The following is a 115,343-nucleotide window of genomic DNA, read 5'->3' as shown; positions in this document are numbered from 1 at the left end:
AAAGTTTTAAAAGAAACAGACTTAGAGAATATTATTGTTACTGGTATTAAGGATTATTTACCATTCCCTAAAAATCTTGTCTATCCTTTTATCCAAAAGAAACAATACGGGTTTAGTGTTAAAGTAGAACATAGAGGGATAAATCACTTATTTCCGGAGATTATGAAAGTCGGAAAAGCTGAAGCGATTAATATGGATTTTGATTTTGAAGAGGATATTGCACTATTACAATATACGGGCGGTACAACAGGATTTCCAAAAGGAGTTATGCTTACCCATAAAAACTTAGTAACGAATACTACTATGTGTACAGTATGGAACTATAAATGCAAAGAAGGCGAAGAAACTATTTTAGGAGTTCTCCCATTCTTTCATGTTTATGGAATGACTACTGTTTTAATCTTTTCTGTTATGCTAGGTAATAGAATGGTATTGTTACCAAAGTTTGATGTGGAAACTGCATTAAAAACGATAGATAAGCAGAAACCAACTATTTTCCCAGGAGCTCCAACGATTTATATTGGGTTATTAAATCACCCCGATATCCAAAAATATGACTTATCTTCAATTGGTGCTTGTTTAAGTGGGTCTGCTCCATTACCATTAGAAGTACAAGAAAAGTTTGAAAAGATTACTGGTGGTAGATTAGTAGAAGGCTACGGCTTAACCGAAACTTCCCCGGTAACCCATGCGAATTTGATTTATACGGAGGATCGGATAAAAGGATCAGTCGGTATTCCTTGGCCGGATACAGAAGCAGCAATTTTTGCGGTTGATTCAACGACTCCATTACCATTTGGAGAAATCGGAGAAATTGCAGTTAAAGGACCTCAAGTAATGAAAGGGTATTGGAATCGACCAGAGGATACGGAAATGACTATGCGCGATGGTTGGTTTTTAACTGGAGATTTAGGATACATGGATGAAAGCGGTTACTTTTATGTAGTCGATCGTAAAAAAGATTTAATCATTGCAGGAGGCTATAATATTTATCCTAGGGATGTAGAAGAGGTATTATATGAACATCCTGCAATTCAAGAATGCGTTGTTGCTGGAGTTCCAGATCCTTACAGAGGAGAAACTGTAAAAGCATTTATAGTAGTTAAAGAGGGATCAACTGTAACAGAAGAGGAGTTAAACACTTTTTGTCGTGAGAACTTAGCTGCGTTTAAAGTGCCAAGAATTTATGAGTTCAGAGCAGAACTTCCGAAAACAGCTGTAGGTAAGATTTTAAGAAGAACGTTAATAGATGAAGAAAAAGAGAAGCAAAAACAAACAGTCCCAAGTTAATTGATTATTGACAATCGACAAAATTAAATATAATATAAAAATATGAATGAATCATCATTCATATTTTTATTTTTTTCAGCAAGAGTTATAACGGACGCTGAATTAAATGAAAGCCTCTGGCGGATGTCACAGATTATGAATTTAGCTTGCTCAATACATAGTCCTGACACAATTACGCCATAGCGTAATTGATTAATTGGTGGTGAATTCATAATGAAGAAGGACAAACCAAAATATAAACAAATCATTGACGCGGCAATTATTGTTATCGCTGAAAATGGATACCATCAGTCACAGGTTTCTAAAATTGCCAAACAGGCGGGAGTAGCTGACGGGACAATTTATTTATATTTTAAAAACAAAGAAGAAATTTTAGTCTCCGTGTTTGAAGAAAAAATGGAGATATTTGCAGACAATCTAAAAGAAATTATTCAACAAGAAATTAGTTCATCAGAAAAGTTGTATAAGATGATTGAGAATCATTTTATGGTGTTATCAAGTGATCATCATTTAGCAACGGTTACTCAATTGGAATTAAGACAAGCCAATTTAGCATTGCGATTACGCATCAATGCGGTTTTAAGAAATTATTTAGTATTACTAGATACAATTTTAAAAGAGGGAATTGAACAAGGAGAATTTGATCATTCGATAGATATTCGCTTAGCAAGACAAATGGTTTTTGGTACAATTGATGAGACGACTACTACTTGGGTAATGAACGAGCATAAATATGATTTAGTTGATCTAACAAGTAAAGTACATCGTCTATTGTTAAATGGTGTAAAAGTTTAACCAAGGGGGAGTGGGGAAATGGAATTTCTGTCATGGAATATTGAAGATGGTGTAGCTACAGTAACACTAAATCGTCCACCAGCAAACGCTTTGGCAAGAGGGGTTATATTAGAAGTCAATGAGTTATTAGATGCAGTGGAACATGATGATGCAGTTCGAGTAATCTTGCTAAAAGGAGAAGGAAGATTTTTCTCCGCAGGAGCAGATATAAAAGAATTTACCTCGATTACATCTGGAGCAGCATTCTCTGAGCTTGCTGCAAGTGGGCAAACAATTTTCGAAAGAGTGGAAACTTTCTCGAAACCCGTTATTGCTGCAATTCATGGTGCTGCACTTGGCGGAGGTCTTGAACTTGCGATGAGTTGTCATATCCGACTAGTTTCAGAAAATGCAAAGCTTGGGTTACCTGAATTACAACTAGGACTAATACCAGGGTTTGCTGGCACACAACGTTTACCCCGTTATGTAGGGTTTGCAAAAGCAGCAGAAATGTTGTTAACAAGTGATCCTATTAGTGGGAAAGAAGCGGCTCAGTTAGGACTTGCTAATCATGCTTATGCGGAAGAAGAATTATTTGATCATGCCAAAAAGCTTGCAGTCAAGATTGCTAAGAAAAGTCCAATTGCGGTTAAAAATGCATTAGAAATGCTTCAGTACGCTAAACCAGCTTCCTATCATGAAGGTGTTAAAGCAGAAGCAAATGCTTTTGGAACTGTATTTGTTTCAGAGGATGCAAAAGAAGGTATTTCTGCATTTATTGAAAAAAGAGAACCAATATTTAAAGGTAAATAATATTTTACATTGGGAGGATATCTAAATGAACATTTATGTATTAGTAAAACGTACATTTGATACAGAAGAGAAAATCGTAGTAAGCGGGGGTAAAATTCAAGAAGATGGTGCAGAATTCATCATTAATCCATACGATGAGTATGCAATAGAAGAGGCAATACAAGTTCGTGACGCACAAGGTGGAGAAGTAACAGTTCTCACGATGGGTGGAGAAGATGCTGAGAAGCAACTTCGAACTGCACTAGCAATGGGTGCAGATAAAGCGGTACTTATTAATATAGAAGATGATGTAGAAGAGTTAGATCAGTTTACAGCCGCACATATTATCTCTGAGTACTTAAAAGATAAAAATCCGGATTTAATATTAGCAGGTAACGTAGCGATTGATGGTGGATCCGGACAAGTTGGGCCACGAGTTGCTGAGAGCTTAGGCATTAACTATGTAACTACTATTACAAACTTAGAGATTGATGGAACTACAGTAACAATTAAACGTGATGTTGAAGGAGATACAGAAGTATTAGAAACTTCATTGCCATTATTGGTTACTGCTCAGCAAGGTCTAAATGAACCACGCTATCCATCTCTTCCAGGGATTATGAAGGCAAAGAAAAAGCCTTTAGAAGAAGTTGAATTAGATGATTTAGATATAGATGAAGATGATGTAGAAGCAAAAACAGAAACAATCGAAATTTATTTACCTCCTAAAAAGGAAGCTGGAAAAGTATTAGAAGGCGATTTAGCTGATCAAGTAAAAGAGTTAGTTCATTTACTTCACTCGGAAGCAAAAGTCGTTTAACTTCATACAGCAAATATTGTACTGCGAAGAGTTTGCACAGGAGAAAATGTGCCAATGCATATTTGATTCGTAATAATTTTAATATTAGGAGGAAAAAAGCATGTCTAAAAAAGTATTAGTATTAGGAGAAGCACGTGAAGGTGCTCTTCGTAACGTATCATATGAAGCGATCGCTGCTGCTAAACAAATTTCTAGCGGCGGAGAAGTTGTTAGTGTTCTATTAGGAGATTCAGTGGGAGAACTGGCTAATGAGCTTGGAAAATATGGTGCTGATCGTGTAATAACTGTGGAGCATCCACATTTAAAACAATATACATCAGACGGTTATGGTCAAGCATTGCTAGCTGTGATTGAACAGGAAAATCCAGAGGCAATCGTATTTGGTCATACAGCACTTGGGAAAGATTTATCTCCTAAAATTGCAAGTAAACTACAAATTGGTTTAGTATCAGACGTAACTTCTATTGAAGGTGAAGGAGATGCGGCCGTGTTTATCCGTCCAATATACTCTGGTAAAGCTTTTGAGAAAGTTAAAGTAAAAGATGGTATTGAATTTATCACTATCCGTCCAAACAATATTGCGCCTCATGCAAAAGATGATAGTAAGTCAGCTGAAGTATCTTCTATGTCAGTTGATATAACTAATCTTCGTACAATTATTAAAGAAGTAGTTCGTAAATCTACAGAAGGTGTAGATTTATCGGAAGCCAAAGTTGTTATCGCTGGTGGTCGCGGAGTTAAGAGTGAAGAAGGATTTGCACCTTTAAAAGAACTTGCAGACGTACTAGGTGGAGCAGTTGGAGCTTCTCGTGGAGCTTGTGACGCTGATTATTGTGATTATTCATTACAAATCGGTCAAACAGGTAAAGTGGTAACTCCGGATCTTTATATCGCAGCAGGTATTTCTGGAGCGATTCAGCATTTAGCAGGGATGTCTAACTCGAAAATTATTGTAGCTATCAACAAAGATCCAGAAGCAAATATTTTCAAAGTTGCAGACTACGGTATCGTTGGAGATTTGTTCGAAGTAATTCCAATGCTTATAGAAGAGTTCAAAAAACTTAAAGTAAACGCTTAATAATAATGGAGACTGTACAAAACTACAATTTTGGGCAGTCTTCTTTTTTGTAGAATAAAGTATATGAAAATGTATCGTGTACACTGTCTTCATAAGATTTTAAAGAATGAATAATCCTGTGATTTTCGTTACATGTGGACGCTTTCCGCGGGCATTGCCTCAGCCTCCTCGCTGCGCTGCGGGGTCTTCGCCTAACGCTTTTCCCGCTGGAGTCGCCACATTTCACTACAATCAATTATAGCTTAGTACTATAATATAAATTTTGACAAAACAATGTTAAGATTGATCCAATTTTAGAAAGCGTTAATACTGTTGTCGAATATGAATTAGAAGAAATGCTATTGTTTAAAGATAGTTGATGACAGTGAATTTTCTTTGTATAATGGTCCATTTCAACACATCGGATCTAAATATACTACGAATAATTAAGTGAGATTGCATTCAACTATCTTTTTACTAAAAGTGTACACGGTTGATTGGAGCGTAGGGGCGGCGACTCCAGTGGGAACAGTGAGACAGATGAAACAACCCATCGAACGCGTAGCGGAGGGGATGGTTCATCGCTCACCCCACGGAAAGCGTCCGCCCGGAGCGGAAATCGTCAACGGTATATCTATGTTTATGTTCTTACAGGATCGGGCGTTTTGCTCGGTTTTGTTATCGGTTGTTTTCTTTCAAGCTAATATGTAGATGTAGATATTTCTGTCTGTTATAATCATTACATAGTAGACAAAGGAGGAATTTTTAATATGGCAATAGTTCACGGAACAGATCAAACTTTTAATACAGAAATAGAAGAAGGTTTAGTATTAGTAGATTTTTGGGCAACGTGGTGCGGACCTTGTAAAATGATAGCTCCAGTATTAGAAGAAATGGATGCTGAAATGAGCGATAAAGTTAAAATCGTAAAAGTAGACGTTGATGAAAACCAAGCGACTGCAAGTCAATTCGGTATTATGTCTATCCCAACACTAGTATTATTTAAAGATGGCCAACCTGTAGACAAGGCTGTTGGGTTCCAACCAAAAGAAGCATTAGTACAATTAGTAGAAAAAAACGCATAATTCAAAACCGGGTGCTACATAGTACCCGGTTTTTTTAAACAGGTGATAATATGAATAATGATTTGATCGAACAAAAGTGTTCCATCCTACCAGATGAGCCAGGATGTTACTTAATGAAAGACCGACAAGGAACTATTATCTATGTAGGAAAAGCAAAAATATTAAAAAATCGCGTGCGCTCATATTTCAAAGGAGCTCACGACGGGAAAACGCTTCGATTAGTACAAGAAATTGTTGACTTTGAATATATCGTCACTTCATCTGAGGTGGAAGCTTTAATACTCGAGCTCCATCTTATTAAAAAACATGATCCTAAATACAATATTATGTTAAAAGATGATAAAACGTATCCATATATTAAAATTACTGCTGAAAAAGATCCGAGACTGATCATTACAAGACAAGTTAAAAAAGATAAAGGGAAATACTTTGGACCCTATCCGAATTCTCATGCGGCACATGAAACGAAAAAACTACTGGATCGTTTATATCCACTTCGCAAATGTCAAAAAATGCCGAATAGAGTTTGTCTTTACTATCATATGGGTCAGTGCCTAGCTCCATGTGTGAAAAAAATTGAAGCAAATGCTTATGATAAAATCATTCATGAAATTACTAGTTTCCTGAATGGCGGGCATACGCAAGTGAAAAAAGAATTGGTTACGAAGATGAATTCAGCTGCAGAAGCGCTTGAATTTGAGAGAGCAAAAGAGTACCGTGATCAGATTTCACATATTGAACAAGTTATGGAAAAACAAAAAATGACGATGAATGATTTCACAAGCAGAGATATTTTTGGTTTCCATGTGGATAAAGGATGGATGTGTGTTCAAGTATTCTTTATCAGACAAGGGAAGCTTATTGAAAGAGATGTTTCTTTATTTCCAATCTTCCGAGATCCAGAGGAGGAGTTTATAACATTTTTAGGTCAATTTTATGCGAAGTCAGAACATATTAAACCAAAAGAAATTTATGTTCCTATGAGTACGGATATTGACTTGTCTTCAAAACTGTTAGAAATGAAGATTTTCGTACCACAAAGAGGGACGAAGAAAAATCTGGTCGAATTGGCAGAAAAAAATGCTAAAATTGCACTGACGGAGAAATTTCATTTAATCGAAAGACAAGAAGAACGGACGATAGGCGCGATAGAGCAGCTTGGTGATTCGATGAATATTGCACCTCCAATGCGAATTGAAGCTTTTGATAACTCTCATATTCATGGGACTGATGCGGTATCTGCAATGGTTGTTTTTATTGATGGTAGAGCCAGCAAAAAAGATTATCGTAAGTATAAAACTAAAACCGCAGCTAAGCATGATGATTACGGAGCAATGCGCGAAGTTGTACGTAGAAGATATACTCGTGTACTTAAGGAAAACTTGCCACTGCCTGATTTAATTATTATTGATGGAGGAAAAGGGCAAATTGAAGCTGCACGAGAAATTATAGAGGATGAATTGGGGTTAGATATTCCAATTGCAGGTCTTGCAAAGGATGGCAAGCATCAAACTTCTCAGCTTATATATGGAGACCCTTTGGAACTAATACCGATGAAGCGGACGAGTGAAGGTTTTTATTTGCTACAACGTATTCAAGATGAAGTCCATCGTTTTGCTATAACATTCCATAGGCAACAAAGAGGGAAGCATACTATTGCATCATCGCTCGATGGTATAGAAGGAATCGGACCTCAACGGAAAAAGTTATTATTAAAGCATTTTGGTTCCTTAAAGAAAATACAAGCTGCTAGTAAAGAAGAGTTTATGGAAGCGGGTCTTCCTAGTAAGCAAGCAGAGATCATGGTTAATCATTTTCAGAAAAATATATTGTCTTCTGAATAATCATGTGTTATGGTTGAAACAATTTAACTTGACTCAACACAAAAACGACGCAAATACGTGGTTAAAAATTGCTGATTCAAGTTAAGCTTCTGGTGGATGTCATAGATTTTGAAGGAGTTAATGCGTAAACGCAATTCAAAGTCTGGACGCATTTACACCGAGGCGTAATTGAATATTTCACTGTATTTTAAGTGAAGATAGAGGTGCGATTAGACATCAGTACGCAGCAGGAGGAAGGGAAGTTCCTAGAATGGCTGTGGAAAGGGTTTTTCGCCGAAACATAGATTAGCTTTTCCTATTCTATTGTTGGTTCTGCATTTAATAGATGTAGAATTGTCAGAATTTATATTCTGGAGGGCTATCTCACATGGGCAGATTTTTTGGACCGTGTATGAGACAATGCTTTTCACAATATGTGGAAAGCATTTTTTAATCCTTACAGATTAATTAGGGAGCGGATGTTCATGACTAAAATTGTAATGAAATTTGGCGGTACTTCAGTTGAATCAACTGAAAAAATTGAAAATGTTGCTACTCGAGTGAAACGTGAGAAAGATAAAGGACATGATATTGTTGTTGTAGTATCTGCAATGGGTAAAACAACGGATGAATTATCAAACCTTGCTTTTGGATTAGCAGAATCACCATCAAAACGTGAAATGGACATGCTCTTATCCAATGGGGAGCAAGTTACGATGGCTTTACTTTCTATTAGGTTAAATGCAATTGGGATAGATGCCATTTCTCTGACTGGTGCTCAAGCTGGTCTCATAACAGATGATATACATAGAAATGCAAAAATACTGAAACTGGATCCCGCTAAAATTGATAGTTTACTTGATTCAAATAAAGTGGTTATTGTAGCAGGTTTTCAGGGGATATCAGAAGAAGGAGAGATTACAACCCTTGGCAGAGGCGGATCTGATACAACTGCTGTAGCTATTGCTGCTTCTATCAAAGCAGAAATTTGCGATATTTATACGGATGTTGATGGTATTTATACATCAGATCCGCGCTATATCGAGAAGGCTCGAAGGTTGGAACAACTTGAATATGACGAAATGCTAGAACTAGCTAATTTAGGTGCAGGGGTATTGCATCCACGTGCGGTTGAATTCGCTAAAAACTACAAGGTTCCATTACGAGTTCGCCCAAGTTATAAAGATGGAGAAGGAACGATTTTGAAGGAGGAAGTAGATGTGGAAAATAATTTAGTAGTTCGTGGGGTAGCGTTTGAATCCGATATCGTTCGATTAACTATAGAATACGAGGTGCCATTTAACGGATCTTTAGCTTCTATTTTTACTACTTTAGCTGCAAATCATATTAACGTGGATATAATTGTCCAGTCGATAGTTGATGGAGTGAAACCCGCAGTTTCTTTTTCAATTAAAAAGGAATCCTTGGCTGAAACAATTACAGTTTTAGAAACACATAAACAGGAGCTTGGTTTTACTTTCGCAGATTTTGAAGTAGGTCTTTCTAAGGTTTCTATTGTTGGTTCAGGGATGGTATCAAACCCAGGGGTAGCTGCTCAAATGTTTGACCGATTAAGAAAAGAGAATATTCCTGTGAAAATGGTAAGTACATCTGAGATAAAAGTATCAGTTGTCGTACCTCAGCAGCATATGATAGAAGCTGCTAATGCATTACATGACGAATTTGATCTTGCATTAACGCATCAATCAGTACAATAATTTATAGTTTAAAGTACTGTTGAAATTAAACTATCTCAAATAAAATCAAAAAAACAGGTAAAAAGATGCTTGGTTCTTAAAGTTCAAAACCTGTTTCTACCGTTTTCTGCAGACTTTGGACAGACTTATTGCTATATTATTACCGTTTGATTTTTATCACAACGACGCGTAAGCGAGGGAGATAGCTCATCACTCCCCAGTGGAAAGCATCCGCCTGTTTCTGTATCGTTACGCTAACTTTGAAACATGAAAGTGCGTTGAAACGGAAATCAGTAGTATTATTCAATCTTTCAAGCCACATAAACCCTGTGTTTACGGGACACTTTTATATACGCTTATTTATTGAAAAGGGTAACAGGAAAAGTCATTAGCTGACTATCCTGTTACCCTTTAGTTTTAGAATCCCATTTTATTTGTAAAGTAACTAAGCCGTTCTTTTTAACTTCTTCATCGTAGCACTCAGTTAAATAACCAGTAAGCTTCTGTTGTTGTTCAGCTAAAAAACCCGCTTCTAATCGATGACTTCTACTCTGTCCACTTCTAGGTAGATTATATGTACTTAACGTATAGAAAACTGAATCTTTTGTTGTTTTTTCTAAATGCAAAGTGCCCCATCCAGCTTCGTTGAAAAACGTGACGGCTTCTTCCATTGAATAAAGGGGGAATTTGCGAGCTAAATCCTTCCCAGCCCAATATAATATATCTTTTTCATGTTTTCCGAGAATAGAAGTAAGCACATGGTCTCTTATTAACTCATATCCAAAGGAAGTTACATGTGAATGTTCCTTTTCATTCAAGTAGCAACCCTTCTTTCCAAAATCATTATTGCCTATTTATTTTATCATAAAAAAATAGGAATGGGGACCGAATAGATTGTGATTATTTAAACAAATTATTATCCAAAAAAGGTAGAGGAATCCATACGGAAATTCGGAAAGATACCTTGACGCTCTAAAATGATGAGAGTACAATGGATATGTCATAAATACGTAACATGATGATGTGAAAGTTTTGATCACAATTGTTTTTTTGCGATAGTTTTCATTCCTTTCGGTCGGAAATTTGAGGGGGTAATTGTTTTGTCGAATGAGCGCGAATTTTATTGGCGTCGACTGCATTCCTTACTAGGTATTATTCCAGTAGGTCTGTTTTTAGCGCAGCATTTAGTAGTAAACCATTTTGCTACAAGAGGCGAAGAAGCATTTAATAGTGCATCTCACTTCATGGAGAGTCTACCATTTCGATTAATGTTAGAAATCTTCGTAATTTATCTTCCATTAATGTTCCATGCATTTTACGGAATTTATATTGCATTCACTGCAAAAAATAATCCGAAAAACTTTGGTACATTAAGAAACTATTTATTTATTTTACAACGTTTTACTGGAATTTTCCTTGTAGTATTTATCGCATGGCATGTTTTTGAAACACGTTTCCAAGCTGCTATTGGAGCAAAAGAAGTTAACTTTAACATGATGGAAGAGATCTTATCTAATCCGTGGATGTTAGGTTTCTATATCGTAGGTGTAATCTCTGCTACATTCCATTTAGCTAACGGTATTTGGTCATTCCTAGTTAGCTGGGGTATTACACAATCTGCAAGATCACAACAAATTGCAACATATGTAACATTAATTATCTTCTTAGCGTTATCTGTAGTTGGCGTACAAGCTCTTCTAGCATTCGTTTAAGAAACTGTAAAGACGTTCAACTACTATTAAATCGAGGAGTGAGAATAGCATGGCAAAAAGTAAACTGATTGTTGTCGGCGGTGGATTAGCTGGCCTAATGGCAACAATGAAAGCTGCCGAGGATGGCACGCATGTAGATCTATTTTCAATAGTACCTGTTAAACGTTCGCACTCTGTTTGTGCACAAGGCGGTATTAACGGAGCTGTAAATACAAAAGGTGAAGGAGATTCTCCAACAGTACATTTAGATGATACTATTTATGGAGGAGACTTCCTTGCAAACCAAAAACCAGTTAAGGCAATGACAGATGCTGCACCTGGAATTATTAGCTTGTTTGACCGAATGGGTGTTATGTTCAACCGTACACCTGAAGGATTATTAGATTTCCGTCGTTTTGGTGGTACAATGATGCACCGTACAGCATTTGCAGGTGCAACAACTGGCCAACAATTACTATATGCATTGGACGAGCAAGTTCGTCGTTTTGAAGTAGATGGATTAGTAACTAAATTCGAAGGATGGGAATTCCTTGGAATAATTAAAGATAACGAAGGCGTATGTCGTGGTATTAAAGCACAAAACCTTCTAACGATGGAAATTCGTGCATTCCGCGGAGATGCGGTTATTATGGCTACTGGTGGTCCTGGAATTATTTTCGGTAAAACTACTAACTCTATCATTAACACTGGTTCTGCTGCATCTATCGTGTATCAACAAGGTGCTTATTATGCAAATGGAGAATTTATTCAAATTCATCCGACAGCGATCCCTGGTGACGATAAATTACGATTAATGTCTGAATCAGCACGTGGTGAGGGTGGACGTATTTGGACATACAAAGACGGTAAACCTTGGTATTTCCTAGAAGAAAAATATCCGGCATACGGAAACTTAGTTCCACGTGATATTGCAACACGTGAAATATTCGATGTATGTGTTAACCAAAAACTTGGTATCAATGGAGAAAACATGGTTTATCTAGATCTTTCTCATAAAGATCCGCATGAACTAGACGTTAAACTTGGTGGTATTATTGAAATTTACGAGAAATTCACTGGTGATGACCCTCGTAAAGTTCCTATGAAAATTTTCCCAGCAGTTCATTATTCAATGGGTGGTCTATGGGTAGACGATGATCAAATGACGAATATTCCTGGGTTATTTGCTGCTGGGGAATGTGATTTTTCACAGCATGGAGCTAACCGTTTAGGAGCAAACTCATTACTTTCTGCTGTTTTCGGCGGAAGTGTTGCAGGACCAAATGCAGTTAAGTACATGAGTCATCTTAAAACTCATGCTGTTGATATGGACGATTCTATATTTGAAGCTGAACTAAAACTGGAACAAGAGAAATGGGACAAAGTGATGTCTATGAAAGGTACGGAAAATGCGTACTTAATTCATAAAGAACTTGGTGAATGGATGACTGATAACGTAACTGTTGTTCGTTATAATGACAAACTAGAAGCAACTGATAAGAAAATCCAAGAGCTTTTAGAGCGTTATGAAAATATTAACATGGATGACACACAACAATGGTCTAACCAAGGCGCATCATTTACACGTCAGTTGAAAAATATGTTATATTTAGCACGCGTTATAACTTTAGGTGCGCTTAATCGTAATGAAAGCCGTGGAGCGCATTATAAACCAGACTTCCCAGAACGTAATGATGAAGAGTTCTTGAAAACTACTATGGCGAAGTTTGATCCAGCTACAGGGGCTCCAGTTTTACATTATGAAGAAGTAGATATTTCTATTATTCCACCTCGTAAACGCGATTATTCTGCGAAAGGGGACAATTAATAATGGTAACAGCAACTGAAACAAAAAAAGTACAGTTTGAAATACTACGTCAAAATACACCTGAATCAGAACCATTTTGGGAAAAATTCGAAGTAAATTATCGACCAAATATGAACGTTATTTCTGCTTTGATGGAAATACGTCAAAACCCGGTAAATGTGGATGGCCAAGCTACAACTCCTGTAACTTGGGATATGAACTGTTTAGAGGAAGTATGTGGAGCTTGTTCAATGGTTATCAATGGTCGTCCGCGTCAATCTTGTTCGGCTTTGATCGATCAATTGACACAGCCAATCAGATTGGCACCAATGAAAACATTCCCGGTTGTACGTGATCTTCAAGTAGACCGTACACGCATGTTTGATTCTTTGAAAAAAGTAAAAGCATGGGTTCCTATCGATGGATCATATGATCTTGGTGAAGGTCCTCGTATGCCAGAACGTAAACGTCAATGGGCATATGAACTTTCTAAGTGTATGACTTGTGGTGTATGTCTTGAAGCATGTCCAAATGTAAACAGTGGTTCTAACTTTATGGGACCAGCACCACTTTCACAAGTACGTTTATTTAATGCACATCCAACAGGTTCTATGAATAAGGATGAGCGTTTAAATACAATTATGGGAGACGGTGGCCTTGCAAACTGTGGTAACGCACAAAACTGTGTTGTTGCTTGTCCAAAAGGAATTCCACTTACAACTTCTATCGCTGCATTGAATCGTGACACTACTGTTCAAATGTTCAAAGACTTCTTTGGAAGCGACCGTATGGTTGATTAATAGAAATGCGTAAGCATATTGGTATGTTGCAACAAGCTTTGAGCTGAAGCTTGATAATAAATGCTATAAGAAAATCTGTGTAGAATATTATTATTCTATGCAGATTTTTTCTTTCTCTGTTACAATAAATGAATATTCATTCATTTTAGGGGGAGTTTTAATTATGAAGGCTAAATACATAGAAGATATTGCGATATGGGAACAGGATTTCCAGTTTTATTCAGAGGTTAGTGTACGATTTTCAGAAACGGATATGTATGGACATTTGAATAATACGGTTACATTTGCTTATTTTGAGTATGCACGAATTGAATACTTCAAGCATATTCAACTCATGAATGACTGGCTAAATCCAAAGGGAGAAAAAATTCCGGTTGTTGCTGATTTGCAATGTGATTATGGAAAACAAGTATTCTTTGATGAGAAGCTTCGCATATATGTAAAAGCAAATTCTATTGGCTCATCCTCTGTGGATATACATTACATGGCAAAGAACGAAAAAAGTGAAATTGTCTTTACTGGCCGTGGATCCATTGTTCAAATTGATAAGAAAACTGGTCGTGCTGCAAAATGGTCTGACGAGGAAAAAGAAGTTTTTCAAAAGAGTATTAACTAGCCGTCACCTACCATCCCTGTGCTACATACGTTAGTAGGAGAGTGGATAGGGGGCTATGGCATTGTACGACAATAATCAGCATCGTTCGATTTTGACTAATAGAGAACGTCAAATCTTTCAGTTATTAGTAGAAGATAATTCTACAAAGGAAATTTCAGCATTGTTATCGATAAGTGAGAAAACAGTTAGGAACCATATTTCAAATACAATACAAAAATTAGGAGTTTCGGGTAGGTCACAAGCGATTGTAGAACTATTACGATTAGGTGAACTATCGCTGAATTGATATGAATCCTTGCCATTTTCCTCATAACACGTCACAATAATAGAAAGTAGGTTATTGTTTTGAGGAGTGAAGGAATAGATGGCAGAGGATATAAATAAGACAATATTAGATAAGGATCAAGTCGCTTTTTTAGAAAAAGAGCTTCGACATATATCTGGAATCATTAAACAAAAAGGTCGACAAATTTTAAGTACCTACACTATTACACCTCCACAGTTTGTAGCACTTCAATGGCTACTAGAACTGGGTGATATGACTATCGGAGATTTATCCAATAAAATGTATTTAGCTTTTAGTACAACGACGGATTTAATTGATCGTATGGAAAAAAGTGACCTTGTAAAGCGTATAAGGGATGAACAAGACCGTCGTGTTGTTCGTATACATTTGTTAGAAGAGGGCGCACGAATTATAGAAGAGGTTATCGACAAACGACAGCAATATTTAGAGGATGTACTTCAACATTTCGATCAAGTTGAAGTAGCTAATTTATCTATATTATTAGAAAAACTACATCAAGAGATGAAGAACTGAGGAATTAGACGTGAATGCCCCAATTGGTGTTATAGACTCTGGAGTAGGTGGGTTAACAGTTGCGAAAGAAATTATGCAATTACTACCGAATGAAAAAATAATTTACATTGGCGACACAGCCAGATGCCCGTACGGTCCTAGAACTAGCGAAGAGGTACGGAAATTTACCTGGCAATTGGCTAATGCTTTGGCAAAAATGAATATCAAAATGCTTGTAATTGCGTGTAATACAGCAACAGCAGTGGCACTTAATTCTTTAAGTAATAAGATGCCCTTTCCGGTTATAGGAGTAATTTTCCCGGGTGCCCGAGCGGCGATTAAAGCAACAAAAAGTAATGAAATAGTAGTGCTAGGTACAAGCGGTACTATTAAAAGTGGTGCGTATGAGAAAGCTATTGCTTCTTTAAATACGTCTAGTAAAGTAATTCCTTTGGCATGCCCCACGTTCGTACCACTTGTAGAAAGTAATGAATACGAAGGCGAATTTGCTCGAAATATGGTGATGGAAAAATTAGCGCCACTTAAGAGAGAGCAATTTGATACCGTTATTTTAGGCTGTACGCATTATCCACTTTTGCAAAAGCATATTGAAGAGGCAGTTGGGAATCATGTAAAAGTACTTTCTTCCGCTGAAGAAACTGCTCATGATGTAAAAGAATATTTAAACTACCATGAACTAAATAATCCGATTAAACATAAAGAAACACCAATATTTTTTACGACCGGCTCTGTACCTATATTTAAAACAATCGTAGAGAAATGGTTGGAAATACCAAGTGCAGATGTTCGAACAATTTCATTTAAATGACCCTGTTAGCTTGAGAATCCTCGAATAGCGGGGTCTTCTTTTGCTTGCGGGGGAACATTAAAAGGAGCTGCTAACCAGTTTGGTTAGCTGGCTTTTAAAAATAAAAGAAAAAGGACGAGATATAAAATGAAACAGATTATTATTGCTACTAAAAATAAAGGAAAAGCCAAAGACTTTGAAGCTTTGTTTAACCCTTTAGGATATGAAGTGAAAACACTCCATGATGTCGCAGAAGAAATGGATATAGAAGAAACGGGCTCAAGCTTTGAAGAAAATGCATTACTAAAAGCTACTTCCCTAGCAAACCATTTACAAACGATGGTTATTGCAGATGATAGTGGTTTAGAGGTTGATGCACTTGGTGGACGCCCAGGCATCTTTTCTGCCCGTTATGCAGGTGAAGAGAAAAATGATGAGGACAATATAGATAAGGTATTAAAAGAGCTTGAAGGCATCAAAGAATCGGAAAAAACGGCAAGGTTCGTATGTGCAATTGCCGTGGCATCCCCAAACAAAGAACCTTTCACGGTTAGAGGGACGTGTGAAGGGGTAATTGGGACTGAAAGAAAAGGGACGAATGGATTTGGATACGACCCAATTTTTTATGTTCCATCTGAACAAAAAATGATGGCAGAACTAACAGCTGAGCAAAAGGGAGCCATATCTCATCGTGGCAACGCTATAAAAAAACTTTCATTGGGCCTAAAAGAAATAATTTCTGAAGGATAGGTGAGGTAATGAAGTTACTAATAATGAGTGATACGCATAGTGCAACTAACTTAATGGAACAAGTTATTGAACAACATCAACAGGAAGTGGACGCGATTATACATTGTGGAGATAGTGAGTTAAATGCAAGTTACTTCTATAATACTCCTATCCGTGTTGTTCGTGGAAATTGCGATATGGATGATCGGTTTCCTCTAGAGGAACTTTTTACTGTCCAGGATTTAAAAGTACTTGTAGTTCATGGTCATAAATATAATGTAAAATCGACATTAATGCCCCTTTATTATCGAGCGCAGGAGGTACAAGCCTCAGTAATATGCTTTGGTCATTCGCATTTATTAGGAGCAGAAATGCAAGAAGGTATTTTATTTATCAATCCTGGTAGCCTACAGCAACCTCGAGGACGTAAAGAAAAAAGCTACGCAATAGCTGAAAATATCGGTAATTCCTGGACAGTTTCTTTTTATTCCGCTGAACATATAATGCTTGAAAAAGTAACTTTATAAATTTTTAGAAATAGTGTTGACTTAACTTCATTATCATTATATAATAAATCTTGTCTTTCCTATCAGTTTAGGTGGGGGAGTACTTGTCTCAGTAGCTCAGCTGGATAGAGCAACGCCCTTCTAAGGCGTCGGTCGGGGGTTCGAATCCCTCCTGGGACATACTAAATAAATACATACATTAACTCTTTGTGAGAAAAGGGATTCGGTTGGGGCTTCGGTCATCAATGCAGAATCCCTTTTTTATTACCCTTGAAGTTAAGTGAATATATTACCGATATTATCTTCCAAATCAATCGAATGGAGGATTTTTGTTTACTACAGTAAAATAAGGTATATTATATTTGTTGGATAGATTCTCTTTAAGGAAAGAAAAGTAGGTGAACAAAGTGGGAAAATATCAATTGGATACCAAAGGTAAGCAAACTGTGGCAAAGTATCATGAAAAACATAAGCCTGCCAAATTTGATAAAAAGCAGCAACTTGAAAAAATACGTGTCGAGTATTTGAATAAGAAGCAAGAACAAACAGATAAATAATATGAAAGAAAATATACAAGTCGTTCATCTGCTAAAAGTGAGCAAAACAATTGTGAACGGAAAATCTTTTTGAACGTACTTTATTCAGCAAATTCTAGGAGTCCTTTGTCTAAGGGCTCCTTTCTATTTTTATTAAGTATGATTTTTATATTACTAAAAGAATATTTAAAGTGAGCCTCAAAAGAGAAAAAGAGTTAAGCTTTTGAATTCCTATGATTTCTCCCTTTCGTGGAAGGGATTGTCCTTGACGGTAACCTTTATAGTTTTTGAAAGAGTAGACAAACAAATTCTCCATAAAAACTTTCTTAGTGTTTTTTGCGTTTATTATACGTTTCCAAAGTCTATAGTATCGACTTGTTCTACATTTTTTCTAGACTTCATATACTCTTTTGAAAAGACGGAATATTAAGATATATCTAAAAATTATATTTAATTTATGAATAGCTTATTTTATAATAAATATAACTAAGAGGGAGGGGAAGAATATGAAAACTATTTTTATAAATGGTCAGATATACACGATGAATCCGAAGGAACCTATTGTGCAATCCATCTATATGAATAATGAACGAATCGTTGATATGGGGTCGAATGAGGAGATTCAACTACAATGGGGGAGAGATGGAGCTAAAATTATCGATTTGGGAGGTAGGACTGTTGTGCCCGGCTTAATAGATAGTCATTTGCATATTTCGAGTGTTGGTATCAATTCTCAAGAACTGGATCTCACTAATTTAAAAACTACAGATGAATTATTGGATTCTATCGAGAAATGGGCAGTTAATATGAAACCGGGTGAATGGATTTTAGGTAGGGGTTGGGATGAAAATGTTTTTCCAAATAGAAGAATTCCATCTATTGAAGAGCTAGATAAAGTTTCGTTGAATACGCCACTTTTTTTACCTCGAATTTGTGGACATGCTTTTTTGGTCAATAGCATCGCTCTAAAAATATGTGGTTACCACTCAGATATGAACATTCCCTATGGTGGAACAATCGTTCTAGATCCTAGTACGAGAAAACCTAATGGCTTATTGTTAGAAACGGCATCAACAATCATTTCAAAGCATATTCCAGAAAAAAGCTATGACCAATTAAAAAGTGCATTGAAATCGGGCTTGGAACAAGCTACTAGTTTAGGTTTAACAAGTATTCACACTAATGATCCGAATTATCTTGGAGGTGCGTCACAGACATATAGGTTATTTGATGAACTTATCAATCGTGATCGAGTTGGACCTCGTAGTAATCTGTTAATAGATTATGATTATTTAGAGGAAATGAAGAACACCGAAATGAGCACAGGATATGGAAATGATAACGTTAGAATAGGAGCTATAAAATTATTTGCTGATGGTGCGCTAGGTGGGAGAACAGCTCATTTATCGGAGCCTTATCAGGATGATCCGAACAATGTTGGAAATGCGATGTACGATAAAGAGGTCTTATTCCAACTAATACGTAACATTAGACTGCAAGATATGCCAGTAGCAATACATACAATTGGAGACCAAGCACTTATTGATGTTCTTGATATTCTAGATCAATTTAAACCTACCAAATATCGTGATAGGCTCATTCATGTTTCAATATTAAATGAACATTTAATCCAAAGACTAAAAAGTCCTCATCGAATAGTTGATCTGCAGCCTAAATTTGTTTCTAGTGATTATCCTTGGATTGAGGATAGACTCGGAAAACAAAGAGCAGGTTTTGCGTATCCTTTTAAAAGTCTCCTAGATAAAGGTGTAATAAGTGCAGGAAGCTCTGATGCTCCTATTGAATCGCTAAATCCTTTATTAGGTATTCATGCAGCTGTAACAAGAAGGAAGGCTGGAGAAACCCATGCTGGATATAATGCGCAGGAAAAATTATCTATGTATGAAGCTTTTCACTTATTCACAGTGGGGGGTGCCTATGCAACCAATGAGGAGAACTTAAAGGGAACATTAGAACGAGGTAAGTTGGGAGATATGACCGTTTTATCTCATGACCCTTTTCGCATGGAAAATCCCGATGAATTATTGACAACCGAAACGGAAATGACCGTAATTGGAGGAGAAATAAGATACCAAAGATAGAGACTCAAGAATCAGAAAACGGAGAGGAGTTATTTTTTTGGATACAATACTGGAAACGATTGTTGGTTGGTTATGGGGATTACCACTAATTTTTACTGTTCTTTTTGTAGGAATATATTTTACAATTGGAAGTAAACTTTTTCAGTTTAGTTATTTACCGCATATTTTTAAAGAAACATTCGGGAAGATGTTTGGTAAAAAAGATAAAACGGAAGATGCAAAAGGTATATTAACACCATTTCAAGCTGTGGCTACTGCCATTGGTGGAAGTGTAGGGGTAGGAAATATTGGTGGTGTTGCAACGGCAATAGCAATTGGAGGACCTGGAGCGGTATTTTGGATGTGGATCACCGCTCTACTTGGTATGATCACGAAAACAGTAGAAGTAACCTTATCTGTGTATTACCGAAATACGGATGAAAAGGGTAACCCATATGGCGGACCTACTTATTATATGGAAAAAGGGCTTGGAGAGGAAAAGAAATTCAAGTATTGGAAGGTACCAGCAATATTATTCGGCTTAGGTATTTTTACTACATTTTTCATCACACTTCAAAACTATACAATTTCAGAAGCAGTTAGCTCTACGTTTGATATTGGAATGATTCCTGCCTCATTTATTTATTTGACTATTATTTATATTATTATCTATGGTGGTATCAAACGGATAGGTGAGATTGCTTCTTTGTTAGTTCCTTTTATGTGTTTGTTCTATGTGATTGCAGGCCTATTTATCATTTTTAAAAATTATTCCGAAATCATTCCTGTCTTTTCTTTAATATTTGATAGTGCTTTTTCAGGAATGGCAGCAGTTGGTGGATTCACAGGAGCGGCAATTGCTCAGGTGATTCGTATGGGAGTTGCTCGTGCAGTTTATAGTAATGAGGCTGGTTGGGGGACTTCTCCAATGATACATTCTACTGCAAAGACTGCCCACCCTGTGAAGCAAGGAATGTGGGGAGCGATGGAGGTATTCGCAGATACGATTATCGTATGTTCTATCACTGCATTTACTATTATCATAACAGGCGCATGGTCTTCAGGTTTGGATGGTGCGGCTCTAACATTGTCTGCATTTGAAATCGGAATTGGTGAGTTTGGTAGAAGTATTATTACGATCTCGATATTCTTATTCGGACTAACAACTTCTACAGGCTGGTACACGTATTATGAAATATTGTTAAGACATGTATTTAATAATGAAAAAAAACTTGCATTAAAGTTTAAAATATTAACGCTGTTCAAATGGCTATATCCAATTCCGGGTTCATTAATGGTAATCTACGCGGTAATGAATGATATGCCAGGAAAAGCAGTTTGGTATTTTGCAGATATAACGACAGCAATCCCCACATTTGTTAACCTATTAGTTATTTTGTTCTTAAGCAAAAAATTCTTCGAACTTCTTCGAGACTACAAAGCCAGATACTTAAATATAGGAATTGTTGATCCTAATTTTAGTGTGTTTTACGAGGATAAAGTGAAAAAAGAAAGTAGTAAATAGTTATATAAAAGACAAAGACAAATCGTTGAATATCGGTTTGTCTTTTTCTTGGCTCAGTTAATGTGAAAGGTTGAGTAATCGTTTAATATTGTGAAAATGGGTTGCCTCTATAATTTTGCACTAGGTATTTATGTTAGAATAAATATGACACTGTGTAATCATTAACTTAAACAAGAGGCTATGAAGAGCTTATAGGAGGGTATTATGGCTTTAAAATATAAATGTTTAATCTTAGATCACGATGATACTGCCGTAAAAAGTACACCTGGAATACATTATCCATCATTTGTTGAAGCCCTTACAAATGTACGACCAAATGAGAAGGCTATTACACTTGATGAGTTCGTTAGGTACTGTTTCAATCCAGGTTTTTCTTCTTTATGTAAAGACATTATTAAATTCACAGAGGAAGAGCAAGAACATCAGCAAGTGGTATGGAAAAAATATACCCAATCAACTGTGCCAGATTTTTATGAACTTTTTGCGGAGACAATTCAAGAATTTAAAAAACAAGGTGGTATTGTGACGGTTGTTTCTCATTCTGAGAGAAATAGAATTGAAAGAGATTATTCTATTCATTGTGGATTTGTGCCAGATGCAACCTTTGGGTGGGAACTTCCTGAACATCAAAGAAAACCACATCCTTATCCTATAAAGGAAATTTTGAAGCGCTTTAATCTTCAAGAAACTGAGGTATTAATGTTAGATGACCTTAAACCTGGGATGGAGATGGCAAAAAGTTGTAATGTAGATTTTGCGGCAGCTGGGTGGTCTCACATAATTCCTGAAATCAAGGACCAAATGAAAAAGGAGTCTAAATATTACTTCGATACAGTAGAACAATTCAATCAATTATTATTCTGTAAATAAATGTATGACACCCCTTCAAAAGGGGATATAGTAAAAAGGGTTTGGATAATTCTCCAAGCTCTTTTTTTTAGTAAAATTAATTTTATGTTTATTTCGTTTACAACCGGGAAACTAGATAGTGAGCCTATGAAGCTCAAAAAAATTAAAGGAGGAATTATTAGAATGCCAAACAACCAGGACAATCGCAGCAGAAACAACAATCCAAATCAGTCAGTCAATGAAGCGGGACGTAACGGCGGGGAAGCAACCTCCAATAATCATGAAAATGAGTTTTATGAAGAAATAGGTCGTAAGGGCGGAGAAGCTCGGAACAAACAAAATGACTTTGACAAAAAGAATCAGGAAGAAACTGATGGACAAGACAAAAAGAGAAACGAAGACGATTATAACTCGATCAATAGTTAAAACCTAAAATGCCAAAAAACTAAATAGCAATTAAAAAGATGCACAAAGTCAAGGTGGCTTTGTGCATCTTTTTATTTTCCTGAAACTTTTCAATTGAAATCATATTCCTATTATCCTATAGTGTATCTTGTTGAAGTAGTAAAACCTAAGATAGTAAGGAGCAGTAAAAAAACTAAATGTTGAGTAGATACACTAATGAATATATTGAAGAAATTATCAAATCTGTTATGAATACAGTTAAGATGAATTTGGAATTAAGACAAGACCATTCTGGCGTAAACATGAGTTACAACTTTATTGGCAACTATATAGGGGTGGATTTTGAACGCTTACTAAGTTCATGGGAGGAAACTCACACATCTATTTCGTTAGAATCATTTATAAAAGTGTTAACAATTCACGAACTAGGACACGCTGCGGATCGACTTGCATTACTTGAATCCTTGGAACGCACAATTGAAATTTTTCAGACGAAAAAAAGATATATATTAAGTGAAATCTATAATGATAGGTCCTTGCTAGCTATGCTTATAGAGGAACATGAAATGAATATTACATTTGAACAAACAGCTTGGATTAATGCAGAACAAGTTAACCAGAAATATAACCTGGTTCATCAATCTACTTTTAGCTTAGTAAAAAAACTAAGCTTAGAATCTTATCAAAAACTGTATCTAGAGGATTTAAAATTATACGAGAATCAGCTAGAAAACCTAAACGAAAAAACTGCGTAATTTAAACGAGGCTGGGAAAGAACCCCAAAACAGCATTTTTCTCTGTGAGAAAAATGCTGTTTTTTTGCTGTGCACAAAATTGATTTCCATTCCAGGGACGCTTTCCACGGGCGTGGACTGAGCCTGTAGTCTCAGGCGTCACGCTATCCCCGTAGGAGTTGCCCCTCCATTCCAATCAATTTCATTAAATATCCATTATTTAGTGAAGCTTTCTCCTTATCCAATAAAATTTCTACTTCTGTGCCAGCCTCGTTTTCTTATAAAAGATAGTTTAAATTGTTTATAACCGTAAAGATAGGGAACCTTATTACTATCACAAAATATAATTTCGAAAAGAGGAGAGATTAATATGTCTTACCAAAATGAAAAGCGATACTCTAAAGATCCTAACACTACACAGGAGCAGCCAAGTAAAATCGAAGAAATAGAGAAAAGAAAAGAAAACGATAAGGAACGACGAGGAGATGGGAATTACAAAGAAGATACGATTAGTACAGAAGAAGACGGTGGCTTGCGTCAATGATTATTTATATAAGATGTAAAGAGATGCCCCTGATCTATTGCTGATTAGGCGTATCTCTTTTGTTGTATTAAAATTTCCTAACACAGATTGTATCTGTGTACACAGAAAAAATGCTATAGTATATATAATAAAGTACATAGATAAGCTATTGAAGGTGGCGAGTTATATTGAAAAAAAAGGGTCATCCAATTTTAAAGGATGAGAACGTCATTTTGTTTCCAGGAATGGTCGAAAATTATATAGAAAATGGGCTTAAATTCGCTGAAGAGAATAATTTTGTACAAGCAGTCGCTTGTTTAGATGAGGCAAATAAATATAAAGAACTTAGTGATATGGTACAAAGTGTTTATATCCTTTCTTTATTAGAAACAGGTAGGGCTAATGATGCGAAGAAAATTTGTGAAACTCTTTATGAAAAAAAATCCCCTTTTTTTGAGCAAGTAATAGAATTGTATTTGACGATATTACTTGATTTAAAGGAGTACAAACAATTAAACGAAGTGTTAAATGGCTTAATGAAAGATTCGACATATACTTTTCAACAAAAGAAAAATTTTAAACAGTTAAAAGAACTGAGCATCAAGCTGTTAACAGATACTACATATTCTACTGATGAAGACGTGCAAACTAACTTTGATACTGAACTGTTTGAGCTTTGTAATTTTAAAACACTACCTTATGGTAGGCAAGAACAGTTATTACAAGAGGCATTTCAAACAGATATTAAGGATATAACTAAGGAAATCATCACTATAATAGAAAGCTCAGACATAATCCCTACTATTAAATCACTTGCGCTTTTACTTCTTGGCGCCGCTGGAGTTAACAATGAAGTAACCGTTGAAAAATTTGGTTTTAAAGAAACAGTTATTCCAACAGCACCACCAGAACATACTGCAGTTGATCGAGTAGAACCTATAAAACGATATATTGAGAACTCGTTAGAAAAAGATCCAACTAAGCTTCAAATGACGTTGGAAATTGTTCATCGACATGCTTATACCTTGTTTCCGTTTGACTGGGTAGGATATACTAATGAAATAGTGGCTAACAGATATATTGAATATGTGGATGTGTTATTTGGTAATAGTGAATTGCAGTCGGATGAGTTCTTTAAATTGCTTATAGTACTAGAAGAATCATTAGAAGTTTTGAGTTGTGAATAATGTTGAAACTCTAGTCATCTATGCTATAATATACAAGTTGTCAATATAATTAGTGAAAAACTGCTCTGTATCAGTGTATGCAGGCTGCTAAATTATTGTAAATTATTATTTGGAGGTAGAATATATGTCAATGGATCAGACTGTAAAATGGGAAAAACAAGAAGGTAATACTGGTTTACTTACTGTAGAAGTTACTGCAGAAGAAGTAGCAAAAGGGTTAGATCAAGCGTTTAAAAAAGTAGTTAAGCAAATTAACGTACCAGGTTTCCGTAAAGGGAAAATGCCTCGTCAAATGTTCGAAAAAATGTATGGAGTAGAATCATTATTCCAAGATGCATTAGATATCATTCTTCCTCATGCTTATGGTCATGCTGTTGAAGACGCTGGAATTGACCCAGTAGATCAACCAGAAATCGATGTAGTAACAATGGAAAAAGGACAGCCTTTAGTTTTCACTGCTAAAGTTGTTGTAAAACCAGAAGTAACTCTAGGTAACTATAAAGGTCTTGAAGTAACAAAATTAGAAGAAACAGTTACTGACAAAGAAATCGATGAGCAACTACAAAGCCAACAAAATCGTTTAGCTGAATTAGTTGTAAAAGAAGATGCAATCGTTGAAGGTGATACTGCTGTAATCGACTTCGAAGGATTCGTTGACGAAGTTGCATTTGAAGGTGGAGCAGGAACAGATTATCCATTGGAAATTGGTTCTAATTCATTTATCCCAGGCTTTGAAGAACAATTAGTTGGTTCAAAAACTGGAGATGCTAAAGATGTGGAAGTAACATTCCCAGAAGAGTATCATGCTGCTGAATTAGCTGGTAAAGCTGCAACTTTTAAAGTAACTGTTAAAGAAGTTAAGGGTAAAGAACTACCTGAACTTAATGATGACTTTGCTAAAGAAGTAGATGCTGAAGTAGAAGGTATCGACGCTTTACGTGCTAAACTTAAAGAAGTAACTGCTGAAGAGAAAAAACAATTAGCTGCTCAAACACTTCGTGATACATTAGTTGAAGCTGCTGCTGAAAATGCAACAATTGATATTCCTGAAGCAATGATCGCATCTGAAACTGACCGCATGCTACAAGAATTTGGTCAACGTTTAGAGCAACAAGGTATGAACTTAGATCTTTACTATCAATTCTCTGGTCAAGATGAAGAAGCATTACGCTCTCAAATGACAGAAGATGCTAACAATCGCGTAAAAGTTTCATTAACTCTTGAAGCAATTGCTAAACAAGAAAACATCGAAGCTTCTGAAGAAGATATCAATGCAGAGCTAGAAAAAATGAGTGCACAATTCAATATGACGATTGAAGATATTAAGCGTGCACTAGGTAGTACTGACGTACTTGCAAACGATCTACGCTTTGCAAAAACAGTTGAATTCTTAGTAGATAACGCTAAAATTTCTTAATTTCAAATCCATACGTTATTAATACAAATAGAACAAGGTACAGCACTTAAAACTGTGCCTTGTTCTATCTTATACATAGCATTTTATTTTAAAAAAACATACTTAAACGTATTATTTGATTACTTGATGAGAATCTTGTAACATAATTGCTTGAATAGGGGTGAATATTTTGTTCAAATTCAATGATGAAAAAGGGAATTTAAAATGTTCTTTTTGTGGTAAGCCACAAGAACAAGTTCGTAAGTTAGTGGCAGGACCAGGCGTATATATTTGTGACGAATGTATCGACCTTTGTTCTGAGATTGTAGAAGAAGAGCTAGGAATTGAAGAAGAAGTAGAATTTAAAGAAGTTCCAAAACCAAAAGAAATTTTAGCTATTTTAGATGAATATGTAATTGGTCAAGAACGAGCAAAAAAATCACTTGCAGTTGCTGTTTATAACCATTACAAACGCATCAATTCCAACAGTGTAATTGATGAAGTAGAATTAGCTAAATCTAATATAGTATTAATAGGCCCAACTGGTAGTGGTAAAACATTACTAGCACAAACACTTGCAAGAATTCTAAACGTGCCATTTGCAATTGCAGATGCAACATCGTTAACAGAAGCAGGATATGTAGGGGAAGATGTTGAGAACATCCTTTTAAAACTAATTCAATCGGCTGACTATGATATCGAACGTGCTGAAAAAGGAATTATTTATATTGACGAAATAGATAAAGTTGCTCGTAAATCTGAGAATCCATCTATTACACGTGATGTTTCTGGTGAAGGTGTACAACAAGCACTTCTAAAAATATTAGAAGGTACTGTTGCAAGCGTTCCTCCACAAGGTGGTCGCAAGCATCCTCATCAAGAGTTTTTACAAATCGATACAACGAATATATTATTCGTTGTAGGTGGAGCTTTTGATGGTATTGAACAAATCATTAAACGTCGTTTAGGCGAAAAAGTAATTGGTTTCGGAGCTGATCCTAACAAAGTGGAAGTTGCAGAAGGTTCGGTACTTTCTCAACTAATTCCTGAGGATTTATTGAAGTTTGGTTTGATACCAGAATTCATCGGACGTTTACCAGTACTTGCTAGCTTAGAGCAATTAGACGTAAATGCGCTAGTTCAAATTCTGACAGAGCCGAAAAATGCTCTTGCTAAGCAATATCAAAAAATGATTGAGTTGGATAATGTGAAGTTAACATTTGAAGATAGTGCTTTAGAAGCTATTGCTAAAGAAGCGATAGAACGTAAAACTGGTGCTCGTGGTCTTCGTTCTATCATCGAAAATATCATGCTTGATGTAATGTTTGAATTACCTTCAAGAGAAGATATTGTAGAATGTGTAATAACTAAAGAATCTATTACAGATAAAGCCAAACCTAAACTGTTATTAGCGGATGGCACAGAATTAGAAAAAGATAATGAAAAAACATCGGCTTAACTAGCCATTGACAAAGCTGGCTTCCAATCTGCGCGTGCTTAGCGCATGCAAGGATGTCAGCTTTTTCAACATAATAGGAACTTTTTTTGTAAGAAGCATTATTAATGAATTATTCGGACAGAATAAGCTGGAGGTGACTACCCAAATGACTAAAGAAAAAGAAATATATTATCCAGTACTACCTCTAAGAGGTTTACTAGTTTATCCTACAATGATTTTACATGTGGATGTGGGGCGTGAACGCTCTATCGATGCACTTAATGAAGCGATGATTCGGGAGGAAAAGTTATTCCTTTCTGTTCAGAGAGATATGACCTTGGAAAAACCAGAGATGTCAGATCTTTATGATGTTGGTATAATTGCAAAAGTAAAACAAATGGTAAAGTTGCCAAATGGTACAATGCGAGTTTTAGTAGAAGGACTGCAACGTGCTATTTGGGATGATTTTAATCGTCTTGATACTTTTGACGAAGTTTCTGTGACTGCATTTATTGAACCTGAAAAAGCAGATCAGGAAGACGAAGCACTCATGCGTACGCTGGTACATAATTTTGAAAAATATTCAAAATCATCTAAGAGTGTATCCGAAGAAACGTTCAATTCAGTTACTGATATTGAAGAACCAGGTCGTTTAGCAGATATGGTTGCTTCTCATTTACCTTTAAAAATTTCTGGTAAACAGGAGATTTTAGAAATAATGGATGTCAAAGAACGATTAGAATGGCTAATCGCTCGTTTATACAATGAACAAGAAATATTAGACCTAGAAAAGAAAATAAATACAAGGGTTAAGCATGCGATGGAAAGAACACAAAAAGAGTTCTATCTTCGTGAGCAGATGAAAGCGATTCAGACGGAGCTTGGGGATAAAGAAGGTAAGACCGGTGAAGTTGCTGAACTAAAAAAACGTATTAACGAAGCTGGTCTACCTGAAGTAACGAAAAAAAATGTGTTAAAAGAATTAGACCGCTATGAAAAGCTTCCTTCACAGGCACCAGAAAGTGGCGTAATACGCAATTACATCGATTGGATTGTCTCTATTCCATGGACTAAAGCGACAGAAGATCAATTAGATATAAAACGTTCTGAAAAAATACTGGATAGAGATCACGATGGATTAGAGTCTGTTAAAGAGCGTGTGCTAGAGTATTTGGCTGTAAGACAGTTGACGAAATCCTTAAGAGGTCCAATTCTATGTTTAGCAGGTCCTCCTGGTGTTGGTAAAACTTCCTTGGCTAAATCAATTGCGGAGTCTTTAGGACGTAATTTTGTACGAATCTCACTTGGGGGAGTACGGGATGAATCGGAAATCCGAGGACATCGTAGAACCTACGTAGGCTCTATGCCTGGACGGATAATTCAAGGGATGAAAAAAGCGGGAACGATTAACCCGTTGTTTTTACTAGATGAAATCGATAAAATGTCGAACGACTTTAGAGGGGATCCCTCTGCAGCAATGCTAGAGGTTTTAGATCCTGAGCAAAATAATACATTTAGTGATCATTATATCGAAGAGACGTATGATTTATCTAATGTCCTTTTCATCGCTACAGCAAATGATTTAAGTACTATCCCAGGTCCACTTCGTGACCGGATGGAGATTATATCGATTGCAGGATACACGGAAATAGAAAAGCTCTCTATTGCCAAAAATCATTTATTACCAAAACAGCTGGCAGAGCATGGTTTGACGAAAAGTCAGCTACAGCTTAAAGATGATGCATTACTGGATGTAATTCGTCACTATACAAGAGAAGCTGGGGTCCGCAGTTTGGAACGGGTACTAGCAAATCTTTGTCGTAAAGCTGCACTTCAAATTGTATCGGGTGATAAAAAAAGAGTTTCCATTACCACAAAAAATCTAGAAGACGTTATAGGTAAACGAAAATTCCGGTACGGACAAGCTGAAACAGAAAATCAAATTGGAGTTGCTACGGGTCTCGCTTATACATCAGTAGGAGGAGATACTCTACAAATTGAGGTTTCGTTATCAGCTGGAACCGGCAAACTTCAATTAACTGGTAAGCTCGGAGATGTGATGAAGGAATCTGCACAAACAGCATTGTCTTATGTGCGTTCAAAAGCGGAGGATTTTGGAATTGATCCAAAGTTCTATGAAAGTAATGATATCCATATTCACGTGCCAGAGGGTGCTGTTCCAAAGGATGGTCCTTCCGCAGGTGTAACAATTGTTACTGCTCTTGTCTCTGCGCTATCTAAGCGTCCTATAAAACGTGAAGTTGGTATGACAGGAGAAGTTACATTAAGAGGTCGAGTATTACCTATCGGTGGTTTAAAAGAAAAGACACTAAGTGCACATCGTGCAGGTTTGACGACAATTATTTGTCCGTCAGATAACGAGCGCGATATTGAAGATATACCAGAAAGTGTTCGCGAAGTATTAACATTCCATTTTGTTTCCGATGCTGAAGAGGTGCTTCAACTGGCTCTAGAGGAGGCATAATAATGAAAATCCATAATGTTGAATTACTAATTAGTGCTGTAAGACCAGCGCAATATCCAGAAGGGGACTTACCTGAAATAGCTTTGGCTGGACGGTCAAATGTAGGGAAATCATCCTTTATCAATAAAATGATTGGTCGAAAAAGCATGGCTAGGATTTCTTCAAAACCAGGTAAGACGCAAACGTTGAACTTTTATCAATTGGAGGAAGCATTGATATTTGTGGATGTTCCTGGTTACGGATACGCAAAAGTATCTAAAACAGAACGTGCTGCATGGGGTAAAATGATCGAAACTTATTTTACTTCACGTAATATATTGAAAGCTGTAGTGTTGATCGTTGATCTAAGACATCCACCAACAGCTGATGATTGCATGATGTATGATTTTTTAAAGCATTATAATATCCCATGTATTGTGATCGCAACAAAAGCAGACAAAATTCCTAAAGGTAAATGGGATAAGCATAAGAAGATAGTAAAAGAAGAACTTCAAATGGATAAAGAAGATCCGCTAATCGTTTTTTCTTCAGAAACAGGATTGGGCTTTGATGCAGCATGGGCTGAAATCGAAAGTAGAATTCTTTAATATTATTTGTATTTCAAGCGAGTTCCCAGAGCGACCTGTCGTTTAGGAGCTCGCTTTTTTATTAAATAACATTATAATTTTCAGTTCCATAAAGCGGTGATACTGCAGCTTTTAATACTACATATAACATAAGGTTAAAAACTCCTCAATAAGGGAATAACAACCTTATATTCGACTTTATTTTTTGAATTATTCCACTTTTTTTATTTGAATCAGAACGTTTGAATTGTGTGAATGTGTTTGGTATTATTAATTTATAATAATTCTAAATAAGATTTCATATGTTGTTCACAAATATACAAGGAACTAGCGGAAAGCTATGATATAATTGGACTTATGAAATGAACGTGAAGGGGAGACATATTCCATGCATACAATCGTGGTTGGTGTCAATTACCGTACTGCTCCTGTCGAAATTCGAGAAAAACTGTCGTTTGTCGAAGCGGAGTTACCGAATGCGATGCAAGCATTACAAGACCAAAAAAGTATATTAGAAAATGTCATCGTATCTACCTGTAATCGTACGGAGATCTACGCAACAGTTGATCAACTACACACTGGTAAATACTATGTGAAACAATTTTTAGCAAACTGGTTTGATATTCCATTAGAAAATTTATCTACCTATTTATTTGTTCACGAGGATGACCAAGCGAATAATCATTTGTTCCGTGTTACAGCGGGCATCGATTCAATGGTACTTGGTGAGACACAAATATTAGGGCAAGTGAAGAAAAGCTTTCTAAATGGACAAGAAAACGGAACTACAGGTACTATTTTCAATCAATTATTTAAGCAGGCTGTAACTTTTGCAAAACGTGCACATGCAGAGACTGCGATTGGAGAGAATGCTGTTTCCGTTTCTTACGCTGCGGTTGAGTTAGGAAAGAAAATATTTGGCTCATTAAACCACAAGCATGTTGTTATTTTAGGCGCTGGTAAAATGGGCGAGCTTGCAATTCAAAATCTACATGGTAGTGGAGCAGAAAAGGTAACGGTCATTAATCGTACTTTTGAAAAAGCGAAGGAGCTTGCTTCTAAATTTGATGGCAATGCAAAACCGATGGACGAGCTTCAATGTGCATTATTAGAGGCAGATATCCTTATTAGTTCAACAGGTTCAACTGAATTTGTGATTGATCTTGAACTAATGCAGTTTGTAGAGCGTCTTCGTAAAGGTAAACCATTATTCATGGTAGATATTGCTGTGCCGCGTGATTTAGATCCGCGTATTGGTGATCTTCCGAATGTATTCTTATATGATATCGATGATTTACAAGGAATTGTGGAAGCAAACTTAGCTGAAAGAGAACGTGCAGCTCAGCAAATCAACCAAATGATCGAAACAGAAATAGAACAATTCAATGACTGGGTAACTACGCTTGGAGTTGTTCCAATTATTGCAGCACTTCGTCAAAAAGCGAATACTATTCAAGCAGAAACAATGGCTTCTATTGAAAATAAAATGCCAAATTTAACGGATCGTGAACGCAAAATTTTAAGTAAGCATACAAAATCGATCGTAAACCAGCTTTTAAAAGAACCAATTTTACAAGCGAAAGAACTGTCTGTAGCTAAAGATCCATCAGCTCAGCTTCAACTATTCCAACAAATTTTTGGGATAGAAGAGGATGTGCAAAAGGAAGTAGCTATGCAAGCTGAAAAAGCTAAAATCAATTTAAAACAACAATTAATTGAGTCGAAAAATTTAAAAGAAAATCTATTATATAACTAAGTAAAGGAGGCGTTTTTATATCTGTATGGAGACAAATAGATATAATAAACGCCTTTTTACTATGTAAAAGGAGAATGTTATGACTGATCTGACGATGACAAGGCTTCATGAGATTATGGTCATTCTTCAAGCTATAAGCCTTGTCTTTTATTTTATTGATTATTTACATAAGGATCTAAGGGCACATCGACTAGCTGTGTGGTTACTTTTTGCAGTTGGTACTTTACAAACAATCTTCTTAATCATGTATATGATGGAGATGAAACGGTTTCCAATACTTTCGTTGTTTGAGGGAATCTATTTTTATGCTTGGTTAATTATCATGCTTTCTCTTGTTTTACAATTGGTATTTAAATTGGATCTACCTACATTCTTTTTGAACTTGATTGGTTTTATTTTTATGACAATTCATACGTTTGCTCCAAATCCAATGGCCCAGTCGTTGGTCGGGGATAACTTAAAATCAGAGTTGTTATTCATTCATATAATGTTTGCGTTATTAGCTTATGCAGCTTTTGCTTTAGCATTTGTTTTTTCGACATTATATTTAATACTATATAAAGTGTTAAAGAAGAAAAAATGGACAAAACAATTTACTCGTTTACCTTCCCTTCAACAAGCTGAAAATGGTATGAGTCTGTCAATTTTAACGGGAATTCCATTATTGTTTGTAAGTTTAGTTCTTGGGTTAGAATGGGCATATATATCTTTAGATGCTTTTCCACTCTACGATATTAAGATAGTCAATTCTTTTATAGTATTAGTAATTTATATTCTTGTTTTATTAATAAGAAAATCGGCAAAGATTAAAGGGACGAATTATGCGTGGATACATATTTATGCTTTTTTGTTTGTTTTGATAAATTTCTTATTAGGTAGTCAATTATCACAATTCCATATTTGGTATTAAAGAAAGGACGCGTTAAGTTATGCGTAAAATTATTGTAGGATCTAGAAGAAGTAAGTTAGCTTTAACTCAAACTAATTGGTTTATTCAACAAATGAAAGATATGGGAGCACCTTTTGAGTTTGAAGTGAAAGAGATTGTAACAAAGGGAGACCAGATTTTAGATGTTACACTTTCTAAAGTTGGTGGGAAAGGCCTTTTTGTTAAAGAAATAGAACAGGCACTTTACGACAAAGAAATCGACTTTGCTGTGCATAGTATGAAGGATATGCCATCTGTGTTACCAGAAGGGTTAGTCATGGGATGTACACCAAAACGTGTGGATGAACGTGATGCTTTTATATCAACAGGCCATGTGAAATTTGCTGATCTTCCAAAAGGAGCAGTAATTGGGACAAGTAGTTTAAGAAGAAGTGCCCAGCTATTATTATTGCGCCCGGACATCGAGATTAAATGGATTCGTGGTAATGTAGATACTCGCCTGCAAAAATTACAAGATGGCGAATATGATGCGATTATATTAGCAGCAGCGGGGTTGAAGCGTCTAGGCTGGAGCGATGAAGTAGTAACAGAATATTTGTCTGTGGAAGATTGCATACCAGCAGTTGGACAAGGAGCTCTTGCAATTGAGTGCCGAGCGGATGATAAAGAATTAATCGACGAGCTATCAAAGCTATCTGATCATGATACATGGGTTGCAGTGGAAGCCGAGCGAGCATTTTTAGCTGCAATGGATGGTGGATGCCAGGTGCCAATTGCTGGACATGCAACAATCAGTGACGATAAAATTACGATGACGGGATTAGTAGCAGCACCGGATGCATCTATCGTATATAAAGAAATATTAACTGGTACAAATGCAGATGCACTTGGGAAGGAACTAGCACGAATCGTGACTGAACAAGGAGCATACGATTTAATCCAACAAGTGAAGGCAGATTTGAATGTTTAATAATACTCCTTTGTTAGGAGAGAATGTCATCTTTACGGGCATTCAAAGATCATCGGAAGCATCAGATCTTGTGAAAAGATATGGTGGGAATGCAGTAATCGCTCCAATGATTGCTACAAAGGAGATAGTTAGTCTTCGTGACTTAGACCTACTACAGAGTTTAAACTCATATGACTGGCTTATTTTTACTAGTCAAAGTAGTGTAAAGGCATTTCATTCGAAAATGGTAAAATATCAGCTAGATGCAAGTTTTTTTACGGCTAAAATTGCAGTGGTTGGTACTAAAACAGCGAATGCCATTGAAAATTTGGGATTATCCGTTGATTTTACCCCTTCTACATTTAGTGCGGATATTTTTGTTCGGGAATTTCCAACAGTAGCATCCTTAACGGACCGCTGTTTATTTGTTAAAGGTAATCTTGCGAAAGATACAATAACAGCAGGACTGCAAAATGATGTAAATGAATGGACTATCTATGAAACAGTAGAGTTAGAGGAAAATAAGGAATTAATAAAAACGCTATTAATGAGTGAGGAAAGTTGTTCTATTATCTTCACGAGTCCTTCGACTGCCGAGTTTTTTCATCGAAGTATAGGCGCCTCCTTTGGGTATGAAAATATCACGGTTTGTGCAATCGGACATATTACAAAGAAATTTTTAGAATCTAAAAAGGTTTCTGTGCAGGTTATGCCAGATACCTACACTTTAAGTGATGTCATCGTTAAATTAGCGGAATGGAAAGGAAGAGTGCAATGACTAAATTAGTTTTTCAACGTCATCGTCGTTTAAGACAATCAGCTGGGATTAGAGCAATGGTAAAGGAAACATATCTACATAAGGAAGACTTAATCTATCCTATATTTGTGATGGAAGGCGAGAGTATCAAAAACGAAGTATCTTCCATGCCAGGTGTATTTCAATTCTCCCTTGATCGTTTAGATGAAGAAGTAGATGAAGTAGTGAATTTAGGAATTCCATCTGTTATTTTATTCGGACTTCCTGCTGAAAAAGATGCAGTTGGTACTGGGGCTTATCATGACAACGGAATTGTACAAAAAGCAATTCGTCAAATTAAAGCACGTCATCCACAACTAGTTGTTATAGCAGATACATGTCTTTGTGAATTTACAGACCACGGTCATTGTGGTGTAGTGGATGAAAATGAACGTATTTTAAATGATCCTTCCCTTGATTTGTTGGCGAAAACGGCAATTAGTCAGGCGGAAGCTGGCGCCGATATTATTGCTCCTTCTAATATGATGGACGGCTTTGTTGCTGCAATTCGTCTTGGTTTAGATGAAGCTGGGTATAAGGATGTGCCAATCATGTCTTATGCAGTAAAATATGCATCCGCATATTACGGACCTTTCCGTGAAGCAGCAGATGGAGCACCAAAATTCGGTGACCGCAAAACATACCAAATGGATTATTCGAATCGAATGGAAGCTATACGTGAAGCTTCATCTGATGTACAAGAGGGAGCAGACTTCCTAATTGTCAAACCGGCATTATCATATTTAGATATTATTCGAGATGTAAAAAATACATTTGCTACTCCGATTGTTGCATACAATGTATCCGGGGAATATGCAATGGTAAAAGCAGCAGCTATTAATGGCTGGATCAACGAAAAAGAAACAGTGCTTGAAACACTAACAGGAATGAAACGTGCAGGAGCAGATATGATATTAACTTATCATGCTAAAGATGTTGCCCGTTGGTTGGAGGGGAAATAATGACAAAATCATATGAGCAGTCTAAACAAGCATTTACAGAAGCGAAAGAGTTAATGCCAGGTGGTGTAAACAGTCCTGTACGTGCATTTAAATCAGTTGATATGGATCCTATTTTTATGGAAAGTGGAAAAGGTGCTATTTTAACAGACATCGATGGTAACGAGTACATTGACTACGTTCTTTCATGGGGTCCTCTAATTTTAGGGCATACGGAACCAAATGTAGTGAAGGCTATCCAACAAGTTGCTGAAACAGGTACAAGCTTTGGAGCATCTACTCTAATTGAAACTAAATTAGCCAAATTAGTGATGGAGCGTGTTCCATCTATCGAGATGGTTCGTATGGTTTCTTCCGGTACGGAAGCAACCATGAGTGCTCTTCGCTTAGCTCGTGGTTATACAGGACGCAACAAAATTTTGAAGTTTGAAGGTAGCTATCACGGACACGGCGACAGCTTACTCATTAAAGCTGGATCGGGTGTTGCAACACTTGGATTACCAGATAGCCCAGGTGTACCTGAATCTATTGCTAAAAACACAATAGCGGTACCGTATAATGATTTAGAAAGCGTACGCCATGTATTTGAAAACTTTGGAAATGATTTAGCAGCGGTAATCGTTGAGCCGGTTGCGGGTAATATGGGTGTTGTTCCTCCAGTTGAAGGGTTCTTAGAAGGACTCCGCGAACTAACTGAAAAAAATGGAACATTGTTAATTTTTGATGAGGTAATGACTGGTTTCCGTGTAGGCTACAATTGTGCACAAGGATATTATGGTATTACACCTGATTTAACTTGTTTAGGCAAGGTAATTGGTGGAGGACTTCCAGTAGGCGCTTTTGGTGGTAAACGTGAGATTATGGAAATGATTGCACCTGCTGGTCCTGTATATCAAGCTGGAACACTTTCAGGTAATCCATTAGCGATGACTGCCGGATATGAAACTTTAACCCGTTTAAACGAACAATCGTATGATTATTTTATTGAGCTAGGCGATATACTGGAAAAAGGTTTCAGAGAAGCAGCAAAAAAATATAATATTCCACATACAGTGAACCGTGCTGGATCTATGATTGGTTTCTTCTTAACCAATGAAGATGTGATTAACTTCGATACAGCAAAAACGTCTGATTTAGAATTATTCGCTAAGTATTTCCGACTTATGGCAGAGGAAGGAATTTATTTACCACCTTCTCAGTTTGAAGGATTATTCCTTTCAAGTGCCCATACCGTTGAACATATAGAGAAAACAATTCAAGCGTTCCATACAGTTTTCGAAAAATTATCTAACAACTAAATCAATTTCATAAAGAATATTATATAGTTAAATCCGAACAACGCTGATTTCCGCTCTAGGCGGACGCTTTCCGCGGGCACGGCTTCAATATCCTCGTCACTACGAAAACATATGCTCCTGCGGTTACTCGTCGCAAAGACATTGGTCAAACAAAGTTCGACCAATGTCTTTCCTGCGGGGCTTTCAGCTCGCGCTGTTCCCGCTGGAGTCGCCGCCTGCCACTCCAATCAACGGGATCGCTTTTAAAAAACGAATAACATATTGCGATATTAAGTAAACATTCGTATTTTTAAATGAAACAAGTAATTATGAAATTGACTCAACTAAATAGAAATTGGAGCCTTGCATTAGTTGCAGGGCTCTTTTAGTCTAAGATAATTGACATAAAAAGATTACTAAAATATAATTACTTACGAAAAGTAATCTAACGAGAATAATATAGAGATACTATTATGTTATAGAGAAATGAGGATTTAGAATGCAAAATGTGAAAGAAATATCAAATGATGTAGTGAATGTATTGAAAGATAAAATCCAAGTAATTAAAACCGACGAAAGTTCAATTTATCTAGTCGGACCAATACGTCTTCCAGTAAATTTAAATGGAAATACAGTTATATTCCAATGGTATAGCTGGTTAAATAGTGATGAATACACAGAAGATATCAAAAAAATTATAAATAATTTATCTTCCTCTAACTTAGCTGAATACCAACAGTCCAGTGTGTTAGTATACGGAGATTTTAAAGAGGCGGAGCAGTCACTAATCCGTATGCACTCTATTTGTCACACGGGTGATATTTTTGGCAGTAAGCGTTGTGATTGTGGCTTCCAACTAAAACAGTCTATGCAAATGATTGTGAATAACGAAGCTGGCGCATTATTCTATTTAGCAAACCACGAAGGTAGAGGGATTGGTCTATTTAGTAAAGCAATGGCCTATATTCTACAAGAAAATGGTTCAGATACTGTAGAGGCAAATGAAAAACTTGGTTTTGTAGATGATTCTAGAAATTACAGCGATGCTATCGAGGTGTTAAAAGTATTGCGCACGAAACCAGTTACATTAATAACGAATAATCCAAAGAAAGTTAACGCTTTAAAGGATGCAGGCTTAGCAATAGAGGGGCGTACACCATTATGGGGAGACGTTTCGGAATTCAATGAGAAATATTTACACACGAAAATAAATCGCTCTGGTCATATGGAGGAAGAAGGGACTTTTCAAAATGACTAGTCATGCATTTTATATGGATATTGCACTGCAAAATGCTAGAGCTATGAAAGGACAAACTGATCCTAATCCATTAGTAGGAGCAGTTATCGTCAATAACAATCGCATTGTTGGTATTGGTGCACATATGAAACCAGGAGAGCCACATGCGGAAATTCATGCAATCAGGATGGCAGGGGAGCATGCGAAGGGTGCTACTATTTATGTCACACTTGAACCCTGCTCGCATCACGGAAGAACAGGTCCATGTGCAGAAGCGATTATAGATGCTGGAATAGAAACGGTTGTCATTGCCACACTAGATCCGAATCCACTAGTATCTGGCCGAGGAGTGAAAATATTAGAAGATGCTGGAATTAATGTAATCTCAGGTATTCAGGAAGAAACTTCTAAAAGAATGAATGAAGTATTCAATAAATTTATCGTAACTGAAAAGCCTTTTGTCACTTTAAAATCGGGGATTACTTTAGATGGTAAAATTGCTTCTCATACTGCACATAGTAAATGGATTACGTCTGCAGATGCACGAGAGGATGTTCATCATCTTCGAAACGAGCATTTAGCTATTTTAGTTGGAGTTAATACAGTAATTGAGGATAACCCCGAACTAACTACTCGTATTGAAAATGGTCGCAATCCTATTCGAATAGTTCTTGACTCATCTTTGAAAATTCCATTAGATGCAAAGCTCGTTACCGATCAGTTAGCTGAAACATGGATTTTCACAAGTGCTAATTATGATAATGTTAAAAAAGAAAAGCTTGTCAATCAGGGAGTTCAAATTTTCCATACTACTGGACCTAATCATGTCAATGTACAAGAGGTCGTTCATTTATTAGGCGAAAAATCTATATCCTCTTTATTAATCGAAGGTGGTGGGACGATAAATGCAGCATTTTTAGAAAATAAATTAATAGATAAAGCTGTTATTTATATTGCACCTAAGCTAATTGGTGGTAAAAATGCTCCAACATTTATGGAGGGTACTGGCTTTGACCTGATGAGTGATGCGGTAGAGCTTGTTGATACGGATATTCAAAAAATAGGGAAAGACTTTAAGTTTGTTGGTTATCCAACTTATAAATAAGGTGTAATGAATGAGGGATATTATATGAAATTTGGATTTGATATAGATGATACATTGATCAAATTAAGAGAACATGCTTTTCATATTTACAACGAAAAGTTAGGACAACAAGTGCAGTTAGATAAATTTCATGCGCTAAACAGAGTAGAAATACATGAGTTATTTGGAATGTCCGATGAAGCAGGTTCGAAAATGTGGAATGAAACATTGGAACAAATATATTACACGAATTGTCCTACTTATCCTGATGCTGTAGAAACTCTAGTAGCACTACAAGAACAAGGACATGAGGTTTATTATATAACGGCTAGACCGACAGAACATCGGGAAAGAACGATGAAATGGCTAGCTGAACAGGGTTTTCCTGTCGTTGAGGAACGCTTTTATTGTGGCATGAAGGATCAAGCTAAAGTGAATATTATTCGAGACTTACAGTTGGATTATTATTTCGATGATAAGCCAGACGTATTAAATACTTTGACAGATGATACATTAAAAGTTTATGTTAAAACACAATCGTATAACCAACATCTTACTATTCCTAGGCTTACAAATTGGCTTGAACTAAAGCGAATTGTTGAAGAAAACAACGACAAAAAGCAATTCTAGGGTGAAATATGTTCTAACCCTTTTGTTCATTTCATAAGTTGTCCTATAGAAGGAGGATGACTTATGGCAACAAGAACATGGGATGTAAAAGAGCAATTTCGATTTCCCCAAAGCTTTGGGGTTCCAAAGGAAATTAAAAATGTAGCAGTAACTCCTCAGTGTGAAATCGCAGAGAAGGAAGATTTTATCCAAGTAGTTGGTATATATCACATCACCTGCCACGTTAAATTCGAAGAAGGTGAAGAGGAACATCATGCTACTAGTGAATTCACAGAAATTGAGGATCTTGATTTGCAAGGTGAGGTTGGCTATTTCGAATATGCTGTACCAATGAGTATTGAAATTGGTAAAGACAAGTTAAAAGAAGGTTCCAAGCCAACAGTTCATGTGAACCATATTAACTCGAAACCTACTCAACAGATGGCTATTGAAGTTGGGTGGACAGTACATTGTGAATATGAGGAAGCTCCGGAACCAGAACCTACACCAGTTACACCTCTTGTAGAAGCAGAAAGTCCAAATCCTGCTGAGCCAATGGAAGTAAAAAATCCTCAAGGCGATGAATTTGAACTTCAATTTATATTAGATTTAGATGATGGATATTCTAAGCTCTCATTCCCATCAAATAATATTTTTGTAAAACAAAAAGCAGACGAATAGTAATAGGACCAGTAATATGATATCCCAAGTGGTGGGAACAATTAGCACTCGTATTAATTGAAATCCACAAATAGGGATACTAATATGCTTACAGTAGAAACGTGTTTTACGTAACCAATCAGGCAACAAATACGGATTATAACCTTTTCTCAATGTATTTCTCCTTTCACCATACTAGACTTGACGACATATAATAAAATCCTTTACAATAGGAACAACGTAAATAGTGATGCAATGAATGGGAAGAGTAAAATGATTTGGTTTTCAAAAGAAAGGAAACAATTTGCTGAAATGTTTCTGTCAACCACCATTTGAAGGTAGCCCACGAGCAGTATTTGTGAACCTAGAGTAGCAAATGCCGGTTTGAAGCCGTTATCGAATTGAGAGCGTGATGCGTTTTATTAGCATTCGCGAATAAAGGTGGTACCGCGAACAAACTCCTTCGTCCTTTAATGACGATAGGAGTTTTTTTATATTCTTTTTTAGGAGGAACAGACAATGACAAACGAGACAACGATGTCCACAAAGTATGATCCGCAGTCGATTGAAAAAGGTCGCTATGAGTGGTGGCTTGAAGGGAAATACTTCGAAGCTCATCCAGAAAGCGATAAAGAACCTTATACGATCGTAATCCCACCACCAAATGTAACGGGTAAATTACATTTAGGTCATGCGTGGGATACTACATTACAAGATATTATTGTTCGCATGAAACGTATGCAAGGGTATGATGCACTATGGTTACCAGGTATGGACCATGCAGGTATCGCAACACAAGCAAAAGTGGAAGAAAAGCTGCGTTCTGAAAATATTACAAGATATGATTTAGGTCGTGAAAAATTTGTAGAAGAAACATGGAAGTGGAAAGAAGAATATGCTGGTCATATCCGTGCACAATGGGCAAAACTAGGACTTGGCTTAGATTATTCACGTGAACGCTTCACATTAGACGAAGGATTATCAAATGCAGTAAAAGAAGTATTCGTAAAGCTGTATAACAAAGGATTAATCTACCGTGGCGAATACATTATCAACTGGGATCCAGCAACAAAAACAGCGCTATCTGATATCGAAGTAATTCACAAGGATGTACAGGGTGCATTCTATCATATGCATTACCCACTTACAGATGGTACTGGATCGATAGATGTTGCGACTACAAGACCAGAAACAATGTTAGGTGATACGGCAGTTGCAGTTCATCCAGAGGATGATCGTTACAAGCATTTAATCGGAAAAACAGTAAAACTTCCGATTATCGGTCGCGAGATCCCGATTGTAGGAGATGATTATGTAGATATGGAGTTTGGAAGTGGAGCAGTTAAAATTACACCTGCACATGACCCGAATGACTTTGAAATAGGAAACCGTCATAACCTACAACGTATTTTAGTAATGAATGAAGATGGTACGATGAATAAAAACGCTGCATCTTATGATGGTATGGACCGTTTTGAATGCCGTAAACAAATCGTAAAAGATTTACAAGATGTAGGTATCCTATTCAAAATTGAAGAGCATGCACATTCAGTAGGACATTCTGAGCGTAGTGGAGCAGTAGTTGAACCTTATCTATCTACACAATGGTTCGTAAAAATGCAACCACTTGCTGAAGAAACGATTAAACTTCAAGCTACTGAAGGAAAAGTTAACTTTGTTCCAGACCGTTTTGAAAAAACATATTTACGCTGGATGGAAAATATTCATGACTGGTGTATATCACGCCAATTATGGTGGGGACATCGCATTCCAGCTTGGTATCACAAAGAAACTGGAGAAGTATATGTTGGTCATGAAGCTCCTACAGATGCGGAAAACTGGAATCAAGACACTGACGTTTTAGATACTTGGTTCTCCTCTGCATTATGGCCATTTTCTACATTAGGCTGGCCAGATGCTGAAAACGAAGAGTTTAAAAAATATTATCCAACAAACACACTTGCAACTGGATATGACATTTTAACTTTTTGGGTATCTCGTATGATTTTCCAAGGCATAGAATTTACTGGATCACGTCCATTTAACGATGTATTAATCCACGGTCTAGTTCGTGCAGAAGACGGACGCAAAATGTCAAAATCACTTGGAAACGGCATCGATCCAATGGATGTTATTGATCAGTATGGTGCTGATTCACTTCGTTACTTCCTGAGTACTGGATCATCTCCTGGGCAGGATTTACGTTACTCTACTGAAAAAGTAGAGGCTGTATGGAACTTTGCTAACAAAATTTGGAATGCATCTCGTTTTGCATTAATGAATATGGATGGCTTGAAATTTGAAGAAATCAATTTAGATGGTAAAAAATCTGTTGCAGATGCATGGATTCTTACACGTTTAAATGAAACGATTGAGCAAGTAACAAGACTTTCGGAGCGCTACGAATTCGGTGAAGTAGGTCGTGCACTTTATAACTTCATCTGGGATGATTTCTGCGACTGGTATATCGAAATGGCAAAACTTCCGCTAAACGGTGAAGATGAAGCAGCAAAAAATATGACGCGCTCTGTGCTAGCTTATGTTTTAGACAATACTATGCGTTTGTTACACCCATTTATGCCATTCATCACAGAGGAAATCTGGCAAAACCTTCCGCATGAAGGGGAATCGATTACAGTTGCTGCTTGGCCGACTGTAAATGAAGCACTTTCCAATAAAGAAGAAGCGGATAATATGAAATTACTTTCTGAAATTATCCGCTCCGTTCGTAATATTCGTTCGGAAGTACAAACACCAATGAGCAAGAAAGTACCATTATATGTATCAGCGAAGGATTCAAATACATTAGCGGTGTTAGAAGCAAGTGCTAAGTATTTAGAACGCTTCTGTAATCCAGAACCACTTGTATTTGGATTAGATTTAGAAGCTCCAAATCAGTCCATGTCTGCTGTAGTTACAGGAGCAGTTTTATACCTACCATTACAGGGATTAATCGATATAGATGCTGAGAAAGCTCGCTTAACAAAAGAGTTAGAAAAATGGGCAAAAGAAGTAAAGTTAGTACAAGGAAAACTTTCTAATGAGCGCTTCGTTTCAAAAGCACCTGAAGCAGTAGTTGCAGAGGAACGTGCAAAAGAAGCGGACTATCTAGAAAAACACGCTGCTGTGTTGAAGCGTATGGAAGAATTGAATAGTCTATAAGAATGGAGCGCACACTCGTTAATCTGAGTGTGCGCTTATTTATATGGTGAAAAGTATCTTCAGATTCTAGTGATTCTTCATTTCATTCTAGCGATTCTCATTTGTATTCTAGTGATTTTTCTCTACATTCGAGTGATTCTCGGAAACATTCTAGCGATTCTTATCATATGCCAAAAAAGAGAGGACGAATTAAATCTCGTCTCTCTCATTTTTTGTAAGTTTATTATCGATATATTCCATAATAGGTTCTGCAATATCCTGCTTAGTAGTTTTGAAATAGGACCTTGCACCAACGGGATCTTCTATTTCATTGAAAAGCCAACTCTCATCAGGTAAGAGTAAAAAATCGATACCAATATAATCACTTTTTAAAGCTTTAGCAATTTTCTCTACCTCTGTAAGTTGTTGTGAGTTAAGTGTATATTTTTCAACCGCTCCACCTAATGTGAAATTAGATTTAAAGCTATCTTTTGGACCGGTTCTTTTTACTGCACCCACTACTTCTTCACCAAGCATGAATATTCGAACATCGGTAGCATTTGTTTCAATATAATGTTGTGCGATAATCGTTTCCTCGGAAAATGTATTCAAATAAGTAGATGCCTCTTTTTCGGTGTGTACTAATTCGACTTGTTTTCCACCGTGACCATTTATCGTTTTTAGTACTACAGGATATTCTTTTATTTCAGAAACAGTTGTTATCTTTTTAGTTGGAACAGTTGCGATTCCTAGAAGTTGAACGAGCTGTATTGCTTTTAATTTGTCATTAGCAATAACATTCACTTCTGCACGATTGAACATTGGTATATTTCGTTGTTCTAATTTCTTTGATAATTGTGGATTTCTTGTACGGAAAAATATAAAATCTGCTTGTGGAATGGGCTCCTTGTCATCTACTACTGTTAAGGTATGCGAAAAAGTACTTGCGGCCTTTATTAATCGGTCGATAAAGCTACGATTTCGTTCTATTTCTGCCCTCTCGTATATGAGTAACCCTTTCATACAACAGCAGCTCCAATTTTTGATTGAATATAATCGATCATAGCATCTCCAACATTTATTCCGGTTACATTATAGATATTTCTAATATGGGCAACCCCATTTACTTCACAAACTAGAGGTTCTTCATTTTCCCCAAACAACAAATCGACTCCCGCGAACTCTGCGCCTAAAGCTTCCGCAGCTTGTATCGCCACATCTTTTTGTCTTTGTGTGAGAATAATAGGAGAGGCAGAGCCGCCATTTGTTATATTGGCACGGAAATCTGTTTGTGATTCACGGAGCATACATGCAACGACTTGCCCGCCTACTACATTTACACGGATATCTCTACCTTTACTATTTTCGATAAATTGTTGGAAGACATATTCAATACCTGCTAACTCCTCTACTTTTGCAAAGAATTGTTCCCTTGTTTCAATTAAATATACTTTCATACCAAATGAGCCGTGTGCCTCTTTAATAATCATAGGTAAAGAAAGTATTTGGAGTACCTGCTCGTAATAGCCCGATTCTTTAATAGAAAACCCTGGATACACTTTAGGTGCAACAATTGTTGTTGGCATTGGCACTTGAGCATTTGCTAACATCATGTATTGCCTTGCTTTATTATCACAAATTTCAATTACGTTTGGATCATTAAATACTGGTATACCTTCGTTTTTCAAATACTGGGCAAGCAAAATATCTTTGTCAAGAAACACGACAAAATCAGGTTTAGCATGTAAATTTTGCTGGACATTCATTAGCAATTCATAATTTTTCACTAGAATGGCATGAATATCATGTCTATCCGCAGCTTCTTTCAATAGAAGTGCTTGATCGATAAATTTATCATGTGTAAGACTACCGTTATAAACGATCCAACATGTTTGCATAATGAATGACCTCCACTAGTACGTGTTATAATGTGTTCACAAGAAGTTTAGCACGAAATTTAATCAGACGGAATAGGGTGAACTACGTGGAAATAAAAAACTTTAATAAATACAAAATAAAATGGAATATACAAAGTGAAACGGTTATAAAACCAGGTCTTGAAACGATACAAGCTGCACTACAAAAACTTGGAAATCCCCAGGACAAGCATAAAGTGATTCATGTAGCTGGAACAAATGGTAAAGGATCTACTATTGCTTTTTTATCAGCGCTAGCAAAGGAACATGGCTTGTCCTACGCCTCGTTTACTAGCCCGAGTATCTTTGATGTCCATGATCAAATTCAGATAAATAGTATACCCGTTACAGAAAAACAAATGGATAAAGCATTTTTACATATGCAAAAACGAGGAATTAGTGGAATGTTAACAGATTTTGAATTACTAACCGTTACAGCCTTTGTTGTCTTTGAAGCGCTAGAATTAGATATTGTATTCATAGAGGCAGGTATGGGTGGAAGACTAGATAGTACAAATGTTATGAAAAAATCAGTGGCTGTTATACCTAGCATATCCATAGATCATACAAATTTCTTAGGCGATACAATTGAAAAAATTAGTTGGCATAAAGCAGGAATTTTAAAATACAATAGCCAATTAGTTATAGGGTCCTTTATAGAGCCAGCAAAAACTGTCGTATATAAAGAAGTGGAAGATAAAAAAGCGGATGTCTTAGAGTACAGTGAAAATTTTCATATAAAGAATCATCAATATACTTATAAAGAATATTCATTTTCTAATTTAAGTCCCCAAATGATAGGGAGTCACCAACTATCAAATATGGCTATAGCCATTACAGCATTACTAATAAGTGGCTTTAAACTAATAGAACCTAATGTGCAAGCAGCTGTGAAAAAAGCAAGATTGCCAGGTAGAATGGAGAAAATAAGGGATAACCTTTATTTGGATGGTGCCCATAATCAAGCGAGTATTGATGCATTGGTGGAAACTATTAAAGAAAATTTCTTTAACAAAAATATACATTTTATAGTAGGAATTTTAAGGGATAAGGATTATGTCTATATGTTAAGGAAGTTAGAGGAAATTGCTAGTTCTTTTGAATTTGTAAACTTCCAACATGAAAGAGCTTTAAATGCTAATATTTTGTATAAACACTGTACGCATAGTGTAAAGAGTATAACTTTAGATGCATATGACGTTGATTTGCTTAAGGGATTTGAAAATGATGTTACAATAGTCACTGGCTCTTTTTATTTTATCGCAGAATTGAAGGGAAAAACAGGAATTTAGTATTTGAAACTTTCAGACAACTTAGTGATATAATAATTTTATTAAAAAGTGTGTGTTTAGTAGTAGTTATTTAGATAGAAAGGAGATTAATAGTCAGATGAATTTTACAAAAAAAGCACAAAGAATTATGTTTGCTTTGTGGCTATTATTTGTTCCGCCTGGAACTCTCTTAATGTATTTATATTCTCCCACTAGACCTGGTGAATGGGAAGGTTACGGAGCTTTTTTACTATTAGCGTTACTTTCAAGTATTTTTCCATTTTTTATAGCTGGAACTACTTTTGTTTTGGTCATATGGGTTCAAATTGCAATCTTTTTAAAGTATGGGATTTTAGCAGAGCTTATCTCCATGCAAATTTGTATGATACCGCTTTCATATCATTTGAAAATTTCAAGAGATTCCTTATTTAAGTATTTCTTTAATTCGTTTATGTTTTTTTCTCTTTCTGTCATATGCGGTACTTTAATAGTCTTATTAGGCTATGAAATAGGTAGTGTAAAAATAGGAGATGTAATTATATATGGTTCTATTTTTGCGATATCTTATTTAATAATAAACCATCTGTTCCTTTATATGAGGGAATATTTATGTAATATGAAAGTTATATTTTTCTCGAAAGACTTCTACTGGGAATTTGCATGTCTATTTATAACATTACCGTTTGGTTTAGGTTTATATCTATTTGAACACTCAACGGGCAATACTGCTTTGTGGTTATTAGGGCTACCCTTAATATCGATCACATTATTAATACGTATGTATAGTGATTCAGAAAAAGTAAATGCCGATTTAAATGAGGCAAGTGAATTTGGACATCAGCTTGCGGAGCGCATGACTTCGACAGAAATATTGGATATGTTCTTGAAAAGATTATCTGATATGTTCCCATTCAATGCGGGGTACATTGTCGATAATGTTGAAGATAACTTTTTTGTTTTACGAGCAAGAGAAGACGGGGAAAACAAAGAACTAGAATATGTACATGATGATATAAAATATAGCCTAGCTGGTAAAGGATATGAAAAAGGAGAACCAATTCTTTACAATAAACAGACAGAATGGACACATATGAAACCGCCTTTTTTAGCGGATGATATGCAAAGTGTCATGTGTGTGCCTATCTATAGAAATCAAAAAATTGAAGGCGTTCTTGTTTTGGCAGCAAGAGAGAAGTTTGCATTTGAATCGTATCAACTAAAAATTGTCCATCTTCTTTGCTCATATTTTGCTGTTTCATTAGAAAAAGCTAGGTATGTAAAAGAAGCAGTAGAGAAAAGTGAAATTTGCGATCTAACGAAGATTTATAATTATAGGTATTTAGACAAGCAATTGAAGTTAGATATCTCAAGATTGAATAATGGAGCTTTTAGAACAGTTTCCTTAATCATGATGGATATCGATAAATTTAAAGCTGTCAATGATACGTATGGCCACCATAGTGGAAACATTATCTTACAGGAATTTGCAAATATTATTAAAAAAGAAATTGGTTTTAATGGGACGGTTGGGAGATATGGTGGAGAAGAATTCGTTATTATCTTACCTAATTATACGAAATTGCAGGCGATGAAGGTAGCAGAGCAACTTCGAAGAAAAATTGAGCAAACTCCATTTATGGTACCTCTCGATTTAGGAGAAATATCACGAGAAGAAATAATATTCATTACCGCAAGTATTGGTGTTTCTACGGCACCAGAAGACAGTGACGAAGGACTGTCTTTACTTCGAAATGCAGACCGTGCCTTGTATATTGGAGCGAAGCAAGCAGGTAGGAATCGAGTTGCGGAGTATGTGAGATAGATGTTATAGTGAATTAGGACCAATTAGATTAAGCTAATTGGTTTTTTTTTATTAGAAATAACAAACTGATAGGCAAAGGGAATGGAAAAAATGACAAATAAAGTAAGTGAAAATTTTAATAATAAAGGCTTAACACTAGTCGAGGTTCTAGTATCCATCATTCTAATTTCGTTAATTTTGTTTACATTTTTTTCATTTTTAATTCAATCTGCAAAAACTGGGAAAACTTCAGAAGAAGTAGTGGATGGAACATACTTAGCGCAACTTGAAATGGAAAAGTTATATGAGGTTAGTAGAAAGGGAGATTTTAACTCTGGTATCGATGAAATAGTAAATAGTTTAAAATATGAACAAACTACTTCTACTACACAGGATGAATATGTATTTGAAAAGAGTATTGATGGTAGATACATTAAGTTGAAATTAAAAGAACATTCATATCCAGGAATGTCGTATTTAATTATAGAAGTTTTTGACCAAGAAAATGGAACAAGGCCTAGAGCTAAAATGGAAACTATTTTAGAATGGGGGTCATAATTGATGTGGAAACAATGGAATAACGAGAAGGGTATCACGCTCGTTGAACTTCTTGCAGCTGTTGTGCTTGCTAGTATAGTAATGTTACTGGTTATCAGTGTGCTGATGTCTGGTACCAAACAATACAAGAATCAACTTGAAAAAAACAACCAACTAACGGATATTTCTTATGCATTAAAAATGATTACAAAAGATATTAGAAAGACAGAGAATCCTCGAATAATTAGTAAAAGTGAAATAGAGTTGAACGGCATTAATTATTCAAAAGTTGGCAATACAATTACTAGAAATGGTGATGTAATTGCTCGCGACATTGAAATATTTTTTGTTGATGATGGTTATGAGACGGGAAAATATGATGAAAAAAATATTAAATGGTTTATTGAAATAAAGAGTTTAGACCAGAAAGAAACCAAAAAGACTGAAATTTATATTAGGAAAGGAGATGAATAAGTTTGAAGTCCAATTACGAGGGAAAACTCAGATTATTAAATACTAGAGGTTTTACGCTCTTAAGTGTATTAATGTTAGTAGTTCTAATTACTGTTTTAGGATTAAGTATACTAGCAGTAACGAGTAATAGCTTGAAATTATCTGCAAATGAACGGACTGATCAATCTACATTTTATATAGCTGAAGCTGGTATTGTTGTTACTAGAAAAGATGCGGAGAATAAATTGCAACAAGCATATAGTAATGCTTATAACGAGACGCTTAAGGATTATAAGGAAGCAGAAGAAGATTACTTTCGGCGACCTATTAAAGAGCAAACAGGGTTTAAATTTGATTTTGCACGTGTATTAGAAAAGTATTACGCAGAGTATGTGGGAAAAGTTCTACCTGAATCATGGAGTGTACATTCCGATAGTGAAAGTTATAAAAGCAGATTTAAATTTGAATCTAATTATAGTGAGAATAATTCAAAAATTACTCCGATTGCAAGAGTACTAGTCACTAGAGAGAGAAATAGTGATGAGGAAGTAGAATATAATATGACCTCAGTTGGTACAATTGGCAACAAGGAGCGTATCGTATCCCAGAAACTAATAGTCAATCTAAAAGTTGGAAACTTGGGGGAACCCGGAACACCAGGAACTCCGGGAACACCAGGAACACCTGGTCATGGCGGAGGGCCAGTGGAAGGATTGCCAGAAGATACAGCTATAATTGTGAAGAATGGAATAAAAATAAAAAGTTCAACTGTTATAGGGAATATTGGTACTTTGAAATCAGGTACTGGAAGTATAGTTATAGATTGGGGGGTGCCTACTATAAATGGGTCGTTTTATGTACCAAGTGGCTCGGAAAAGACAGCATTATCAAAACCAGCACAAATGGGGTTTACCACTAAAGTAAATGGAGGAGCGGCAGGGACTATTCCGGAACTACCTTCTTTCCCATCTCCACCAAAATATACTTCTTTAGGTAACTATACTCCTCTTGAATATGGATCTTCTTCCTTAAAAGTGCAAAATAATTCATCAATAGGAAATTTGAAAGTATCAGGGAGTCATACTTTAACAATAGATATAGGAGATGAGGATAAAGAACTTGTACTAGACAACTTAGAAATAAGTGGTGAAGCGCAAGTAATTATTAAAGGAACAGGGAAGTTAACACTACATGTAAAAAATAAACTTTATATTACAGGCAGCGGGAAGTTTAATGTACAATCCTCTAACAAAAATGCAGAAATCTTTTATTCAGGAAATGAAGTGCTTGGTAAGAACTTTGGTGGAGGGGCAGAAATACATGCTTCTATATATGCCATGAGGGCAAATGTAGATATCGCCTCAAGTACGAAAGTATATGGGAATATTCTTTCTGGTGGTAGTTCATTTATTGTACGTGGGGAGGGAAAGGTAGGTCCTTCCTTATACTTTGCTCCTAATGCACATTTTGAAGTTAGAAATAGCGGAAAAGTAACCGGAACCATTATTGGTAATTCTATTAGTATGGAGGGAGAGGGATTAGTTCAATATGGAGAACCGCAATTTAATACTTGGGTTCCTGGAACTCCTAGTACACCAGGTACGCCTGGGACACCTCCAACAGAATCCGAAAATCCTGAATTAACAAAAACAGAACCATTAATTGAAATCTAGTATCCCACCTTGATCGAATTCATCAGTTAACATAAAATATATCACCATAAATAATTCTAAAGACTTACCTTTATTTACGATTAATAAAACTAAAGTTTTAGTTTTATTTTGGTGATTTGTTAATTTTAAATGAACTTATGAAAAAAGTCATATACAATAGGGGGCGCTATATTGTATTATGATTACAATAAATATTAAACTCAAACTAAAAAAGAGTAAGTATTAATCGGAGGAATGATTATGAAAACACTCACAAAAAACTTCATCATTATATGTTTCATTACATTGTTTATCTATGTATTGTTACCAAATAATAAGCTAACATTCTTATCCGCAGATGCTGAATCAATAAGTTCAACTATAGGTGGAGTAGAAATAGGAGATTTAGAGGGAGAAGAAATAACTAATCATTTGAAAAAAGCTATAGAAAATTGGAAAAGAGATAGCGAGATTTTGATAGAAGGTGTGGGTGTACATTTACCTATAGATTCTACTTTTTTTGTTTTTGATGTGGAAGCTTCTGTAAATGAATATATCAGTATTACTGAAAAGCCATGGTATGCTTTTTGGAAATCAGATTCAATCGTACATATACCTCTCCAACTTACATTAGAGCCTGAATTGATAACTACTATAGAAGAGAATTCACAATTGGATACGGAAAAAACAATAAATAACATCAAGCAGCAAGTAAGCATATTATCAGAGGAACCTATCGAAGCTGTTTTAATGGACTTGTCAGTTCTGGAATCTAAGCGTATTGCTTTTTCAATTGAAGAAGTTTCTGTAAATCTAGCAGGTTTATCAGAGGTTACAGAAACGTTGAATGACCAGGTCATTTCTACTGGAGAAGTTTTTTCTTTTTTAGATCAAACTAGTGAAATAAGCAATTCTTTTAGTGATGAGACTGCAGATTTTATTGGTTCAATGTTATACAGCCTTATTCTACAAACAGATTTTGATATTGTGGAAAGGCATTCCCAAGGAGTAATTCCACCTTACTTAGAACCGGGAATAGAAGCAGATATTGACCTCCCGCTTAACAAAGATATAAAGTTTGTAAATAATAATAGTCCTGCACTATTAAAAGTAAGTTTAAAAGACTCGAGCTTATTAATCGAACTATATTCATTTTCTAATAAAACAATTAGTAAGTATGAGGTTCGTAATAGCCAAGTTGTTAAACCAAGAACAATTTATCGCTACTCTACAGATTTAAAACCAGGTGAGGAGAGTCTTATACAAGAAGGTTCTACTGGATTGAGGGTGACCATTTATCGTGTTATTTCAGATAAAAAAGGACCGTTTAATAAAGAAGAGAATATCGGTGAGGACTACTACCCACCGACACATCGAATTATATTAAAATCATCTATAGCTTCTGAAGCTGTTACGAAGGATCCTGACTTGGAAACAGATTTGAATGGTGACGGATTAGCAGATGTGAATGTAAATGAATCTACTAACTTTACTAAACCTGAAAAAGATTCTGAGAATCCAATCATAGAAGAGGATTCGGATACGTTGCCAGAGGGTAGTTATTATGATAAGGCAGGAAATATTATTTCAACAAAGTAGTAATAATGAATTATAGAGTTAAGGGTGGGAGTGTATTGAAAAAAAACACACGTAAACTACTTGGTGATTTACTAGTAGAATCAAGCGTAATAGGATATGAGCAACTCGAATATGCCTTAACTCATAAAAACAAAAATGAGAAATTAGGTGATTATTTAATAAGTGAAAATTTAATCACTGAACAACAACTTATAGAAGTATTAGAATTCCAATTAGGTATTCCGCATGTAAATCTAAATCAGTACTCAATTGATCCTGAACTTATCCAATTAGTACCTAAGGAATTAGCGAAAAGAACAAATATAATGCCTCTGAAAAAAACTAAAAATAGGTTGTTAATAGCTATGGCTGATCCTATGGATTATTTCGCTATCGAAGAAGTACGCATGGCAACAGGATGTCAAATTGAGACAAGTATTGCTGCGAAAGATGATTTATATCGAACAATAACTAAGTACTATGATTTACAAGAATCAATGGATCAAGCTTTAATAGACATGACACCGACAGAAATAGAAAATGACAACCAAATTCTGGATGAAGATTCCCCCATTGTTCGGTTAGTGAATCAGATTATCGTAAATGGAGTGGCGCAACGTTCTAGTGATATACATTTTGATCCACAAGAGACAGAGCTTAGAGTTAGATATCGTATTGATGGAATGTTAAAAACAGAGCGGGCACTTCCCAAATATATGCAAAATGTTATTTTGGCTCGCATTAAAATTATGGGTAACCTCAATATTACAGAGAACAGAGTACCACAAGATGGACGTATTAAAATGACGGTTAATATGAGGGCAATAGATATTCGACTTTCAACATTACCAACCATCTATGGTGAAAAAGTTGTTATGCGAATTCTAGACATGGGTAATGCGTTAAATGACTTAAACAAATTAGGCTTCAATGATAAAAACTTATCGGCATTTACTAAAATGATTGAACATCCGAATGGAATTGTTCTACTTACGGGACCAACTGGATCAGGAAAATCCTCCACGTTGTATGCGGCTTTAAATAAACTCAATGATGAAAATGTAAATATCATCACTGTGGAAGATCCGGTTGAGTATCAATTAGAAGGTATCAACCAAATACAAGTACGAGATGAGGTTGATCTTACTTTTGCGGTCGGACTTCGGTCCATATTACGCCAAGATCCAGATATTGTAATGGTCGGAGAAATAAGAGACTTAGAAACCGCTCAAATTGCTGTTAGAGCCTCTTTAACAGGACATTTGGTATTAAGTACACTTCATACAAATAGTGCAGTTGAGTCCGTTTCAAGATTACGAGACATGGGTATTGAGCCGTTTTTATTGTCATCTTCCTTGGTAGGTATAGTGGCGCAACGTCTAGTAAGAAAAGTTTGTAGAGATTGTGGAGTATATATTGAACCAAACGGAAGGGAAATAGAAATTTTCTCAGAACATGGAATGATGGTGGAAAAAGTCCGTCGAGGAAAAGGGTGTCCGGCTTGTAATCAGACGGGATATCGAGGAAGACTTGCGATCCACGAAGTATTAATAGTAGATTCTCTTGTAAAAGATATAATCCTAACAGGAAAAAGCCCAGCTCATTTGAGAAATCATATGAAGAATACTGGATATTTAAGTTTACTAGAAGATGGATTGTTGAAAGTAAAAGAAGGTCTTACAACAACAGAAGAAGTTCTTCGTGTAGCTATAGTTAACTGAGGTGAGTTATATGGAATTCGATATCATTCAATTATTAGAAAAAACCTTTCAAGATAAAGCTTCAGATTTACATTTAACAGTAGGAGTAACTCCAGTTTTTCGTGTGAATGGAAAACTAAAATCTTATGGAGATTATTTATTAGAAGAATTGGATACGAAAAGAATGTTAGAAGAGTTGTTATCTCCAGACAAGATGGTAGAGTTCGAATTAAAGGGAGAAATAGATTTCAGTTATGCTTTACCTGAACAATGTCGCTTTCGTATTAATGCATACCGCCAACAAAACCATATAGCTATTGCCATAAGAATGATTGAATCTCAGATTCCCTCAATAGAATCTTTGGGTATGCCCAATATACTTTATACACTTGCCGATAAACCTCAAGGGCTTATTTTAGTGACAGGTCCTACTGGTTCTGGTAAATCTACTACTTTAGCTTCAATGATAGACTATATAAATTCTACTACATCTAAGCATATAATCACTCTAGAAGATCCAATTGAATATGTGCATAAACACAAAAAATCTATTATCAATCAGAGAGAAATAGGGTCTGATACTCAAAGTTTTTCGAATGGATTAAGAGCTGCTCTACGACAAGACCCAGACGTGATTCTTGTAGGAGAGATGCGAGATTTAGAAACGATTTCTACTGCAATAACAGCTGCAGAGACAGGGCATTTAGTCATGGCGACTCTTCATACTAGCAGTGCACCAACAACCATTGATCGAATTATTGATGTATTTCCCCCTCATCAACAAGGTCAAATTAGAATACAACTAGCAAACGTACTGCAAGGAATTGTTTCGCAGAGATTATTTATTAGTAAAAATGAAACTAGCCGTGTAGCTGCTACTGAAATTCTCATGCAAACACCATCCGTTGCGAATCTAATACGGAATGAAAAAGTGCACCTAATACAAAATGTTATGCAAACAAGTCGCGCTCTCGGTATGCACACTCTAGAAACATCTATACAGCAATTAATCACAGCTGGCAAGATTTCTATAGATGTTGCACGCCCCTATTTGAACGTTGGTGATTTCTAATGGTAGTTTATAAATATATTGGTAGGACTTCCAGGGGTACCGTAAAAAAAGGTGTTGTGGATGCTTCTAATAAGCAGATGGCTATGACAAAATTACGGACTCAAGGAATAAATCCTCGGGAAATAGAGGAATCAAAAAGTATTTTTCATAAGGAACTGTCTTTAGGTGGTAAAGTGCGCAATCAGGACTTTGTAGTATACAGTCGACAATTTGCCACTCTCATTAGAGCTGGAGTTTCTATATTGGAATCTACAAAAATATTAGCTGAGCAAACTTCTAGCAAACCTTTAAAAAAAGGTTTGCAGGCTGTGGAAGAGGATGTACGTTCAGGTGTTTCCTTTTCAGATGCAGCTTCCAAAAATTCAAAAGTATTTCCTACCTTATTTGTGAATATGATTCGTGCTGGTGAAGCTACTGGAAATCTAGATGAATCCCTGGAACGGTTGGCATTTTCTTATGAAAAACAGTTTAATTTGAAAAAAAAGGTTCAATCTACGTTGGCATATCCTGTGGTTTTATTGTTTCTGTCGATAGTTGTATCGGTGTTTTTAATGTTAACAATTGTTCCCCAGTTTGTTTCCATGTTTGAAGATATGGGAGCAGAATTACCTATGATAACAAGATTGGTTATGGGGGTAAGTGAATCCCTTCAATCTTTCTGGTATATATTCTTGATATTTTTCTTAATTGTAGCTATTATTTTCAACTTTTTATATAAGAAAAATGAACAATTCAATTATTCTGTTCATTTACTACTACTGAAGGTACCTATATTTGGTAAGTTACTTCAGAAGTCTGCAATTGCTCGTATGACCAGAACACTATCTTCACTTTTCAGCAGCTCAGTGCCTATCTTGCAAGCATTAACAATTGTTGAAAAAGTAATAGGAAATCCAGTCGTTGGTAAGGTTGTAAGAGAATCGAGGACAAGCCTTGAACAAGGGAGTACATTATCAGTACCGCTAGCAAAGAGTTGGATATTTCCTCCTCTTGTTACTCAAATGACCTCCATTGGAGAATCTACTGGATCACTAGACTATATGCTTGAAAAAATAGCGGATTTTTACGAGGATGATGTCGATCGTACCGTAGATACACTTAAGTCATTAATCGAACCTCTGATGATAGTTTTCTTAGCAGCAATTGTAGGAACAATTGTTATGGCGATAATGATACCGATGTTTAGTATGTATGAACAAATTTAATATATTGCTATTTGAAGGAGGTGAAAAATGCATGATGAACGAAATGATTGAACTAAATGAATCAAATGAAATGACAAATAAAGGAGCTAATCATATGAAAAAGATGAAGCAATTATTAAAAAATCAAAAAGGTATGACACTTATCGAGCTTTTAGCCGTAATCGTTATCCTTGCAATTGTAGCTGCAATTGCAGTGCCAGCTATTGGGAATATTATTAATAATTCTAAGGATAAAGCTATATTAGCGGATGCATCTAATATTCTTGCAGGAGCAAAGTTAGCAATGACTGATGGAGCGTGTAAAACTACAGAAAACGAATGTAGTAATACTGAACTTCAACCTTATGTAGATGGTATAACACTAGGTACAGAAGATAAAGTAGTGAAAGGAACAAACACTTGGACTGTAACATACGATAATCTAAAAAATATAAAGAATACAGATAAATTTACAGTTGCCGCTTCAGATGGAATCGCAGCTTATACACCGCCTGCTACTTCAATAGAAGAAAAGTCTTTAAATAAAGCGATGAATCAATAATTTTACTACAGCAGCCTACCGCTGCTGTAGTCTCTTAGTTTTATCATTGAGCAAATGAATACTTCATTTCCTGAACCATAAAACTAATTACAGCTATGTATAGGGGAGAAGAAAATGTTTAAAAAGAAAACAAAGCGCTATGTGGCTTTAGATTTGAATGAATACATAGTAAGAGCTATAGTGATGGCTGGTTCTGATATCGAGCAAGCAGCCGTTTATGAGTACCCTTTAAATAAAGATATTTTTGAAAACGATATATTAGTAGGTGAAATGGCACTATATGAGACTCTGAAGACACTTATAGAATTATGGGGTATCAAGCGTTATAATGTACGATTCTTTGTCCCAGACAGTACAGTTATGCTGAAAACGTTTGAGCATCCTTCCGATGTGACATCCGATAAATTAAAAGGCTATGTGGAGATGGAGCTAGGGAGAACTATACATTTGCCTTTCTCTCAACCACTTATAGATGTATATGATTACAAACCGGATGACGGAGAGGCAGTCTTGTTTGCAGCGCCTTCTGAAGAAGTAAATAAAATTGCAGGCTTATTAGACGATTTGCATCTAAACCCGACTACTGCAGATGTTAGGTCATTAGCAACAATTCGTTTTCTAGAGAAGACAGTTGGTTTGGAAGAAAGACTGAGTTATTTAATCGCAGAATGGTCAATATCTGGTGTTTCTATTAGTATTTACACTGGAGGAAAAGTAGAATTCCTACGCTATCAAACAATTGATACATTTAAAGAAAAGTGGCAAAGTAAAGAAGATAATAATGAAATCAGTTTTAGTTATGAGGGACAATTGGAAGAATACCAGTCGCAGTTGGTTGATCAAATTGCTGAGATAGATCGAATTCTTAACTTTTATCGTTTCTCTCTATATAAAGGGGAGAAAGCAGTGGACGAGATAATTATTTTAGGTGATTCACCTGAAATGGATTATATTGCGTCAGAAATGATTGCAAATTTTGTTACACCAGTAAAACACATAGATGATTCTCAAGTACAGGTCTATCATCCAAATTTAAAATCTAAGCATATTCCACTCATTGGACTTGTGTATAGGGAGGCATGATGATGGTTCCAGAAATAAATTTATTGCCTAAAATGGAACGACAAAAGTCCAATTCTATTTTAATTATTGCTATTGGTTTAATTTTATTTATAACGGTAATTCTGTTATTTTTTATCCAGTATTTTTCTATTAAAGGAGATATAGAAACTCTTACAGCTGAAGAAACTTACTCAGTCGCAGAAAGAGAAGAGTTGACACAATTGGTGAAGGATATAAATATGTCCGGGCAAGGGAATTTACAAACTTCTGTTTCTTTCGCTGAAAGTGTTTCAAAACCTGTGAGCCCTTTACTGATAGAAGTGAATGCTTTATTGGAAGAACATACATATCTTCGCGAATATGAATTTACGAACCAGAGTATAAATATAACAATAGATGTAGAAACGATGATGAGTATGTCTAAATTCGTAGACAAGTTATTAGTAAGTGAATATTTTTCAGATGTGAAGGTAGAGAGTGTCACTCACTTTGAACTATCTAATTCTACAGAAAGTATAGAAGAAAGGTTTGAGATTATTCCGCGCTACTCAGCAATAATAAATTTAGTTGTTAATCAATCTTATTTGGAAAATGGAGGTGTCACTCCATGAACGAATTAGTTAGTGACAAAAAAACTGCATATATATTAATATCTGCTCTTGTAGTAGTTTTATTGGGGGCAGTTTACTATTTTGTTCTACATCCTCTCAAAAATGAAAAGGAGTCCAAGGAAGTAAGTATAGAAGTTTTACAAGGAGAAGTTGCTGCTTTGAAGGAAGAATATTCTTCTTCTCAATTACAGGACGATTCTACAGAGAATGCATTCTATTTAAAAACGCAAGTTCCATTGACTCGTGAGTTGAATGAACTTATTCGTACAATAGAAGAAGTTGAATTACTTAGTGAATCTAAAATTCTTTCTGTCGAGTTTAATAATTATGATGGAACGATAGAGGATGCGCAGTTATTACCTGAGACGAGTGAGGAAAATACAGAAACAGAACCGCAAAGTGAGGATGTGTTAACTGATGAACCATCAGAAGGACCACCAGTTTCACCTGTTGCTGAAGCGAGTCTTCCAGAAAAATTAAAATTAATCACTTTCAATATTTCTATTTTAACAAAAAACTACGATCAATTAGTTATGTTTGTGGAAGAAATTGAGCATTTAAAACGAATATATCGTGTCGATCAAATTACTTTGTTGGCTCCAGGTGAGGAGCAACTTTTGGACAAGGAAGCAGTAAATAACATTGCTGCTAAGATACAACTGACTACATTCTATCATGATGAATAGAAGTAATGGAGAGCTAAAATGACTATAATCTATATGTTCTTGTTTTTCTTATACGGTTTAATTTTCGGTTCCTTCTTCAACGTAGTTGGCTTACGTATTCCGAAAAAGGAATCGATCGTTCATCCGCCTTCACATTGTACGGTTTGTGATCGCCGCTTAACGATCAAAGACTTAGTGCCTGTCTTTTCCTACGTATTTTTAAAGGGGAAATGTCGAGGGTGTGGGACGAAGATACATTGGGTATATCCAGTGATGGAATTAGTCACAGGTCTTCTATTTGCGTTTGCTTACTATCAATTAGGTTTTACTTTGGAACTAGCAGTGGCACTATTGTTTATATCACTCTTAGTCATTATTACGGTGTCGGATATTGCATATATGCTAATTCCTGATAAAATCCTAATATTCTTTTTGATTCATTTAATAGTATTAAGAGTATTTGTACCACTTAGTCCTTGGTGGGATAGTATTATCGGGGCGTTTGTTGGTTTTGGTGTTTTATTCCTGATTGCAGTTGTGTCTAAGGGTGGCATGGGTGGAGGGGATATTAAATTATTCTTTGTTATCGGTTTGGTTTTGGGCTGGATTCCGACTTTGTTGACTCTATTTTTAGCTTCTATTATTGGTACGGTTGTTGGTATTATTTCTTTAAGAAGAACTAAACAAGGCAGAAAAACGCCTATTCCTTTTGGACCATCGATTGCTATAGCGGCTATTATTTCTTATTTTTACGGTGAGATGCTTGTCGATTGGTATGTGAATTTGTTTTTTTAACTCGATAACTTTTTTGGACGAGCCGACATAGGTCTCGTCTTTTTTTATAATCTTCGTGATAAGGTTATGAAAAAGAGGTGATTCTATGCCAATTGGTAGACGCAATAATACGAGAAAAAAAGTAATATTAGCTGGCATACAAGGATTGATCATTGGAGTTGTCGGAGTGCTATTGTTCGGATTATTATTAAATTTAGCTAATGATAAAAAGGCTGAAAGTGAAGAGACTGAAATAACGAAACCAAAAGATGAAGACAAAAAAGTAGAGGTCACAGGGAAAGTTGAGGAAAAATCTCTTCCTTTTCAAGCAAAACAATACGGCATGTTCACTTCAAAAGAAAGTGCGTTGGCTTTTATTGGATCACAGCCTTCCCTTGCAAAAGCGAGCATTTTCCAAGTGGAAAACCAGTTTTTTGTTTGGAGTGATCTATATGTTACAACTATTCCTACACAAGAAGCAGAAGTACTACCTACCTTTATAAAGAGTTTGTATGTTTCGACGGATAGTTGTGATGATCCTAAAGTAATAAAAGTTATGGAGTTAATACAACAAGAGAATTTAAGTAAAAAATTTTTTGAGTCTATCGAAAAAAAGGAAGATTATCCAGATGATTTAATGGAAATAGTTCAAGCTATATCAGCGTTTTCGGAAGTTCCTTCTGTCATGAGATCACATATTTTTTCGCATTATGTTGCGACGAACAATTGTCTAAAATTGAATTTTTAACGCTTATTTGCGGTGAAAATTCAATTGTTGCTTTTTATACACAATTTCCTTATTTTCAATTGTTTTGTATGCTATTGAAAAGGAGGAATAGAAATTGAAACTAACAACTAATCATAGTTTTATCTTAGCTAGTGAGTCGCCTAGAAGAAAGGAACTCTTTAGTAAACTTGGTATCCCATTTGATGTGAAAGCTTCAGGAGCTGCAGAAATAGTAGAAGAAAATCTTAGTGTAGAAAAAGTAGCGATGAACATCGCTATTGGCAAAACAACCTCTATAATAAATGAAAATCCTTCAGCAATTGTCATTGCCGCAGATACAATTGTGAGTTTTGGGGATGAATTATTGATGAAACCAATAGATAATGCTGAATCAAAGAAGTTTCTACAAAAACTTTCTGGAAATACACACCAAGTTACTACAGGTGTCGCTATTTATGGTGAGGGCTGTTCGATTAGTTTTGCGGAAACTACTTCGGTAAAGTTTTTTGATCTCCCTGAAGGTCAAATTGATGCTTATGTAGCAACAGGAGATTCTTTAGATAAAGCTGGAGCTTATGGAATTCAAACGATGGGTGGTTTATTCGTCGAGAGTATTCAGGGAGATTATAATAATGTCATTGGACTTCCAATCAGTCGTTTGTTTAAAGCATTATTGTCACTGCGTTTGATAGAAATTGAGCGAGTGGTGAATTCATGAATTCTAAGTTACCGGACTCCCTTATGATTCGCGATGTTCATGTATCTGATCGACCTAGAGAACGACTACTCAGACAAGGTGCCTCAAGTTTATCAAATCAAGAACTGATCGCAATCCTGCTTCGTACTGGTACGAAGCAGGAGTCTGTTCTCCACCTCGCAAACAGTGTCCTCAATTACTTTGAACAAATTCAAGAACTAAAAAATGCTTCAATCGAAGAAATAACAGCAGTTAAAGGAATTGGGCAAGCGAAAGCCGTCCAATTGCTTGCAGCAATTGAGTTAGGGAAAAGACTTGCTCAGCAAAAGACAGATGACAAATTTACGATTCGTTCTCCGAAAGATGCCGCTACTTACTTAATGCATGATATGACCTCACTGAAACAAGAACATTTTGTCGTCCTTTTTTTGAATGTCAAAAACCAAATACTTCATAAGCAAACAATTTTTATTGGATCTCTTAATGCTTCTATAGTTCACCCAAGAGAAATTTTCCGCGAAGCTGTAAAGCGTTCAGCTGCCTCGATAATTTGTGCTCATAATCATCCCTCCGGCAATCCGACACCATCAACAGAAGATATTGATGTGACTAAAAGACTATATGAAGCAGGTATACTCATGGGCATAGAATTGCTCGATCACGTTATTATTGGTGATCATCAGTTTATTAGCCTAAAAGAAAAAGGGTATATGTGACACTGTGCATTTTCCGTTCTATCAGTTATAATGAGAGTTATGACTTTATGACAACGAAGTAAAACTTGTTTGAGATAGAAAGGGAGTAAATAATTGTGTTTGGATTTGGATCAAGAGATTTGGGTATAGACTTAGGGACAGCGAATACGCTAGTTTTCATTAAAGGAAAAGGGATTGTACTTAGAGAGCCGTCAGTTGTAGCGAAAAATGTACAAAACGGTGCTATTGTTGCTGTAGGGAACGATGCGAAAAATATGATCGGCCGTACGCCAGGTTCAATAGTTGCGATTCGCCCTATGAAGGATGGAGTTATCGCAGATTTTGATACAACTTCTGCAATGATTGAATATTATTTAAAAAATGCGATGAAGGCATCTGGAATGTCATGGAGCAAACCAAATGTGATGATTTGTGTGCCATTTGGTATTACTTCTGTGGAGCAACGAGCAGTAATTGACGCTGCTAAGCAAGCAGGCGCACGTGATGCCCTAACTATAGAGGAGCCTTTTGCGGCTGCAATTGGTGCAAATTTACCTGTGTGGGAACCTACTGGAAGTATGGTCGTTGATATAGGTGGAGGTACTACAGAAGTTGCGGTTATATCATTAGGCGGTATTGTTACAAGTGAATCAGTTCGTGTTGCAGGGGATTCAATGGACCATGCAATTACTGCATATATACGAAAAACGTATAACTTAACGATTGGTGAACGAACAGCTGAAGCGATTAAAATTGAAATTGGTTCTGCGAGAGTAACCGATCAAATCGATAAAATGGATATTCGCGGACGTGATTTAGTTACTGGATTGCCGAAAACAATTGAAATTACCTCAAAAGAAATTTCAAATGCGTTACGTGAGTCAATTTCTTCCATTATTGATGGAGTGAAAAAGACATTAGAGCAAACTCCCCCTGAACTATCTGCGGATGTAATGGAGAGAGGTATCATGTTAACCGGCGGTGGTGCTTTACTGAAAAACCTAGATAAAGTTATCAGTGAACAAACGAATATGCCTGTATTTATTGCGGAAGATCCTCTAGATTGTGTCGCAATTGGTACTGGGAAAGCGTTAGATCATATGAATATATTGAAACGTCAACAAACAAAACACTAAGGAGAAGTGTGATATGCCACAATTTTTTTCGAATAAGCGATTAATATTGCTGCTTGTAGGGATGATTTTTCTTGTGGCGCTCATTAGCTTTTCTTTGCGAGATCGAAATCATGCATCCCTGCCTGAACAGCTGATAAAAGATGTGGTCGGTTTTGGACAATCTATGTTTTCCAAACCGACCCAATATATAACTGGTGTTTTTGATAATGTAGAATCTTTACTTAATACATATGATGAAAATAAACGATTAAAAGTAAGATTAGAAGATTATGTAACACTACAAGCCTCCGTAAATGATCTACGTCTTGAAAATGATGAGCTTCGCAAAATTGTCGATAAGGAAGAGAATCTTCGTGCGTATAATCCTATCCAATCGACTGTAATCGCAAGAAATCCCGATCAATGGGAAGAAAAAATTATAGTTGATAAAGGCGAGATTCATGGAGTAATGGAAAATATGGCAGTAATGACTGCTCAAGGGTTAATTGGGAAAGTAATATTAACCACACCTTATACTTCTACTGTGGAACTTTTATCTACACAAAATCCAAACTATCGGGTTTCTGCTGTAATTGCTGAAGGTGAAGAAGTTTTTGGACTTATTGAAGGATATGATGAAAAGCGTAAAGAATTAATACTAAAAAGAATCGATTCCGAATATGTAGTGAAAGTAGGTCAAAAAGTAACTACTTCTGGCCTAGGTGGTATCTTCCCGAAAGGTATTTTGATTGGGGAGGTAACAGAAATCACAACGGATGATTATGGCTTAACTAAATTAGCATATGTCAAACCTGCTGCTAGTTTCTCTATTTTAGATCATGTGATTATTTCTAAACGTACAATTACTAATGTGGATGGTACAGATGGAGGAAATACAGGTGCTGATTTATTAGAAGGTGAAGGGGACGGCTCATGATTCGTTTTCTAGTTATTGCAATTTCGGTTCTATTGTTTTATTTAGAACCGATTTTTGGTCTTTTTTCTCCCGTTGAATTGAATAGTGATTTTTACGTATTAGTTCCACGTTTTCTTATCATTTATCTGATCTTTGTAGCCATCTATTATGACCGAAAACGCGCAATGCTCTATGGATTGTTTTTTGGGCTCTTGTATGATGTCTTTTTCATTGATATTATTGGATTATATTCTTTTATTTATCCTCTAATGTGTTTGGTTGCTAGTTATACTGTTAAATACATTCACCAACATCTATTGGTTTCTACTATTCTAACCTTGCTTCTAGTAGCAGGGGTAGAGTTATTATTGTTCTTATTTTATACTTTCATCGGTATTAAAACGATGACCTTTACTTATTTTTATCAACATAATCTCATTCCTACAATGATTGCTAATGCAGTATTTTTATTGATGTTCGGATGGGCTTTTAAATATATTCTTCTAAATAGGTTTAATCAAAAAGCCTTATTGCTTCAAAAATAGCTTGTTGATTTAACAGTAAATCTGAGGTGACTTGATTGACAAAAAAGCAGTTAATATTTATTAAAGGAACGAAAGAGGGCCTTGTATTACGCCTAGACGATCAGTGTTCATATGCAGAGCTTTTAGATGAATTAACAAAAAAGGTTTCTGATGAAGGGTTTGAAGGTCAAGCGGAAGTACTTTTACATTTAGGTTATCGTTATTGTAACGATGAACAGACGAAAGAAATTATATCTTGCGTCCAGCAAACTGAACATCTACGTGTGACCAAAATTCAAAGTGAAGTTATGACTGTAGAAGATTGTAATAGAAGATTACTAGAAAACCAGTCAGAGACTTATGTAGGGATTGTTCGGTCTGGACAAGTCATTACTGCTTTGGGGGATTTGGTTGTTGTAGGTGATGTGAATCCAAATGGAAGAGTTGTTGCTGGAGGCAATATTTTCGTCCTTGGTCGTCTGAAAGGAATAGCCCATGCAGGATCATCTGGTAACAAAGATGCGGTTATAGCTGCTTCTTGGCTAGAAGCCACGCATTTAATCATCGATAGTGTGGTTGAAACGATGACGGATGAGCTGACGGTTCTATCGGAGCAACCCGAAATGGAATGTGCTTATTTACATACTAATGGTTCAATCGCAATTGATCGATTACAGGATCTTCGTCTGTTAAGACCAAATTTATCAACATTTAAAGGAGGAAGCTAATGTGGGAGAAGCAATCGTTATAACTTCAGGTAAAGGTGGGGTCGGTAAAACGACAACAACAGCTAACCTTGGAACTGCATTGGCCCTGCAAGGAAAAAAAGTTTGTTTAATGGATACGGATATTGGATTACGTAACTTGGATGTTGTTCTTGGTCTTGAAAATAGAATTATCTATGATCTAGTAGATGTTATAGAAGGTAGATGTAAGATTCATCAAGCGCTAGTAAAAGATAAGCGCTTTGAGGATAGACTTTATCTTCTTCCTGCAGCTCAAACTGTGGACAAAAACGCCGTAAATCCAGAACAAATGAAAGAACTTGTTTTAGAGTTAAAACGTGAATATGATTATGTCTTAATTGATTGTCCAGCTGGAATTGAACAAGGCTATAAAAATGCGATTGCAGGTGCGGATAAAGCAATTGTAGTTACTACACCGGAAATTTCGGCAGTACGTGATGCAGATCGTATTATTGGGTTACTTGAGCAAGAAGAAACAATCGATCCACCAAAGCTGATCATCAATCGAATTCGTCAGCATTTGATGAATAATGGAGATGCACTGGATATAAATGAGATTACTACTCACTTATCCATTGATTTATTAGGAATTATAGCGGACGATGAAAGTGTTATTACTTCATCTAACAAAGGTGAACCAATCGTTATGAATCCGGCAAATAGAGCTGCTCTTGGGTACCGTAATATCGCTCGTCGTATTTTAGGTGAATCGGTGCCATTAATGTCCATGGACCTTCCTAAAACAGGTGTTTTTACTAAGATTAAATCTATTTTTTCTAAATAATATAGAAGACCGACTGCAGAACTTTGATGCAGTCGGTTTGTTTTAGTATACAAATATGTACCGTGAAAACTGGGTTATTGATTATTAAAAAAATGATTACTCCCGCTGGAGTCGCCGTCTTGCGCTCCAACCAATTAAGTGGTTAGCCTACTATTCATTCATTAAAATCAAGCTATTATGGAAAACACGGTGAGTATGCAGGGTATATAAAGACACTAACCATTGCAGTTGACATAGTGAGTAGAAAGCAACTTTTTTGTAATTCAATTCTATATATTTAGGCTGTGCATTAGTAAAGTAATTTGGTGAAATTACCCATTCCGCAAGTAAAAGGTAATTGTTCGCAAGTAAGTATAGGCTTAGAGCGAGTAAAATGTTTAAGACCGCAAGTAAGCAGCAAGTGGGAGCAAGTAAAGATAAACTAAGAATAAATCATCATTAAATATAAGAATGTATATGCTTCTTGAGTATTTAAAATCAGTGTTCCCGGTATTTTGAATGATATAGAATAAAAGGATTGCTTGCAAAGTAGAGGCTCTGGATATGTTATCGAGCATCTTTAAAACAGCATTTCTTTTCTATTTCTCACCTAGTAAAACAGTATATGACTTAAAAATAGCTAGTATCTATCTATAGAGTAACGTTAGAGCTCCCGATATTGGATCTTCGGGAGCTATCTCTATGAATAGGAAAGTATCTTTTCTCTAGTTATTCAAAATCGCTCTTACCTGTTTCTAATCGTTGTAGGAGGGCAACGGACAGATAAACACCATAAGATTACCGAAAAAAGGATGCTGGTTGGTTGTAATGAACGTCACAACCAACCAGCATCACTAAAAATTCACTCGGTAATCATATAGAAAAAACGTCTGTCCAAAGCGCTTCGGAAACGCTAGAAACTGGTTTAGGCCTTAAAGAGCTCACTGTACTTTTATTATAAAGGAAATATCAACTATTTCCTCAGAAACTCTTAATTAAAGGATATATTCATTAAATAACCTCGTCCTTCATATATTCTTCTTAGGGGGAATGTTATGCTTACGAAAAGAAAATGGGTACTTTCATTTGTATTTGTATTATCTTTTATTTTATTAGCAAAGTTAGAGGGAAATAGTACCTTATCAACCAATTATGCAAGCCTATTATTAGAGCCACAAAAACCAACAGAAATATATAAACAAGTAGTTGCTTGGATTACACGCTCAGATGAATTAATCAGTGTTAGTGCACCTGTATCTAATCCTCCATTAATCGAATATAAATCGATTCAGCCTTTAGAAGACGGTGCAGTTTTATCGATTGATAAATCGCAAGATCTGTATGCGTCTGAAGATGGACTAATTGTCTTTACTGGTTATAGAAAGAAGACTGGTAAAACGTTGTCTATTTTATATGACACAGGAGAAACTGCCACATACGGTTTCGTAGATGAGTTTAGTCAACTGCCATATACGACTGTAAATGCGGGAGACATTTTTGGGACTATTGAAAATGAAATTCTATATGTTCAGGTGGAGAAAGAAGGAGAGATGTTGGAAACGGATGAGCTTATTGAGTGGCTTGCCGTAACCTATGAATAAACAACTATTTCGTGTCCACCCTATAATGATTCCATTTTTTCTTTTCTTTTATTTATCCGGTGAAATAGCTATGTATGCACTCGTGTTTAGCTCGTTGTTGGTTCATGAGCTTGGACATCTATTCATTGCAGTATGTATGGGTGCAAAAGTTCAATCTTGCACTATCTTACCATATGGCGGCGAAATAAAGATGGAGCAATTCTCTAAGCTTTCGAAAACAATGCAGGTTTGTGTAATCTTGGGTGGACCATTTTTTACGCTTCTTTTGCTCTTGTTTGGTATGCTTGTAGATTTTCCACAGGCTAATATATTTATCATGACTCAAATTCTTATTTTAGGATTAAATCTCTTGCCAATCTTTCCTTTAGATGGAGGGCGAATCATACATTCTATTTTTCCTGATAGGTATGAGGGGCTGATTGGCTTTTCAGGATGTATTTGCGTTGTCGTTTTTACGATAAGTTGTTTTTATTTTCCGGAAGGTTTGGTTTTTACGCTTATATTTTTGTTTCTTGCCTTTCAAAACTTATCTTACTGGAGATTTCGTAAGTACAAGCTTGCATTTGATTGGATAACGAAAAGTGCTTGACTAAGAATTTTATGTGTGATAATATTTTAATGTTATTGTTTGTAGCAGCACCCGTTGCTACAACCGCTCTGAAAAGGTTCAAGTATTCGAGTTTCGAATCACCTTTTGGAAGGCGAGTCTTAGTCTAAGAGGAGGTGCAAGTATGTACGCAATTATTGAAACTGGTGGTAAACAAATCAAAGTTGAACAAGGGCAAGAAATCTACATTGAAAAATTAGATGCTAATGCTGATGAAGTTGTAACTTTTGAAAAAGTTTTATTCGTAGGTGGAGAAGATGTTAAAGTTGGCGCTCCATTCGTGGAAGGTGCTAAAGTTACAGCGAAAGTTGTAAAAAATGGCAAAGCTAAAAAAATTACAGTCTTCAAATACAAAGCGAAAAAGAACTATCACAAAAAACAAGGTCACAGACAGCCATACACTAAATTAGTAGTAGAATCTATTAGTTTATAAGATGATTAAAGTGACTATAACAAAAGACCAATCGGGTCATATTCATTCTTTCGAGATGAAAGGCCATGCTGATTTTGCGGAACACGGAAAAGATTTAGTATGTGCAGGAGCTTCTGCTGTATCCTTTGGTGCAGTTAATGCTGTAATCGCACTTACGGAAATCACGCCCGTTATTAAGCAAAAAGGGGACGGAGGCTATTTATATGTCGAGGTTCCAAGCATATCAAATTTAGAAAAGGCTGCTCAAATACAGCTAATTTTAGAAGCGATGATTGTTTCTTTACAAACGATTGAGCAAGATTATGCCAAGTATATAAAAATAACCTTCAAAAAGTAGGAGGTGGAACATATGTTAAAATTAAATCTTCAGTTTTTCGCATCCAAAAAAGGAGTAGGTTCGACTCGTAACGGTCGTGACTCTCAATCGAAACGTCTAGGCGCTAAACGTGCTGACGGACAATTCGTATCAGGTGGATCAATTTTATACCGTCAACGCGGGACTAAAATTCATCCAGGTGAAAACGTTGGACGTGGTGGAGATGACACACTTTTTGCGAAAGTTGACGGTGTAGTGCGCTTTGAGCGTTTCGGCCGCGACAAGAAAAAAGTAAGTGTATATCCTGTAGCTCAAGAAGCTTAATGAATAATAAAAGGACTGCATTTATGCAGTCCTTTTTGATTTCTTAGGAAATTTTAATTTATGGCATATAGATAACTTTTCCCATGTAATTCTCCGTCTATACTCCAGTGCTTTTGTTATTTCAAAAATTTCATATAAGTAAGATATACTCTAAAAGCAAAATAGAACTATTCCTGTTATACTAGTAAAGATAGTAAATGTTGGGATGTGTCTAATATGGATCATAGCGAAATTACTCTAAATGAAGTACTTCGTCATACAATGCATGATTTTTTAAATAATATGCATATATTACAGATGAACTTAGATATGGGAAAGCCAGAGGAAGCTAGGGCTTTAATACAAAAGTATTCCCAAAAATGCAATCAATTTTTTGATATAAATAATATTGGCTTATATAAAACAAATGAATGGTTACAAACGTTTGGTATTAAATATAATCAATTAACTTTAGATGTTCAAACATCTCTTCTAAATAGAAAAGCAGAAAAATACGATGATGCTTTAAAAGATTATCTAAATAGATTTGTGCAAGCTATTTACCCACATTTTAGAGGATATCAAGAGCAGTTACTGAAAGTTCATATCATTTCAGATGAATTTTTGGAAATACTAATAGATATTCGGGGAGATTGGTCTAATAATAAGTGGCAGGATGAATTAACAGGAGAGTTATTTCAACTGCATATATTAGAAACTACCGACAATTCGATAAAAGTAAAACTAATTGCAAGTGGAAGATTGGAGTGAGGTAAATGTTTGTTGATCACGTGAAAGTATATGTCAAAGGTGGCGACGGCGGAGATGGTATGGTTGGATTCCGACGTGAAAAGTATGTTCCTTTAGGAGGCCCAGCAGGTGGCGACGGAGGAAATGGTGGCGACGTTATCTTCGAGGTAGAAGAAGGTCTTCGTACATTAATGGATTTCCGCTATAAGAGAATTTTTAAAGCTGATAGAGGAGTACATGGCGGTAGTAAGAATATGCATGGTGCCAATGCAGATGATTTAATCATTAAAGTACCACCTGGAACAGTAGTTAAAAATGAAGAAACTGGGGAAGTAATTGCAGATTTAGTTGAGCATGGCCAAAAAGCCGTAATTGCAAGAGGTGGTCGTGGCGGTAGAGGAAACTCTCGTTTCGCAACACCAGCTAATCCGGCTCCAGAGCTATCTGAAAAAGGAGAGCCAGGTTTCGAGTTAAATGTGGAGTTAGAGCTAAAAGTATTAGCGGACGTCGGTCTAGTTGGATTCCCAAGTGTCGGAAAATCCACGTTATTATCCGTTGTATCAGCAGCTAAACCTAAAATTGCTCCATACCATTTTACTACAATTGTACCGAACCTTGGAATGGTGGAAACTGAAGATCATCGTAGTTTTGCGATGGCGGATCTACCAGGACTAATCGAAGGTGCACATGAAGGTGTAGGGCTTGGTCACCAATTCTTACGTCATATCGAGCGTACGCGTGTAATTGTACATGTCATTGATATGTCTGGTATGGAAGGTCGTGATCCTTACGAGGATTATTTGACTATTAACGAGGAGTTAAAACAATATAATCTTCGTTTAACGGAAAGACCTCAAATTATTGTAGCCAATAAAATGGACATGCCAGATTCTGAAGAAAATTTAAAAGCATTTAAAGAAAAAGTCGGATCTGATATGAAAGTATTCCCGATTTCAGCAATTTCTCGTCAAGGTTTACAAGAGTTATTATTTGCTGTAGCCGATATGTTAGAGGTTGCGCCTGAATTCCCACTAGAGGAATTGATGGAAGAAGAAACAGAAACATCTGTAATGTACAAGTATCAAGCTAAACAAGAAGATTTCACAATTTCAAGAGATGATGATGGTGCCTTCGTACTTGCTGGTGGATCAGTTGAAAGATTATTTAAAATGACTGACTTTAGCAGAGAGGATTCTATCCGTAGATTCTCTAGACAGCTACGTGGAATGGGTATTGATGATGCCCTTCGTCAGCGTGGAGCTAAAGATGGGGATACAGTACGATTATTGAAATTTGAATTTGAATTTATCGAATAGTAGAAAGTAGGGAACCGCATGAAAGATGTGACAAGCCAGCGATTTTTTTTAGTCCGGGAGGATGTGCTGACAGAGGCGATGCAAAAAACCTTGGAAGCAAAACACCTCTTGCAATCTGGGAAGGCATCTTCGATATGGGATGCAGTAAAAGAAGTAGACCTTTCTAGAAGTGCTTTTTATAAATATCGTGATGCGGTTTTTCCTTTTCATTCGATTGTTCAAGAACGGATTTTAACTGTATTTCTACAATTAGAGGATAGAGAAGGGACACTTGCTAGACTATTGCAATTGGTTGCTGAATCTACATGTAATGTATTGACGATCCATCAAACGATACCGATTCAAGGCAGAGCTAGTGTAACTTTATCACTCGATGTAACAGCGATGAACAAGGAATTAGAAGAATTTATAAATGAAATGAAGCGACTGGACTTTGTGGAATCTGCAGAAGTAATTAGCTCTGGTGCTTTATAAGAAAAGTTCCAGCGCCTGCGAGGGAGAATTTGCTGGAGCTAGACAATGGGGAGGTATTTCTAATGAAAACCAAACAGGTTGCTTTTCTAGGGCCAGAAGCTTCTTTTACACATTTAGCAACTAAGTCATTATTTCAACAAGAGGTGTTAGTGCCAATTCGTACTATACCTGAATGCATTGAAGCTGTTGCAAATGGTGAAGTAGATATAGCAGTAGTTCCTTTGGAAAATGCTTTAGAGGGCACAGTTCCGTTAACGATAGATTATTTATTCCATGAGGCAGAGTTGTACGTTATTGCAGAGCTATTATCTCCAATCGAGCAGCATTTGATGGTCCATCCAAATAATGCGGGGCGATGGGAAAACATGACAACCGTTTACTCCCATCCACATGCTTTGGCACAATGCCACAAATATTTGTTTTACCGATTTGGTAAAGTACCATTAGAGCAATCATCTTCTACCGCTGCAGCAGCAAAATACGTTTCTGAAAACGAAGATTTATGTATAGCTGCGATTGGAAATACTTCTGCTGCATCAGAATATGGTTTGAAAATTGTCGAACAAAACATACATGATTTTCAATTTAATCACACACGATTTTTTGTGATTTCTAAAAAGAATTATTGTATCGAACAAGAAGGTCATACAGATCAAGTGAAAACAACGGTCATGATTACTTTACCTAAAGACGATCGCTCCGGAGCCTTACATCAGGTGCTTTCCGTTTTTGCATGGAGACAGCTCAATTTAAGTAAAATTGAGTCACGACCATTAAAAACAGGTCTAGGGCATTATTTCTTTATCATGGATGTTCTAGAGGACGAAAAGATGCCAATGATGGTTGGTGCAATGGAAGAGTTAAAGGCACTGGGCTGTGGTGTAAAATCATTAGGCTCGTATTATACATACGAAACAAAAAAAGAAGCAATCCGTTCATAAATGGATTCGCTTCGTTTTTTTTGTTTGAAAAAAAGTATATAAAAAGTATATAGCAAAACGTATGTCCAAAATCCTTCGAAAACAATAGAAACAGGTTTATTTTCTTAAAGGATTTTTTATCTTTTCTTTTTACGATAGTACATGAAAAAATTATCCTTCCATCAAATATCCCTTTTCCCTAATTGCACTAATACCTCTATTTAAAATTTCTTCAGTTGGCGCGGACAATAAATGCAAATGAATTCCAGCAGTAAGCTCCAATAAAAATGGAGCACCCGTATCTCGGACCTTCTTTAAAAACATTTCAACGTCGTGTCGATTGGAAACCATGATGGAGGACGTGATTTCTCCATAAACAGGGTGTTCAATGGTAACGTTTTCTACAGTGACGCCAGCATCAACTAAGGCTAGAAGCTCGTCCTCAGAGTGAATGGACTGATGATTGCAAGCGACTCGTCTTTGAATATATGAAGTACCTTCTTTATCAGACAGTACAATATAGCCTTGACTGGTGGACATAATTGAGGCATTCATTGCTTTTAATAATGTTATATCATTAACAATAACCTGCCTGCTAACATTAGTAAGCTTTGCTAACTCAGTGCCAGTCACAGGTGCCTGTTGCTGCTTTAAATAGGAAAAAATCCAATCCCTACGATCCCCGCCTTTTAACTTTTTCAAGATTAACCCCTCCGAACTTGCATAATGACTTGGTTCCTACTCATAAGTTTAACATGAAGGGATGGTTGTTTGTTTAAAATCTGTGACCATTTTAAGATACTACACATAATTTAAAGGAGAAGGAAGGAGGAAGACCGTGCAAACTCATATTGTTGTTAAAGGGGACACTTTGTGGAAAATTTCCAGGAATTATGGTGTTTCTTTTGAGGAATTAAAGAAAGTAAATGCGCATCTAGCTAATCCGGAATATATTGTGCCAGGTATGAAAATCTTTATTCCGAATTCGAAAAAAATGGAGTCGACAACACATCCATACAGTGACAATAGACCAGTGAAGAAAGAGATGGTCAAAAATGAAATGGTGAAGAAGGAGGAAGTGAAAATCCCGCAACCAATCGACAAAACGAAAACAAAACCAGCGCCACCAGTAATGCCAACACCACCAGCACCACCGGCACCACCTACGTATCAGCAGCCAAAGCAACCAGTGCAACCAACACCATCCTATACATTCCCATTTCATATGATGCCTGTCCCTGATATTGATACGACCCCATCACCACAAGGGTGGAGATTAATGGAGTCCACTTCTATTCACATTCATAACCATATCGAGAATTATGATATTAATGTGGATAAAACACCAGTTGCACAACCAACACCACCACCCGTACAACCAAAACCAATTCAACCAACACCGCAGCTAACTAGTCCAATAACTGAGGATGCTTCACCTACATTCCCGACAATGTATCCGTGTCCACCACCAGTTCACCAATTTCCATACATGCAGCACCAAGCAGATTTCGGAGGATGTCCTTGTATACAGATATGTTATGTTCCTGTATATCCATGTCCTCCATATCCCTATCCACATTATTAAAACGTGAGTACGTATATACGACAAATTAAGAAAAATGTATGGAAATGGAAAAATGAAAATGGCATATTCTCTGTAAAAAAGTATCCAACCGTTGAACAGGCGGAAAAAATTCGCCTAATTCATAAAGAATTAGAATACATCGATAAACCTTTTATACTTCCAATTATTGAATCTACACAAGATGATTTTATTATTCAACCGTGGTATAAGGGGACTCACACAGTTTCCTATCGTTTTAAAGAAGATAGAAAGGCAGTCTACTCTCTTCTAAGTCAGATTCATGAGACCAATAATATAGTTGACTGGGAAGATAGTAATTTATTTTATTCTTTTAATCTTATTTCTAAATGGCAGAATCGGAAATGGAAAATGAATGAAATTTCTTTTTTCATCGAGTCGCATATAGGATGTAATCAGACAAAATTACTATTACTATGTGGTGATGTTGCATTACGTAATATGAAACCATTTAATATGGAGAAACGCACCCTGCTACATGGAGATGTTGTTCACCATAACTTTTTATCGGATAGTTCTGATTATAAAATAATTGATTTTGATTTGGCTGTGATCGGTCCAAGAGAAATGGAAGATATTCTATGGATGCACCGGGTACTTCCGGAAATTGATTATGATATTTTGTTGCTTATCTCAGAATTTCCGCATCTTGAAAAAGTAGTTCGGCGATACAAAGAAGCAATGATGTATCCAAATGAGCTATACCGAGAGTGGCTGTATGCGTACTCATTACCAAAAGAGCGTAAACAAAAATTTATCGATCAGTTAATACCCTATACGAATAAAGCACTAACAGAATGGCCCAATTTATGCTATACTTTAAGTAAATTATAATCGTACTTTTAAGGAGTTGGTCGCTCGTGCTTTGAGCGGCCTTCTTTGTTTGTTATGCTATAATAATAGTATGAATTGCGAGGGATTTAAAGGATGTATGATTACATAAAAGGACAAGTAACTCGAGTAACACCAGAATACGTAGTAGTAGAACAGCAGGGGATTGGTTATCAACTATTTACACCAAATCCATTTGCCTTCAGAAAAAGTGAGGAAATTGTCCAAGTATATACGCATTTTCATGTACGTGAGGATGCACAACAGCTAATGGGATTTCCAACGCTTTCACAGAGGGAGTTATTTCGTAAGCTCATTTTGGTTTCCGGAATCGGTCCAAAAGGTGCTTTGGCTATATTAGCAAGTGGAGAGCCGACTCATGTTATTCAAGCAATAGAGAGAGAAGACGAAACATTTTTAGTGAAATTTCCTGGCGTAGGAAAGAAAACTGCTCGTCAAATGATATTAGATTTAAAAGGAAAACTAAATGATTTAATAGATTTTGAAGAACTGGAATTCGAAGACGATGGACCTAACTTATTTGACAATGGGGAATCCGATCATGAACTAGAAGAGGCAATGCTAGCATTAACAGCTTTAGGCTATTCTGAAAGAGAATTAGCTAAAATTCGCCCATTACTTAAAGCAGATGCTGGACTTCAAACAACCGATCAATTTATGAAAAAAGCCTTACAGTTATTATTTTTAGGTAAATAAACAAAAGAAAGGAGGTTCTAGCTATGGATGAACGTGTCATTTCAAGCGAAATTTCCAATTTTGACGAACCTTTCGAACAATCACTTCGTCCTCAGTTTTTACAGCAATATATTGGGCAAGACAAAATTAAACATAATTTAGAGATATTTATCGAAGCAGCTAAAATGAGAAGTGAAAGTTTAGATCACTGTCTTTTGTACGGACCTCCTGGACTTGGAAAAACAACACTTGCTGCTGTAATTGCAAATGAAATGGACGTACAAATTCGAATGACAAGTGGCCCTGCTATCGAACGTCCAGGTGACCTAGCTGCAATTGTTAGTTCTTTGGAGCCTGGAGATGTATTGTTTATAGATGAAATTCATCGGTTGAATCGATCCATCGAAGAAGTACTTTATCCTGCAATGGAAGACTTTTGCTTGGATATCGTAGTAGGAAAAGGTCCTGCTGCCAGAAGTGTGCGTCTTGACCTCCCACCGTTTACCTTAATAGGTGCGACTACTAGGGCTGGTGCATTATCTGCACCTTTACGTGATCGCTTTGGGGTGTTGCTGCGGTTAGATTATTATAATGAAGATGCATTAACTTCCATTGTGGCACGCAGTTCAGAGTTATTTAATGCATCCATTGACCACGAATCTGCTGGAGAAATCGCTAGAAGATCTAGAGGTACCCCACGTATTGCTAACCGTTTGTTAAAAAGAGTACGTGATTATGCACAGGTTCGTGGAAATGGGCATATCTCTCTTGATATTGCTAAAGAAGCATTGGAGTTGCTTCAAGTAGATCCACGTGGATTAGATCATATAGACCATAAACTAATTTTGTCCATGATTGAACGATTTAGAGGTGGCCCTGTTGGATTAGATACAATTGCAGCTAGTATTGGAGAAGAATCTACTACGATTGAAGATGTGTATGAACCGTACCTGCTGCAAATTGGATTTATCCAACGTTCGCCTAGAGGAAGAATTGTTACCCCACTTGCTTATGAACATTTCGGTATTCCATTGCCAGTGGAAAGAAAAGAATTATAAAGGATGTCCTATATATGAGAGTAGAAGATTTTGATTTTGAATTACCAGAAGAACTAATTGCTCAAACTCCGCTGTTAGACAGAACGAGTAGTAAACTATTGATAGCAGATTTTGAAAAACAGTCGTATACACATACTCACTTTAAGGAAATACTAAATGAATTAAATGAAGGAGATTGCCTTGTATTGAACGATACGAAGGTAATGCCTGCTCGCCTAATGGGGATGAAAGAAGAAACTGGAGCTAATGTAGAAGTTCTTTTATTGACACAAATAGAAGGGGATCATTGGGAAACACTTGTGAAACCTGCAAAACGGGTCAAAATAGGCACTGAAATTACATTTGGTGAAGGTTTGTTGAAAGCTGTCTGTACAGGCATCAAAGACCATGGTGGACGAATTTTTCGTTTTGAATATACGGGAGTGTTTTTTGAAGTATTAGACCAATTAGGAGAAATGCCACTTCCCCCATACATTCACGAGAAGTTGGAAAACAAGGATCGCTATCAAACGGTCTATGCAAAAGAGCAGGGTTCTGCTGCAGCTCCAACAGCAGGCCTACATTTTACAGATGCATTATTAGATGAAATTCGCTTAAAAGGTGTTAAAATAGCATTTGTAACATTACATGTAGGACTTGGAACTTTTCGTCCGGTTAGTGTAGATTCTATCGATGACCATGAAATGCATTCTGAATTTTATCGGATTACACAAGAAACAGCAGATGTAATTAACAAAGTGAAAGCCATTGGAGGAAAAGTTGTAGCAGTTGGGACCACTTCTACTAGAACATTGGAAACAGTGGCAACTAAATATGATGGACAACTTCAAGCAGATAGTGGATGGACTTCGATATTTATCTATCCAGGTTATGAATTTAAATGTATAGATGGAATGATTACGAATTTCCACCTACCTAAATCTACTTTAGTAATGCTTGTTAGTGCACTTACTTCAAGAGATTTTATTTTGGGTGCCTATAAAGAAGCAGTTGACTTAAAGTATCGCTTTTTCAGTTTTGGCGATGCAATGTTTATAAAAGGAAGGAATTATTAAATGACAGCAATTACGTATGAACTTATAAAAAAAGATAAACAAACAGGTGCTAGGTTGGGTATTGTACACACTCCTCACGGGTCCTTTGAAACACCAGCATTTATGCCAGTAGGTACACAAGCTACTGTAAAAACAATGGCTCCAGAAGAAATAAAAGAGATGAATGCTGGTATTATTCTTAGCAACACGTATCACTTGTGGCTTCGTCCTGGAAACGAAATTATTCGTGAAGCAGGCGGACTTCATAAGTTTATGAACTGGGATCGTGCAATTCTTACAGATTCAGGCGGATTCCAAGTTTTTAGTTTAAGTGATATGCGTAAAATTGAAGAAGAGGGTGTTCATTTTCGCAATCACCTCAATGGGGATAAACTATTCCTAAGTCCTGAAAAATCAATGGAGATTCAAAACGATTTAGGTTCTGATATTATGATGGCCTTTGATGAATGCCCACCTTATCCTGCATCTTTTGAGTATATGAAAGCGTCTGTAGAACGTACATCACGTTGGGCAGAACGTTGTTTAAATGCTCATACGAATACAGATAAGCAAGGACTATTTGGAATCATCCAAGGTGGAGAGTATGAGGAATTACGTCGTCAATCTGCACAAGATTTAGTTTCTTTAGATTTCCCTGGATATGCAATTGGAGGGTTATCGGTTGGTGAGCCAAAAGATGTAATGAACCGTGTACTTGATTTTACTACTCCAATGATGCCTGACAACAAGCCGCGTTATTTGATGGGTGTTGGTTCGCCTGATTCATTAATAGATGGTTCTATTCGAGGCGTAGATATGTTTGACTGTGTATTACCAACACGTATTGCACGTAATGGTACATTCTTTACTCATCAAGGTCGCCTAGTTATTAAAGGAGCAAAATATGCTCGCGATTTTGGTCCAATCGATGAAAAATGCGATTGTTACACATGTAAAAATTATTCACGTGCTTATATTCGCCATTTATTCAGAGCTGATGAAACGTTTGGCTTACGCCTAGCATCTTATCATAACCTACATTTCCTAATGAAATTAATGGAAAATGTGCGACAAGCTATACGTGAAGATCGTCTGCTTGATTTTAAAGAAGAATTTTTTGAAGAATATGGGTATAACAAACCAAATGCAAAAAACTTCTGATTCTTGTATACTAGATAAAGAGGTAAAGGAGGGGAAATAAATATATGGGTAATTTAGCAGGTTTGTTGCCAATTGTTGCTATGTTCGCTGTAATGTGGTTCTTCATCATTCGACCAGCACAAAAGCGTCAAAAAACAACTTCACAAATGCAAAGCAATCTTAAGCGTGGAGACGATATCATAACTGTTGGTGGTTTACACGCCAAGGTAGATGCAGTAGATGATCAAACAATCTTTGTTACTGTTGCAGACGGAACTCGCTTACAATTCGAGCGCGTAGCAGTAGGACGAGTAGTTTCAGAGTCAAAGTTATAATAAAAAGTGAATGAGTCTAAGATAGTCATGTTAGGCACTGGAAGGATTTTGAGTAAATGTGTAACTTGCTTACTCAAAATCCTGAAGCACTAAATAAGTGCTTCAAATGCCTGGACAAACCACATAAATTCGCAGTATTCTAGGTTTAGATACTCAATTTTTTATCTTTACTAAAATACATAAAAAAGAACTTGCTCATTATATGAGTAAGTTCTTTTTCTTTGGGCATGGTAATTATGAGGTGATTATGTGCAGGACATACTCATAATAATAATTCGGACATTTATTTTGTACTGGTTTATTTTACTTATTTTTCGTTTGATGGGAAAACGAGAAGTGGGTGAATTAAGTATTTTTGACTTGGTTGTTTTTCTTTTAATAGCCGAGGTTGCAGGCTTTTCATTGGATGATCCTCAAAGTAGTTTTATCAATGCAATTGTCCCAGTTCTTATGCTATTTTTCATCCAGATGGGCGTTTCCTACTTTTCATTAAAAAGCAAAAAGTTTCGGGATGTCATGGAAGGTGAACCTTCTATACTAATAAGAGATGGAATAATCGTTGAAAAAGAGATGAGAAAACAACGTTATAATTTAGATGACTTGCTTCAACAATTACGTGAACAACAGATTGGTTCTATTCAATCAGTCTCCTATGCTTTTTTGGAGTCATCAGGTAACTTATCTGTCTTTAAAAAAGATGAAGAACAATATGTATTCCCTCTCATTATCGATGGCGAAATACAACATAGACATTTAGAGCATATTGGTAAGAATGAAAAATGGTTGATAAAAGAACTAGAGCAGAAGCAAATTCTGAACTATAAAAAAATATTTTACTGTAGTTATGAGAATGAGAATCTCTATATTCAACTAAAGACATCATTTTAGTTCTTGTACATTAAAACCTATTTTTTGATGATTTTGCAATCTTGAAAATGACACTAATCTCTTTTCGTTTAATCTGTCTAAAAAGTACCAAAGCGACTGTTAAATATACCAAAGTTAGTAGACAATCGATTAGTAATGGTTGACTCCCAATAGAAATAACCAATGGTCTTGAAATAATTGTTATTAAGAATACTGCATAGGGAATTACAAAAAAAGAGAAGCCGATTTGTGCTTCTTTTTTTTCTTTCAAAGAAGCGATATGTAAAAAAGAAGTAATCAATACTCCAAATCCAATCGCGACGATAGCTCCTTTTTCTTGAATAGAAGCTTGAGAAGCAAGGAAAAATAATAGTAATAATTTTCCTACGCCACCATATAAGGAATTGAGAAAGGCCGCCTTAGAATTATTTAATGCCTGCAAAATAGAAAATAGTGGACTTTGAATATAATAAAAGAAAAAAATAGGCGACAGAATTTTCATATAAATAGTAGCATTTTCTACATGAAATAGCGCTTCTGCTAGCTCCCCACCATGTAAATAAAACAGTGTAGCTGCGTAACAACCTGTCAATGTAGAGAATCTTAGAGAAAGATGAATTCTTTCTTTTAATAGCGTGAAATTTTTCCGTGCAAATGCATCACTAACTGCAGGTATTAGGACAATAGAAAGTGCGTACGGTATGAAAGATGGAAACAATAACAAAGGAACTAACACACCTGAAATAACTCCATAAAGAGTAGTAGCTGCTACTGCAGTAATTCCAGTAATAGCTAAAGCTTTGATAAAAATGATTGGTTCCAAAAACCATGTGAACGATCCGAATAGACGACTTCCTGAAGATGGTAAAGCAATTGCGAAGAGAGGTGATAATGGATATGCTTTAGATTTTTTATTATAAGTTTGCTTTGTTTTCCATCTGTCATATTTCCATTTTAAGTAAAGCAGTGCGATAAGTTCAGCGATAAGAGCTAAGATCATAGCATAAGCAGCGGCTTCTTGTGGTGAAGCAGATGTAAGAAAAAATGGAAGTAAAAAGGTAATTAATAGAATACGCACAATTTGTTCCATTAATTGGGCTACTGCGGTTTCTTCTAATCTTGCTATACCTTGGAAAAATCCTTTTAATATTCCTCCAGCTGCAGCAATTGGAACTATTGCGATGGATACATACAAAGTCATTGTGATTGCATCATTTTTTAATAGACTACCCGAGATATAAGGACTCACGAAGATAAATAATGGTGTGAATATTAAAATCGAAATAACAGTAACAATAACAGAGGTTCGCATAACAGAAAAATAATCCGATGTGGCACTTCTAGCGCGTAACTCTGCAATAATTTTAGCCATTGCAATTGGAATACCAAGTTGTACCAAAGAAAGGAAAAAGATGAAAGCTGGATAAGCAGTCATATAAATCCCAACTGTTTCTTCACCTGTTAAACGAACAAACTGCATACGATAAACAAATCCTAAAAACTTAGACAAAAAAATGGAAATCATTAGCACAATGGACCCTTTTAAAAATGTTGACAACTAAACACTTCCTTCTCAAATACAGGAACTTCGTATACAATAACAATATGCATATTGCTTAGTACATTATTCTTTAAAAGAGGTGCGATATTATGGAAAATAATTATGAAGATATTTTTACGCACGTACTACCAGCTATAGAAAGTAAGAGAAATGAGTTTGTCGTTTATCAATACAATACAGTTACAGAAATGGATATTTGGAAATTTTGTGTGACAAAAAAATGGAGAAAGAAAGAAATATCTTCGTTGCCTCTTTATCAAATCATAAATGATATTTTAACTATTTCTCCCGCAGAATTTATGACATTTGAGCAAATTGAAAATCAAAGAACATCTAATTGGTTTTCTGAGATTAATCAAGACGAATTGCAATTGTTATTAAATCCCATTTCTGAAGAACATTAAATGCATCGTTATTTGACAGTGAGCGCAACGTGTTTCATAATAAACTTGTTGCTTTTTTTTGAGGAGGAAATCTACATATGAAAACTAGAGGACGCATAGTTGCGTTTTTATTGTTACTCGTTATTTTTGCAGGTACAATCAGTCCCACTGTTACAGGTGTACTGAACAATATTAAACTCGGTCTAGATCTTCAAGGTGGTTTTGAGGTTCTTTATCAAGTAAAAGAATTAAAGGACGGACAGGAAATAACGGAAGATGTTGTAGCGGATACAGCTGCAGCACTTAGAGACCGTATAGACGTACTAGGTGTAAGTGAACCTAGTATTCAAATTGAAGATGGTAACCGTATTAGAGTTCAACTTGCAGGTGTGGATGATCAGAACTCTGCCAGAGAGTTATTATCGACTCAAGCGAACCTAACATTCCGAGATTCTGATGATAATATAATGCTAGATGGAATGGACTTGAAAGAAGGTGGAGCTAATGCAGCTTTTGATCAACAAGGACAACCTATCGTAACATTAGAATTAAAAGATGCAAATAAATTTGCAGAAATTACTTCAGAGATTGCTGCAAAACCAGCCCCAGATAATGTTTTAGTTATTTGGTTAGACTTTGAAGAAGGTGTGGATTCATACAAAGCTGAAGCATTGAAGCCTGAAAAAGAACAAAAATTTACTTCTGCTCCACGAGTTTCTCAGCGTATCAGCTCAGATAGCGTAGAAATTTCCGGTGCATTTACAGTAGATGAAACGAAACATTTATCAGGAATTTTAAATGCAGGTGCTCTTCCAGTTGAATTGAAAGAAATTTTCTCTACTTCAGTTGGTGCACAATTTGGGGAAGAAGCATTAAACAGTACTATTTTAGCTAGTATAATTGGTGTTGCAGCAATTTTCATCTTTATGATTGCATATTATAGATTACCTGGTGTTATTGCAGTTATTTCATTGGTTGTGTATATTTTCTTGATCTTAGTTATTTTTGATTGGATTAATGGTGTACTAACACTTCCAGGAATCGCCGCAATTGTTCTTGGAGTGGGTATGGCAGTAGATGCCAATATTCTAACCTATGAGCGAATAAGAGAGGAATTACGTGTTGGTAAATCAGTGAAGAAAGCATTTGATGCTGGAGCAAAAGAATCCTTTACTGCTATTTTCGATGCAAATATTACTACTTTATTAGCAGCTGCGGTATTATTCTTCTTCGGTACAAGTTCTGTAAAAGGATTTGCTACACTGTTAATCATTAGTATTTTAGTTATATTCATTACAGCAGTATGGGCTTCACGTATTTTACTTGGACTACTTGTTCATAGTGGCTACTTTGATAACAAGCCAGGTTGGTTTGGTATTCCGAAGAAAAGAATGCATGCTCCAGAAGAAGAGGTAGATACTCTTGACTTAACAACAAAATTCGATCGTTTTGATTTTGTTCATAGTCGTAAAATTTTCTATATTGCTTCTATAACACTGACGATTGCTGGAATTATTATCTTGAGTGTGTTCAAGTTGAATCTAGGTATTGATTTTTCTTCTGGGACACGTGTTCAAATTAATTCCACTCAGCCATTAACACATGCACTTGTTACGGAGAAAATTGAAAGCATTGGATTGCCTTCAGATGACATTGTAATTTCTGGTGAAAACGCAGATAGTGCAGTTGTACGCTACAAAGACGACTTTACACAAGATGAAATTAAGACATTAAAAACAGAAATGAATGAGCAGTTTGGGAAGGAACCATCTGTGAGTACGGTTTCACCAACTGTAGGACAAGAGCTTGTCAAAAATGCATTAAAAGCATTGGCGTTTGCTGCTCTTGGAATAATCATTTATGTCGCTTTCCGATTTGAGTGGAGAATGGGTCTAGCATCGATCGTTTCGCTACTACATGATGCATTCTTAATGGTTACTATATTCAGTATACTTCGGTTAGAAGTAGATATTACATTTATCGCAGCAGTCTTAACGATAGTCGGTTATTCTATAAACGATACGATTGTAACATTTGACCGTATTCGAGAAAACCTACATCGTAGTGCTAAAATTACATCCGAAGATGAGCTTGCAACGATTGTAAATAAATCATTACGACAAACGCTAGGTCGTTCTGTAAATACGGTTCTTACAGTAATTTTAGTTGTTGTAGCACTATTGATATTCGGTGCAGAAGGTATTCGTAACTTCTCTATTGCTTTATTGATCGGGTTAATAGCCGGAACGTATTCTTCCATTTACATTGGAGCACAAATTTGGTTTGACTTGAAAGTGAAAGAAATGCGTAAAAATGGCGGTATTGATGTGAAAAAAGAAGAGAAAAAATGGGGTTCTGATGAGCCAGTCGTATAATGTTTAAGTATAATATGGAGCAGGGTATAACTTTTCTATACTCTGTTCCATATTTTTCTATACTACAAAGTAAAGGAGTGCCACTATGAAATTTCAATGGTCATTACTATTTGGATTGCTTTTTGCTATTATTATTGCCTTATTTGCTATTTACAATGTAGATACGGTTCCGGTCAATTATGTTTTTGGAACTGCGCAATGGCCACTTATCCTCGTTATCTTAGGATCAGCTTTATTAGGAGCTCTCCTAAGTGGGTCAGTTGCAATTTACCGATCATTTATATTATCAAGGAAAGTTAAGCACTTAGAGAAAGACCTTGAAAAGAAAGAGGCTACCATTAATGTTCTACAAAATGAGGTAGTAGCCCACAAAGAAAAACCAGTAGAGTTTTTTGAAGAGCCAGTAACTGTAAAAGATGAAAATTCAACTATTTAAAGAGAAAACCTTCTGACGAAAGTCAGAAGGTTCAGCTTGACGACAAAAGTATTTTTATAAACAGCTATGAGTAATAAAAATCTTTAAGGAGGTTGCTTTATCTAAATAAAAGTTATGTAGTGGAAACCTTTAAGGAGTTGTTTATAAGGCAAGGACCACCACGAAGACTCCTGTGGGACCAGCTTGAGCAGAAGACCCCGAAGGAACGCAGTGACGAGGAGGCTGAAGCCAAGCCCACGGAAAGCGAAGTGGTGGTCCTTGCCGATTTTAGTATACAACTCTATGCACCAAAAATTGAGTTTGTCTACAGTCTGAACCTTCTGACGAAAGTCAGAAGGTTTTTTTAAGATAATATATAAAAATGTACCGTGTACACTCGATTCAAGATACTTTTTAGAATGAGATATACTGCTGATTTTAAAGTTTTGACCTTAAGAGGCCGAGCATTTTTTTTGCACGGTTTTTCTTATTGAGAGGGTATTCGTACATAGATATACTGCTTTTTCACAACGTTTCAACTACAGATAAGGTATAATAGATTACAAGGAAGTGAAGAAAATGATTAAATCTCAAAAAAAATGGCAAGTTTCAAGGCCAAATATAAATGTAGTAGAAATGTTAGAAAAGGAGCTTTCAATTCCGAGAGTTTGTGCAAAGGTATTAGCTTCTAGGGGATTTGAGCGCGTAGAGGACGCAAAAGCATTTTTACATGTAACAGCAGACCAATTACATAATCCGTTTTTATTTCCAGGTATGGAGGCGTTGGTTGATCGTGTGCATCAAGCAGTAGATGCAGAAGAACGTATTATGGTTTATGGAGATTATGATGCGGATGGCATTACGAGCACAACTATCATGGTGAAGACGTTAGAGTCACTTGGTGCTGATGTCATCTATAAGATTCCAAATAGATTTATAGATGGCTATGGTCCGAGTGAGCGCTTGTTTCAAGAAGCTTTTGATGAAGGGGTTAAATTAATAATAACTGTTGATAACGGTATTTCTGGTTTAAAGCCTATTGAGTTTGCGAAAGGGTTAGGGATGGACGTTATTGTAACAGATCATCATGAGCCTGGTGAAAATCTCCCAATGGCGGATATTATTATTCATCCGAATTTAAGGGATTCTACCTATCCTTTTCCGCACCTAGCAGGAGTAGGTGTTGCATTTAAAGTAGCTCATGCATTATTAGAGGAAATTCCAAAGGAGTTCTTTTATCTAGTTGCAATCGGTACAATCGCGGATCTTGTTTCTTTAACAGGGGAGAATCGTTATTTAGTTCAACAAGGTTTAAAACAAATGCGGCAGACAGATTCTGTAGCGATAGAAGCATTAGCAAACATAAGTGGAGTAGAGCTAAGTTCTATTGATGAAGAGACAGTTGGATTTATGTTTGGTCCACGCATTAATGCGGTAGGAAGACTAGGAGAAGCTGCGCCTGGTGTAGATTTGTTCTTAACGGAAAACCCTAACCACGCACTGGCATTGGCTAATATGCTAAATGAAAAAAATAAAGAACGTCAAGCAATCGTTAAGCAAATTACAGATGAAGCAATGGAACAACTAGAGCAATTTTCTCCATCGGAAGGACCAAGTGTCATAATAGTAGGGAAGGTCGGTTGGAATCCAGGAGTGCTAGGTATTGTTGCATCTAAGCTGGTAGAAAAATACTATAGACCAGCTATTGTTTTAGGATTTGATGAAGAAAAAAATATCGCAAAAGGTTCCGCTCGTAGTATTGAAGGATTCCATATGTATAAAGAGCTTGCCAAGAATCAGGATATTGTCCCTCATTTTGGTGGACATCCTATGGCTGCTGGTATGACATTACCTTTAGAAAATGTGGATGAGTTGCGGGCGAGACTAAATGATCAAGCCCAAACAAGTTTAACGGAGGATCAGTTAATACCGATTGTATCTATAGACGTTCCATTAGAGATGGATGAAATATCTACAGAATCCATTGAATCCCTAAAAAAACTAGCTCCGTTTGGTATGGACTTTGCAAAACCTGTTTACTGCATAGAAAACGTAGAGGTTTCATCCATTCGAAAAATTGGCTCTGCGCAAAATCACTTGAAAATGGAAATAAAACAGGATGCTGTCTTATTAGATGCAATTGGATTTGGAAAAGGACAACTAGCAGATGAAATTGCACCAACGACCAAATTATCATTTATTGGAGATTTACAAATCAATGAATGGAATGGACGAAAAAAAGCCCAATTGATGATACAGGATGTAAAAACTGATGAATGGCAGCTTTTTGATATTAGAGGAATCCGCCAAGTGAATCGCTGGAAATCACTAATTCCTGTAGAGGATACAGTATATATTGCTTTTAATGAAGAAACGATTAAGCATTTTAGTTCTACCATTGACAGCAAGCTCTATTTGGTAAATGAATTACTAGAACAGCCTATTCAAGCTCAATTTGCCGTACTATTGGATTTACCAGAAGATGAGCAAACTTTGGTTAAACTAATGCAATATCATTCTTTTAAACGAATATACGCACACTTTTATACAAATGAATCTTCTTATTTCGAGGGATTACCTACAAGAGAACAGTTTAAATGGTATTTCTCCCTACTAACAAAAAGAAAATCATTTGCATTGAAACAGCATGTACACGAATTATCCAAACATACAGGTTGGAGCCAAAATACATTTAATTTTATGTCGAAGGTGTTTTTTGAACTAAATTTTGTTAGAATAGACAATGGGATGTTAGTGCTTAATGAAAATCTAGCTAAAAAAGATTTATCCGAGGCACCATCATATAAGAATAGAGAGAAACAGATGGAACTTGAACAAAAGTTATTATATGCCCCGTATATAGAGCTGAAACAATGGTTTGAAGAGCGTAGAGCAGTACAAACCGTTCCTGAGGAGGAGCAAATATGGATTTAAAGCAGTATGTAACAACAGTAGAAGATTGGCCAAAACCAGGTATTAGTTTTAAAGATATTACAACAATTATGGATAACGGAGAAGCATATAAATATGCAACTGACCAAATTGTAGAATATGCAAAAAAAGTGGATGCTGAACTAATTGTAGGGCCAGAAGCACGTGGATTTATCACTGGATGTCCAGTTGCATATGCACTAGGTATTGGTTTTGCTCCAGTTCGTAAAGAAGGTAAACTACCTCGTGAAGTAGTTCGTGCTGAATACGGCTTAGAATATGGAAAAGATGTTTTAACAATGCACAAAGATGCTGTTAAACCAGGTCAACGTGTATTAATCGTCGATGATCTATTAGCGACAGGTGGTACTATTGATGCTACAATTCGATTAGTAGAAGAAATGGGCGGAGTAGTTGTAGGTTGTGCATTTTTAATAGAACTTACTTATCTAGAAGGACGTAACAAACTAGATAACTATGATATTTGTACATTGATGCAATATTGATCATTCTGTGGACGACTGTTCTCAGATAAGAAAGCTTATTTAGGGTGGACTTTACAAGTCCCTCTTTTTTTTTATACAATATAGCTTATATACTATTTTAGAAATATAAAACGAAATCAGGTGGGTTAGCATGGCTAAAGATCAAGTGAAGACGGCAGAAGATGTGTTTGAAACACTCTTTACTTATATGAATGAAGAACATGTGAACTTTGTGAAAAAAGCGTATGAGCTAGCAGAGCACGCGCATAGAGAACAATTCCGTAATTCGGGTGAACCATATATTCTACATCCTATTCAAGTAGCTGGTATTCTTGCTGACCTTCAAATGGATCCAGAAACCGTTGCTGCCGGTTTTTTACATGATGTCGTAGAAGATACAGAATATACCCGTGAAGATATAGTAGAGCAATTTAACGAAGAAGTGGCTTTATTAGTAGAGGGAGTTACTAAACTAGGTAAGATTAAGTACATGTCAAAAGAAGAACAACAAGCAGAAAATCATCGGAAAATGTTCATAGCAATGGCGCAGGACATACGAATTATACTCATTAAACTTGCAGATCGCCTACATAATATGCGCACATTGAAACATCTACCAGAAGAAAAGCAACGTAGAATCTCCAATGAAACCTTAGAAATATTCGCACCACTTGCTCATCGACTTGGTATTTCTGCAGTGAAATGGGAGCTAGAAGATACTGCATTACGATACCTAAATCCTCAACAATATTATCGAATTGTTAATTTTATGAAGAAGAAACGTACAGAACGGGAATCTTATTTAAATAATGTTATGGAAGATATTAGTAAGCAGTTAGTTGAAATGGAAGTTGATGCCGATATATCAGGTCGTCCAAAGCATATTTATAGTATTTATCGTAAAATGGTCGTACAGAATAAACAATTCAACGAAATTTATGATTTACTTGCGATGCGAATTATCGTAGATAGCATTAAAGATTGTTATGCCGTTCTAGGAGTTATTCATACGCTTTGGAAACCAATGCCTGGACGTTTCAAAGATTATATAGCTATGCCTAAACAAAATTTATATCAATCATTGCATACTACTGTTATAGGTCCAAATGGAGAGCCTTTAGAGGTTCAAATCCGTACTGAAGAAATGCATAATATTGCAGAATTCGGTGTAGCTGCGCACTGGGCTTATAAAGAAGGTAAAAAAGTAGAAGCCGATAAAAAAACGGTGGACTCTCAGTTGAACTGGTTTAGAGAAATCTTAGAATATCAGCATGAATCTTCGAATGCGGAAGAGTTCATGGAGTCGTTAAAGTTTGATTTGTTTTCCGATATGGTATATGTTTTCACACCTAAAGGGGATGTTGTAGAACTTCCTGCTAGCTCAGTTCCAATAGACTTTGCTTACCGAGTACATTCTGAAGTAGGTAACAAAACAATTGGTGCAAAAGTCAACGGAAAAATGGTTCCACTTGACACAAAACTAAAAACCGGTGATATTATCGAAGTATTGACTTCCAAACAATCATTTGGCCCTAGTAGAGACTGGATTAAAATAGCTCAATCATCCCAAGCAAAAAATAAGATCAAGCAATTCTTTAAAAAACAGTTGCGTGATGAGAACGTTATCAAAGGAAAAGAACAAGTAGAGAAAGAAATTAGATCACAAGAGTTTGATCTAAAAGAAGTACTTACTCCAGAAAATATAAAACGAGTATGTGATAAATATGCTTTTGCCGGTGAAGAAGACTTATATGCAGCTGTAGGCTTTAATGGCATTACCGCACAGCAAGTGGTTAATCGACTAGCTGAAAAAATGCGGAAAATTCGTGATCAGGAAGAAGCGCTAGAGAAAATAACAACCGAAATGCAAACTCCTACGGTTAACAAAACAACAGAATCAGGAGTTATCGTTAAGGGAATTGAGAATATGCTCATCCGTTTATCGCGTTGCTGTAGCCCGGTTCCAGGTGATGATATAGTTGGATTTATAACAAAAGGACGAGGAGTTTCAGTCCATCGCGCTGATTGTCGGAATGTACACAACGATGATACGAATTCACGGATTATAGAAGTAGAATGGGTAAAACATGATTCTCCAACGAAAAAAGAGTATCAGGTTGACATTGAGGTTTCAGCATATGATCGATCAGGCTTATTGAATGAAGTTTTACAAGTGGTAAATGAATCTAAAACCAATATCGCTGCAGTGAGCGGGAAATCAGAAAATGATATTGCTATCATTCATTTAACTATTCTAATTTCAAATACAGCACACTTAAACAGGATAGCAGATCGAATAAAGCAATTGCCTGATATATATTCTGTTCAACGGATTATCAATTAATAAGTTTTTCTACGTTTTCAGTTAAAAGGAGTTTATTTTATATGAAGGTTTTGTTGCAACGATGCAAAAATGCTAGTGTGACCGTGGATGGACAAGTCACCGGAAAGATTGACAAAGGCTATTTATTATTAGTCGGTATTACTACAACGGATACCGACAATGAACTAAATTACCTAGTAGAGAAAGTTGCAGGGTTACGCTTATTTGAGGACGCTGAAGGCAAAATGAATCACTCTATCGAAGAAGTTGGTGGGAGTATTTTATCGGTTTCTCAGTTTACTCTGTATGCCGATACGAGAAGAGGTAGAAGACCAAGCTTTACCGATGCAGCCAGACCAGAAATTGCAAAGCCCTTATGGGAACTTTTCAATGAAAAACTACAAGCAAAAGGCCTGCTAGTAGAAACCGGTGTATTTGGTGCTATGATGGACGTTACTTTTACGAACGATGGTCCAGTAACGATTATGTTAGAAGCTTAAAAAAGTTGTATAAATTACTCAAATTTGGAGTGATTTGTACAACTTTTTTTTATTTGGAATAATCTTGTAAGTATCTGCTATATATGGACGTTTTCCATAGACTTTGAATAAAACAATTTGGAAAATCTATCCGTTTCGCAAGTAAAAGGCATCCGACCGCAAGTAAATATAAAGTTAGAGCAATTAAACGTTTCATGACCGCAAGAAAGCTAGAGATGGAAGCAAGTAAACAATAGGCGAGAGCAAGTAAAGATAAAATACAATCCAATGTTAGTAGAAGAAAGTAGATTTTCTTTTACACTAGTGGAAATAAAGAGAAATAGTGAGTATTGGCACTATAAAGAAGTGAATAACAAACGAAACTACATCTGCGCGGGCTAACTCTAGGAATAGCAAGTAGCTTTTCTCTAGTTATCCAAAAATGAACTGACCTGTAGGGAGACGGACAGACAAATTCCATAAGATTACCGAAAAAAGAGCAGTTGGTCGTGATTTTAGTCACGACTAACTGCTCTAAAAAACATTTGGTGATCATATAGCGCCAAGTCTGTCCAGAGCAATTCGAAAACATTAATCGTTTTAAACTATAAAGACGGGGCGTTTTAATCCAGTTTTTCATATTATGTTAGAAGATTAGGAACATGGATTTTTAGTTAATTTAATCTAATTGAGCATCAAAGTAATTAATAATACCATTATAAATACCATGTGTAGCTTGTTCTCGGTAGTTTTGAGTAGTCACATTCCTTTCTTCGGAAGGATTACTTAAATAACCTAATTCTATTAAAATAGCTTTCTGTTTATTTTCTCGGAGTACCAAATAATCCCCTGGTTGAGTTCCTCTATCCTTTAGGGAAATCATATTTCCAAGCCCATTATGGACATACTTAGCCAATTCTTTTTGGTAACCATGCATGTAATAGGTCGTGAAACCTCTAACTGAGCTATTATCAATTGCATCATAATGTAGGCTAATGAACGCATCAGCATCAACCTGGTGACCAATGGATACTCGTTTGCGAAGGTCTACATACTCGTCTGATTCTCTTGTCATAATTACATTGGCACCAGCGGCTTGCAATTTGGATGAAAGTAATTCTGAAGTAATTAATGTGATATCTTTTTCATCTGTTCCAAGAGCACCAGTTGTCCCACGGTCATTCCCACCATGCCCAGCATCGATGACAATAGTTAGTCCTTTTAAAGTGCCTTTTTTACGAGCGACATCCTTCTTATCCTGTTTTTCCACCTTAGTTTTATCTCCTGATTGCTCAGTATCATTTGAAGTGGTGGACGAAGCAGAAACTACCCAGCTAGCAACATATGCAGCTTGTCCATCATCTAATATGATTTTATACCAATCTTCTACTTTTTCAGCTATTGGAAATGTAGAGCCAGCATCAGCTCTTGAAACTACATCGCTACTCGTTGTGCTATTAGAACGAAGGTTTGTTCCATTATAGAGAATGGTGATGGATTCATTTGATTGGGCAGATGTTATGGATGAAGAACTAGTAGTAAATGTTCCATAGAAGCTATACAACCATCCCTTTTCTCCGTTTTCTAGTTCTACTTGCACCCAATTATGGTCGGAGTCAATAATTGAAAATTGATCACCCTTATTTACTAGTCCAATTTTTTTAGAAGTTAAATCAGCTTTTGAACGAACATTTAGTGCATCGACGGATACTTCAAATATATTTTCAGTAGTATTTGTATTTTTACTTACTGTTTGCTCAGTTAAAGTGATATACGATTCATTGATCCATCCTTTTCGACCTTGGAAGTCTATTTCAATCCAATCTCCCTGTGATTTGTAAGCATCTGCAGAATCACCCTCTTGTAATTGGCCAATAACTGCTGAAGAAGTTGTAGGTTCGGTTCGCACGTTTAATTGATTTACTTTTGAAACAATCTGTTTGTTTGTTAACTCAAGAGATTCTGTTGTTGTGTACCAACTAGCTACCCAACCAGTAGAATTCCCAAAATTAACTTGTAGCCAATCTTTTTCTTTGCTAATTACGTCTAGTTTGTCATTTTTTATAACAGCACCGATAATGTTGTATGTAAGACCGGGACCTGATCGGACTTTTAATGAATCAACATTTACAGTAACTTCATTCCCCTGTGCATCTACCTGTAAGTATGGTATTAGTAAACATACAGACAAAAAAATAATGGTTATTTTATGTATAATTTTAGCGTTCATTGAATCACTCCTATCTCTATTGTAAATAGTCTGATAAAAAAATTCTACCTTTTATTCAAAAGGGTTGACTTATTTGTCTTGCGTCATTAAGATAAAGTATAATCAAAAACTAAAACAAACCGATGACCGAAAAAGTAGCTGTTTAAAACGGATGACAAGAGAAGGAAAGACGTGGCTGAAATCTTTCCTACATACGCACTCAGTGAACAACATTCGAGAGGATTTTTGTCGAAAGGGATTTTTCTCTAGTAGGCAGAAACGGAACTGGTCGTTATCCAGAATTGAGAGGGTCAATATTTTTGACCAACTAGGGTGGAACCGCGGAAGCTTATATAAGCTCTCGTCCCTTGCTATTTATAGCAGGGGATGAGGGCTTTTTTATATGCAATGGAAAGGGGCAATTGCCATGGATATTAAAGTACCTAGAGGAACACAAGACATTTTGCCAACGGAAACTGGTAAATGGCAAGCTGTAGAAGAACTAATAAGAGAACAATGTCGTATGTATCAATACAAAGAGATTAGAACTCCTGTTTTTGAGCATACTGAATTATTTACTAGAAGCGTTGGAGACACTACAGATATAGTTCAAAAAGAAATGTATACATTCCAAGACAGAGGGAATCGTTCCCTCACGTTGCGACCAGAAGGCACTGCATCGGCGGTAAGAGCATTTGTAGAGCATAAAATGTTTGGTTACCCTGATCAACCTGTGAAGCTTTACTATATGGGACCAATGTTCCGATATGAACGTCAACAGGCAGGTCGATACCGTCAATTCGTTCAATTTGGTATTGAAGCAATAGGTAGTGCTGACCCAGCAATCGATGCGGAAGTTATCTCATTAGCAATGTCAGTCTATCAAAATGCAGGACTGAAAAAGCTTAAGCTTGTTATAAATTCGCTTGGAGATAAGGAAAGTCGAGTTTCTCATAAAACAGCTTTAGTTAGTCACTTTGAACCGCATATTGAAGAGTTTTGCTCGGATTGTCAAAATAGATTACAAAAAAATCCACTTCGTATTTTAGATTGCAAGGTAGATCGTAACCATCCGTTAATGGAAACAGCACCTTCCTTAGCAGATTTTTTAAATGAAGAATCAGCTGCTTACTTCGAAAAAGTAAAAGAATATTTAACAATATTAAATATTCCATTTGAGGTAGATCCTAATTTAGTCCGTGGATTAGATTATTATAACCACACTGCTTTTGAAATTATGAGTGCTGCAGAAGGCTTTGGAGCAATCACAACGCTAGCAGGTGGAGGGAGATACAACGGACTGGTAGAAGAGCTTGGTGGGCCAGATGCTCCTGGAATTGGATTTGCAATGAGTATTGAAAGACTATTGTTAGCTATTGAAGCAGAAAACAATGTCTGGTCTGATAAGTCGACATTAGATGTCTATGTAATTGGACTTGGTGAAGCAGCTAAGAAAAAAGCAGTTGAACTTACTTATCAACTTAGACAGGAAAAAATTACAGCAGAGATGGATTATTTAGACCGTAAAATGAAAACTCAAATGAAATCAGCCGATCGCCTAAAAGCAAAATTTGTATTAGTAATTGGCGATGACGAATTAGAAAAAGAAAGTGCTATGTTAAAGGAGTTAGCAACAGGTACTCAAAACTTAGTTCCATTTAGTTCATTAATAGATCAAATAAAGACGAGTTCAACACAGTTGGAGGCAGAGGAAAATGAGTAGAACACACACAAGTGGACAATTAAATGAACAGCAAATCGGTGAATCAATCCAATTAATCGGCTGGGTACAAAAACGTAGAGATTTAGGAGGATTAATATTTGTTGATGTACGTGACCGCACAGGGCTAGTACAAGTAGTTTTCAACCCTGAAATTTCGGAATCAGCTATTCAAATAGCAGATAAATTACGAAATGAATACATCATAGAGGTAAAAGGTACAGTAGTTGCACGTGCAGCGAACCAAGTGAACAAAAATATATCATCTGGCGCGATTGAAGTACATGCTAGTGAAGCTCGTATTATTAACGAAGCTAAAAACCCGCCTTTTGCGATTGAAAACCAAACGGATGTAGGGGAAGATATTCGTTTAAAATATCGCTACCTAGATTTAAGAAGACCGGTAATGTATGATACATTCAAAATGCGTTCAGATATTACTAAAACAGTAAGACGTTTCTTAGATGATGAAGGATTTTTAGAAGTAGAAACTCCGATATTAACTAAATCTACACCTGAAGGAGCACGCGACTATTTAGTGCCAAGTCGTGTCCATGACGGAGAATTCTATGCACTTCCTCAATCTCCACAGTTGTTCAAGCAGCTTTTAATGGTTGGTGGATTTGAAAAATATTATCAAATAGCTCGATGCTTCCGTGATGAAGATTTACGTGCAGACCGTCAACCAGAATTTACTCAAATTGATATGGAAATGAGTTTCCTATCGATGGATGAAATTTTGGAAATGAATGAACGTATGATGAAAAAGGTTATGAAGGACGTTAAAGGCGTAGATGTCAACATTCCTTTCAACCGTATGAATTACGATGAGGCTATGAACCGCTTTGGGTCAGATAAGCCGGATGTTCGTTTCGGATTAGAACTTGTTGATCTTTCGGAAATAGTGAAAGACAGTTCATTTAAAGTTTTTGCTTCGGCTGTAGAATCTGGAGGACAAGTAAAAGCAATTAATGTTAAAGGAGCAGCAGCTAATTATTCTCGTAAGGATATTGATGCGCTTGGGGAATTCGCTGGAGTTTATGGTGCTAAAGGACTTGCATGGTTGAAAGTAGATGAAGAAGGCTTAAAAGGACCGATAGCTAAGTTCTTCGAAGGCGAAGCAGCTACAAGCCTTATACAAACATTAGATGCATCAGATGGTGATTTATTATTATTTGTTGCTGACAAATCTTCTGTAGTGGCAGATACTTTAGGTGCATTACGCTTAAAACTTGGTAAAGAACTTGAGTTAATCGATGAATCACGCTTTGAATTCTTATGGGTAGTTAACTGGCCATTATTCGAATACGATGAAAAAGAAGGGCGTTATTACGCTGCTCATCATCCTTTCACAAGACCTTTTGATGAAGACCTTGCGTTAATGGATTCTGATCCAAGTAAAGTACGTGCGCAAGCATATGATTTAGTATTGAATGGTTATGAATTGGGTGGAGGATCTCTACGTATTTATTCTAGAGAAGTTCAAGAAAAAATGTTCGCGATACTTGGCTTTACTGATGAAGAAGCCAAAGCACAATTTGGTTTCCTTATGGAAGCATTTGAATATGGAACGCCTCCACATGGTGGTGTTGCATTCGGATTAGATAGATTAGTAATGCTTCTTTCTGGTAGTACGAATCTTCGTGATACGATTGCATTCCCAAAAACTGCAAGTGCTAGTGATTTATTAACTTCTGCACCTAGCCCAGTAGCAGAAGCTCAGTTAGATGAGTTGAGTTTGAGCTTGAAATTGAAAACGAAAACGAAGTAAATTTAGGAGGATTTGTCATGACAGTTGTCGTGATGAATCCTTTTTAAAGTAAGTATATAAAATGTCCCGTAAAACTTGGTTCGCGGTAATTGAAAGAATGAATAATACTAATGATTTTCGTTTCAGGTGGAGAACAAAGGCTAAATGCGCCACGTCGTGTGGCAACGCCTTCGTGACCAACGTCCTGTTGGCCTCCGCGGGCTTGGCTTCAGCCACCTTCCATTTCAATTAATATACAGTGTTGTTCTACACTCTGAGATAGGGTAAAGCATATCCCTAAGATAATAAGAGTAATCAAAGTTAATCTAGTGATAAAACCGTCTGCCCGAATAGATATACTATTTTATAATGAAAAAAGCAAGTAGATTTTCTTTTATTTGAGTCCATTTCTTCTTTACTTATTTTAAGTTAAAACACGTATATTTAGGTGGTTTTATATCCAATTATCCCATTATATAAAGTGGACCTAGTTGATTGGAGCGCAGAGTGGCGACTCCAGTGGGAATAGCGCAAGCTGAAGACCCTGGACTGAGCGTAAGTGAGGGAAGCGGCTGAAGCCGTGCCCACGGAAAGCGTCCCCTCTTCGCTACAATCAATGTCATATCTACGTTCTAGTTTTTAGAGGACGGAGAGTCTTTTTGCAAGGTTTTTTAAACTATCCAAATAATACTTAAGACGTTTACATATAATCTCAATAGTACATATTCTTTTATTAGGGAAAGGTAGAAGATACTGATTATTGAGAAGGCGTTATTATTTATTATCATACTAAGATTACTTTCAGGTAGTATCGAGTTATCTGCAGCAATGCTCATGATTAAATTTAATGATTTAGAAAAAGCTTTTTATATTAACTCTTTACTAGCTTTAGTAGGTCCTGTTGTTTTAATAATCACAACTGGCATAGGTTTAACGGGTTTATCGGAAAAGATATCCTTAACAAGAATGGTTTGTTTATTTTCTGGAATATTACTCATTCTTTATAGTTTAAAATCAAATTGAATAATACAAAATGGACTGGTTAGCATTTAGCTTTCCAGTCCATTTTATTTACACCTTCTGATTTTGTCCCTCAATTTCCTCGACTTTAATAAGTTTCATCGCAAGGAAAAAGAGGACAATTCCAATTACTCCAGCTACGATATAACTAATATTAAGATAATTTTTCATGACTAGCGGCATGATTGGTGGACCAGCCGCAACACCGATGAATCTGGCACTACTATAAAAAGAAGAGATAGTTCCTCGCTCTTCTTTTTTTATATTTTCCGTAATAAGTGCATCTAGTACTGGTAATAAGGCACCAATTGCTATTCCCATCACACTTGTGATAGTTAACAAAAGAATTAGTTTTTCTTTTGTAAAGCCTATGAATACAACACTAATTGACATAGCAATTAAACAAATCATCGTCATTTTTTTCATAGCAGAAACGTTTCCTTTTATATTTCGGCCAGTTATATAAGAGGCAATACAGAGCATAAGTAGTGGAATGGCTAGAACAAAACCTTTTTTAATTCCTTTTATATCATGCGTTTTTTCCAACATTTCAGATAGGAAAAACAAAACACCGAATAATATAAGCATAACAAAAGCACCATTAATAAATACAGTTAAAAGCCATTTTCCTTCTTTTTTAAATGTCTTTTTTGTATTACTCAAAAAGTCTTTCAATTTTTTGGGTTCATCTTTCTCCTTTGGTACTTTAACAAAGAAGAATATCATCACGATGGAAATTAAACTAAAAATCGAAATTGAAAAGAACGGTAAAAACCATAATACAGCAGCTAAAACTGATCCGAGAATCGGACTTAAAACTTTGCCGAAGGTGTTTGAGGTTTCAATAATGCCAAGACAAGAACTAGTTTTCTCATCATCATCCTTATATAAATCGCCGACAAGTGGCAATACTATTGGCATGGCACCAGCTGCACCTATTCCTTGAAGAATTCTTCCTATAATAATCCAAAAAAAGGGGTCGTCTATTTTCCAAGAAGCAAAACCAGCAATAATACCTCCGATGAGTGCCAGTATCAAACTTGGTAAAATGACAATTTTTCTTCCGAAACGATCTGAAAGGTAACCAGCAACTGGTATTAGAAAAATAGCTGCGATTGAATAACTGGTAATAATCATACTTGACTGGAACGAACTGATTCCTACCTTTTTTTCTAAAATAGGTAAAATAGGAATCAGCATGGAGTTACCAAGTGTCATGACGAGTGGGATAGAGGCCATACTAATAACGCACCAGATACTTACATTGTCATTTTGATTATTATTTTTCATAATCTGCACACCTCAACTAATGTCTTTAAGGTATGTTCTCCCTGGTACCTTACAATATACGTTCAATAAATTACTAAAACAGAGCTTTAAAAGCTTGGATGCCAAAATAGATACCAAAACCAATCATACATAAGGAAGAAATAAAAGAAATGGCTTTTAAAAGAGGGGTGGACAGCAAATTTCGTGAACTACTCGATATGAAGGCCATTATAAAATCTACAAGTCCAATACCAACTAATATTGCTAGACTAATGATAATGGTTTCAATACCAGATATTTCACTACCACCACTCACCAAAATTGAACCGTAAATACCTAACCAAAATAGAATTGTCAAAGGATTTAAAAAAGCCATTAACAAACCAGCTAACATTGAGTGCCGAAATCGAACAATTTTTCGGAATTTTGGATCCATAGAAATATTATTTATAGTCAATAAATTTTCAATCCCTGTATACATGAGCACAAAAAAACCAAAGCACCATAAAAAGATCCGCATATATGGAGAATCGATAAACTGACCCACTCCAAAGTAAACCATTAGCATATATATTATGTCTGTTATTATAGCCCCAAGCCCGAAAAACCACGCATGGAAAAACCCATTTTTTATACCGGTATTTAGAAGTGTTGCTTTAACAGGTCCAATTGGCGCTGCTAAGGAAATACCTAACAAGAAATATGTACTTAAAGAATTCATTCATGTCCCCCATTTTTGTTATATGATGCATCATATTCATGAGGGACTAACCATACAACTTAAGAGGCTAAATAATATAAAGGAATGGTTAAACTGGAATAATTCTATGTACCTATTATTCAGAATAGTTAGTGAAATTGACGTTAAAATGATTGAAGTTTCATGATTCATGTGCTATTATACAAATAACACGAATCCTGATGTGTTCGCAATTTGCCAATCAGTTTTGACCGAACAATTATATCGTTGGGAGTCTAACTTTTATTATAAATGACATGCCTTTAATCGGGACGCCAGGATTAATAAAGAGGACACCCACCTGCTTCTTGCGGGTTCAAAACGATACGCTTTATTTGTCGGCACGATTGGGATTCGTATCATTTGTTAAATATCCTCTGGCGAATTTGCTAGAGGTTTTTTCTTGGGATTTTATCAACTAATCTGATTTAAATGGAGTGTTTTTATGTTACATCAATTTTCTAGAAATGAACTTGCAATAGGTGAAGAAGGAATAGAACTATTGAAAGGTACTACTGTTGCTATATTGGGTGTAGGTGGAGTCGGATCTTTCGCAGCTGAAGCTTGTGCACGAAGTGGTGTTGGTCGAATTATTTTAGTAGATAAAGATAATGTAGACATTACTAATATTAACCGTCAGTTAGTAGCTTATATATCAACGATTGGACGTTCAAAATCAGAAGTGATGAAAGAACGAATTGCCGACATTAATCCTGAATGTGAAGTAATAGATATGCATATGTTTTATACGGAAGAAACATATGAGCAATTTTTTGCGATGAATATAGATTATGTTATCGATGCATCTGATACAATCATTTATAAAATTCATTTAATGAAAGAATGCTTAAAACGTAATATAAAAATTATTTCAAGTATGGGTGCTGCAAATAAAACAGATCCAACTCGTTTTAAGATTGTTGATATATCTAAAACACATACGGATCCGATTGCAAAAGTTATACGTACAAAGCTACGCAAGGAAGACCGCATTACAAAAGGAATTCCAGTTGTATTTTCAGACGAGAGCCCAATTGTTGTTAGAGAGGACGTAGTTGGAACGGTTGGTAAACCAGAAGCAGCTATTAGAAAAGCTAAAATGCCACCTTCTTCAAACGCATTTGTTCCCTCAACAGTCGGTTTAATATGTGCTAGCTGGGTTATAAACGATATCTCAAAAGATATTCATATTAATCGAGTACAGTAATTACTTGAAGTTTTTTCCTGATGATTTATACTAAATTTATAAGCGAGGAGGGGATTACAATGACTGAAACAAATAACCAAGAAGCACCTAAAAAGAAAATGACACTTCAAGAAGCTGTTAAACAAAAGCTTGAAGAGAAAAAGAATCAATCTGCAGGTGGTAAAACTTCCCTTAACGGTTCTACTGGAAATCAGAAAATGAAAAGCCAACAGACTAAAAAAGTGAGTAACACAAGACGTAAGATGGGTGTTTAAACCATAAAAAAATCCAGTCCCTTTTCAAGGGTGCTGGATTTTTTTAATAGACAGAAAGTATATTAAAATGTACCGTGAACACGTGGTTCATGGGACTTTTAAGAATGAATAATAGTACTTATTTCCGTTACATGTGGAACGCTTTCGGCGGGCGAGACCGAGCCTCCTCAGTCAGGCGCTACGCTTCTTTCCTGCGGGGTCTCGACTTTCTCGTTAATCCGGCTGGAGTCGCCACATTTCACTACAATCAATTAAGTGAGTAGTACTGCATGATAAAATTTAGCATAGCCTCTCGCCTAGATGATAAGAGTAGTCCCAGTTAGTGTAGGAATAGAATCGTCTTTTCATTTAGAGATATTATTCTGTATGGAAGGAAGAAAAAAGTAGATTTTCTATGATCTGATTCCCTATCAGCGTTACCTATTTTAGAATAAAACACTTATACTTAGGCGGTTTTAAATTAAATTATCCGCTATATAAAGTGGATCTAATTGATTGGAGCGCAGAGCGGCGACTCCGGTGGGAACAGCGCGAGCTGAAGACCCTGGACTGAGCGTAGCGAAAATCTTTTTTGCGACGAGCTTGCGCAGGAGCAAGGGAAGCGGCTGAAGCCGTGCCCAAGGAAAGCGTCCGCTCGGAGCGGAAATCAACGGCATATCTACATTTTTTTTAGAGGACCGGGCTTTTTATACCCGGTTTTTCTTATTATTTTTCTTTTTTAAAGTTCTCTAATCGCTTGTAGATAGCTGCCAATCTTTTTTCTTCGCCAGCTTCAATCGGTTTATAGAAAATAGAACCTACTAGATTATCTGGCAAGTAGGTTTGATTGACCCAGCCACCAAATGTGCCGATTTTATAGTCATGTGGATATATATAACCACCATGTCCTAAATCAGCTGCTCCTGCATAATGCGTGTCCTTTAAATGACTTGGAATATCACCAGTTTTCCCCTGGTGTATACTTCCAATTGCAGCATCTAAAGCGGAGTATGCAGAATTGGACTTCTCCGATAAACACATAAGGACTACAGCGTTGGCTAAAGGTATTCGTGCTTCCGGTAATCCTAGTCGTTCTGCGGATTGAATAGCTGCTAGTACTTGTGGACCAACAGATGGGTTCGCTAGCCCTATATCCTCATAACTCATTACCAGTAACCTTCTAGAAACAGCTACCAAGTCGCCGTTTTCCAAAAGGTGCGCCAAATAATATAGTGCCGCATCTGTATCACTGCCACGGACTGATTTCTGTAATGCTGAAAGTAAGTTGTAAAAGTGAGATCCTTTTTTATCCCCAAAAACCCCGACCCTATCAACGAGACTTTTTAAGATTGAATCTTCTACAATAGTGATTCCGTTTTCTTCAAAACTTGCAAAAATAGTAGATTCTAATAGGGTTAGAGCTTTTCGTGCATCCCCATTAGCTGCGTCTGCTATTAATTTTCTTTGATCCTCGGTAATTTGAATTTTCATCTGACCAAGACCTTTTATTTCATCTTCTAACGCTCTTACTAAAAGTAAATCTATGTCATCAGTTGTTAGTCTTTTAAGTTGTTTGATTTCACCACAACGTGATCTTATTGCTGGGTTTACATCATGATAGGGATTTTCAGTTGTTGCTCCGATTAATATAATCGATCCATTTTCTACATGGGGGAGCAATGTATCCTGCTGTAACTTGTTGAAACGATGAATCTCATCTAGAAATAGAATGACTTTCCCACTGATACGTGCATCGGCTACTACATCTTCCACATCTTTCTTTCCAGCTTTAGTGGCATTCAATGCAACAAAGGGTAGCTTTGTGGTACCCGCTATGGCAAATGCAAGAGAGGTTTTGCCAACTCCTGGATCGCCATATAATAGCATTGATGGTACATGTCCGTTTTTTATCATTTTGTACAATGCGGTGTTTTCTCCGATAACATGCTGCTGTCCAGCTAGTTCATCTATAGTTTGAGGTCTCATCCGATATGCTAAAGGTTCATTTTGCAAAATGATCACTCCTTATTTCGTACATCTGTTCTTTAATTATATAGAAGATTGCCTGAAAAGTCATTTTGAAGTCGATATAGTATGTAATTATGCTATACTAGGGAAAGAATTTTTTTAATCTTATGAGGTGAATTATTTTGAAATTTTCAACAAAAGGAAGATACGGTTTAACGATTATGGTGGCTTTAGGGAAGCAATATGGGGAAGGTCCGATTGCCCTCCGTCAAATTGCTGCGGAATATAATTTGTCTGAAGCGTATCTAGAGCAGATTGTTTCTCCTCTAAGAAATGCAGGGCTTGTAAAGAGTGTAAGAGGTGCTTACGGTGGTTATATGCTATCAAAGACACCAGACGAAATTACTGCAGGTGATGTTATTCGAGTTTTAGAGGGACCTATTCAAATCGTTGAGGGGATTGAAGAGGAAGCACCGCCGCAGCGTGAACTTTGGATGCGTATTAGAGACGCTGTCAAAAATGTATTAGACACCACTACGATAGAAGACCTTGCAAAATATACAGAAGAAGATCCAGAGAACACTGGGTATATGTTTTATATATAAGGAGTTTAAAATGACTAGAATATATTTGGATCATGCAGCCACAACACCTATGTCCGAAGAAGTAATCCAAGTCTATACAGCTGAAATGAAAGAAGAGTTCGGAAACCCATCTAGCATCCATCAGACAGGAAGAAAAGCAAGAAAGAAAGTGGATGATGCTAGAACAATTTTAGCTAAAAGTATTGGGGCACATGAAACGGAAATTACTATTACTAGCGGAGGTACGGAAGCAGATAATTATGCTATTTTTGGAACTGCTTATGCTAGGAAGAATGAAGGTAAGCATGTAATTACAACTCAAATTGAACATCATGCTGTACTTCATGCTTGTGAGCAACTTGAAAAAGATGGTTTTGAAGTAACCTATCTTCCGGTAGATAAAAATGGATTGATCAGTATCAATGACTTGAAAAATTCACTAAGAGAAGATACTATTTTAGTTTCTATTATGTATGCTAACAATGAGGTTGGGGTTATTCAACCCATCGTTGAAATTGGTGAATTTTTGAAAGATCACCCAGCCTATTTCCACACGGATGCTGTACAAGCATTTGGTAGCTTATCAATAGACGTCACAACAGCTTATATCGATTTACTAAGTGTTTCAAGCCATAAGATAAACGGCCCTAAAGGGATTGGTTTTTTATATCAACGTAAAGGTGTTAACCTTAAGCCAATTTTTTACGGAGGACAGCAGGAACGAAAAAAACGTGCAGGTACTGAAAATGTGCCTGCTATTGTTGCTTTTGCAAAGGCCGTTCAATTGAAACAAGCAGTTATTACTGAGGGCATTCTAACTTATAATCAGTTAAAGCAGGTTTTCTTAACCGAATTAGAGAGACTTCGTGTTCCTTTTAAAGTTAATGGTTCGCATGAATCTGTTCTTCCACATGTTATAAATATAAGTATCCCTAATACAGATGTGGAAACTTTTTTAGTGCAATTAGATTTAGCCGGAATTGATGCATCTAGTGGATCTGCGTGCACTGCAGGTTCAATTGATCCGTCTCATGTACTCGTAGCAATGTATGGAGAAAACACACCAGAGTTACGAAATTCGGTTCGATTTAGCTTTGGATTAAACAATACAAAAGAGCAAGTGATTGAAGCGGCTTATAAAATAAGCAAGATAGTATTATAGTTCAAACTCGCTAAAGGTTTAACTTCATTGGCCAGAGTTTGAAATCATTACGATGAAGTTAAAGATTTAAGTGAAAAGAGTGATAAGGATGAAAAAAATAGAAGATACAAGAGTAGTAGTTGGAATGTCCGGAGGGGTAGATTCCTCGGTTGCAGCTTATTTACTAAAAGAACAAGGTTATGATGTAATCGGCATTTTCATGAAAAACTGGGATGACACTGACGAATTTGGTGTGTGTACTGCCACAGAAGATTATGAAGACGTTATAAAAGTCTGCAATCAAATAGGAATTCCATATTATGCTGTAAACTTTGAAAAACAATATTGGGATAAGGTTTTCACATATTTTTTAGATGAGTATAAAGCTGGACGAACTCCTAATCCAGATGTTATGTGTAATAAGGAAATTAAATTTAAAGCATTTTTAGAGCATGCTTTAGCATTAGGAGCAGATTACTTGGCAACTGGTCATTATGCACAGGTAGAAGTTCGTGATGGACAAACTCGTATGTTGCGTGGAAGAGACAATAATAAAGATCAAACTTATTTCTTGAATCAATTAAATCAAGAACAATTAGAAAAAGTAATGTTCCCAATTGGACATTTAGAAAAGAAAAAAGTTCGTGAAATTGCATTAGAGCAAGGACTTGCTACTGCAACGAAAAAAGATTCTACCGGTATTTGTTTCATTGGTGAAAGAAACTTTAAGGAATTTTTGAGTCAGTACCTTCCTGCGCAACAAGGTGCCATGGAAACAATGGATGGAATAGTTATGGGACAGCATGATGGACTGATGTACTATACAATTGGTCAACGACATGGTCTTGGAATTGGAGGTTCAGGTGATCCTTGGTTCGTTATCGGGAAAGACTTGGACAGAAATGTACTTCTAGTTGGGCAAAATATAAACAATGATGCATTGTTTTCGACTAGCCTAACTGCAACCGATTTATCTTTTACAACAACAATAGAAAAACCACAAACTTTCCAAGCAACAGCAAAGTTCCGTTATCGTCAAGAGGACGTTGGTGTACTTGTGGAGTTAATAGATACAAATCGAGTTAGAGTAATATTTGACGAGCCAGTGCGTGCTATTACACCAGGACAAGCAGTTGTATTCTACCAAGGTGATGAATGTTTAGGTGGAGCTACAATTGATGAAGTTTTCAAAGATGGGCTTAAACTGGATTATGTTGGATAACTGGAGGTAATAACATGAACTACAATGAATTAGGAATTCAAGCTATACAAGAAGAAGATTACGAAAAAGCAGTAGAGCTTTTTACGAAAGCAATTGAAGAAAATCCGGATGAGGCAATCGGTTATATTAATTTTGGAAATCTTTTGTCGTCAATGAATGAAGATGAGCGGGCAGAGAAGTTTTTCCAAAAAGCAATTACATTAGACGAGGATGCAGCAACAGCTTATTATAGTCTTGCAAATTTATACTATAATGCTGAGAGATTTGAGGAAGCTGCAAAGTTATATGAAAAAGCAATCGCTAGTGGTATTGAAGGTCCAGACGCATTTTATATGCTAGGGAAGAGTCTTGAAAAAGAAAATTTAACAAAGCTTTCACTTCCATATTTTCAAAGAGCTTATGAGCTGGCTCCTGAGGATAACCAGGTAAAATTGTCCTATGGAATTACCCTCGCTAGCTTAGAGATGTTCGAACAAGCAGAACCAGTATTCAAAGAAATAGTAGAGGCAGATGCGGAAAATGCAGATGCACACTACAATCTGGGTGTTTTATATGCTGTTTCTACATCTAATACAGAGGCTGCATTATCTCATTTAAAAGAAGCCTTTACGCTTCAACCTAATTATGATCAGGCACGCTATGTGTACGACATGATTTCTCTACGCAATTAATGAAACTTTGGAGGCGGTATTATGACCAACGATATAAATAATGAAAAACAATTTATTACAGGTCGTCCTATCGTTTCCATTTTTCATAATCCTCAAAACTTATTTTCTATCATAAAATTAAAAATCAAATCCACAAACACTACATACATAGACAAGGAAATAATTGTATCTGGTTATTTTCCTCCTTTAGTACTAGAAGAGGCGTATAAATTTATTGGATATATTAAAAACCATCCGAAATATGGTGTTCAATTTCAAGTGGAAACGTTCCAAAAAGAAGTGCCAGCGACGGAACAAGGAATCATTCATTACCTTTCGAGCGATATGTTCACAGGTATTGGTCGCAAAACTGCAGAACAAATTGTAAAAAAACTTGGACCAAATGCTATTAATAAAATTTTGGATGATCCCGAAGCCTTAGATGTAGTTCCACGTCTTGCTGAAGAAAAAAAACAAACATTACGAGCGGTTTTAGAACAAAATTTAGGCCTAGAAAAAGTGATGATTCAACTTAATGAGTGGGGATTTGGACCTCAAATCGCTATGAAAATCTATCAAGCTTATAGAGAAGAAACACTCAACGTACTTACTAAAAACCCATTCCGTCTTATTGAAGAAGTAGAGGGGGTAGGTTTTGTTCGAGCTGATGAGCTTGGCTATAAATTAGGTATTCAAGGAAACCACCCCGATCGTATCAAGGCAGCGATATATCACCTCCTTCAAACTGCTTCGTTAGGAGAAGGTCATGTATTTTTATATGCAGAGCAATTATTAGAATCAGTTAAAAAGCTATTAGAAACTGCTCAGCGTGAGGAAATTCCGTATGAGGCAATTAGTAAATGCTGCATTGAACTTGCAGAAGAAAGTCGGATAGTCGGCGAAGTGAATCGTTTTTATATTCCTTCTTTATATTATTCCGAAGTTGGAATTGGCTCTAAAATAGAAACTCTACTAGCTGAAAATGATACACATCATCAATTTCCATTAGCTGAGATGAAAAAGCATCTTGGAAGTATTGAAGAGCGCCTAGGTGTGCAATATGCCCCGACACAAATTAATGCGATTGAGACTGCGTTAAATGCAAGCGTGACATTACTTACTGGCGGTCCTGGTACGGGTAAAACAACCGTAGTACGAGGGATTGTCGAACTATATGCAGAACTACATGGACTTTCGTTAGATCCGAAGGAATGGATAAAGGACAAGAAACCATTTCCTGTAGTATTAGCCGCACCTACGGGTAGAGCTGCTAAACGCCTGAGTGAATCGACAGAATTACCTGCTATGACTATTCATAGATTATTAGGATTTACTGGGCAAGAGGATGCAGACGTCGAAGGTAAAGAAATCGAAGGCAAACTAATTATCATTGATGAAACATCTATGTTAGATACATGGTTAGGATACCAACTATTAAAAGCTATTCCGAAAGATGCGCAAGTGATTTTTGTTGGGGATCAAGATCAACTTCCGCCAGTAGGACCAGGGCAAGTATTAAAGGACTTACTCGCCTCTAAACGAATTCCAACTGTTGAACTAAAGGATATTTATCGCCAAGCAGAGGGATCCTCGATTATAGAACTTGCCCATGAGATGAAGCAAGGGATGGTTCCGGCATCTTTATTAGACAAGACAAAGGATCGTTCATTCATTAAGGCTTCTACCGAACAAATTCCAAAAGTAGTAGAACAAGTATTAAAAAGTGCTTTATCCAAAGGACTTTCCATTCGGGATATGCAAGTTTTAGCACCTATGTATAGAGGGCCGGCAGGTATTGATGCGCTTAACAAAATGATTCAAGAAATGGTTAATCCGAATACAGATGGAAAGCGAAAAGAAATGGTATTTGGTGAAACTATTTATCGTATTGGGGATAAAGTTCTTCAACTAGTCAATCAGCCAGAGAGCCACGTGTTTAATGGAGATATGGGGGAAGTCATTAGTATTTTCAGAGCTGCTGAAACAGTCGAGAAAAAAGAAATGTTAATAGTTTCTTTTGATGGAAATGAAGTAACATACGAAAAAAATGATTTGAATCAGCTTACTTTAGCTTATTGCTGTTCAGTTCATAAATCACAAGGTAGTGAATTTCAAACGGTTATTATGCCTATAACAAGAAGTTATATGAAGATGTTAAGAAGAAATTTACTTTATACAGGAATAACACGAGCTAAAAACTTTCTTATATTATGTGGGGATCCAGAAGTATTTAAGTTTGGAGTAGAAAGAACTGATGATCTTCAAAGATTGACTAGTTTAAAAGAACGTTTATCCAATGTAGAAGAATCAGGGCAACAAGAGGAAAAAGAAATAGTTAAGGAATCGGAAGTGACTCAAAAGGACGTCACCTATCTGACTGCTGAAAATTATCATATGATAGATCCTCTAGTAGGCATGAATGGTGTCAATCCGTATCAATTTATGGATACAGACAATTGACACAAAGCGATTTGTTTTTTATAATCAATTGCATATAGTAAAATGTTGACGGAGAAAGTACTAATTGTTAGCTGACTAGAGATGGATTCCTTGGCTGAAAGAATTCACTGATCTAACATATAGGAAAGCTACTCTTGAATGCAGTTAAAACCTGTCGTCTGGCCGCGTTAAGGCTTCTTGAGAGACATAGTAGAATTTCTACTGTGTAACTAGGGTGGTACCGCGAAACAACAGCTTTCGTCCCTTTTTTAGGGATGAGGGCTTTTTTTATTTGTTTTGGCTTTTAGTGAAGTAAAGTAATACTGTTGATTTCCGTTACAACGCACTTTCATGTTTCGAAGCTAGCGTAGTGTGCGGTAGCTCACATTCGTATAGAAACTTCATCTATGCTCCCTTTAACGGAACTAAATCTTTATTGCCGAAAGCTGATCCGAATATTAAAATCATCAACGTCTACAAATCACTAATACAAATCATTAGGAGGAACTAAACATGAAACAATTAACAGGTGCTCAAATTAGACAAATGTATTTAGACTTTTTTATGGAAAAAGGACATTCACAGGAACCTTCAGCTCCACTTGTACCAATCAACGACCCATCTTTGCTTTGGATCAACAGTGGTGTAGCGACATTAAAAAAATATTTTGACGGGCGTGTTGTTCCTGAAAACCCTCGTATTACGAATGCGCAAAAATCTATTCGCACAAACGATATTGAAAACGTTGGAAAAACAGCTAGACATCATACTTTCTTTGAAATGCTAGGAAACTTTTCTATTGGTGACTACTTTAAAAAAGAAGCGATCCATTATGCTTGGGAGTTTTTAACAGATTCTAAGTGGATTGCTTTTGAACCAGAAAAATTATCTATTACAATTCATCCAGAGGACGAAGAAGCATATAATATTTGGAAGGATGAAATCGGAATTCCGGAAGAAAGACTTATTCGTTTAGAAGGTAATTTCTGGGATATTGGGGAAGGTCCAAGTGGTCCGAACTCGGAGATTTTTTATGATCGTGGAGAAAGCTACGGAAATGATATGAACGATCCTGAGTTGTATCCAGGTGGAGAAAATGAACGATATTTAGAAATTTGGAATTTAGTGTTCTCAGAATTTAATCATAATCCAGACAATACGTACACACCATTACCAAAACAAAATATTGATACTGGCATGGGTCTGGAGCGTATGGCTAGTGTGGTACAAGATGTTCCAACAAATTTTGATACTGATTTATTCATGCCAATTATTCGCCAAACAGAACAAATTTCTGGAAAGTCGTATCGTGCAAATGAAGTTGATGATACTGCATTTAAAGTAATTGCGGACCATGTTCGTACAGTTGCATTTGCAATTGGAGATGGTGCATTACCGTCAAACGAAGGAAGAGGATATGTCCTTAGAAGATTACTTCGTAGAGCAGTTCGTTTTGCAAAACAATTAGGAATTGAAAAGCCATTTTTACATGAACTTGTACCAGTTGTAGGGAAAATTATGCAAGATTTCTATCCAGAAGTAACAGAAAAACAGGATTTCATCATGCGTGTTATTAAAACTGAAGAAGAAAGATTCCATGAAACATTACATGATGGTTTAGCTATATTAGAAAAGGTTATTGAAGAACAACAAGCTAAAGGTGAATCTTACATCCCCGGAACTACAACATTCACATTATATGATACGTATGGTTTCCCAATTGAATTAACGGAAGAATATGCAGAAGAAGCAAATATGACTGTAGACCATGATGGCTTTAAATCAGAAATGGAAGCACAACGTTCGCGTGCTCGTGCTGCAAGACAAAATGTAGATTCTATGCAGGTGCAATCCGAAGTATTTGGAAATCTACATGATGAAAGTGAATTTATCGGATATGACACGATGAGTATATCTACTAAAGTTACGTCAATAGTTCGTGATCAAGTATTAGTTAAATCAGCTCATGAAGGCGAGGAAGTGAAAGTAGTATTAACTAAAACACCTTTCTACGCTGAAAGTGGTGGGCAAATTGCCGATCATGGTGTAATTGAAAATGATACATTTAAAGGATATGTAAAAGATGTCCAAAAAGCTCCAAATGGACAAAATCTGCACACAGTAGTTATTGAGTCAGGTGAGATAATTACAGATGCTGAAGTAAAGGCAACTGTCGACAATTCACTTCGCGGACATACGATTAAAAATCACTCAGCTACACATATTTTACATCAAGCATTGAAAGATGTATTAGGGACACATGTAAACCAAGCTGGTTCTTATGTTGGTCCTGATCGTTTACGTTTTGACTTTTCTCATTTTGGACAAGTAACAACAGAAGAACTTGAGCAAATAGAGCGTATAGTTAATGAAAAAGTGTGGGATAATATCCCGGTAGTTACTGGTTTTCATAATATTGACGAAGCTAAACAAATGGGAGCAATGGCATTATTCGGCGAAAAATATGGTGATATTGTAAGGGTAGTAAAAATGGGAGATTTCTCATTAGAGCTATGCGGTGGAATTCACGTTCAAAACACTTCAGAAATTGGATTCTTTAAAATCCTTTCAGAAAGTGGAATCGGGGCAGGTACTAGACGTATTGAAGCTGTAACTGGTAAAGGCGCTTATGAAATAGTTAAAGAAGAAGAACATATATTAAGTGAAGCAGCAAATTTATTGAAGGCACAGCCAAAAGATTTAGTGAATAAGGTCTCTCAAACATTACAAGAGCTAAAAAATGTTCTAAAAGACAATGAGTCACTTTCTGCAAAAATAGCAAATAGCCAAGCTTCTTCTGTCCTATCATCTGCACAAAAAGTAAATGATGTAACTGTGTTATCTGTAAAAGTAGATGCGAAGGATAATAACCAATTACGTCAAATGATGGACGATTTAAAACAAAAGCTTGAAAAAGCAGTCATTGTTTTAGGTGCAGTTGATGGGGATAAAGTAATGATTTCTGCAGGAGTAACAAAGGATATCGTTGGTGGGAACTATCATGCTGGAAATATCGTCAAACTAGTAGCAGAGCAATGCGGAGGTAAAGGTGGAGGACGACCGGACTTTGCCATGGCTGGTGCTAAAGATGCAAGTAAACTTGAAAATGCATTAAGTTCTGTGTTGGAATATATTAAATCAGTTTAAATTATTTCCAAAATAGGGTATACTAATACAATAGATACATTAGTTTAATCATTAAAAATGGAAAGCGAGGTGCTGATCATGAGCTCTTTTGATAAAACGATGAAATTTAATTTCCCTGAAGAATCGATGGAACAAGAAGTAAAACATGTTATGATCCAAGTTCACTCTGCACTAGAAGAAAAAGGGTATAATTCTATCAATCAAATTGTAGGCTATTTATTGTCAGGTGATCCAGCTTATATTCCTCGCCATCAAGATGCACGAAATATGATTCGAAAGCTTGAACGAGATGAAATATTAGAAGAACTAGTGAAATTTTATATTAAAAAAAATAATGAGGCTTAACGATGCGAATTATGGGTTTAGATGTTGGTTCTCGTACTGTTGGAGTGGCAATTAGTGATGCACTAGGTTGGACTGCTCAAGGTATTGAAACAATAAAGATACATGAAGAAAGTTTTGAGTTTGGTCTAGAACGAATTGATGAACTCGTGAAAGAGCATAATGTAACAGAATTTGTTGTTGGATTTCCAAAAAACATGAATAATTCTATTGGTCCACGTGCTGAAGCTTCTGAACAATATGCTAAGCTATTAACCGAGAAATATCATTTACCTGTCACATTATGGGATGAACGATTGACAACGATGGCTGCAGAACGTATGTTAATAGATGCTGATGTAAGTCGTAAAAAACGTAAGTTAGTGATCGACAAGATGGCTGCTGTAATGATTTTACAAGGCTATCTTGATAGAAAAAATAGATGAGGTGACTGCAAATGGACCACGGTCAAGAAAATATTACAATTGTAGATGAGAATGGAAATGAACAACTTTGTAACGTGCTTTTCACATTTGAATCAGACGAATATGGAAAATCCTATGTACTTTATTATCCAATAGGAGCAGAAGAGGATGAAAATGAAGAAATCGAAATTCATGCATCATCTTTCACTCCTAATGAAGATGGAGAAGACGGAGAATTACTTCCTGTTGAATCTGATGCTGAATGGGATATGATCGAAGAAATGTTAAGTACATTTTTAGATGAGCAAGAAGACGAAGACGAAGAATAAGATTATCTATTCAAGGTGGATGAGGGAAGCCTCATTCACCTTTTTCTTTGCTTAGTTCTTTTTTACATAGTTCCAATAATCAAGGTATATTGATGACCAAAGAAGCGACTTGCCGATAGAAAAGTATTTTTTCTATAGTTATCCAAAAACGTACTTTCCTGTTTCTAAGAATTGCAGGAGAGTAACCAGCATCCCTAAAAGTAAAATCGGTAATAATATCGCAAAAAGTCTGTCCAAGACTCATCGAAAACAATAGAAATTGGTTTCTGTCTAGAGAGTACTTGGGCTTTTGTTCTTTTATATGTTTTCTTGTATAATGAGATGGAGATAAAGGGGGAGAACCCGTGGGAAATGAAACAAAAAAAGATATTATGTTTAATAAAATGAAAAATAAGAAAAAAGAAGTGAAACTTGTTAGAAAAATTGTTTTAATTATTACTTTTCTTATAATTGTCGTTGGGGGAATAGGTGGTTTAATTGTCTATAATTATGTAGAATCAGCTCTACTCCCATTAGATCCTAACTCTGAAGAAACCA

109 protein-coding genes, 1 tRNA gene, 1 other RNA gene, 1 pseudogene, 1 riboswitch and 4 other annotated features (2 of these 117 cut by a window edge) are annotated in these 115,343 nt (G+C 36.2%); of the genes and pseudogenes, 103 read left to right on the top strand and 9 right to left on the bottom strand.

Annotated features, from left to right (window positions below; all coding sequences use genetic code 11):
* From ACQCPR_RS11985 to ACQCPR_RS11950, 8 genes are all read left to right on the top strand, one after another.
* Positions 1–1,290, top strand: partial view of a long-chain-fatty-acid--CoA ligase gene (locus ACQCPR_RS11985; RefSeq protein WP_427137120.1) — the 3' portion only. 405 nt of this gene lie to the left of the window's left edge; the window shows 1,290 of its 1,695 coding nt (coding positions 406–1,695); its start codon lies beyond the left edge, outside the window; it ends in the stop codon at positions 1,288–1,290.
* Positions 1,291–1,503: 213 nt separating this feature from the next.
* The gene (locus ACQCPR_RS11980) at positions 1,504–2,085 is read left to right on the top strand and encodes a TetR/AcrR family transcriptional regulator (protein ID WP_093496022.1); all 582 of its coding nucleotides are present in this window, start codon (positions 1,504–1,506) and stop codon (positions 2,083–2,085) included.
* Positions 2,086–2,103: 18 nt separating this feature from the next.
* Positions 2,104–2,877, top strand: a complete 774-nt coding sequence (locus ACQCPR_RS11975) for an enoyl-CoA hydratase (protein WP_241596795.1) — start codon at positions 2,104–2,106, stop codon at positions 2,875–2,877.
* A 25-nt stretch (positions 2,878–2,902) separates the two neighbouring features.
* Positions 2,903–3,676, top strand: coding sequence for an electron transfer flavoprotein subunit beta/FixA family protein (locus ACQCPR_RS11970; protein ID WP_093496020.1), 774 nt, complete (start codon positions 2,903–2,905; stop codon positions 3,674–3,676).
* Between the two features lie 100 nt (positions 3,677–3,776).
* Complete coding sequence (locus ACQCPR_RS11965) at positions 3,777–4,754, top strand: electron transfer flavoprotein subunit alpha/FixB family protein (protein ID WP_340930060.1); 978 nt, start codon at positions 3,777–3,779, stop codon at positions 4,752–4,754.
* A 749-nt stretch (positions 4,755–5,503) separates the two neighbouring features.
* Positions 5,504–5,818 carry a thioredoxin gene (gene trxA / locus ACQCPR_RS11960; protein WP_090564124.1) on the top strand — a complete coding sequence of 105 codons (315 nt, stop codon included), beginning with the start codon at positions 5,504–5,506 and terminating at the stop codon, positions 5,816–5,818.
* A gap of 50 nt (positions 5,819–5,868) precedes the next feature.
* The gene (gene uvrC, locus ACQCPR_RS11955) at positions 5,869–7,662 is read left to right on the top strand and encodes an excinuclease ABC subunit UvrC (protein ID WP_340930058.1); all 1,794 of its coding nucleotides are present in this window, start codon (positions 5,869–5,871) and stop codon (positions 7,660–7,662) included.
* 190 nt (positions 7,663–7,852) lie between these two features.
* Positions 7,853–8,031: riboswitch (Lysine riboswitch) on the top strand.
* 95 nt (positions 8,032–8,126) lie between these two features.
* Positions 8,127–9,359, top strand: coding sequence for an aspartate kinase (locus tag ACQCPR_RS11950; protein ID WP_340930056.1), 1,233 nt, complete (start codon positions 8,127–8,129; stop codon positions 9,357–9,359).
* A gap of 383 nt (positions 9,360–9,742) precedes the next feature.
* Here the strand turns inward: ACQCPR_RS11950 and ACQCPR_RS11945 are convergent, their stop codons facing one another.
* Positions 9,743–10,156 (bottom strand): YslB family protein, encoded by a 414-nt coding sequence (locus tag ACQCPR_RS11945; RefSeq protein ID WP_090564119.1) that lies wholly within the window; start codon positions 10,154–10,156, stop codon positions 9,743–9,745.
* Positions 10,157–10,438: 282 nt separating this feature from the next.
* Between ACQCPR_RS11945 and ACQCPR_RS11940 the strand changes: the two genes are divergently transcribed.
* The 33 genes and pseudogenes from ACQCPR_RS11940 (at position 10,439) to ACQCPR_RS11780 (ending at position 44,197) form a co-directional block, all read left to right on the top strand.
* On the top strand, positions 10,439–11,050 hold the full coding sequence (locus ACQCPR_RS11940; RefSeq protein ID WP_090564117.1) for a succinate dehydrogenase cytochrome b558 subunit: 612 nt from the start codon (positions 10,439–10,441) through the stop codon (positions 11,048–11,050).
* Between the two features lie 49 nt (positions 11,051–11,099).
* Positions 11,100–12,857, top strand: a complete 1,758-nt coding sequence (sdhA, locus tag ACQCPR_RS11935; RefSeq protein ID WP_090564115.1) for a succinate dehydrogenase flavoprotein subunit — start codon at positions 11,100–11,102, stop codon at positions 12,855–12,857.
* 2 nt (positions 12,858–12,859) lie between these two features.
* Positions 12,860–13,636 (top strand): succinate dehydrogenase iron-sulfur subunit, encoded by a 777-nt coding sequence (gene sdhB / locus ACQCPR_RS11930; protein ID WP_090564113.1) that lies wholly within the window; start codon positions 12,860–12,862, stop codon positions 13,634–13,636.
* A 163-nt stretch (positions 13,637–13,799) separates the two neighbouring features.
* The gene (locus tag ACQCPR_RS11925; RefSeq protein WP_340930055.1) at positions 13,800–14,252 is read left to right on the top strand and encodes a thioesterase family protein; all 453 of its coding nucleotides are present in this window, start codon (positions 13,800–13,802) and stop codon (positions 14,250–14,252) included.
* 61 nt (positions 14,253–14,313) lie between these two features.
* Positions 14,314–14,538 (top strand): helix-turn-helix domain-containing protein, encoded by a 225-nt coding sequence (locus ACQCPR_RS11920; protein ID WP_416235939.1) that lies wholly within the window; start codon positions 14,314–14,316, stop codon positions 14,536–14,538.
* Between the two features lie 78 nt (positions 14,539–14,616).
* Positions 14,617–15,072 carry a MarR family transcriptional regulator gene (locus tag ACQCPR_RS11915; protein WP_340930053.1) on the top strand — a complete coding sequence of 152 codons (456 nt, stop codon included), beginning with the start codon at positions 14,617–14,619 and terminating at the stop codon, positions 15,070–15,072.
* A 10-nt stretch (positions 15,073–15,082) separates the two neighbouring features.
* Positions 15,083–15,880, top strand: a complete 798-nt coding sequence (racE, locus tag ACQCPR_RS11910) for a glutamate racemase (RefSeq protein WP_340930052.1) — start codon at positions 15,083–15,085, stop codon at positions 15,878–15,880.
* Between the two features lie 126 nt (positions 15,881–16,006).
* Entirely contained in the window at positions 16,007–16,609 is a 603-nt protein-coding gene (locus ACQCPR_RS11905) for an XTP/dITP diphosphatase (protein ID WP_090564103.1), read from the top strand.
* A gap of 8 nt (positions 16,610–16,617) precedes the next feature.
* Positions 16,618–17,115 carry a metallophosphoesterase gene (locus ACQCPR_RS11900; RefSeq protein ID WP_340930051.1) on the top strand — a complete coding sequence of 166 codons (498 nt, stop codon included), beginning with the start codon at positions 16,618–16,620 and terminating at the stop codon, positions 17,113–17,115.
* Positions 17,116–17,200: 85 nt separating this feature from the next.
* Positions 17,201–17,274: transfer RNA gene (locus ACQCPR_RS11895), tRNA-Arg, on the top strand.
* A 227-nt stretch (positions 17,275–17,501) separates the two neighbouring features.
* Positions 17,502–17,651 (top strand): hypothetical protein, encoded by a 150-nt coding sequence (locus ACQCPR_RS11890; protein WP_340930050.1) that lies wholly within the window; start codon positions 17,502–17,504, stop codon positions 17,649–17,651.
* Positions 17,652–18,136: 485 nt separating this feature from the next.
* Entirely contained in the window at positions 18,137–19,732 is a 1,596-nt protein-coding gene (locus ACQCPR_RS11885; protein ID WP_340930049.1) for an amidohydrolase, read from the top strand.
* A gap of 37 nt (positions 19,733–19,769) precedes the next feature.
* Positions 19,770–21,236, top strand: a complete 1,467-nt coding sequence (locus ACQCPR_RS11880; protein ID WP_340930048.1) for a sodium:alanine symporter family protein — start codon at positions 19,770–19,772, stop codon at positions 21,234–21,236.
* A gap of 204 nt (positions 21,237–21,440) precedes the next feature.
* Positions 21,441–22,106 (top strand): HAD family hydrolase, encoded by a 666-nt coding sequence (locus ACQCPR_RS11875; RefSeq protein WP_340930047.1) that lies wholly within the window; start codon positions 21,441–21,443, stop codon positions 22,104–22,106.
* A gap of 225 nt (positions 22,107–22,331) precedes the next feature.
* Positions 22,332–22,511, top strand: a pseudogene (locus ACQCPR_RS11870) (KGG domain-containing protein); the annotation flags it as partial.
* A gap of 176 nt (positions 22,512–22,687) precedes the next feature.
* The gene (locus tag ACQCPR_RS11865) at positions 22,688–23,245 is read left to right on the top strand and encodes an integrase (protein WP_340930046.1); all 558 of its coding nucleotides are present in this window, start codon (positions 22,688–22,690) and stop codon (positions 23,243–23,245) included.
* 349 nt (positions 23,246–23,594) lie between these two features.
* Positions 23,595–23,768: a hypothetical protein gene (locus ACQCPR_RS11860; protein ID WP_340930045.1), complete on the top strand. Its 174-nt coding sequence runs from the start codon at positions 23,595–23,597 to the stop codon at positions 23,766–23,768.
* A gap of 167 nt (positions 23,769–23,935) precedes the next feature.
* Positions 23,936–24,934: a hypothetical protein gene (locus tag ACQCPR_RS11855; protein WP_427137119.1), complete on the top strand. Its 999-nt coding sequence runs from the start codon at positions 23,936–23,938 to the stop codon at positions 24,932–24,934.
* Positions 24,935–25,064: 130 nt separating this feature from the next.
* Positions 25,065–26,351, top strand: coding sequence for a trigger factor (tig, locus tag ACQCPR_RS11850; RefSeq protein WP_340931095.1), 1,287 nt, complete (start codon positions 25,065–25,067; stop codon positions 26,349–26,351).
* A gap of 169 nt (positions 26,352–26,520) precedes the next feature.
* Positions 26,521–27,789: an ATP-dependent protease ATP-binding subunit ClpX gene (gene clpX / locus ACQCPR_RS11845; RefSeq protein ID WP_090564093.1), complete on the top strand. Its 1,269-nt coding sequence runs from the start codon at positions 26,521–26,523 to the stop codon at positions 27,787–27,789.
* Positions 27,790–27,934: 145 nt separating this feature from the next.
* The gene (gene lon, locus ACQCPR_RS11840) at positions 27,935–30,253 is read left to right on the top strand and encodes an endopeptidase La (protein WP_340930042.1); all 2,319 of its coding nucleotides are present in this window, start codon (positions 27,935–27,937) and stop codon (positions 30,251–30,253) included.
* 2 nt (positions 30,254–30,255) lie between these two features.
* Positions 30,256–30,840, top strand: coding sequence for a ribosome biogenesis GTP-binding protein YihA/YsxC (yihA, locus tag ACQCPR_RS11835; RefSeq protein WP_090564089.1), 585 nt, complete (start codon positions 30,256–30,258; stop codon positions 30,838–30,840).
* 367 nt (positions 30,841–31,207) lie between these two features.
* The gene (hemA, locus tag ACQCPR_RS11830; protein ID WP_427137118.1) at positions 31,208–32,575 is read left to right on the top strand and encodes a glutamyl-tRNA reductase; all 1,368 of its coding nucleotides are present in this window, start codon (positions 31,208–31,210) and stop codon (positions 32,573–32,575) included.
* A 79-nt stretch (positions 32,576–32,654) separates the two neighbouring features.
* On the top strand, positions 32,655–33,485 hold the full coding sequence (gene ccsA / locus ACQCPR_RS11825) for a cytochrome c biogenesis protein CcsA (protein WP_427137117.1): 831 nt from the start codon (positions 32,655–32,657) through the stop codon (positions 33,483–33,485).
* A gap of 19 nt (positions 33,486–33,504) precedes the next feature.
* Positions 33,505–34,434 (top strand): hydroxymethylbilane synthase, encoded by a 930-nt coding sequence (gene hemC / locus ACQCPR_RS11820; protein ID WP_093496501.1) that lies wholly within the window; start codon positions 33,505–33,507, stop codon positions 34,432–34,434.
* Positions 34,427–35,191 carry a uroporphyrinogen-III synthase gene (locus tag ACQCPR_RS11815; protein WP_427137116.1) on the top strand — a complete coding sequence of 255 codons (765 nt, stop codon included), beginning with the start codon at positions 34,427–34,429 and terminating at the stop codon, positions 35,189–35,191. Before hemC ends, ACQCPR_RS11815 begins: the two co-directional genes overlap by 8 nt.
* Positions 35,188–36,171, top strand: a complete 984-nt coding sequence (gene hemB / locus ACQCPR_RS11810; RefSeq protein ID WP_427137115.1) for a porphobilinogen synthase — start codon at positions 35,188–35,190, stop codon at positions 36,169–36,171. Before ACQCPR_RS11815 ends, hemB begins: the two co-directional genes overlap by 4 nt.
* Positions 36,171–37,466 carry a glutamate-1-semialdehyde 2,1-aminomutase gene (gene hemL, locus ACQCPR_RS11805; protein WP_427137114.1) on the top strand — a complete coding sequence of 432 codons (1,296 nt, stop codon included), beginning with the start codon at positions 36,171–36,173 and terminating at the stop codon, positions 37,464–37,466. Before hemB ends, hemL begins: the two co-directional genes overlap by 1 nt.
* Before the next feature lie 478 nt (positions 37,467–37,944).
* Complete coding sequence (locus tag ACQCPR_RS11800; protein WP_090564073.1) at positions 37,945–38,703, top strand: GTP cyclohydrolase II; 759 nt, start codon at positions 37,945–37,947, stop codon at positions 38,701–38,703.
* Positions 38,696–39,787 (top strand): bifunctional diaminohydroxyphosphoribosylaminopyrimidine deaminase/5-amino-6-(5-phosphoribosylamino)uracil reductase RibD, encoded by a 1,092-nt coding sequence (ribD, locus tag ACQCPR_RS11795; protein WP_427137113.1) that lies wholly within the window; start codon positions 38,696–38,698, stop codon positions 39,785–39,787. The genes ACQCPR_RS11800 and ribD overlap by 8 nt, the downstream gene beginning before the upstream one ends.
* A 24-nt stretch (positions 39,788–39,811) precedes the next feature.
* Entirely contained in the window at positions 39,812–40,396 is a 585-nt protein-coding gene (locus ACQCPR_RS11790; RefSeq protein WP_427137112.1) for a 5' nucleotidase, NT5C type, read from the top strand.
* Between the two features lie 63 nt (positions 40,397–40,459).
* Positions 40,460–41,056, top strand: a complete 597-nt coding sequence (locus ACQCPR_RS11785) for a hypothetical protein (RefSeq protein ID WP_093496508.1) — start codon at positions 40,460–40,462, stop codon at positions 41,054–41,056.
* Positions 41,057–41,281: 225 nt separating this feature from the next.
* Positions 41,282–41,509: a binding site (T-box leader), on the top strand.
* A 45-nt stretch (positions 41,510–41,554) separates the two neighbouring features.
* Complete coding sequence (locus tag ACQCPR_RS11780) at positions 41,555–44,197, top strand: valine--tRNA ligase (RefSeq protein WP_427137111.1); 2,643 nt, start codon at positions 41,555–41,557, stop codon at positions 44,195–44,197.
* A gap of 189 nt (positions 44,198–44,386) precedes the next feature.
* On the opposite strand, the gene ACQCPR_RS11775 is transcribed toward ACQCPR_RS11780, so the two are convergent.
* Together ACQCPR_RS11775 and ACQCPR_RS11770 are read right to left on the bottom strand one after the other, a co-directional pair.
* Entirely contained in the window at positions 44,387–45,199 is an 813-nt protein-coding gene (locus ACQCPR_RS11775) for an ATP-grasp domain-containing protein (RefSeq protein ID WP_427137110.1), read from the bottom strand.
* The gene (locus ACQCPR_RS11770; RefSeq protein ID WP_093496511.1) at positions 45,196–46,074 is read right to left on the bottom strand and encodes an ATP-grasp domain-containing protein; all 879 of its coding nucleotides are present in this window, start codon (positions 46,072–46,074) and stop codon (positions 45,196–45,198) included. Before ACQCPR_RS11770 ends, ACQCPR_RS11775 begins: the two co-directional genes overlap by 4 nt.
* Before the next feature lie 86 nt (positions 46,075–46,160).
* Between ACQCPR_RS11770 and ACQCPR_RS11765 the strand changes: the two genes are divergently transcribed.
* The 31 genes from ACQCPR_RS11765 (at position 46,161) to pheA (ending at position 73,938) form a co-directional block, all read left to right on the top strand.
* Entirely contained in the window at positions 46,161–47,384 is a 1,224-nt protein-coding gene (locus tag ACQCPR_RS11765; protein WP_427137109.1) for a bifunctional folylpolyglutamate synthase/dihydrofolate synthase, read from the top strand.
* A 97-nt stretch (positions 47,385–47,481) separates the two neighbouring features.
* Complete coding sequence (locus ACQCPR_RS11760) at positions 47,482–49,185, top strand: sensor domain-containing diguanylate cyclase (RefSeq protein WP_427137108.1); 1,704 nt, start codon at positions 47,482–47,484, stop codon at positions 49,183–49,185.
* 90 nt (positions 49,186–49,275) lie between these two features.
* Complete coding sequence (locus ACQCPR_RS11755; RefSeq protein WP_427137107.1) at positions 49,276–49,722, top strand: type IV pilus modification PilV family protein; 447 nt, start codon at positions 49,276–49,278, stop codon at positions 49,720–49,722.
* 3 nt (positions 49,723–49,725) lie between these two features.
* Positions 49,726–50,175, top strand: coding sequence for a PilW family protein (locus ACQCPR_RS11750; protein WP_427137106.1), 450 nt, complete (start codon positions 49,726–49,728; stop codon positions 50,173–50,175).
* 2 nt (positions 50,176–50,177) lie between these two features.
* The gene (locus ACQCPR_RS11745) at positions 50,178–51,827 is read left to right on the top strand and encodes a pilus assembly PilX N-terminal domain-containing protein (protein WP_427137105.1); all 1,650 of its coding nucleotides are present in this window, start codon (positions 50,178–50,180) and stop codon (positions 51,825–51,827) included.
* Between the two features lie 240 nt (positions 51,828–52,067).
* The gene (locus ACQCPR_RS11740; protein ID WP_427137104.1) at positions 52,068–53,405 is read left to right on the top strand and encodes a VanW family protein; all 1,338 of its coding nucleotides are present in this window, start codon (positions 52,068–52,070) and stop codon (positions 53,403–53,405) included.
* Between the two features lie 35 nt (positions 53,406–53,440).
* Positions 53,441–55,105, top strand: coding sequence for a GspE/PulE family protein (locus ACQCPR_RS11735; protein WP_427137103.1), 1,665 nt, complete (start codon positions 53,441–53,443; stop codon positions 55,103–55,105).
* A 10-nt stretch (positions 55,106–55,115) separates the two neighbouring features.
* A complete protein-coding gene (locus ACQCPR_RS11730; protein ID WP_427137102.1) occupies positions 55,116–56,156 on the top strand; it encodes a type IV pilus twitching motility protein PilT in 1,041 nt (346 codons plus the stop codon).
* Complete coding sequence (locus tag ACQCPR_RS11725) at positions 56,156–57,361, top strand: type II secretion system F family protein (protein WP_427137101.1); 1,206 nt, start codon at positions 56,156–56,158, stop codon at positions 57,359–57,361. The genes ACQCPR_RS11730 and ACQCPR_RS11725 overlap by 1 nt, the downstream gene beginning before the upstream one ends.
* Before the next feature lie 31 nt (positions 57,362–57,392).
* Entirely contained in the window at positions 57,393–57,902 is a 510-nt protein-coding gene (locus tag ACQCPR_RS11720) for a pilus assembly FimT family protein (protein ID WP_427137100.1), read from the top strand.
* 114 nt (positions 57,903–58,016) lie between these two features.
* Positions 58,017–58,985, top strand: a complete 969-nt coding sequence (gene pilM, locus ACQCPR_RS11715; protein ID WP_427137099.1) for a type IV pilus biogenesis protein PilM — start codon at positions 58,017–58,019, stop codon at positions 58,983–58,985.
* Between the two features lie 2 nt (positions 58,986–58,987).
* Positions 58,988–59,575 carry a hypothetical protein gene (locus tag ACQCPR_RS11710; protein ID WP_427137098.1) on the top strand — a complete coding sequence of 196 codons (588 nt, stop codon included), beginning with the start codon at positions 58,988–58,990 and terminating at the stop codon, positions 59,573–59,575.
* Complete coding sequence (locus ACQCPR_RS11705) at positions 59,572–60,261, top strand: potassium transporter (protein ID WP_427137097.1); 690 nt, start codon at positions 59,572–59,574, stop codon at positions 60,259–60,261. The genes ACQCPR_RS11710 and ACQCPR_RS11705 overlap by 4 nt, the downstream gene beginning before the upstream one ends.
* A gap of 18 nt (positions 60,262–60,279) precedes the next feature.
* Positions 60,280–61,035 (top strand): prepilin peptidase, encoded by a 756-nt coding sequence (locus ACQCPR_RS11700; RefSeq protein ID WP_427137096.1) that lies wholly within the window; start codon positions 60,280–60,282, stop codon positions 61,033–61,035.
* Between the two features lie 85 nt (positions 61,036–61,120).
* Positions 61,121–61,762, top strand: a complete 642-nt coding sequence (locus ACQCPR_RS11695; protein ID WP_427137095.1) for a hypothetical protein — start codon at positions 61,121–61,123, stop codon at positions 61,760–61,762.
* Positions 61,763–61,856: 94 nt separating this feature from the next.
* Complete coding sequence (locus ACQCPR_RS11690; RefSeq protein WP_427137094.1) at positions 61,857–62,459, top strand: Maf family protein; 603 nt, start codon at positions 61,857–61,859, stop codon at positions 62,457–62,459.
* Positions 62,456–63,154, top strand: a complete 699-nt coding sequence (gene radC, locus ACQCPR_RS11685) for a RadC family protein (protein WP_427137093.1) — start codon at positions 62,456–62,458, stop codon at positions 63,152–63,154. The genes ACQCPR_RS11690 and radC overlap by 4 nt, the downstream gene beginning before the upstream one ends.
* A 95-nt stretch (positions 63,155–63,249) precedes the next feature.
* The gene (locus ACQCPR_RS11680) at positions 63,250–64,269 is read left to right on the top strand and encodes a rod shape-determining protein (protein ID WP_241596654.1); all 1,020 of its coding nucleotides are present in this window, start codon (positions 63,250–63,252) and stop codon (positions 64,267–64,269) included.
* A gap of 13 nt (positions 64,270–64,282) precedes the next feature.
* On the top strand, positions 64,283–65,185 hold the full coding sequence (gene mreC / locus ACQCPR_RS11675; RefSeq protein WP_427137092.1) for a rod shape-determining protein MreC: 903 nt from the start codon (positions 64,283–64,285) through the stop codon (positions 65,183–65,185).
* Entirely contained in the window at positions 65,182–65,709 is a 528-nt protein-coding gene (gene mreD, locus ACQCPR_RS11670) for a rod shape-determining protein MreD (protein WP_090564016.1), read from the top strand. Before mreC ends, mreD begins: the two co-directional genes overlap by 4 nt.
* 35 nt (positions 65,710–65,744) lie before the next feature.
* Positions 65,745–66,416, top strand: coding sequence for a septum site-determining protein MinC (minC, locus tag ACQCPR_RS11665; protein ID WP_090564014.1), 672 nt, complete (start codon positions 65,745–65,747; stop codon positions 66,414–66,416).
* Position 66,417: 1 nt separating this feature from the next.
* A complete protein-coding gene (gene minD, locus ACQCPR_RS11660) occupies positions 66,418–67,218 on the top strand; it encodes a septum site-determining protein MinD (RefSeq protein ID WP_090564012.1) in 801 nt (266 codons plus the stop codon).
* Positions 67,219–68,252: 1,034 nt separating this feature from the next.
* A complete protein-coding gene (locus tag ACQCPR_RS11655; RefSeq protein ID WP_090564010.1) occupies positions 68,253–68,798 on the top strand; it encodes a peptidoglycan DD-metalloendopeptidase family protein in 546 nt (181 codons plus the stop codon).
* Positions 68,791–69,387 (top strand): site-2 protease family protein, encoded by a 597-nt coding sequence (locus tag ACQCPR_RS11650; protein WP_090564009.1) that lies wholly within the window; start codon positions 68,791–68,793, stop codon positions 69,385–69,387. Before ACQCPR_RS11655 ends, ACQCPR_RS11650 begins: the two co-directional genes overlap by 8 nt.
* Positions 69,388–69,438: 51 nt before the next feature.
* Positions 69,439–69,517 (top strand) — a sequence feature (ribosomal protein L21 leader region).
* A gap of 12 nt (positions 69,518–69,529) precedes the next feature.
* Entirely contained in the window at positions 69,530–69,838 is a 309-nt protein-coding gene (rplU, locus tag ACQCPR_RS11645) for a 50S ribosomal protein L21 (RefSeq protein ID WP_090564007.1), read from the top strand.
* A gap of 1 nt (position 69,839) precedes the next feature.
* Complete coding sequence (locus tag ACQCPR_RS11640) at positions 69,840–70,175, top strand: ribosomal-processing cysteine protease Prp (RefSeq protein WP_340930012.1); 336 nt, start codon at positions 69,840–69,842, stop codon at positions 70,173–70,175.
* 12 nt (positions 70,176–70,187) lie between these two features.
* The gene (gene rpmA / locus ACQCPR_RS11635) at positions 70,188–70,478 is read left to right on the top strand and encodes a 50S ribosomal protein L27 (protein WP_090564003.1); all 291 of its coding nucleotides are present in this window, start codon (positions 70,188–70,190) and stop codon (positions 70,476–70,478) included.
* A gap of 216 nt (positions 70,479–70,694) precedes the next feature.
* On the top strand, positions 70,695–71,228 hold the full coding sequence (locus ACQCPR_RS11630; RefSeq protein ID WP_090564001.1) for a Spo0B domain-containing protein: 534 nt from the start codon (positions 70,695–70,697) through the stop codon (positions 71,226–71,228).
* Between the two features lie 5 nt (positions 71,229–71,233).
* The gene (gene obgE, locus ACQCPR_RS11625; RefSeq protein ID WP_090563999.1) at positions 71,234–72,523 is read left to right on the top strand and encodes a GTPase ObgE; all 1,290 of its coding nucleotides are present in this window, start codon (positions 71,234–71,236) and stop codon (positions 72,521–72,523) included.
* 18 nt (positions 72,524–72,541) lie between these two features.
* A complete protein-coding gene (locus ACQCPR_RS11620) occupies positions 72,542–72,997 on the top strand; it encodes an ACT domain-containing protein (protein WP_090563997.1) in 456 nt (151 codons plus the stop codon).
* A gap of 62 nt (positions 72,998–73,059) precedes the next feature.
* Positions 73,060–73,938, top strand: a complete 879-nt coding sequence (gene pheA / locus ACQCPR_RS11615) for a prephenate dehydratase (RefSeq protein WP_090563995.1) — start codon at positions 73,060–73,062, stop codon at positions 73,936–73,938.
* A 150-nt stretch (positions 73,939–74,088) separates the two neighbouring features.
* Here the strand turns inward: pheA and ACQCPR_RS11610 are convergent, their stop codons facing one another.
* Positions 74,089–74,619, bottom strand: a complete 531-nt coding sequence (locus ACQCPR_RS11610; RefSeq protein WP_427137091.1) for a transcription repressor NadR — start codon at positions 74,617–74,619, stop codon at positions 74,089–74,091.
* 136 nt (positions 74,620–74,755) lie between these two features.
* On the opposite strand from ACQCPR_RS11610, the gene safA reads away from it, so the two are divergent.
* The 8 genes from safA (at position 74,756) to ACQCPR_RS11570 (ending at position 81,502) form a co-directional block, all read left to right on the top strand.
* Positions 74,756–75,502: a SafA/ExsA family spore coat assembly protein gene (safA, locus tag ACQCPR_RS11605; protein WP_090563989.1), complete on the top strand. Its 747-nt coding sequence runs from the start codon at positions 74,756–74,758 to the stop codon at positions 75,500–75,502.
* Between the two features lie 3 nt (positions 75,503–75,505).
* Positions 75,506–76,354 carry a phosphotransferase gene (locus tag ACQCPR_RS11600; protein WP_090563987.1) on the top strand — a complete coding sequence of 283 codons (849 nt, stop codon included), beginning with the start codon at positions 75,506–75,508 and terminating at the stop codon, positions 76,352–76,354.
* A 93-nt stretch (positions 76,355–76,447) separates the two neighbouring features.
* Complete coding sequence (gene ruvA / locus ACQCPR_RS11595) at positions 76,448–77,068, top strand: Holliday junction branch migration protein RuvA (protein WP_427137090.1); 621 nt, start codon at positions 76,448–76,450, stop codon at positions 77,066–77,068.
* A 23-nt stretch (positions 77,069–77,091) separates the two neighbouring features.
* Positions 77,092–78,105 carry a Holliday junction branch migration DNA helicase RuvB gene (gene ruvB / locus ACQCPR_RS11590; RefSeq protein WP_090563983.1) on the top strand — a complete coding sequence of 338 codons (1,014 nt, stop codon included), beginning with the start codon at positions 77,092–77,094 and terminating at the stop codon, positions 78,103–78,105.
* A 14-nt stretch (positions 78,106–78,119) separates the two neighbouring features.
* Positions 78,120–79,160: a tRNA preQ1(34) S-adenosylmethionine ribosyltransferase-isomerase QueA gene (gene queA, locus ACQCPR_RS11585; RefSeq protein ID WP_427137089.1), complete on the top strand. Its 1,041-nt coding sequence runs from the start codon at positions 78,120–78,122 to the stop codon at positions 79,158–79,160.
* Positions 79,161–80,300: a tRNA guanosine(34) transglycosylase Tgt gene (gene tgt, locus ACQCPR_RS11580; RefSeq protein WP_090563979.1), complete on the top strand. Its 1,140-nt coding sequence runs from the start codon at positions 79,161–79,163 to the stop codon at positions 80,298–80,300. It abuts the gene before it with no gap.
* Positions 80,301–80,344: 44 nt separating this feature from the next.
* Positions 80,345–80,614: a preprotein translocase subunit YajC gene (gene yajC / locus ACQCPR_RS11575; RefSeq protein ID WP_090563977.1), complete on the top strand. Its 270-nt coding sequence runs from the start codon at positions 80,345–80,347 to the stop codon at positions 80,612–80,614.
* Positions 80,615–80,863: 249 nt separating this feature from the next.
* Positions 80,864–81,502 (top strand): DUF421 domain-containing protein, encoded by a 639-nt coding sequence (locus ACQCPR_RS11570; protein ID WP_090563975.1) that lies wholly within the window; start codon positions 80,864–80,866, stop codon positions 81,500–81,502.
* A 10-nt stretch (positions 81,503–81,512) separates the two neighbouring features.
* Here ACQCPR_RS11570 and ACQCPR_RS11565 read toward each other — a convergent pair whose 3' ends face one another.
* Positions 81,513–83,039, bottom strand: a complete 1,527-nt coding sequence (locus ACQCPR_RS11565; protein ID WP_090563972.1) for a putative polysaccharide biosynthesis protein — start codon at positions 83,037–83,039, stop codon at positions 81,513–81,515.
* A 92-nt stretch (positions 83,040–83,131) separates the two neighbouring features.
* Between ACQCPR_RS11565 and ACQCPR_RS11560 the strand changes: the two genes are divergently transcribed.
* The 7 genes from ACQCPR_RS11560 (at position 83,132) to dtd (ending at position 92,454) form a co-directional block, all read left to right on the top strand.
* Positions 83,132–83,446, top strand: a complete 315-nt coding sequence (locus tag ACQCPR_RS11560; RefSeq protein WP_090563970.1) for a post-transcriptional regulator — start codon at positions 83,132–83,134, stop codon at positions 83,444–83,446.
* A gap of 77 nt (positions 83,447–83,523) precedes the next feature.
* Positions 83,524–85,800, top strand: coding sequence for a protein translocase subunit SecDF (gene secDF / locus ACQCPR_RS11555; protein WP_427137088.1), 2,277 nt, complete (start codon positions 83,524–83,526; stop codon positions 85,798–85,800).
* An 85-nt stretch (positions 85,801–85,885) separates the two neighbouring features.
* Complete coding sequence (locus ACQCPR_RS11550) at positions 85,886–86,236, top strand: LapA family protein (RefSeq protein ID WP_427137087.1); 351 nt, start codon at positions 85,886–85,888, stop codon at positions 86,234–86,236.
* A 558-nt stretch (positions 86,237–86,794) separates the two neighbouring features.
* Positions 86,795–89,149, top strand: coding sequence for a single-stranded-DNA-specific exonuclease RecJ (recJ, locus tag ACQCPR_RS11545; RefSeq protein ID WP_090563957.1), 2,355 nt, complete (start codon positions 86,795–86,797; stop codon positions 89,147–89,149).
* Positions 89,140–89,652: an adenine phosphoribosyltransferase gene (locus ACQCPR_RS11540; RefSeq protein WP_090563954.1), complete on the top strand. Its 513-nt coding sequence runs from the start codon at positions 89,140–89,142 to the stop codon at positions 89,650–89,652. Before recJ ends, ACQCPR_RS11540 begins: the two co-directional genes overlap by 10 nt.
* A gap of 130 nt (positions 89,653–89,782) precedes the next feature.
* Positions 89,783–91,975 (top strand): RelA/SpoT family protein, encoded by a 2,193-nt coding sequence (locus ACQCPR_RS11535; protein ID WP_427137086.1) that lies wholly within the window; start codon positions 89,783–89,785, stop codon positions 91,973–91,975.
* Between the two features lie 41 nt (positions 91,976–92,016).
* The gene (dtd, locus tag ACQCPR_RS11530; RefSeq protein WP_427137085.1) at positions 92,017–92,454 is read left to right on the top strand and encodes a D-aminoacyl-tRNA deacylase; all 438 of its coding nucleotides are present in this window, start codon (positions 92,017–92,019) and stop codon (positions 92,452–92,454) included.
* A gap of 658 nt (positions 92,455–93,112) precedes the next feature.
* Here dtd and ACQCPR_RS11525 read toward each other — a convergent pair.
* Positions 93,113–94,663, bottom strand: coding sequence for an SH3 domain-containing protein (locus tag ACQCPR_RS11525; RefSeq protein WP_427137084.1), 1,551 nt, complete (start codon positions 94,661–94,663; stop codon positions 93,113–93,115).
* Between the two features lie 113 nt (positions 94,664–94,776).
* Positions 94,777–95,014, top strand: a binding site (T-box leader).
* Between the two features lie 55 nt (positions 95,015–95,069).
* Here ACQCPR_RS11525 and hisS point away from each other — a divergent pair.
* The 3 genes from hisS (at position 95,070) to ACQCPR_RS11510 (ending at position 99,135) form a co-directional block, all read left to right on the top strand.
* On the top strand, positions 95,070–96,365 hold the full coding sequence (gene hisS, locus ACQCPR_RS11520) for a histidine--tRNA ligase (protein WP_427138942.1): 1,296 nt from the start codon (positions 95,070–95,072) through the stop codon (positions 96,363–96,365).
* A complete protein-coding gene (gene aspS / locus ACQCPR_RS11515) occupies positions 96,358–98,133 on the top strand; it encodes an aspartate--tRNA ligase (RefSeq protein WP_241596600.1) in 1,776 nt (591 codons plus the stop codon). The genes hisS and aspS overlap by 8 nt, the downstream gene beginning before the upstream one ends.
* A gap of 729 nt (positions 98,134–98,862) precedes the next feature.
* Complete coding sequence (locus ACQCPR_RS11510; RefSeq protein ID WP_427138941.1) at positions 98,863–99,135, top strand: YqhV family protein; 273 nt, start codon at positions 98,863–98,865, stop codon at positions 99,133–99,135.
* A gap of 48 nt (positions 99,136–99,183) precedes the next feature.
* On the opposite strand, the gene ACQCPR_RS11505 is transcribed toward ACQCPR_RS11510, so the two are convergent.
* Together ACQCPR_RS11505 and ACQCPR_RS11500 are read right to left on the bottom strand one after the other, a co-directional pair.
* Positions 99,184–100,422: an MFS transporter gene (locus ACQCPR_RS11505; protein WP_427137083.1), complete on the bottom strand. Its 1,239-nt coding sequence runs from the start codon at positions 100,420–100,422 to the stop codon at positions 99,184–99,186.
* Between the two features lie 73 nt (positions 100,423–100,495).
* Positions 100,496–101,122: a LysE family transporter gene (locus ACQCPR_RS11500; protein WP_427137082.1), complete on the bottom strand. Its 627-nt coding sequence runs from the start codon at positions 101,120–101,122 to the stop codon at positions 100,496–100,498.
* Positions 101,123–101,313: 191 nt separating this feature from the next.
* On the opposite strand from ACQCPR_RS11500, the gene ssrS reads away from it, so the two are divergent.
* The 3 genes from ssrS to ACQCPR_RS11485 all read left to right on the top strand — a co-directional run bounded on the left by ssrS (position 101,314) and on the right by ACQCPR_RS11485 (position 102,601).
* Positions 101,314–101,498: non-coding RNA, 6S RNA (gene ssrS, locus ACQCPR_RS11495), on the top strand.
* Between the two features lie 87 nt (positions 101,499–101,585).
* On the top strand, positions 101,586–102,347 hold the full coding sequence (locus tag ACQCPR_RS11490; protein ID WP_090563936.1) for a tRNA threonylcarbamoyladenosine dehydratase: 762 nt from the start codon (positions 101,586–101,588) through the stop codon (positions 102,345–102,347).
* 59 nt (positions 102,348–102,406) lie between these two features.
* Positions 102,407–102,601 (top strand): hypothetical protein, encoded by a 195-nt coding sequence (locus ACQCPR_RS11485; RefSeq protein WP_090563934.1) that lies wholly within the window; start codon positions 102,407–102,409, stop codon positions 102,599–102,601.
* Positions 102,602–103,306: 705 nt separating this feature from the next.
* Here ACQCPR_RS11485 and ACQCPR_RS11480 read toward each other — a convergent pair.
* Positions 103,307–104,593 carry a replication-associated recombination protein A gene (locus ACQCPR_RS11480; protein WP_090563932.1) on the bottom strand — a complete coding sequence of 429 codons (1,287 nt, stop codon included), beginning with the start codon at positions 104,591–104,593 and terminating at the stop codon, positions 103,307–103,309.
* Positions 104,594–104,730: 137 nt separating this feature from the next.
* Between ACQCPR_RS11480 and cymR the strand changes: the two genes are divergently transcribed.
* From cymR to mltG, 10 genes are all read left to right on the top strand, one after another.
* Entirely contained in the window at positions 104,731–105,153 is a 423-nt protein-coding gene (gene cymR / locus ACQCPR_RS11475; RefSeq protein ID WP_090563930.1) for a cysteine metabolism transcriptional regulator CymR, read from the top strand.
* A 10-nt stretch (positions 105,154–105,163) separates the two neighbouring features.
* The gene (locus ACQCPR_RS11470) at positions 105,164–106,294 is read left to right on the top strand and encodes a cysteine desulfurase family protein (protein WP_427137081.1); all 1,131 of its coding nucleotides are present in this window, start codon (positions 105,164–105,166) and stop codon (positions 106,292–106,294) included.
* Positions 106,295–106,382: 88 nt separating this feature from the next.
* Positions 106,383–107,495, top strand: coding sequence for a tRNA 2-thiouridine(34) synthase MnmA (gene mnmA, locus ACQCPR_RS11465; RefSeq protein WP_090563927.1), 1,113 nt, complete (start codon positions 106,383–106,385; stop codon positions 107,493–107,495).
* Between the two features lie 14 nt (positions 107,496–107,509).
* A complete protein-coding gene (locus ACQCPR_RS11460; protein ID WP_427137080.1) occupies positions 107,510–108,166 on the top strand; it encodes a tetratricopeptide repeat protein in 657 nt (218 codons plus the stop codon).
* Between the two features lie 21 nt (positions 108,167–108,187).
* Positions 108,188–110,605, top strand: coding sequence for an SF1B family DNA helicase RecD2 (gene recD2 / locus ACQCPR_RS11455; protein WP_427137079.1), 2,418 nt, complete (start codon positions 108,188–108,190; stop codon positions 110,603–110,605).
* Between the two features lie 36 nt (positions 110,606–110,641).
* Positions 110,642–110,853, top strand: a binding site (T-box leader).
* A 244-nt stretch (positions 110,854–111,097) separates the two neighbouring features.
* Positions 111,098–113,731: an alanine--tRNA ligase gene (gene alaS, locus ACQCPR_RS11450; protein ID WP_427137078.1), complete on the top strand. Its 2,634-nt coding sequence runs from the start codon at positions 111,098–111,100 to the stop codon at positions 113,729–113,731.
* 78 nt (positions 113,732–113,809) lie between these two features.
* Entirely contained in the window at positions 113,810–114,076 is a 267-nt protein-coding gene (locus tag ACQCPR_RS11445) for an IreB family regulatory phosphoprotein (RefSeq protein ID WP_090563918.1), read from the top strand.
* 2 nt (positions 114,077–114,078) lie between these two features.
* Positions 114,079–114,498, top strand: coding sequence for a Holliday junction resolvase RuvX (gene ruvX / locus ACQCPR_RS11440; RefSeq protein ID WP_427137077.1), 420 nt, complete (start codon positions 114,079–114,081; stop codon positions 114,496–114,498).
* Between the two features lie 11 nt (positions 114,499–114,509).
* The gene (locus ACQCPR_RS11435; protein ID WP_211894702.1) at positions 114,510–114,806 is read left to right on the top strand and encodes a DUF1292 domain-containing protein; all 297 of its coding nucleotides are present in this window, start codon (positions 114,510–114,512) and stop codon (positions 114,804–114,806) included.
* A 344-nt stretch (positions 114,807–115,150) separates the two neighbouring features.
* Positions 115,151–115,343 carry the 5' end (the start) of an endolytic transglycosylase MltG gene (mltG, locus tag ACQCPR_RS11430; RefSeq protein WP_090563910.1) on the top strand. 926 nt of this gene lie beyond the right edge of the window, so the window shows 193 of its 1,119 coding nt (coding positions 1–193); the start codon lies at positions 115,151–115,153; the stop codon falls past the right edge of the window.

The sequence above is a fragment of the Psychrobacillus psychrodurans genome, assembly GCF_050209195.1.
Classification (GTDB): Bacteria; Bacillota; Bacilli; order Bacillales_A; family Planococcaceae; genus Psychrobacillus; species Psychrobacillus psychrodurans.
This window is presented reverse-complemented; position numbering and strand designations above follow the sequence as displayed.

What these genes read in the sequence shown, in the direction of transcription:
- ACQCPR_RS11980 (WP_093496022.1), top strand. Translation starts at nt 1,504, where the DNA reads ATGAAGAAGGACAAACCAAAATATAAACAAATCATTGACGCGGCAATT.
- ACQCPR_RS11975 (WP_241596795.1), top strand. Translation starts at nt 2,104, where the DNA reads ATGGAATTTCTGTCATGGAATATTGAAGATGGTGTAGCTACAGTAACA.
- ACQCPR_RS11970 (WP_093496020.1), top strand. Translation starts at nt 2,903, where the DNA reads ATGAACATTTATGTATTAGTAAAACGTACATTTGATACAGAAGAGAAA.
- ACQCPR_RS11965 (WP_340930060.1), top strand. Translation starts at nt 3,777, where the DNA reads ATGTCTAAAAAAGTATTAGTATTAGGAGAAGCACGTGAAGGTGCTCTT.
- trxA (WP_090564124.1), top strand. Translation starts at nt 5,504, where the DNA reads ATGGCAATAGTTCACGGAACAGATCAAACTTTTAATACAGAAATAGAA.
- uvrC (WP_340930058.1), top strand. Translation starts at nt 5,869, where the DNA reads ATGAATAATGATTTGATCGAACAAAAGTGTTCCATCCTACCAGATGAG.
- ACQCPR_RS11950 (WP_340930056.1), top strand. Translation starts at nt 8,127, where the DNA reads ATGACTAAAATTGTAATGAAATTTGGCGGTACTTCAGTTGAATCAACT.
- sdhA (WP_090564115.1), top strand. Translation starts at nt 11,100, where the DNA reads ATGGCAAAAAGTAAACTGATTGTTGTCGGCGGTGGATTAGCTGGCCTA.
- sdhB (WP_090564113.1), top strand. Translation starts at nt 12,860, where the DNA reads ATGGTAACAGCAACTGAAACAAAAAAAGTACAGTTTGAAATACTACGT.
- ACQCPR_RS11925 (WP_340930055.1), top strand. Translation starts at nt 13,800, where the DNA reads ATGAAGGCTAAATACATAGAAGATATTGCGATATGGGAACAGGATTTC.
- ACQCPR_RS11915 (WP_340930053.1), top strand. Translation starts at nt 14,617, where the DNA reads ATGGCAGAGGATATAAATAAGACAATATTAGATAAGGATCAAGTCGCT.
- ACQCPR_RS11905 (WP_090564103.1), top strand. Translation starts at nt 16,007, where the DNA reads ATGAAACAGATTATTATTGCTACTAAAAATAAAGGAAAAGCCAAAGAC.
- ACQCPR_RS11900 (WP_340930051.1), top strand. Translation starts at nt 16,618, where the DNA reads ATGAAGTTACTAATAATGAGTGATACGCATAGTGCAACTAACTTAATG.
- ACQCPR_RS11885 (WP_340930049.1), top strand. Translation starts at nt 18,137, where the DNA reads ATGAAAACTATTTTTATAAATGGTCAGATATACACGATGAATCCGAAG.
- ACQCPR_RS11875 (WP_340930047.1), top strand. Translation starts at nt 21,441, where the DNA reads ATGGCTTTAAAATATAAATGTTTAATCTTAGATCACGATGATACTGCC.
- ACQCPR_RS11865 (WP_340930046.1), top strand. Translation starts at nt 22,688, where the DNA reads ATGTTGAGTAGATACACTAATGAATATATTGAAGAAATTATCAAATCT.
- ACQCPR_RS11860 (WP_340930045.1), top strand. Translation starts at nt 23,595, where the DNA reads ATGTCTTACCAAAATGAAAAGCGATACTCTAAAGATCCTAACACTACA.
- tig (WP_340931095.1), top strand. Translation starts at nt 25,065, where the DNA reads ATGGATCAGACTGTAAAATGGGAAAAACAAGAAGGTAATACTGGTTTA.
- lon (WP_340930042.1), top strand. Translation starts at nt 27,935, where the DNA reads ATGACTAAAGAAAAAGAAATATATTATCCAGTACTACCTCTAAGAGGT.
- yihA (WP_090564089.1), top strand. Translation starts at nt 30,256, where the DNA reads ATGAAAATCCATAATGTTGAATTACTAATTAGTGCTGTAAGACCAGCG.
- hemA (WP_427137118.1), top strand. Translation starts at nt 31,208, where the DNA reads ATGCATACAATCGTGGTTGGTGTCAATTACCGTACTGCTCCTGTCGAA.
- ccsA (WP_427137117.1), top strand. Translation starts at nt 32,655, where the DNA reads ATGACTGATCTGACGATGACAAGGCTTCATGAGATTATGGTCATTCTT.
- hemC (WP_093496501.1), top strand. Translation starts at nt 33,505, where the DNA reads ATGCGTAAAATTATTGTAGGATCTAGAAGAAGTAAGTTAGCTTTAACT.
- ACQCPR_RS11815 (WP_427137116.1), top strand. Translation starts at nt 34,427, where the DNA reads ATGTTTAATAATACTCCTTTGTTAGGAGAGAATGTCATCTTTACGGGC.
- hemB (WP_427137115.1), top strand. Translation starts at nt 35,188, where the DNA reads ATGACTAAATTAGTTTTTCAACGTCATCGTCGTTTAAGACAATCAGCT.
- hemL (WP_427137114.1), top strand. Translation starts at nt 36,171, where the DNA reads ATGACAAAATCATATGAGCAGTCTAAACAAGCATTTACAGAAGCGAAA.
- ACQCPR_RS11800 (WP_090564073.1), top strand. Translation starts at nt 37,945, where the DNA reads ATGCAAAATGTGAAAGAAATATCAAATGATGTAGTGAATGTATTGAAA.
- ribD (WP_427137113.1), top strand. Translation starts at nt 38,696, where the DNA reads ATGACTAGTCATGCATTTTATATGGATATTGCACTGCAAAATGCTAGA.
- ACQCPR_RS11790 (WP_427137112.1), top strand. Translation starts at nt 39,812, where the DNA reads ATGAAATTTGGATTTGATATAGATGATACATTGATCAAATTAAGAGAA.
- ACQCPR_RS11785 (WP_093496508.1), top strand. Translation starts at nt 40,460, where the DNA reads ATGGCAACAAGAACATGGGATGTAAAAGAGCAATTTCGATTTCCCCAA.
- ACQCPR_RS11780 (WP_427137111.1), top strand. Translation starts at nt 41,555, where the DNA reads ATGACAAACGAGACAACGATGTCCACAAAGTATGATCCGCAGTCGATT.
- ACQCPR_RS11775 (WP_427137110.1), bottom strand. Translation starts at nt 45,199, where the DNA reads ATGAAAGGGTTACTCATATACGAGAGGGCAGAAATAGAACGAAATCGT.
- ACQCPR_RS11770 (WP_093496511.1), bottom strand. Translation starts at nt 46,074, where the DNA reads ATGCAAACATGTTGGATCGTTTATAACGGTAGTCTTACACATGATAAA.
- ACQCPR_RS11760 (WP_427137108.1), top strand. Translation starts at nt 47,482, where the DNA reads ATGAATTTTACAAAAAAAGCACAAAGAATTATGTTTGCTTTGTGGCTA.
- ACQCPR_RS11755 (WP_427137107.1), top strand. Translation starts at nt 49,276, where the DNA reads ATGACAAATAAAGTAAGTGAAAATTTTAATAATAAAGGCTTAACACTA.
- ACQCPR_RS11750 (WP_427137106.1), top strand. Translation starts at nt 49,726, where the DNA reads ATGTGGAAACAATGGAATAACGAGAAGGGTATCACGCTCGTTGAACTT.
- ACQCPR_RS11740 (WP_427137104.1), top strand. Translation starts at nt 52,068, where the DNA reads ATGAAAACACTCACAAAAAACTTCATCATTATATGTTTCATTACATTG.
- ACQCPR_RS11730 (WP_427137102.1), top strand. Translation starts at nt 55,116, where the DNA reads ATGGAATTCGATATCATTCAATTATTAGAAAAAACCTTTCAAGATAAA.
- ACQCPR_RS11725 (WP_427137101.1), top strand. Translation starts at nt 56,156, where the DNA reads ATGGTAGTTTATAAATATATTGGTAGGACTTCCAGGGGTACCGTAAAA.
- ACQCPR_RS11720 (WP_427137100.1), top strand. Translation starts at nt 57,393, where the DNA reads ATGATGAACGAAATGATTGAACTAAATGAATCAAATGAAATGACAAAT.
- pilM (WP_427137099.1), top strand. Translation starts at nt 58,017, where the DNA reads ATGTTTAAAAAGAAAACAAAGCGCTATGTGGCTTTAGATTTGAATGAA.
- ACQCPR_RS11710 (WP_427137098.1), top strand. Translation starts at nt 58,988, where the DNA reads ATGGTTCCAGAAATAAATTTATTGCCTAAAATGGAACGACAAAAGTCC.
- ACQCPR_RS11705 (WP_427137097.1), top strand. Translation starts at nt 59,572, where the DNA reads ATGAACGAATTAGTTAGTGACAAAAAAACTGCATATATATTAATATCT.
- ACQCPR_RS11700 (WP_427137096.1), top strand. Translation starts at nt 60,280, where the DNA reads ATGACTATAATCTATATGTTCTTGTTTTTCTTATACGGTTTAATTTTC.
- ACQCPR_RS11695 (WP_427137095.1), top strand. Translation starts at nt 61,121, where the DNA reads ATGCCAATTGGTAGACGCAATAATACGAGAAAAAAAGTAATATTAGCT.
- radC (WP_427137093.1), top strand. Translation starts at nt 62,456, where the DNA reads ATGAATTCTAAGTTACCGGACTCCCTTATGATTCGCGATGTTCATGTA.
- mreC (WP_427137092.1), top strand. Translation starts at nt 64,283, where the DNA reads ATGCCACAATTTTTTTCGAATAAGCGATTAATATTGCTGCTTGTAGGG.
- mreD (WP_090564016.1), top strand. Translation starts at nt 65,182, where the DNA reads ATGATTCGTTTTCTAGTTATTGCAATTTCGGTTCTATTGTTTTATTTA.
- ACQCPR_RS11655 (WP_090564010.1), top strand. Translation starts at nt 68,253, where the DNA reads ATGCTTACGAAAAGAAAATGGGTACTTTCATTTGTATTTGTATTATCT.
- ACQCPR_RS11650 (WP_090564009.1), top strand. Translation starts at nt 68,791, where the DNA reads ATGAATAAACAACTATTTCGTGTCCACCCTATAATGATTCCATTTTTT.
- rplU (WP_090564007.1), top strand. Translation starts at nt 69,530, where the DNA reads ATGTACGCAATTATTGAAACTGGTGGTAAACAAATCAAAGTTGAACAA.
- ACQCPR_RS11640 (WP_340930012.1), top strand. Translation starts at nt 69,840, where the DNA reads ATGATTAAAGTGACTATAACAAAAGACCAATCGGGTCATATTCATTCT.
- rpmA (WP_090564003.1), top strand. Translation starts at nt 70,188, where the DNA reads ATGTTAAAATTAAATCTTCAGTTTTTCGCATCCAAAAAAGGAGTAGGT.
- ACQCPR_RS11630 (WP_090564001.1), top strand. Translation starts at nt 70,695, where the DNA reads ATGGATCATAGCGAAATTACTCTAAATGAAGTACTTCGTCATACAATG.
- obgE (WP_090563999.1), top strand. Translation starts at nt 71,234, where the DNA reads ATGTTTGTTGATCACGTGAAAGTATATGTCAAAGGTGGCGACGGCGGA.
- ACQCPR_RS11620 (WP_090563997.1), top strand. Translation starts at nt 72,542, where the DNA reads ATGAAAGATGTGACAAGCCAGCGATTTTTTTTAGTCCGGGAGGATGTG.
- pheA (WP_090563995.1), top strand. Translation starts at nt 73,060, where the DNA reads ATGAAAACCAAACAGGTTGCTTTTCTAGGGCCAGAAGCTTCTTTTACA.
- ruvA (WP_427137090.1), top strand. Translation starts at nt 76,448, where the DNA reads ATGTATGATTACATAAAAGGACAAGTAACTCGAGTAACACCAGAATAC.
- ruvB (WP_090563983.1), top strand. Translation starts at nt 77,092, where the DNA reads ATGGATGAACGTGTCATTTCAAGCGAAATTTCCAATTTTGACGAACCT.
- queA (WP_427137089.1), top strand. Translation starts at nt 78,120, where the DNA reads ATGAGAGTAGAAGATTTTGATTTTGAATTACCAGAAGAACTAATTGCT.
- tgt (WP_090563979.1), top strand. Translation starts at nt 79,161, where the DNA reads ATGACAGCAATTACGTATGAACTTATAAAAAAAGATAAACAAACAGGT.
- yajC (WP_090563977.1), top strand. Translation starts at nt 80,345, where the DNA reads ATGGGTAATTTAGCAGGTTTGTTGCCAATTGTTGCTATGTTCGCTGTA.
- ACQCPR_RS11560 (WP_090563970.1), top strand. Translation starts at nt 83,132, where the DNA reads ATGGAAAATAATTATGAAGATATTTTTACGCACGTACTACCAGCTATA.
- secDF (WP_427137088.1), top strand. Translation starts at nt 83,524, where the DNA reads ATGAAAACTAGAGGACGCATAGTTGCGTTTTTATTGTTACTCGTTATT.
- ACQCPR_RS11550 (WP_427137087.1), top strand. Translation starts at nt 85,886, where the DNA reads ATGAAATTTCAATGGTCATTACTATTTGGATTGCTTTTTGCTATTATT.
- recJ (WP_090563957.1), top strand. Translation starts at nt 86,795, where the DNA reads ATGATTAAATCTCAAAAAAAATGGCAAGTTTCAAGGCCAAATATAAAT.
- ACQCPR_RS11540 (WP_090563954.1), top strand. Translation starts at nt 89,140, where the DNA reads ATGGATTTAAAGCAGTATGTAACAACAGTAGAAGATTGGCCAAAACCA.
- ACQCPR_RS11535 (WP_427137086.1), top strand. Translation starts at nt 89,783, where the DNA reads ATGGCTAAAGATCAAGTGAAGACGGCAGAAGATGTGTTTGAAACACTC.
- dtd (WP_427137085.1), top strand. Translation starts at nt 92,017, where the DNA reads ATGAAGGTTTTGTTGCAACGATGCAAAAATGCTAGTGTGACCGTGGAT.
- ACQCPR_RS11525 (WP_427137084.1), bottom strand. Translation starts at nt 94,663, where the DNA reads ATGAACGCTAAAATTATACATAAAATAACCATTATTTTTTTGTCTGTA.
- hisS (WP_427138942.1), top strand. Translation starts at nt 95,070, where the DNA reads ATGGATATTAAAGTACCTAGAGGAACACAAGACATTTTGCCAACGGAA.
- aspS (WP_241596600.1), top strand. Translation starts at nt 96,358, where the DNA reads ATGAGTAGAACACACACAAGTGGACAATTAAATGAACAGCAAATCGGT.
- ACQCPR_RS11505 (WP_427137083.1), bottom strand. Translation starts at nt 100,422, where the DNA reads ATGAAAAATAATAATCAAAATGACAATGTAAGTATCTGGTGCGTTATT.
- ACQCPR_RS11500 (WP_427137082.1), bottom strand. Translation starts at nt 101,122, where the DNA reads ATGAATTCTTTAAGTACATATTTCTTGTTAGGTATTTCCTTAGCAGCG.
- ACQCPR_RS11490 (WP_090563936.1), top strand. Translation starts at nt 101,586, where the DNA reads ATGTTACATCAATTTTCTAGAAATGAACTTGCAATAGGTGAAGAAGGA.
- ACQCPR_RS11485 (WP_090563934.1), top strand. Translation starts at nt 102,407, where the DNA reads ATGACTGAAACAAATAACCAAGAAGCACCTAAAAAGAAAATGACACTT.
- ACQCPR_RS11470 (WP_427137081.1), top strand. Translation starts at nt 105,164, where the DNA reads ATGACTAGAATATATTTGGATCATGCAGCCACAACACCTATGTCCGAA.
- mnmA (WP_090563927.1), top strand. Translation starts at nt 106,383, where the DNA reads ATGAAAAAAATAGAAGATACAAGAGTAGTAGTTGGAATGTCCGGAGGG.
- ACQCPR_RS11460 (WP_427137080.1), top strand. Translation starts at nt 107,510, where the DNA reads ATGAACTACAATGAATTAGGAATTCAAGCTATACAAGAAGAAGATTAC.
- recD2 (WP_427137079.1), top strand. Translation starts at nt 108,188, where the DNA reads ATGACCAACGATATAAATAATGAAAAACAATTTATTACAGGTCGTCCT.
- alaS (WP_427137078.1), top strand. Translation starts at nt 111,098, where the DNA reads ATGAAACAATTAACAGGTGCTCAAATTAGACAAATGTATTTAGACTTT.
- ACQCPR_RS11445 (WP_090563918.1), top strand. Translation starts at nt 113,810, where the DNA reads ATGAGCTCTTTTGATAAAACGATGAAATTTAATTTCCCTGAAGAATCG.
- ruvX (WP_427137077.1), top strand. Translation starts at nt 114,079, where the DNA reads ATGCGAATTATGGGTTTAGATGTTGGTTCTCGTACTGTTGGAGTGGCA.
- ACQCPR_RS11435 (WP_211894702.1), top strand. Translation starts at nt 114,510, where the DNA reads ATGGACCACGGTCAAGAAAATATTACAATTGTAGATGAGAATGGAAAT.